Origin of the sequence: Paucibacter sp. B2R-40 (assembly GCF_025717555.1) — a bacterium.
In the GTDB taxonomy this organism is placed as follows: domain Bacteria; phylum Pseudomonadota; class Gammaproteobacteria; order Burkholderiales; family Burkholderiaceae_C; genus Paucibacter_A.
Window position 1 is genome coordinate 57,200 of sequence record NZ_JAJIRP010000005.1, and the last position, 113,587, is coordinate 170,786.

At 62.3% G+C, this 113,587-nt stretch carries 102 protein-coding genes and 3 tRNA genes (1 of these 105 only partly in view); 38 read left to right on the top strand and 67 right to left on the bottom strand.

The window, feature by feature from the left end; translation table 11 throughout:
• The 10 genes from LNV09_RS11500 to LNV09_RS11545 all read right to left on the bottom strand — a co-directional run.
• On the bottom strand, positions 1–286 hold the 5' portion of the coding sequence (locus LNV09_RS11500; protein ID WP_263557231.1) for a hypothetical protein. It extends 224 nt beyond the left edge of the window; 286 of the gene's 510 nt are visible here — the first part of the coding sequence; the start codon lies at positions 284–286; its stop codon lies beyond the left edge, outside the window.
• A 135-nt stretch (positions 287–421) separates the two neighbouring features.
• Complete coding sequence (glnA, locus tag LNV09_RS11505; RefSeq protein WP_263557232.1) at positions 422–1,837, bottom strand: type I glutamate--ammonia ligase; 1,416 nt, start codon at positions 1,835–1,837, stop codon at positions 422–424.
• A gap of 251 nt (positions 1,838–2,088) precedes the next feature.
• On the bottom strand, positions 2,089–2,883 hold the full coding sequence (locus LNV09_RS11510; RefSeq protein ID WP_263557233.1) for a competence/damage-inducible protein A: 795 nt from the start codon (positions 2,881–2,883) through the stop codon (positions 2,089–2,091).
• A gap of 9 nt (positions 2,884–2,892) precedes the next feature.
• Positions 2,893–3,777: an EI24 domain-containing protein gene (locus LNV09_RS11515; RefSeq protein WP_263557234.1), complete on the bottom strand. Its 885-nt coding sequence runs from the start codon at positions 3,775–3,777 to the stop codon at positions 2,893–2,895.
• A gap of 51 nt (positions 3,778–3,828) precedes the next feature.
• The gene (locus LNV09_RS11520) at positions 3,829–4,821 is read right to left on the bottom strand and encodes a 2-dehydropantoate 2-reductase (RefSeq protein WP_263557235.1); all 993 of its coding nucleotides are present in this window, start codon (positions 4,819–4,821) and stop codon (positions 3,829–3,831) included.
• Entirely contained in the window at positions 4,818–6,368 is a 1,551-nt protein-coding gene (locus LNV09_RS11525) for a tripartite tricarboxylate transporter permease (protein ID WP_263557236.1), read from the bottom strand. The genes LNV09_RS11520 and LNV09_RS11525 overlap by 4 nt, the downstream gene beginning before the upstream one ends.
• A gap of 41 nt (positions 6,369–6,409) precedes the next feature.
• Entirely contained in the window at positions 6,410–6,919 is a 510-nt protein-coding gene (locus LNV09_RS11530) for a tripartite tricarboxylate transporter TctB family protein (protein ID WP_263557237.1), read from the bottom strand.
• A 3-nt stretch (positions 6,920–6,922) separates the two neighbouring features.
• Positions 6,923–7,915 carry a Bug family tripartite tricarboxylate transporter substrate binding protein gene (locus LNV09_RS11535; protein ID WP_263557238.1) on the bottom strand — a complete coding sequence of 331 codons (993 nt, stop codon included), beginning with the start codon at positions 7,913–7,915 and terminating at the stop codon, positions 6,923–6,925.
• 26 nt (positions 7,916–7,941) lie between these two features.
• Positions 7,942–8,970: a Bug family tripartite tricarboxylate transporter substrate binding protein gene (locus LNV09_RS11540; protein WP_263557239.1), complete on the bottom strand. Its 1,029-nt coding sequence runs from the start codon at positions 8,968–8,970 to the stop codon at positions 7,942–7,944.
• Between the two features lie 25 nt (positions 8,971–8,995).
• On the bottom strand, positions 8,996–10,519 hold the full coding sequence (locus tag LNV09_RS11545; RefSeq protein WP_263557240.1) for an acyl--CoA ligase: 1,524 nt from the start codon (positions 10,517–10,519) through the stop codon (positions 8,996–8,998).
• 340 nt (positions 10,520–10,859) lie between these two features.
• Here LNV09_RS11545 and LNV09_RS11550 point away from each other — a divergent pair, with 340 nt between their 5' ends.
• Positions 10,860–11,018: a hypothetical protein gene (locus LNV09_RS11550; RefSeq protein WP_263557241.1), complete on the top strand. Its 159-nt coding sequence runs from the start codon at positions 10,860–10,862 to the stop codon at positions 11,016–11,018.
• Between the two features lie 4 nt (positions 11,019–11,022).
• Here the strand turns inward: LNV09_RS11550 and LNV09_RS11555 are convergent, their stop codons facing one another.
• The 9 genes from LNV09_RS11555 to phaC form a co-directional block, all read right to left on the bottom strand.
• Complete coding sequence (locus LNV09_RS11555; RefSeq protein ID WP_263557242.1) at positions 11,023–12,024, bottom strand: sterol desaturase family protein; 1,002 nt, start codon at positions 12,022–12,024, stop codon at positions 11,023–11,025.
• Positions 12,017–12,865 (bottom strand): polysaccharide deacetylase family protein, encoded by an 849-nt coding sequence (locus LNV09_RS11560; RefSeq protein ID WP_411969268.1) that lies wholly within the window; start codon positions 12,863–12,865, stop codon positions 12,017–12,019. Before LNV09_RS11560 ends, LNV09_RS11555 begins: the two co-directional genes overlap by 8 nt.
• A complete protein-coding gene (locus tag LNV09_RS11565; RefSeq protein WP_263557243.1) occupies positions 12,862–13,896 on the bottom strand; it encodes a YncE family protein in 1,035 nt (344 codons plus the stop codon). Before LNV09_RS11565 ends, LNV09_RS11560 begins: the two co-directional genes overlap by 4 nt.
• Before the next feature lie 175 nt (positions 13,897–14,071).
• Complete coding sequence (locus LNV09_RS11570) at positions 14,072–15,094, bottom strand: GGDEF domain-containing protein (RefSeq protein ID WP_263557244.1); 1,023 nt, start codon at positions 15,092–15,094, stop codon at positions 14,072–14,074.
• Complete coding sequence (locus tag LNV09_RS11575; RefSeq protein WP_263557245.1) at positions 15,094–15,321, bottom strand: hypothetical protein; 228 nt, start codon at positions 15,319–15,321, stop codon at positions 15,094–15,096. Before LNV09_RS11575 ends, LNV09_RS11570 begins: the two co-directional genes overlap by 1 nt.
• Positions 15,322–15,468: 147 nt before the next feature.
• Complete coding sequence (locus tag LNV09_RS11580; RefSeq protein WP_263557246.1) at positions 15,469–17,832, bottom strand: sensor histidine kinase; 2,364 nt, start codon at positions 17,830–17,832, stop codon at positions 15,469–15,471.
• Positions 17,833–18,153: 321 nt separating this feature from the next.
• The gene (gene phbB / locus LNV09_RS11585) at positions 18,154–18,891 is read right to left on the bottom strand and encodes an acetoacetyl-CoA reductase (RefSeq protein WP_263557247.1); all 738 of its coding nucleotides are present in this window, start codon (positions 18,889–18,891) and stop codon (positions 18,154–18,156) included.
• Between the two features lie 108 nt (positions 18,892–18,999).
• Positions 19,000–20,178 (bottom strand): acetyl-CoA C-acetyltransferase, encoded by a 1,179-nt coding sequence (locus tag LNV09_RS11590; protein ID WP_263557248.1) that lies wholly within the window; start codon positions 20,176–20,178, stop codon positions 19,000–19,002.
• 113 nt (positions 20,179–20,291) lie between these two features.
• The gene (gene phaC / locus LNV09_RS11595) at positions 20,292–22,028 is read right to left on the bottom strand and encodes a class I poly(R)-hydroxyalkanoic acid synthase (protein ID WP_411969269.1); all 1,737 of its coding nucleotides are present in this window, start codon (positions 22,026–22,028) and stop codon (positions 20,292–20,294) included.
• A 126-nt stretch (positions 22,029–22,154) separates the two neighbouring features.
• On the opposite strand from phaC, the gene LNV09_RS11600 reads away from it, so the two are divergent.
• On the top strand, positions 22,155–22,433 hold the full coding sequence (locus LNV09_RS11600) for a hypothetical protein (RefSeq protein ID WP_263557249.1): 279 nt from the start codon (positions 22,155–22,157) through the stop codon (positions 22,431–22,433).
• Here LNV09_RS11600 and pgeF read toward each other — a convergent pair.
• Together pgeF and maiA are read right to left on the bottom strand one after the other, a co-directional pair.
• On the bottom strand, positions 22,365–23,072 hold the full coding sequence (pgeF, locus tag LNV09_RS11605; protein WP_263557250.1) for a peptidoglycan editing factor PgeF: 708 nt from the start codon (positions 23,070–23,072) through the stop codon (positions 22,365–22,367). The two genes, LNV09_RS11600 and pgeF, sit on opposite strands and share 69 nt — an antisense overlap.
• A gap of 73 nt (positions 23,073–23,145) precedes the next feature.
• Positions 23,146–23,778 carry a maleylacetoacetate isomerase gene (gene maiA / locus LNV09_RS11610; RefSeq protein WP_263557538.1) on the bottom strand — a complete coding sequence of 211 codons (633 nt, stop codon included), beginning with the start codon at positions 23,776–23,778 and terminating at the stop codon, positions 23,146–23,148.
• A gap of 52 nt (positions 23,779–23,830) precedes the next feature.
• Between maiA and LNV09_RS11615 the strand changes: the two genes are divergently transcribed.
• On the top strand, positions 23,831–24,379 hold the full coding sequence (locus LNV09_RS11615; RefSeq protein WP_263557539.1) for an NUDIX hydrolase: 549 nt from the start codon (positions 23,831–23,833) through the stop codon (positions 24,377–24,379).
• A gap of 12 nt (positions 24,380–24,391) precedes the next feature.
• On the opposite strand, the gene LNV09_RS11620 is transcribed toward LNV09_RS11615, so the two are convergent.
• From LNV09_RS11620 to LNV09_RS11630, 3 genes are read right to left on the bottom strand one after another with little or no spacing between them, the layout of a single operon-like run.
• Positions 24,392–24,904: a hypothetical protein gene (locus LNV09_RS11620; protein WP_263557251.1), complete on the bottom strand. Its 513-nt coding sequence runs from the start codon at positions 24,902–24,904 to the stop codon at positions 24,392–24,394.
• 54 nt (positions 24,905–24,958) lie between these two features.
• A complete protein-coding gene (locus LNV09_RS11625; RefSeq protein WP_263557252.1) occupies positions 24,959–26,878 on the bottom strand; it encodes a bifunctional diguanylate cyclase/phosphodiesterase in 1,920 nt (639 codons plus the stop codon).
• Positions 26,879–26,909: 31 nt separating this feature from the next.
• Positions 26,910–27,599, bottom strand: coding sequence for a transglutaminase-like cysteine peptidase (locus LNV09_RS11630; protein ID WP_263557253.1), 690 nt, complete (start codon positions 27,597–27,599; stop codon positions 26,910–26,912).
• A 134-nt stretch (positions 27,600–27,733) separates the two neighbouring features.
• Here LNV09_RS11630 and LNV09_RS11635 point away from each other — a divergent pair, with 134 nt between their 5' ends.
• The 6 genes from LNV09_RS11635 (at position 27,734) to LNV09_RS11660 (ending at position 34,733) form a co-directional block, all read left to right on the top strand.
• On the top strand, positions 27,734–28,597 hold the full coding sequence (locus tag LNV09_RS11635; RefSeq protein WP_263557254.1) for an HDOD domain-containing protein: 864 nt from the start codon (positions 27,734–27,736) through the stop codon (positions 28,595–28,597).
• A gap of 80 nt (positions 28,598–28,677) precedes the next feature.
• Entirely contained in the window at positions 28,678–30,456 is a 1,779-nt protein-coding gene (locus LNV09_RS11640) for a PHA/PHB synthase family protein (protein WP_263557255.1), read from the top strand.
• Positions 30,431–31,774: a phenylacetate--CoA ligase family protein gene (locus tag LNV09_RS11645; RefSeq protein WP_263557256.1), complete on the top strand. Its 1,344-nt coding sequence runs from the start codon at positions 30,431–30,433 to the stop codon at positions 31,772–31,774. The genes LNV09_RS11640 and LNV09_RS11645 overlap by 26 nt, the downstream gene beginning before the upstream one ends.
• Before the next feature lie 38 nt (positions 31,775–31,812).
• On the top strand, positions 31,813–32,142 hold the full coding sequence (locus LNV09_RS11650) for a hypothetical protein (protein WP_263557257.1): 330 nt from the start codon (positions 31,813–31,815) through the stop codon (positions 32,140–32,142).
• Between the two features lie 141 nt (positions 32,143–32,283).
• Positions 32,284–33,549 (top strand): DUF2252 domain-containing protein, encoded by a 1,266-nt coding sequence (locus tag LNV09_RS11655; RefSeq protein ID WP_263557258.1) that lies wholly within the window; start codon positions 32,284–32,286, stop codon positions 33,547–33,549.
• Positions 33,546–34,733 (top strand): patatin-like phospholipase family protein, encoded by a 1,188-nt coding sequence (locus LNV09_RS11660; RefSeq protein WP_263557259.1) that lies wholly within the window; start codon positions 33,546–33,548, stop codon positions 34,731–34,733. The genes LNV09_RS11655 and LNV09_RS11660 overlap by 4 nt, the downstream gene beginning before the upstream one ends.
• On the opposite strand, the gene LNV09_RS11665 is transcribed toward LNV09_RS11660, so the two are convergent.
• Positions 34,669–35,226: a GNAT family N-acetyltransferase gene (locus LNV09_RS11665; protein ID WP_263557260.1), complete on the bottom strand. Its 558-nt coding sequence runs from the start codon at positions 35,224–35,226 to the stop codon at positions 34,669–34,671. The genes LNV09_RS11660 and LNV09_RS11665 overlap by 65 nt on opposite strands.
• 137 nt (positions 35,227–35,363) lie before the next feature.
• On the opposite strand from LNV09_RS11665, the gene LNV09_RS11670 reads away from it, so the two are divergent.
• Complete coding sequence (locus LNV09_RS11670) at positions 35,364–35,957, top strand: superoxide dismutase family protein (protein ID WP_263557261.1); 594 nt, start codon at positions 35,364–35,366, stop codon at positions 35,955–35,957.
• Between the two features lie 19 nt (positions 35,958–35,976).
• On the opposite strand, the gene LNV09_RS11675 is transcribed toward LNV09_RS11670, so the two are convergent.
• Positions 35,977–36,816 carry an isocitrate lyase/PEP mutase family protein gene (locus LNV09_RS11675; RefSeq protein WP_263557262.1) on the bottom strand — a complete coding sequence of 280 codons (840 nt, stop codon included), beginning with the start codon at positions 36,814–36,816 and terminating at the stop codon, positions 35,977–35,979.
• Between the two features lie 180 nt (positions 36,817–36,996).
• Here LNV09_RS11675 and LNV09_RS11680 point away from each other — a divergent pair, with 180 nt between their 5' ends.
• Complete coding sequence (locus LNV09_RS11680; RefSeq protein WP_263557263.1) at positions 36,997–38,490, top strand: DNA-3-methyladenine glycosylase 2 family protein; 1,494 nt, start codon at positions 36,997–36,999, stop codon at positions 38,488–38,490.
• A gap of 7 nt (positions 38,491–38,497) precedes the next feature.
• Here LNV09_RS11680 and LNV09_RS11685 read toward each other — a convergent pair whose 3' ends face one another.
• The 6 genes from LNV09_RS11685 to LNV09_RS11710 all read right to left on the bottom strand — a co-directional run bounded on the left by LNV09_RS11685 (position 38,498) and on the right by LNV09_RS11710 (position 43,831).
• Positions 38,498–39,391, bottom strand: a complete 894-nt coding sequence (locus LNV09_RS11685) for a YihY/virulence factor BrkB family protein (RefSeq protein WP_263557264.1) — start codon at positions 39,389–39,391, stop codon at positions 38,498–38,500.
• Between the two features lie 8 nt (positions 39,392–39,399).
• Complete coding sequence (locus LNV09_RS11690) at positions 39,400–40,443, bottom strand: AI-2E family transporter (protein WP_263557265.1); 1,044 nt, start codon at positions 40,441–40,443, stop codon at positions 39,400–39,402.
• Positions 40,444–40,839: 396 nt separating this feature from the next.
• A tRNA-Ser gene (locus LNV09_RS11695) sits at positions 40,840–40,929 on the bottom strand.
• A 92-nt stretch (positions 40,930–41,021) separates the two neighbouring features.
• Positions 41,022–42,317, bottom strand: coding sequence for a serine--tRNA ligase (gene serS / locus LNV09_RS11700; protein WP_263557266.1), 1,296 nt, complete (start codon positions 42,315–42,317; stop codon positions 41,022–41,024).
• Between the two features lie 82 nt (positions 42,318–42,399).
• The gene (gene ispH / locus LNV09_RS11705; RefSeq protein WP_263557267.1) at positions 42,400–43,386 is read right to left on the bottom strand and encodes a 4-hydroxy-3-methylbut-2-enyl diphosphate reductase; all 987 of its coding nucleotides are present in this window, start codon (positions 43,384–43,386) and stop codon (positions 42,400–42,402) included.
• Position 43,387: 1 nt separating this feature from the next.
• On the bottom strand, positions 43,388–43,831 hold the full coding sequence (locus tag LNV09_RS11710; protein ID WP_263557268.1) for an FKBP-type peptidyl-prolyl cis-trans isomerase: 444 nt from the start codon (positions 43,829–43,831) through the stop codon (positions 43,388–43,390).
• A gap of 93 nt (positions 43,832–43,924) precedes the next feature.
• On the opposite strand from LNV09_RS11710, the gene radC reads away from it, so the two are divergent.
• The 3 genes from radC to LNV09_RS11725 are packed head-to-tail and all read left to right on the top strand — an operon-like array spanning position 43,925 to position 45,691.
• On the top strand, positions 43,925–44,599 hold the full coding sequence (gene radC / locus LNV09_RS11715) for a RadC family protein (protein WP_263557269.1): 675 nt from the start codon (positions 43,925–43,927) through the stop codon (positions 44,597–44,599).
• A complete protein-coding gene (locus LNV09_RS11720; RefSeq protein ID WP_263557270.1) occupies positions 44,596–45,252 on the top strand; it encodes a Smr/MutS family protein in 657 nt (218 codons plus the stop codon). Before radC ends, LNV09_RS11720 begins: the two co-directional genes overlap by 4 nt.
• Positions 45,253–45,283: 31 nt before the next feature.
• Positions 45,284–45,691 carry a group II truncated hemoglobin gene (locus tag LNV09_RS11725; RefSeq protein WP_263557271.1) on the top strand — a complete coding sequence of 136 codons (408 nt, stop codon included), beginning with the start codon at positions 45,284–45,286 and terminating at the stop codon, positions 45,689–45,691.
• A 10-nt stretch (positions 45,692–45,701) separates the two neighbouring features.
• On the opposite strand, the gene LNV09_RS11730 is transcribed toward LNV09_RS11725, so the two are convergent.
• Both LNV09_RS11730 and LNV09_RS11735 read right to left on the bottom strand, forming a co-directional pair.
• Positions 45,702–46,538: a MinD/ParA family protein gene (locus LNV09_RS11730; RefSeq protein ID WP_263557272.1), complete on the bottom strand. Its 837-nt coding sequence runs from the start codon at positions 46,536–46,538 to the stop codon at positions 45,702–45,704.
• On the bottom strand, positions 46,535–47,257 hold the full coding sequence (locus LNV09_RS11735; protein ID WP_263557273.1) for a GGDEF domain-containing protein: 723 nt from the start codon (positions 47,255–47,257) through the stop codon (positions 46,535–46,537). Before LNV09_RS11735 ends, LNV09_RS11730 begins: the two co-directional genes overlap by 4 nt.
• Positions 47,258–47,474: 217 nt before the next feature.
• On the opposite strand from LNV09_RS11735, the gene LNV09_RS11740 reads away from it, so the two are divergent.
• The 4 genes from LNV09_RS11740 (at position 47,475) to LNV09_RS11755 (ending at position 52,165) form a co-directional block, all read left to right on the top strand.
• Complete coding sequence (locus LNV09_RS11740) at positions 47,475–48,326, top strand: CheR family methyltransferase (protein ID WP_263557274.1); 852 nt, start codon at positions 47,475–47,477, stop codon at positions 48,324–48,326.
• A gap of 60 nt (positions 48,327–48,386) precedes the next feature.
• Positions 48,387–49,061, top strand: coding sequence for a chemoreceptor glutamine deamidase CheD (gene cheD, locus LNV09_RS11745; RefSeq protein WP_411969270.1), 675 nt, complete (start codon positions 48,387–48,389; stop codon positions 49,059–49,061).
• A 27-nt stretch (positions 49,062–49,088) separates the two neighbouring features.
• Positions 49,089–50,201 carry a protein-glutamate methylesterase/protein-glutamine glutaminase gene (locus tag LNV09_RS11750; RefSeq protein WP_263557275.1) on the top strand — a complete coding sequence of 371 codons (1,113 nt, stop codon included), beginning with the start codon at positions 49,089–49,091 and terminating at the stop codon, positions 50,199–50,201.
• 164 nt (positions 50,202–50,365) lie between these two features.
• Positions 50,366–52,165, top strand: a complete 1,800-nt coding sequence (locus LNV09_RS11755; protein ID WP_263557276.1) for a GGDEF domain-containing protein — start codon at positions 50,366–50,368, stop codon at positions 52,163–52,165.
• 32 nt (positions 52,166–52,197) lie between these two features.
• On the opposite strand, the gene hemW is transcribed toward LNV09_RS11755, so the two are convergent.
• The 5 genes from hemW to LNV09_RS11780 form a co-directional block, all read right to left on the bottom strand.
• Complete coding sequence (gene hemW, locus LNV09_RS11760; RefSeq protein WP_263557277.1) at positions 52,198–53,430, bottom strand: radical SAM family heme chaperone HemW; 1,233 nt, start codon at positions 53,428–53,430, stop codon at positions 52,198–52,200.
• A 10-nt stretch (positions 53,431–53,440) separates the two neighbouring features.
• Positions 53,441–54,046, bottom strand: coding sequence for an RdgB/HAM1 family non-canonical purine NTP pyrophosphatase (gene rdgB / locus LNV09_RS11765; protein ID WP_263557541.1), 606 nt, complete (start codon positions 54,044–54,046; stop codon positions 53,441–53,443).
• 2 nt (positions 54,047–54,048) lie between these two features.
• Positions 54,049–54,786, bottom strand: a complete 738-nt coding sequence (gene rph, locus LNV09_RS11770) for a ribonuclease PH (RefSeq protein WP_263557278.1) — start codon at positions 54,784–54,786, stop codon at positions 54,049–54,051.
• A gap of 11 nt (positions 54,787–54,797) precedes the next feature.
• Entirely contained in the window at positions 54,798–55,757 is a 960-nt protein-coding gene (locus LNV09_RS11775; protein ID WP_263557279.1) for a PP2C family protein-serine/threonine phosphatase, read from the bottom strand.
• Positions 55,758–55,836: 79 nt separating this feature from the next.
• Positions 55,837–56,805, bottom strand: coding sequence for a serine/threonine protein kinase (locus tag LNV09_RS11780; RefSeq protein ID WP_263533307.1), 969 nt, complete (start codon positions 56,803–56,805; stop codon positions 55,837–55,839).
• Between the two features lie 34 nt (positions 56,806–56,839).
• Here LNV09_RS11780 and LNV09_RS11785 point away from each other — a divergent pair, with 34 nt between their 5' ends.
• Positions 56,840–57,775: a YicC/YloC family endoribonuclease gene (locus LNV09_RS11785; protein WP_263557280.1), complete on the top strand. Its 936-nt coding sequence runs from the start codon at positions 56,840–56,842 to the stop codon at positions 57,773–57,775.
• Positions 57,776–57,896: 121 nt separating this feature from the next.
• Here the strand turns inward: LNV09_RS11785 and LNV09_RS11790 are convergent, their stop codons facing one another.
• On the bottom strand, positions 57,897–59,138 hold the full coding sequence (locus tag LNV09_RS11790; RefSeq protein WP_263557281.1) for a serine hydrolase domain-containing protein: 1,242 nt from the start codon (positions 59,136–59,138) through the stop codon (positions 57,897–57,899).
• Positions 59,139–59,250: 112 nt separating this feature from the next.
• Between LNV09_RS11790 and LNV09_RS11795 the strand changes: the two genes are divergently transcribed.
• Together LNV09_RS11795 and LNV09_RS11800 are read left to right on the top strand one after the other, a co-directional pair.
• Complete coding sequence (locus tag LNV09_RS11795) at positions 59,251–59,910, top strand: response regulator (RefSeq protein WP_263557282.1); 660 nt, start codon at positions 59,251–59,253, stop codon at positions 59,908–59,910.
• Positions 59,907–61,385 carry a sensor histidine kinase gene (locus tag LNV09_RS11800; protein ID WP_263557283.1) on the top strand — a complete coding sequence of 493 codons (1,479 nt, stop codon included), beginning with the start codon at positions 59,907–59,909 and terminating at the stop codon, positions 61,383–61,385. Before LNV09_RS11795 ends, LNV09_RS11800 begins: the two co-directional genes overlap by 4 nt.
• A 63-nt stretch (positions 61,386–61,448) precedes the next feature.
• Here the strand turns inward: LNV09_RS11800 and LNV09_RS11805 are convergent, their stop codons facing one another.
• Together LNV09_RS11805 and LNV09_RS11810 are read right to left on the bottom strand one after the other, a co-directional pair.
• Positions 61,449–63,152, bottom strand: coding sequence for an AMP-binding protein (locus tag LNV09_RS11805; RefSeq protein ID WP_263557284.1), 1,704 nt, complete (start codon positions 63,150–63,152; stop codon positions 61,449–61,451).
• Positions 63,153–63,263: 111 nt separating this feature from the next.
• Positions 63,264–63,548 carry a sll1863 family stress response protein gene (locus LNV09_RS11810; RefSeq protein WP_263557285.1) on the bottom strand — a complete coding sequence of 95 codons (285 nt, stop codon included), beginning with the start codon at positions 63,546–63,548 and terminating at the stop codon, positions 63,264–63,266.
• A 322-nt stretch (positions 63,549–63,870) separates the two neighbouring features.
• Here LNV09_RS11810 and gmk point away from each other — a divergent pair, with 322 nt between their 5' ends.
• The 3 genes from gmk to LNV09_RS11825 all read left to right on the top strand — a co-directional run bounded on the left by gmk (position 63,871) and on the right by LNV09_RS11825 (position 67,126).
• Positions 63,871–64,491, top strand: coding sequence for a guanylate kinase (gene gmk, locus LNV09_RS11815; protein WP_263557286.1), 621 nt, complete (start codon positions 63,871–63,873; stop codon positions 64,489–64,491).
• A 32-nt stretch (positions 64,492–64,523) separates the two neighbouring features.
• Entirely contained in the window at positions 64,524–64,727 is a 204-nt protein-coding gene (rpoZ, locus tag LNV09_RS11820) for a DNA-directed RNA polymerase subunit omega (protein ID WP_124452325.1), read from the top strand.
• Between the two features lie 110 nt (positions 64,728–64,837).
• Positions 64,838–67,126 (top strand): RelA/SpoT family protein, encoded by a 2,289-nt coding sequence (locus LNV09_RS11825; protein WP_263557287.1) that lies wholly within the window; start codon positions 64,838–64,840, stop codon positions 67,124–67,126.
• On the opposite strand, the gene greB is transcribed toward LNV09_RS11825, so the two are convergent.
• Complete coding sequence (gene greB / locus LNV09_RS11830; protein ID WP_263557288.1) at positions 67,123–67,701, bottom strand: transcription elongation factor GreB; 579 nt, start codon at positions 67,699–67,701, stop codon at positions 67,123–67,125. The genes LNV09_RS11825 and greB overlap by 4 nt on opposite strands.
• A 54-nt stretch (positions 67,702–67,755) precedes the next feature.
• Between greB and LNV09_RS11835 the strand changes: the two genes are divergently transcribed.
• The gene (locus tag LNV09_RS11835) at positions 67,756–68,892 is read left to right on the top strand and encodes a CaiB/BaiF CoA transferase family protein (RefSeq protein ID WP_263557289.1); all 1,137 of its coding nucleotides are present in this window, start codon (positions 67,756–67,758) and stop codon (positions 68,890–68,892) included.
• A gap of 98 nt (positions 68,893–68,990) precedes the next feature.
• On the opposite strand, the gene LNV09_RS11840 is transcribed toward LNV09_RS11835, so the two are convergent.
• From LNV09_RS11840 to LNV09_RS11875, 8 genes are all read right to left on the bottom strand, one after another.
• A tRNA-Arg gene (locus tag LNV09_RS11840) sits at positions 68,991–69,067 on the bottom strand.
• A 156-nt stretch (positions 69,068–69,223) separates the two neighbouring features.
• Positions 69,224–69,300 (bottom strand) — tRNA-Arg (locus tag LNV09_RS11845).
• 60 nt (positions 69,301–69,360) lie between these two features.
• On the bottom strand, positions 69,361–70,608 hold the full coding sequence (locus LNV09_RS11850) for a heme biosynthesis HemY N-terminal domain-containing protein (protein WP_263557290.1): 1,248 nt from the start codon (positions 70,606–70,608) through the stop codon (positions 69,361–69,363).
• A 15-nt stretch (positions 70,609–70,623) separates the two neighbouring features.
• A complete protein-coding gene (locus LNV09_RS11855) occupies positions 70,624–71,781 on the bottom strand; it encodes a uroporphyrinogen-III C-methyltransferase (protein ID WP_263557291.1) in 1,158 nt (385 codons plus the stop codon).
• Positions 71,778–72,575: a uroporphyrinogen-III synthase gene (locus LNV09_RS11860; protein WP_263557292.1), complete on the bottom strand. Its 798-nt coding sequence runs from the start codon at positions 72,573–72,575 to the stop codon at positions 71,778–71,780. The genes LNV09_RS11855 and LNV09_RS11860 overlap by 4 nt, the downstream gene beginning before the upstream one ends.
• Positions 72,576–72,584: 9 nt before the next feature.
• A complete protein-coding gene (gene hemC, locus LNV09_RS11865; protein ID WP_263557293.1) occupies positions 72,585–73,514 on the bottom strand; it encodes a hydroxymethylbilane synthase in 930 nt (309 codons plus the stop codon).
• Positions 73,515–73,526: 12 nt separating this feature from the next.
• Entirely contained in the window at positions 73,527–74,261 is a 735-nt protein-coding gene (locus LNV09_RS11870; RefSeq protein ID WP_263557294.1) for a response regulator, read from the bottom strand.
• Positions 74,258–75,841: an ATP-binding protein gene (locus LNV09_RS11875; protein WP_263557295.1), complete on the bottom strand. Its 1,584-nt coding sequence runs from the start codon at positions 75,839–75,841 to the stop codon at positions 74,258–74,260. Before LNV09_RS11875 ends, LNV09_RS11870 begins: the two co-directional genes overlap by 4 nt.
• Positions 75,842–75,985: 144 nt before the next feature.
• On the opposite strand from LNV09_RS11875, the gene LNV09_RS11880 reads away from it, so the two are divergent.
• Both LNV09_RS11880 and ppc read left to right on the top strand, forming a co-directional pair.
• Positions 75,986–77,284: a cytochrome-c peroxidase gene (locus LNV09_RS11880; protein ID WP_263557296.1), complete on the top strand. Its 1,299-nt coding sequence runs from the start codon at positions 75,986–75,988 to the stop codon at positions 77,282–77,284.
• Between the two features lie 116 nt (positions 77,285–77,400).
• Positions 77,401–80,238, top strand: a complete 2,838-nt coding sequence (ppc, locus tag LNV09_RS11885) for a phosphoenolpyruvate carboxylase (RefSeq protein WP_411969272.1) — start codon at positions 77,401–77,403, stop codon at positions 80,236–80,238.
• On the opposite strand, the gene LNV09_RS11890 is transcribed toward ppc, so the two are convergent.
• Positions 80,190–81,476 carry a hypothetical protein gene (locus LNV09_RS11890; RefSeq protein ID WP_263557297.1) on the bottom strand — a complete coding sequence of 429 codons (1,287 nt, stop codon included), beginning with the start codon at positions 81,474–81,476 and terminating at the stop codon, positions 80,190–80,192. The two genes, ppc and LNV09_RS11890, sit on opposite strands and share 49 nt — an antisense overlap.
• A gap of 130 nt (positions 81,477–81,606) precedes the next feature.
• Between LNV09_RS11890 and LNV09_RS11895 the strand changes: the two genes are divergently transcribed.
• The 3 genes from LNV09_RS11895 (at position 81,607) to LNV09_RS11905 (ending at position 84,252) form a co-directional block, all read left to right on the top strand.
• On the top strand, positions 81,607–81,810 hold the full coding sequence (locus tag LNV09_RS11895; RefSeq protein WP_263557298.1) for a putative motility protein: 204 nt from the start codon (positions 81,607–81,609) through the stop codon (positions 81,808–81,810).
• 123 nt (positions 81,811–81,933) lie between these two features.
• The gene (locus tag LNV09_RS11900; protein WP_263557299.1) at positions 81,934–83,619 is read left to right on the top strand and encodes a response regulator; all 1,686 of its coding nucleotides are present in this window, start codon (positions 81,934–81,936) and stop codon (positions 83,617–83,619) included.
• Positions 83,620–83,640: 21 nt separating this feature from the next.
• The gene (locus LNV09_RS11905; RefSeq protein ID WP_263557300.1) at positions 83,641–84,252 is read left to right on the top strand and encodes a sensor histidine kinase; all 612 of its coding nucleotides are present in this window, start codon (positions 83,641–83,643) and stop codon (positions 84,250–84,252) included.
• A gap of 11 nt (positions 84,253–84,263) precedes the next feature.
• Here the strand turns inward: LNV09_RS11905 and LNV09_RS11910 are convergent, their stop codons facing one another.
• Together LNV09_RS11910 and LNV09_RS11915 are read right to left on the bottom strand one after the other, a co-directional pair.
• On the bottom strand, positions 84,264–85,088 hold the full coding sequence (locus tag LNV09_RS11910; RefSeq protein WP_263557301.1) for a LytR/AlgR family response regulator transcription factor: 825 nt from the start codon (positions 85,086–85,088) through the stop codon (positions 84,264–84,266).
• A gap of 23 nt (positions 85,089–85,111) precedes the next feature.
• Positions 85,112–86,197: a sensor histidine kinase gene (locus tag LNV09_RS11915; protein ID WP_263557302.1), complete on the bottom strand. Its 1,086-nt coding sequence runs from the start codon at positions 86,195–86,197 to the stop codon at positions 85,112–85,114.
• Between the two features lie 112 nt (positions 86,198–86,309).
• Between LNV09_RS11915 and argH the strand changes: the two genes are divergently transcribed.
• Together argH and LNV09_RS11925 are read left to right on the top strand one after the other, a co-directional pair.
• Positions 86,310–87,716: an argininosuccinate lyase gene (gene argH, locus LNV09_RS11920; RefSeq protein WP_263557303.1), complete on the top strand. Its 1,407-nt coding sequence runs from the start codon at positions 86,310–86,312 to the stop codon at positions 87,714–87,716.
• 207 nt (positions 87,717–87,923) lie between these two features.
• Positions 87,924–88,619 carry a hypothetical protein gene (locus tag LNV09_RS11925; protein WP_263557304.1) on the top strand — a complete coding sequence of 232 codons (696 nt, stop codon included), beginning with the start codon at positions 87,924–87,926 and terminating at the stop codon, positions 88,617–88,619.
• A 183-nt stretch (positions 88,620–88,802) separates the two neighbouring features.
• Here the strand turns inward: LNV09_RS11925 and LNV09_RS11930 are convergent, their stop codons facing one another.
• Positions 88,803–89,426 (bottom strand): PEP-CTERM sorting domain-containing protein, encoded by a 624-nt coding sequence (locus tag LNV09_RS11930; protein WP_263557305.1) that lies wholly within the window; start codon positions 89,424–89,426, stop codon positions 88,803–88,805.
• 33 nt (positions 89,427–89,459) lie between these two features.
• Positions 89,460–91,289, bottom strand: a complete 1,830-nt coding sequence (locus tag LNV09_RS11935) for a hypothetical protein (protein ID WP_263557306.1) — start codon at positions 91,287–91,289, stop codon at positions 89,460–89,462.
• A 593-nt stretch (positions 91,290–91,882) separates the two neighbouring features.
• Between LNV09_RS11935 and LNV09_RS11940 the strand changes: the two genes are divergently transcribed.
• The 3 genes from LNV09_RS11940 to LNV09_RS11950 all read left to right on the top strand — a co-directional run bounded on the left by LNV09_RS11940 (position 91,883) and on the right by LNV09_RS11950 (position 96,145).
• Positions 91,883–92,380, top strand: coding sequence for a hemerythrin domain-containing protein (locus LNV09_RS11940; protein ID WP_263557307.1), 498 nt, complete (start codon positions 91,883–91,885; stop codon positions 92,378–92,380).
• 60 nt (positions 92,381–92,440) lie between these two features.
• Entirely contained in the window at positions 92,441–93,688 is a 1,248-nt protein-coding gene (locus LNV09_RS11945) for a DNA polymerase Y family protein (protein ID WP_263557308.1), read from the top strand.
• Between the two features lie 132 nt (positions 93,689–93,820).
• Positions 93,821–96,145, top strand: a complete 2,325-nt coding sequence (locus tag LNV09_RS11950) for a sensor histidine kinase (protein ID WP_263557309.1) — start codon at positions 93,821–93,823, stop codon at positions 96,143–96,145.
• A gap of 22 nt (positions 96,146–96,167) precedes the next feature.
• Here LNV09_RS11950 and LNV09_RS11955 read toward each other — a convergent pair whose 3' ends face one another.
• Positions 96,168–96,590: a YbaN family protein gene (locus LNV09_RS11955; RefSeq protein ID WP_263557310.1), complete on the bottom strand. Its 423-nt coding sequence runs from the start codon at positions 96,588–96,590 to the stop codon at positions 96,168–96,170.
• Positions 96,591–96,697: 107 nt separating this feature from the next.
• Between LNV09_RS11955 and LNV09_RS11960 the strand changes: the two genes are divergently transcribed.
• On the top strand, positions 96,698–97,846 hold the full coding sequence (locus LNV09_RS11960; protein WP_263557311.1) for an alpha-hydroxy acid oxidase: 1,149 nt from the start codon (positions 96,698–96,700) through the stop codon (positions 97,844–97,846).
• 12 nt (positions 97,847–97,858) lie between these two features.
• Here the strand turns inward: LNV09_RS11960 and LNV09_RS11965 are convergent, their stop codons facing one another.
• The 3 genes from LNV09_RS11965 to LNV09_RS11975 form a co-directional block, all read right to left on the bottom strand.
• The gene (locus LNV09_RS11965) at positions 97,859–98,365 is read right to left on the bottom strand and encodes a hypothetical protein (protein ID WP_263557312.1); all 507 of its coding nucleotides are present in this window, start codon (positions 98,363–98,365) and stop codon (positions 97,859–97,861) included.
• A gap of 200 nt (positions 98,366–98,565) precedes the next feature.
• Positions 98,566–99,168, bottom strand: coding sequence for a PEP-CTERM sorting domain-containing protein (locus LNV09_RS11970; protein ID WP_263557313.1), 603 nt, complete (start codon positions 99,166–99,168; stop codon positions 98,566–98,568).
• 101 nt (positions 99,169–99,269) lie between these two features.
• On the bottom strand, positions 99,270–101,915 hold the full coding sequence (locus LNV09_RS11975; protein WP_263557314.1) for a serine/threonine-protein kinase: 2,646 nt from the start codon (positions 101,913–101,915) through the stop codon (positions 99,270–99,272).
• Positions 101,916–102,003: 88 nt separating this feature from the next.
• Between LNV09_RS11975 and LNV09_RS11980 the strand changes: the two genes are divergently transcribed.
• Positions 102,004–102,579 (top strand): ECF-type sigma factor, encoded by a 576-nt coding sequence (locus tag LNV09_RS11980; RefSeq protein WP_263557315.1) that lies wholly within the window; start codon positions 102,004–102,006, stop codon positions 102,577–102,579.
• 130 nt (positions 102,580–102,709) lie between these two features.
• Positions 102,710–104,272 (top strand): YfcC family protein, encoded by a 1,563-nt coding sequence (locus LNV09_RS11985; protein WP_263557316.1) that lies wholly within the window; start codon positions 102,710–102,712, stop codon positions 104,270–104,272.
• Between the two features lie 13 nt (positions 104,273–104,285).
• On the opposite strand, the gene LNV09_RS11990 is transcribed toward LNV09_RS11985, so the two are convergent.
• The 7 genes from LNV09_RS11990 to LNV09_RS12020 form a co-directional block, all read right to left on the bottom strand.
• A complete protein-coding gene (locus LNV09_RS11990) occupies positions 104,286–106,130 on the bottom strand; it encodes a pre-peptidase C-terminal domain-containing protein (protein WP_263557317.1) in 1,845 nt (614 codons plus the stop codon).
• 153 nt (positions 106,131–106,283) lie between these two features.
• The gene (locus LNV09_RS11995; RefSeq protein WP_263557318.1) at positions 106,284–108,419 is read right to left on the bottom strand and encodes a 3-hydroxyacyl-CoA dehydrogenase NAD-binding domain-containing protein; all 2,136 of its coding nucleotides are present in this window, start codon (positions 108,417–108,419) and stop codon (positions 106,284–106,286) included.
• A 10-nt stretch (positions 108,420–108,429) separates the two neighbouring features.
• Positions 108,430–109,635 carry an acetyl-CoA C-acetyltransferase gene (locus LNV09_RS12000; RefSeq protein ID WP_263557319.1) on the bottom strand — a complete coding sequence of 402 codons (1,206 nt, stop codon included), beginning with the start codon at positions 109,633–109,635 and terminating at the stop codon, positions 108,430–108,432.
• A 34-nt stretch (positions 109,636–109,669) separates the two neighbouring features.
• Positions 109,670–110,848 (bottom strand): acyl-CoA dehydrogenase family protein, encoded by a 1,179-nt coding sequence (locus LNV09_RS12005; RefSeq protein WP_263557320.1) that lies wholly within the window; start codon positions 110,846–110,848, stop codon positions 109,670–109,672.
• A 123-nt stretch (positions 110,849–110,971) separates the two neighbouring features.
• Positions 110,972–111,769 (bottom strand): type I methionyl aminopeptidase, encoded by a 798-nt coding sequence (map, locus tag LNV09_RS12010; RefSeq protein WP_263557321.1) that lies wholly within the window; start codon positions 111,767–111,769, stop codon positions 110,972–110,974.
• A complete protein-coding gene (locus LNV09_RS12015) occupies positions 111,766–112,029 on the bottom strand; it encodes a ParD-like family protein (RefSeq protein ID WP_263557322.1) in 264 nt (87 codons plus the stop codon). The genes map and LNV09_RS12015 overlap by 4 nt, the downstream gene beginning before the upstream one ends.
• A gap of 44 nt (positions 112,030–112,073) precedes the next feature.
• A complete protein-coding gene (locus LNV09_RS12020) occupies positions 112,074–113,513 on the bottom strand; it encodes a peptide MFS transporter (protein ID WP_263557323.1) in 1,440 nt (479 codons plus the stop codon).
• Positions 113,514–113,587 lie beyond the last annotated feature (74 nt).

Genomic DNA, 113,587 nt, shown 5'->3' on the forward strand with positions numbered 1-113,587 from the left:
AGCGTTGTTGATTGGGGTCGATGCGGCCATCATTGCTGCCCCTGCTTTCGCTGCCCGCCGAGTTCTGCGACGCAGCGGCATTGCTGCGCGGCCGCGTGGCCGGCAAAACCGTGATCGGCGTGCCTTCGATTGAGCGGCAGTCCTTGGCCTGTGCTTCTTTGGCCGTCAACGCATCGGTGTAGAGCACCGGGGGGCCGGGGCAACGATAAACAACGGACTGGGCTTGCGCGGCGTTCGCCAGCAAAACGGCCATGCCGGTGAGCAGAAAAGAAGTACGAATCAGCATGGCAGGATTGTGGCTCAAGCAGCGGCGCCCAATGCACAAAGAAAAGGGACGGCCACAGCCGTCCCTTTCGCAATGTTGGCAATGCACAGCCAGCAAGCGACGTCACGTGAAATTCACGCACGCCGCTATTGGCCATCAGAGCGTGTAGTACATATCGAACTCGACCGGGTGCGTGGTCATGCGCACGCGCTGCACTTCTTGCATCTTCAGCTCGATATAAGCGTCGATATAGGCATCGGTGAACACACCGCCCTTGGTCAGGAAGGCACGGTCCTTGTCCAGGCACTCAAGCGCTTGGTCCAGGCTGTGGCAGACGGTCGGCACCAAGGCGTCTTCTTCAGGCGGCAAGTGGTAGAGATCCTTGGTGGCGGCTTCGCCCGGATGGATCTTGTTCTCGACGCCGTCCAGACCGGCCATCATCAGCGCGGCGAAGCACAGGTATGGGTTGGCCAATGGATCGGGGAAACGTGCCTCGATACGGCGACCCTTGGGGTTAGCCACATAAGGAATGCGGATCGAAGCCGAGCGGTTGCGCGCGCTGTAAGCCAGCTTGACCGGCGCCTCATAGCCAGGCACCAGGCGCTTGTAGCTGTTGGTGCCAGGGTTGGTGATCGCGTTCAGGGCACGGGCGTGCTTGATGATGCCGCCGATGTAGTAGAGCGCGAAGTCGCTCAGGCCGCCGTAGCCGTCGCCTGCGAACAGGTTCTTGCCGTCTTTCCAGATCGACTGGTGCACGTGCATGCCGGAGCCGTTGTCGCCAACGATGGGCTTGGGCATGAAGGTCGCGGTCTTGCCGTAGGCATGAGCGACGTTGGCGATCACATACTTTTGCAGTTGCAACCAGTCCGCGCGCTCGACCAGGGTCGAGAAACGCGTGCCGATTTCCATCTGGCCGGCGTTGGCCACTTCGTGGTGATGCACTTCAACCGGGATGCCCAGTTGCTCAAGAATCAGGCACATTTCCGAGCGCATGTCCTGGCCCGAATCCACCGGCGGCACGGGGAAATAACCACCCTTGACGGCCGGGCGATAGCCCTTGTTGCCGTGCTCGTAGTCCTTGCCGGTGTTCCACGATGCTTCTTCGGAGTCAATCTTGACGAAACAGCCGGACATGTCGATGTTCCAGCGGATGCTGTCGAAGATGAAGAACTCTGGCTCGGGGCCGAAGTAGGCGGCGTCGCCCAGGCCGGAGGACTTCAGATAGGCTTCGGCGCGCTTGGCCAAGGAGCGTGGGTCACGCTCGTAAGCCTTGCCATCACCCGGCTCGACCACGTCGCAGCTCAGGATCAGCGTCGGCTCTTCAAAGAAGGGGTCGATATTGGCGGTGTTCGGATCGGGCATCAAGAGCATGTCCGAGGCTTCAATGCCCTTCCAGCCGCCGATCGACGAGCCGTCAAACGCGTGGCCGGAAATGAACTTGTCTTCATCAAAATGGGACACCGGCACGGACACATGGTGCTCCTTGCCACGGGTATCGGTGAAACGGAAGTCAACAAACTTGACCTCGTTCTCTTGCACCATCTTCATCACGTCGGCAACGGTCTTGGCCATCAAAAAACTCCTAGCTAGCGGGGAAAATTGTTTAGGGACTCTAAAAGACATTGGCTCGCGCCGATGTAAAGCTGATCTCGGCTTGCGCCGATGTTAAACAGATATCGGCTCGCGCCCATGTTTCAAGCGCCGCATCCTGTAATAAGCACTTTATGTGCCAACAAGGTGCAGCTTAGAAGGCCGAGGAATTATCGCGCGCACCCACCTTGCATCCAACATCTATTCACCATTGCGGTGCAAAGCGCCCCACGTTAGCGCACCAATTCGGTGCCTATTGTGGCACCAGATTGAAGCACGCCTTGTTTGAGGGCAGCATAGGCAGCGTCGAGTTGCGCGGCGTCACCCTTGACACCCAACTCGATGTGGCGACCCCATTGCGGGTGATCGACGCTCGGCAAGCTGAACACCTTGATGCCGGCAAACTCGGCCTCAACAGCCACCATCAAGGGCGTCAGCATCGACTCCATTGTGCTTTGCACAATCATCGACAACTCCAGCCTCTGCACCGCCCGGTGCAGGTCGGCGTGGCGCTGATCAAGTACCCATTCCATCATCGGGTGTGCCATCACCGGGAAGCCGGGCGCGAAGTAGACCGTGCCGACCGAGAAACCGGGGATCTTGTTGAAGGGATTGGGGATGATCTCGGCGCCGGCGGGGAACATGCCCATCTCCAGGCGCCGCAAGGTGTCGGGGTGATCCGGGTCCGCCGTGACGCCCTGCTCCGCCGCCATCTCGCTGATGCGCTGCCAGATCAGCTCCCGTGCTTGCGGGTGCAGCGTCAGTTCGCGCCCGAGCGCTGCCGCGGCAGCTTGGCGGGTGTGGTCATCCGGCGTGGCGCCAATGCCGCCGCAGCTGAAGACCAGATCACCACTGGCAAAAGCCTGGCGCAACTGCGCGATCAAATGCTCGCGGTCATCGCCCAGGTACTGCGCCCAATCCAGGCTCATGCCGCGAGCGGCTAGCAGCTCGATGAACTTGCTCAAGTGTTTGTCCTGGCGTTTGCCGGAAAGGATTTCGTCGCCAATGATGATCAGGCCGATTTTCATTTTTTTTGCTCACAGGGGAGGAATCAAGGGCACAGGCGCGGGCTGCAGCAGCTCATCGACCGTCGGCAGTTCGGGTTCAACAACGGTAGGCTTGCCGGCGCGCAGCTCACGCATCTCCTGCAGAGCGGTCAATGCGTAATGGGTAAACCACAGGGTAGAAAAAGCGAACACCAAGGTGTAGAGCCAGATCGACGCAATGATCAAAAACGGCGCCAAGGCCAGCGCCATCACGCCAAAGGCCCAAATGGCGGCTGGCGCGGCGCCCAGGTAACCCGTGACCAGACCGAGCATCATCAAAGGCAGCCGATGTTGGCGCATCAGTTGCCGACGCTCGGCCACCGAGGCGTGCTCGGCCAACGCGTCAAAGCTGAAAACCTTATAGCCCAGCCAGCCCCAAATCAAGGGCGGCACGATCAGCACCAAGGGCGGTATCAACCAGAATGGCATGCTGATCAAGAGCGCCAGCAGCGCCAAGGAAACATGCCAAAGTGACCAGCCCAAAGAGCGCCACCAAGATCCGCCCTGCTTGCGCTCGATCTGCGTGAAACGGCGCTGCGCCACCAGCTTGACCAGGCTTGGCGTCATCAACAAAGCCACCAGCAGCAAGCTCAAAACCACAATAACCGGCAGGGCCAAAGCCAGCACGACAAGTGGCGCCAACACCGAGCGCAGGCCACTGCCGCCCATATGGTCCAGCCAGCCCAGCAAAGATTCGACCAAGCGCCAATTACCCAGCGTCGCCCTGACACCGTCTACGGCAGATTCCCAGAAAAAATAACCCAGGCCAAAAGCCAGGCCGGCCATCAAAACCAGAGGCAATAGTGACAACAGCATCACCCTGGGATGCAGGCAATAAGCGGCGGCGCGCCAGAACGCATCGCCGATCCGACTCATGGAGTTGACCATCTCTTGTTTCCCTCGACCCTGGCTACACAGTCGGCAATCTTAGCGAGCCTTGTTGAGCAGAGCTTTGGTCTGCGCCAGCAGCGCGGTGGCAGCATAAATGGCCGCGATATGCGGCGTCGGCGTGGCGGTGATGCGCCCTAGCTCCAAGACCGCGCCGACCAGTGCCTCCAACTCCAGCGCGCGGCCCCGCTCCAGGTCCTGCAGCATCGAGGTCTTGTGTGCTCCGACCGCCTCGGCACCGGCAATGCGCTGCTCAATCGTGACCTTGAACCTAACGCCAAGCTTCTCGGCCAGCGTTTGCGCCTCGGCCATCATCGCTGCGGCCAGGTCGCGGGTCGGCTGGAAACGGCAAATATCTTCCAAGCTCGCTTGCGTCAACGCGGAGATCGGGTTGAAGCACAAGTTGCCCCAGAGCTTGACCCACAACTCGCTGCGGATATCTTTGGAAATCGGCGCCTTGAAGCCGGCCCGCATCAGCGCTTGCGAGAGGGCCTCAATGCGCGGGCTCCTGCTGCCGTCCAACTCGCCGAGCGAGAAACGATTGCCCTCGATCAGGCGCACCACGCCGGGCTCGACCAGCTCGGCCGCCGGGTAGACCACGCTGCCGATGATGCGCTCGGCCTCGATTTGACTGGCGATCAGGCCGCCCGGATCGACGCTGTCCAAACTGCGGCCTTCATAGACGCCCGCCATTTTTTGGAAGTACCACCAGGGCAGGCCATTGATCATGCTAACGAGCAATGTCTGCGGGCCAAAGAGCGCACGCAAATCGGGCAAGACATCGCGCACCTGCTGCGCCTTCAGCGTCAACAGCACCACGTCTTGCGGTCCGGCCTCGGCCATGCTTTGCAGCGCCTGGACCTGGGGGGCATGCTGCTCGCTGCCGTCTTCCAGCAACAGGCGAAACCCGCGCTGATGTATGGCCGCCAAATTCTGATTGCGGGCTATGAAGACCACCTGCTCACCCGCCAGCGATAGCCTTGTCCCCAGCAGACCGCCGATCGCACCGGCCCCAACAACGGCGAACTTCATTTCTTTGCTTGCTCCAAACGACTGGCGGGACCAAGTTTGCTGTCGGCCTCGATTTCACGCCGGCGCAGCCGTTCGCGCAGTAGCCCCAGCAAGGGCCAGCACAACAGCAACAGGGCCAAACTCATCAACGTGCCGACCAGCGGACCCGACCAGAAAATCCCCAAACTGCCCTGCGAGGACAACATCGACTGGCGGAAATTGGTCTCTGCCATATCGCCGAGCACCAAGGCCAACACCAGCGGCGCCAAGGGATAGCGCAGCTTCTTGAACAAATAACCCATCACCCCGAACACCAGCATCATGCCGACGTCAAACATCGAGCTGTGCACGGTGTAGGCGCCGACCGCGCACAAGACGATGATCATCGGCGCTACCAGCGAAAAGGGGATGCGCAGGATGGCGGCCCAGAACGGCACCGTCGTCAGCACCACAAGCAGGCCGACCAGATTGCCCAGATACATCGACGCGATGAGGCCCCAGACGAATTCCTTTTGCTCGACAAACAGCATAGGCCCCGGCTGCAGGCCCCAGATCAGCAGGCCGCCCAGCAGCACGGCGGCTGTCGGTGAGCCCGGGATGCCCAGAGTCAGCATCGGCAACAAAGCAGCGGTGCCGGCGGCATGCGCAGCCGTCTCCGGCGCAATCACGCCCTCGATCGCCCCTTTACCGAACTTCTCGGGATGTTTGGAAAAGCGCCTCGCCATGCCATAACTCATGAACGAAGCGGGTGTCGCGCCGCCGGGCGTGATGCCCATCCAGCAGCCGATCAAGGTACTGCGCAAGAACACTCGCCAATGCTTGATCAACTGAGCCCAGGTCTGCCAGACCACACGCGGATTGATGTGCGCGCTCTGCCCCTTGAAGGCCAGGCCCTCTTCCATCGTCAGCAAAATTTCGCCGATGCCGAACAGACCGATCACGGCGATCAAAAAGTCAAAACCCTTCAGCAAAACCGTTGTGCCGTAAGTCATGCGCAACTGCCCGCTGACGGTATCCATGCCGACCGTGGCCAAGGCAAAACCGAGCAACATTGCGGCCAGCGTGCGCAGCGGCGGTTCGCGACTCATGCCGACAAAGCTGCAAAAGGTCAGGAACTGCACGGCAAACATCTGTGAAGGGCCAAAGTTCAGCGCAAAGCGCGCCAGCAGCGGCGCCAAAAAGGTGATCAGAATCACCGCGAACAAAGCACCCACAAAGGACGAGGTAAAGGCAGTGGCCAGCGCCTGCGCCGCTCGGCCGTCGCGCGCCATCGGGTAGCCATCAAAAGTGGTCGCCACCGACCAAGGCTCGCCGGGGATGTTGAACAAAATCGAGGTGATGGCGCCGCCAAACAAGGCTCCCCAGTAGATGCAAGACAGCATGATGATGGCCGAGGTCGGCGCCATCGTGAAGGTCAAGGGCAGCAATATCGCCACACCATTGGCCCCGCCCAGACCGGGCAGCACACCGATCAGCACGCCCAGCGTGATACCGATCAACATATAGCCTAGGTTGGGCAGACTCATGGCCACGCCAAAGCCTTGCACCAGGTTGCCGAAGTCTTCCATCAGTGAGCCTTTGTTGGGCGCTCTAGTCTCGGGCTAAATACTTAAAAGCCCAAAAGTTGTTCGAGTGGCCCCTTGGGTAGCGGCACCATAAAGCGCAATTCAAAAACAAAAAACAAAATCATCGACATCACAGGCGCCAACAACAGCGCCTTCCACCAGGCGTAGCCACCGTGGCGGCGCATGAAGAACACCAGCAATAGGGCTGAGGCGACATAGATACCCAAAGCTTGAATAAGGCCGACATAGATCAGCATCGGCCAAAACACCGCCCAAACGCCAGCAGCCTCCGCTGGCTGGACGAAAACACGGGCGTCACCGCGCCAGCGCAGCAATTGCTGCACAATCAACAGACCGCTGACCAGGGCCAAACCGATGCCGATATAAAAAGGGAAATAGCCGGCGCGCGGCCCGTCATCGGCCCAGCCGCGACCAACCCGCACGCTGTCCACCATCACCAAAACAGCCAGCACCAGCAACAAGCCTGCAACGCCCAACTCGACCCAGCGCGAAGCCAGCGACGGCGTTTGCTTTTTCTCGTGTTCCGCACTCATCACTCAGTGCGCCTTGAACTTGGCTTCACGCATCAAGACCAGATGGAAATGCGCGGTTTGGTCCAACCACTTATCGAACGGAGCCCCACTCATGCTGGTCGGGTTGAAGGCCCCTTGCGCCATAAACGCTTGCCATTCCGGCAAGCCGCGCAGCTTCTCGAACAAACGCACATAAAAAGCGCGTTGCTCGGCGCTGACCTGCGGTGCCATGAAAATGCCGCGCAGCATCAGGTAAGAAACCGGGATCTTGGCCGACATGCAGGTCGGGATCTCGGACCAGCTTCGGCCATTCGAGAGCTTGGTCCGATATTTCATAGGCGCGCCATCGAACACACACAGCGGCCTCACCTTGCCCGCGCGCCAGAGCGCCTCGGCTTCGATCGGGTTGTTGACCGTCAAGTCCACCTCGGAAGTGGCCAAGGCCTTGGCCACATCGCCGCCGCCTTTCAAGGCGACATATTGAATGCGTGTTGTAGCGGCCGTTTCCAGCAACACGCCGATCAACTGATCTTCTTGTTTGCTGCCGGTGCCGCCCAGCTTGAAGCTGCCCGGCGGGCGGCTGCGCAAGGCTTCCATCAATTGCTCTGCCGTTTGAAAGGAAGAGTCGGCATTCACCCACAGAACGAACTGGTCGAGAGCCAACATGGACACCGGGGTAATGTCGTGCCATGAAAAATCTACCCCGGTGGCGAGCGGGATGGTGAACAAGTTGGACAAGCTAATCAGCAATTTATGCGGATTGGCGACCGCCGCCTTGGTGTCCAACAGACCCTCGGCTCCCGAATCGCCGGTCTTGTTGACGACTTGCAAGGGCTGCTTCATCAAACCATGCTTGGTGATCAATTCCTGCACAAAGCGCGCCATTTGATCGGCACCGCCCCCCTTGCCAGCTGGCACCACCAACTCCACCGGGGCGCTGGGCTCCCAGGCCCAAGCCGCCGGGGCAGACAGCGCCATTGCGCAAGCGAGCAGGGCCGTTCGATGAATAGTCAGCATGATTGTTCCGTTCACGCTTGGCCCGGCTATTGAGCCAGGAAGCCGGCCTGCTTCATCAACTGCCGATGCATCTGTTCGTTCTTGCCCAGCCAGTCTACATAGGCCTCCCCGCTCAGCGCGGTCTGGCGAAATGCCCCCTTCTCCATAAAGCCGCGCCACTCGGGCGTGGCCCGCACCTTGTTGAAGAGGTCGAGATAAAAAGCCTGCTGTTCTTTGGCGACGCCGGGCGCCATGAAAATACCGCGCAACATCAAATACTCGACCGGAATGCCAGCCGCCGCGCAGCTGGGAATGTCCTGCCAGGACAGGCCGTTCGAGAGTTTGGCCGGATAAGGCAGCGCAACGCTATCAAATACACACAGCGCCCGCAACTTGCCGGCGCGCCAATGCGACTCCGCCTCGATCGGGTTATTGACAGTCGCTTCGACATGCTGACCCACCAACTGCACGGCCACCTCGCCGCCGCCCTTGTAGGGGATATAGGTCAGCTTCTTGCCCGCCACGCCCTCCAGCATCATCGCGATGATCTGGTCCTCTTGCTTGGAGCCGGTACCGCCCAATTTCAGCGTGTTGTTCGGTTGCGCCTTCAGCGCCGTCATAAAATCCTTGGCGGTCTTGTACGGCGACTCGGCATTCACCCACAACACAAACTGATCCAGTGCCAACATGGAAACCGGGGTCAGATCGCGCCAATTGAAGGGCACACCAGTGGCCAGCGGCGTCGTGAACAGATTGGACAACGTAATGATCAGCTTGTGCGGGTCACCACTCGCGCCCTTGATCTCCAAAAAACCCTCGGCCCCTGCGCCGCCGCTTTTGTTGACCACCACAATGGCCTGCTTCATCAAGCCATGCTTGCTGACCACGCCTTGCACGAAACGCGCCATCTGATCGGCGCCGCCGCCGGTGCCGGCCGGCACAATCAGCTCCACCGGGCGCGTCGGCTCCCAGGCCCAGGCCGTTTGCGCCAGTCCCGGCAGGCCCAGCAAGCCCAGGCTCACCAGCAAAACATGGCGCAGCTTGCGGCCGCTCGAAAAACGGTTCTTCAAACGCATGTCCTCACCCCTCCTCCAGGTCTTTTCAAGCGCCCAGTCCGAGTTTCTCGGCCAAGCCTATGCGCTGCAATTTGCCGGTCGCACCCTTGGGGATTTCGCTCAAGAACAAAATCCGCCGCGGCACTTTGAAGTCAGCCAGCCGGGTGGCCACAAAGGCGCGCAGCGTCGCTTCGTCCAGGCTCGCCCCCTCGCGCAACACCACCGCAGCGGCGACATCTTCGCCCAACTTTGCATGCGGCATGCCAAAGCTTACGACTTGTTGCACAGCCGGGTGATCCATGATGACCTCATCAACCTCGCGCGGGCTGATCTTCTCGCCGCCCCGGTTGATGATTTCCTTCAACCGCCCGGTGATGCTCAGATAGCCTTCGGCGTCCAGCTGACCTTGATCTCCGGTGCGAAACCATCCGTCTTGCCAGCCCTGCGCATTGGCGACCGGGTTGTTCTCATAACCCGATGTGACATTGGGCCCGCGAATGACAATCTCGCCGATTCCGCCGGCCGGCAGCAGCTGACCGTCGGCAGCCATGATGGCGATTTCAGGGCCTGCCGCAAGACCTACCGTGCCCGGCTTGCGGGCCCCTGGAGGCAAAGGGTTAGAGGACATCTGATGCGCGGCCTCGGTCATGCCGTAAGCCTCGATCAGGGGAGCGCCAAAAGCCGCCTCAAGCTCGGTGATGACCTGCGGCGGCATCGAACTGGAGGACGAGCGCATAAAGCGCAGCGGCTGGCGCGCGATCAGCTCGGCATGGCCGCGCGCTCTGGCGACGATGGCTTGATGCATGGTCGGCACCGCGGTATACCAGGTCGGTTTGGCTTCTTCCATCCAGGCAAAGAACTTCAAGGCATTGAAGCCGGGCGTGCAAAAAACCTGCGAGCCGGCCGCCAGCGGCGCCAGCACGCCGGCGATCAGACCGTGTATGTGAAACAGCGGCATCACATTAAGGCCGCAGTCGCTGGATGTGAATTGCAGGCTGCGCAGGATATGGCGCGCTGAAGCGAGCAAATTGCCCTGCGACAGGGGCACGATCTTGGGCCGCGAGGTGGTGCCCGAGGTGTGCAAAACCATGGACACGTCGTCGGGCCTGGCCCAAATCGGCGCGACCAAGGGCTTGGCGGGCGACTCGCTGAGCAGGCTGAACGCTCCGGCCGGCGCCGCCGCCTCAACCACCAGGCGCAGGATTGGCACGCCAAGTTTTTCGGCCACGGCAATGGCAGGCGAGATGCTGCCGGCCTCCACGATCAAGGCGCGCGCCTGCAGATCGTTCAGATAGAACTCGAATTCATCGCTGCGGTACGCCGGGTTGAGCGGCGCGCTGGCCACCCCGCAGGCACAGGCGATAAAGCAGGCCGCCATCTCCGGGCCATTGTTCAAGACGATGGCGACGCGGTCATTGGCGCCAAGACCAAGCGCATTCAGTTGACTGACCGTGCCACTGACCAAGTCCCGCAAGGCCGCAAAACTCAAAGGCGAGCGGCCCGGCGCCGACAAGGCGGGGGCGTCGGCCTGGCCCTTGGACAGCAAGTCGAAAAGACAATCTGGTTTCATCTATGACTCTTTGAATGGCGGATTCGAGAGGCACGAGGCCATGGATGCCCTGCATATTAGCGGCTGATTCTGACAATCCGCGCGCCTATGGCGTTATTTCTTCTTTTTACCGCGCAGCCAAGCTGGCTGCCCTGCAGGCAAGTTCACCCCTACTGTTGAGCCGACTTTGGCGCAGCAGCAAGGGGTCGAAATTGATTGCCCACGCGAACAGGAACGAGCTCTTCCGCAAAAGGGAGCCACGAGGAGCCACAAGGAGCCATGGCAGCGAATTTAGAGGCAAGGCGGTTGATCTCGACCACCAGGGCGGCGCTCAGGAAGGTCCTTCAGTTCGGGCGCCGTCATGAACAGTCTGGTGACCGCGTTGGCCAATACAAAAGCTATGCCGATCAGCAACAGGCCAAGAAAAAGTGTGATTTACGACGAGATTGTCGAGCGGGTGTCGGGACTTTTGACAAGGGCGCAGCCTGCCAAGGCCGCAGCAGCGCCGACCAGCCCTTGAACTGTCAGCGCCTCCGGAACAGCGGGCCGAAAAATGGGCCAAAAACCGGGCCAAAAAGCCGCCCCAGGCCCAGCCACTGCTGCGCCCAAAAACCGCGCCCGTAGTCGCGCCCGCCCTCCTCGGCCAATTGGTCACGCACCCCAGTGGCATCCCAACGCAGCTCGAAGTTGGCGGTGCGGAAAAGAATATCCCAGACGGGAAACAGCACGGCAAAGTTATGCCCGCCCAGCGTGCCGCGGCCTTCGGACTCATGCCCTATGCCGATCGAGTGATGGACACGGTGGTAGCGCGGGCTCACCAATACCCGCTCAAACAAGGGGCCAAACCACAGCCTCACGTTCGCATGCTGCAGGTTCTCAAACAACTGCGACAGCGCCACCAGCGCGACAAATTGCGCGGGTTCCACGCCAATCAGGCGCGCCAACACGACGAAGACCGCATCGCGCAATACATCATCAAGCAGATGGTTGCGGTTGTCGCTCCACATCGTCATCTGGCGCTGGCTGTGGTGCAGCGCATGCAGCGCCCACCACCAGTTCCAGGCATGCTGGGCCCGGTGCAGCCAGTAATTGACCAGGTCGAACACCAGCAGATAGATCAGGAAACTGACCCAGGGAATGTCGCTAACCCCCGGCCACAATGCATCCAGCTGAAGGCTGGGCAAGCCGGCCATACGGGCCGCACCGGACAGGCTGTCCCAAACAGGGCCAAGGCTGAAGAACATCAGCAGCTTGAACAACCCCAGTCGGTGAATCAGCGTGTAGATCACGTCGACCCGCACCGCCTGCGCGTCCACCACCGGCTCAACCGGCCGCCAGCGCTCCAGGCTGCGTATCACCAGCAGCATCACCGCAATCTGCAGCAGGCCCACCAGCAAAAGGCCGGTGGCGCTGAAAGCGTCCTCAAGCAGGTTGCCGCCGCCCAGCGCGAACACCAGGGGCTGCACCAGCGACTCGAACAATTGCTGCTGCAACGCGCCGAAACCGTCGATCAAGAACTCAATCATGCGGCAGGTCTTTCGCGACTGAGGCCGGCGCCGCTTGCAACAGCCCCGCCATCTTGAACAAGGTGCGGTAGCGCGGATGTTCACGCAGCGGTGCAAAACACATGCCTTGGTCCTTCAGCCCTTGCAGCAGCGGCTCCAAGACGGCCGGCGCCCAAGGCTGCTGGCGCGACCAAATGCCCAGATGCGCCATCAGAATATCGCCGGGTCTGACGGTCTTCAGCGCACGCTCCAGCAGCAAGGCATTCGGATAGCGCTCGCTCGACAACTCATCGCCGAGAAAACCGGCCGCGCTCCAGCCCACATGGACATAGCCACATTTCTGCGCGGCAGCCAGCAAGGCCGGCGAAGTCTTGCCGCCCGGTGCGCGAAAGATCGGACCCATCGCCTGGCCCGTCATCTCGCTAAAGCGCGCACTCACCTGCTTGAGGCTGGCGCAATATTGTTCGGCGCTCATTTCATGCCGCACCGGCTGTTGCTCGCCCGCTGCGGTGCTGACCTTGAAGCGCGTGATCTCGCTTTTGTCCGGCTCCGGCAAATCGGCCAACCAGGTATCGTGGTTCCAGGTGTGAGCGCCGAAGTCATGGCCCTCGCCTAGCCGCTCGCGCCACCAAGCCGCCCAGTCATCATCCAGGGTCCGGCCACCGGTTTTGGTCGGCTCGTTGGCCAAGAAAAAAGTCGCCCTCGCGTCAAACCGTTTGAGCGTCTCGGCGATCAGCGGGGCCACGCCCATATGGCCGGTGTCAAAGGTCAGAAAGATCGGCTTGGCACAAGTCTGGGCATACGGATGTCCGGGCGCCGCCGCCCCCATCAGGGCGCTGGCCAGCAGCAGGCCTGGTTTCATTGCCTGGGCTGGCTGTCCAGCGTAAAGACACCGTGTGGCGACTTGCCGACCTTGACCTGGCGCACGACCTTCTTGGTCTGCGTGTCGATCTCGGTCAACTTGCCGGCCCAACGCGAGTTCACCAGAATAGTCTTGCCGTCCCCCAGCACCTCCATATCATCCGGGCCGCTCGGGCCGGGGAATTGGTCGACGACCGTCAAGGTCTGCGTATCGATCTTGCTGATGGTGTTGGCCACCCGGTTGCTGACCAAGACGTGACGGTGATCGCCCCAGGCACGGAAGGAATGTGCGCCCTTGCCGGTGGGCAGGCGCTTGACCAGCTTCGGCGGCGTCGTTCCCGCAGCGCTGACGTCGTAAACCTCCACCACGGCGTCGCCGGTCAAGGCCACCAGCAGATGTTTGTCATCGGCGGTCAAAAAGATGTCCGCCGGCATCTCGCCCACGGTGATCTTCCAGCGCGGCGCTTGTGTCGCCAGATCCACGGCCAGCAGCTCATTGCTGTCTTGCAGGCTGACGAACAGCGTGCTGCTCTTGCTGTCGATGGCCAGATGGCTGGGCGTCTTGGGCGCGCTGATGCGCTTGACCAGCTTCAAGGGCTCGGCCTTGTCGGCCGGCGTCCAGCTGTAAAAATTGACGTAATCCAGCCGGTTCGCCGCGGTGATGAGCCACTTCATATCGGGCGAGAAGCGCAGGTGATAGGGGTCGTGGATGCCCCGCACGACCCGCTGAACTTCAGCGGTATGGGGGTCCAAAAAGGTCAGCGAATCACCCAGCGCATTGGCCACCAGCAGCGACTTCTGATCGGGCGACAAGTAAAGGTGATGCGGCTCCTTGCCGGTCGGAATACGCTTGATCTGTTTGAAGCTGATGGGGTCGACCACGCTGATGTCAGCGTCCAGCGAGTTCAACACAATGACTGGCGGCTTGGCCGCTCCGGCAGCACCAGCGTCAGCAGGATAGGCAACAAGGGCAAAGGCGGCGGCGGACAAACTCAGGGCCACCGTCAGACGGGGCCAAGACTGAAAAGACATCAGGGAATCCTTGAGAGGAGCAACAAGCGCAGAAAACGCTGCATATGCAGCAGGCTTCAAGTGTAATTGGCCGCACTTGAGCGTCGTTGTCGCCGGTCAACAAAGCCTCAAAAATGCGCGGAACTTATCCGTCAATTGGCGTGCTCAGCTACCCAAGCGTTCAACGGGACAAAACTTAGGCCCGCTCCAGCATCACCCGGTTGCGCCCCGCCTGCTTGGCCGCATAAAGGGCCTGGTCGGCTCGCGCCACGGCCGTGCTGCCGCTCTCACCCGGCGCGCAAACCGACACACCAAAGCTGGCGGTACAAGACCCGACTTGCGGGAACACAAATTCTTCGATGCGTTGACGCAGGGTTTCGGCCATTTGTTGCGCGCCGGCCAGGTCGGTATCGGGGCAGATGATCAAGAACTCCTCGCCACCCCAACGCCCCACTACATCGCTGGCGCGCACCCGGCTTTGCAGAATTTGCGCCAGCGCCACCAGCACCGCATCTCCAGCCTGATGGCCCAGGCTGTCGTTGATCCGTTTGAAACAATCCACATCGACCAGAATCAGCGCAAAGCCGCGTCCGCTGCGCCCGGCGGCGGCCTGCTCGCGCTCCATCGCACGGTCGAGAAAGAGCCGGTTGTACAAACGGGTCAAGCAGTCCGTCACCGCCAACTGTTCCAGCTCAAGATTCTTCTGCGTCAACTCCTGGGTACGCTGCGCCACGGTCAGCTCCAACTGCTCGTTCATGCGCCGCAACTCACTCACATGACGCTGCAATTCGGCGTCCAAACGAAAGGCACGCAAAGCCGCCTGTGCGGTCAGCACCACATCTTCGTTATGCCAGGGTTTTTCGAGAAAACGAAACAGGTTCGCCTCGTTGATCGCGCGTTTGACGCCGTCCAAACTGCTCTGCCCGGTCAGCAAGATGGTCAGCACCTTAGGCAGGCGTTGGTGCACCTGCACCAGCAACTCATCCCCTTTCATGCCGGGCATGATGTAGTCGGCGATGATGACGGCCAGGGTCTGCCCCTCGCGCTCCAACTCATCGATCAGCTCCAGCGCCTCGCTGCCACTTTCGGCGATTTCAATCAGCTGACCATGCTGCAGACTGTTTTCCAGCAACGAGCGCAGTGAAGTCAAGACGCCGCTGTCGTCATCCACGCAGAGGATCACTTCCTTGGCCATGGCGGACTCGGCAGGGCTTGCCATCACCGTGCTCCCAAGACGAATTGAGGGTCGGCGAATGTCGCCAGACCCGCCTCGATACCGGCCAGCAACACCCCTGCCTCCCAGGGCTTGGCAATCAGGCTACGGCCTTTGCCCTCCGCTCGCAGGCGCTTGACGGCACTGTCATTCACCTGGCTTGAAGGCAATTGATCCCGTAAAGCGCTCAATGCGTTCACCTCATCGTCGACGCACAGCAGCAATCCTTGCATAGCCGTCCTCCCTAGACGTCGTTGGCAGCTAGACATGAGTCCGCCGCTTCATACCATATTACTTTCGACTTCGAGCCGGCTGGCAGGCACGGTGGTATTTTTTTGCAAATCATGGGCACGGACCTGCGCATTGGAAACTCTGCCCGGCTAGATGTTTACGTCGGTCTTGGTGTCAGAGGAACGCTGCAAGGGCAAAAAGACCGTGAAGGTCGAGCCCCTGCCCTCAACACTTTGCACCTCGATGCGCCCCTGATGCTTGTCGATGATCTTGCGCACGATATCCAGGCCCAGGCCACTGCCCTCACCGATCGGCTTGGTCGTGAAGAAGGGGTCAAAAATCCTACCCAGCAATTCGGCCGGAATGCCGCTGCCGCTGTCTTTGACCGCAACAATCGCGTGCGCCTCATCGTGGGCCAACGAGATCCGCAGCACGCCTTTGTAATGCATGGCCTGCAAGGCGTTGTGGATCAGGTTGGTCCAGACCTGGTTCAATTCATCGGGCAGGCAAAGCAGGCGCGGCAGGTCTTGGAAGTCGCGCACCAGCTCGACGCCGCCGCGCAGCTTGCTTTGGTAAATCGTCAGCACCGTCTCCAGGCCATCGCGCAGATCAGTCTCGACGAATTCGCCGGAGTGATCGAAACGCGAATAGGACTTCAAGGCGAACACGATCTTGGCCACCCTGTCCACGGCCAGATTGATGTTCTCGGTATTGCTGGCGATGCTGGCCGTGCTGAACGCCGTATCCAGGATCAGCTCGTTGCTCGGGTGCTTCAGCAGCGCCAGGTATTCACCCGCAAACGCCTGCACCCCCATTTGCACCAGCAGCCCGGCTTTGTAGCGGGCATGCTCGATGCCGGCGGACTCCAATTGCTGGCACAAGGTCTTGGCCAAGGCCCGCTCCTCCCTTGAACTCAGCATATTCGAGCTCTTGCTGACATGAGCCAACAGGTCGATGAAGGAGTTTTGTTCGGCCTCATTCAGCACCTGGAACACCTTGGGCAGGTTCTCCAGCACCTGCTGCAAGGCATCCGAAATATTGCGTCCGCTGGACTTGACGGCCCCAATCGGCGTGTTGATCTCATGTGCAACGCCGGCCACCAACTGCCCCAACACCGCCATCTTTTCCGATTGAATCACCTGGCCTTGTGCCTGCTTCAACTCCTCCAAAGCCTTGGCTGCCTGCAGCCGCGCAGCCTGAGCGCTGGCATAGGCCGAAGCATTGGTCAGCGCAATGGCCGCATAGGCCACAGTGGTGCGAAAGATCTCTTGCTCACGTTGCTGGAATGCCATCGCCCGGTGGCTCTGCAAAATCACCACACCGAGGCGCACACCATTGGCCACCATTTGACGCAACACCGCCGAACGCATCTCCGACTTCGGCGATACGCCTTGCGGCGGCGGTGAACCCAAGGCCAGCTCCGAAGCATCGGCAACGACCAGTTCCTCGTCGCCGAGAAAAGTCCGCACGCTCAGCCACTCCGTGTCGCTCAACAAGAATGTCGACGGCGGCGCGCGCACGCCGTCTTCGACGTAATAGATCAGCTCCAAACGATCGCCGGCCGGGCCCAGCACCGCCACACCAAACGCATCCAGCGGCAACAAGGCACACAGATGTTGATGCAGGGCCGCGCAAATCGCCTGCTCGTCCAGACTGGTGGTCAGCTCCTTGCCGATATCACCAACCTGGCGCAGCACATCGGCCGCATCGGCCAGGGCCAGGTTGGCCGAAGACAGCTCATCCGTGCGTTCGCGCACCGATTCCGCCAGATGGTCACGGTGCCCGGCCAGCTCCTCCTCATAGCGCTGCTTGAGCTGCAAATAGTCAGACAGCCGGTCTTGCAGGCTGTTGACGCCGCTGACCAACAAGCTCAGCTCGTCGGGCCGACCTTCGGGCCGCCGCAGTCGCAGCGATTCGCCCAAGGCAGCGGGATCAAGTCTGCTCAAGTGCAGGGCAATGCGCCTCACGTGCACGGTCACCAGACGACTGAACAGCAAGGTGAGGAAGCCCGCCAAGAGCAGCGACTGCAGCAATTGGGTCAGCACAATGGTCTGCAGCGCAGCGCGCAAATGCGCCCACAGCTGGCGCTCATCGCCATAAAGCACGAATTCACCCAGATTCACCAGCGGCCCGCCACTGAAGCGCTGAAACACCAGCGGCAAGCGCCGCATCGGCGCCAGGCCCGCCTCCGACCAACCGGGTCGGGTGAACTCGAACACTTCGGCGGGCCCCCTTTCAGCCTTGACTCTGATCTCGACTCGCCCGATCGTGCTGACCTTGCTCACACTCTCCATATGGAGCTTCAGCGTGTCCAAATCCATGTCCCAGACGGCCCTGCGCAAGGTGCTTTGGCTGACTCGCTCGATCAACGCCAGCTCATGGTTCATCGCCGCCAAGCCCTCTTTCCAGGTCCACCAGGATTGCACCGCCACGGCCAGCACGGTGAATAGCAAGCAAAACATCAGCGTTGCGAACACCATGCGCGCACCGAGCGAGCTGCCGAGTCTGACCATGCGCCTGTTCCTTCTTGTTGCGAGTCCCCGGGCTCAGGGCAATGCGGGCTCTGCGTCCAGTTTGAGCACTATGCACTGTACGCAGGGCAGCGCACCTAGGGAAGGCCCTGATCCAGCTCCGTGTCAAACAGGGCGCAAGCATGGCAAAAAGCAAACGGGAGCGGCAACCTCTCGGCCACAGCTCCCGCATCGATTTGGGGCAGATCAATAAGGGCAAGCAGGCGGCACTTCGGCCGATTTGACGGTTTACCAAATAGCCTGCATGCCGCTCGGCGTGAGCCGGGCGAGATTCAGTCGGCAGGGACTGAATCTAAGCCGGGCTCAACCCATATGCAAACCACCATTGCAGCTGAAGTCGGCGCCGGTGGTGAAGCCGGAGTCCTCACCGGCCAACCAGGCCACGATGGCCGCGATTTCTTCGGGCTTGCCCAAACGCTTGATCGGAATGGTGGCGACGATCTTCTCCAGCACATCGGGGCGGATCGCCTTGACCATATCGGTGCCGATATAGCCGGGGCTGACGGTATTGACCGTCACGCCCTTGCTGGCCACTTCTTGCGCCAGCGCCATCGTGAAACCATGCATGCCGGCCTTGGCGGCCGAGTAATTGGTCTGGCCGAACTGGCCCTTCTCGCCGTTGACCGAGGAGATATTGATGATGCGGCCCCAGCCCTTGTCCAACATGTCTTCTATCACCTGCTTGGTGACATTGAACATGCTGTTGAGGTTGGTGTTCATCACCGCGTCCCAGTCGTCGCGCGTCATCTTGCGGAACATGCCGTCACGCGTGATGCCGGCGTTATTGACCAAGACCGAGATCGGGCCATGCTCGGCCTTGACCTTGGCAAAGGCCTCGACGGTGGAGTCCCAATCAGCCACATTGCCAACCGAGGCGTAGAAGGTGTAACCCAGCGCGGCCTGCTCGCTCAACCACTTGTCGAAGTCGCGGCTCGGGCCGCAGCCGGCGATGACCTTGAAACCTTCTTTGTGCAGGCGCTGGCACATTGAGGTCCCGATGCCGCCCATGCCGCCGGTGACGTAAGCTACTTTTTGACTCATATTTGTCTCCTGTCTCAAAAAAATACTGGCTCGCTCAGACTCCTGCAGGTGCGGGTCTGAGTCAAGCGGGTTTGGCCCTAGGATGGGCTGTTTAGCAGCGGTTCTGCATCAACGCTCGACGGTCAGTGCCACGCCCATGCCGCCACCGATGCACAGGGAGGCAATGCCCTTCTTGGCATCGCGGCGCTGCATCTCATGCAGCAGCGTCACCAGAATGCGGGCGCCGGATGCGCCGATCGGGTGACCCAGCGCGATCGCGCCGCCATTGACGTTGACCTTGGACAAATCCCAGCCCATTTCCTGATGCACGGCGCAGGCTTGCGCGGCAAAGGCTTCGTTGATCTCCAGCAGGTCCAGGTCTTGCGCCTTCCAACCGGCGCGCTCCAGCGCCTTCTTGGCGGCCGGCACCGGGCCCATGCCCATGATGGACGGGTCAAGCCCGGCCGAGGCGTAAGAGGCGATGCGCGCCAACGGCGTCAGGCCTAAGCTCGCGGCCTTGGCGGCCGACATGATCAGCAAACCGGCGGCGCCGTCGTTCAGACCTGAGGCATTGCCGGCGGTGACGCTGCCGGCCTTGTCAAAAGCGGGGCGCAGACCGGCCAGAACGTCGGCCGTACTGCGGCGGTTGATGAATTCGTCGGCATCGAAAATGATGGCATCACCCTTCTTCTGGGGAATCGTCACCGCAGCGATCTCATCCTTGAAACGGCCGGCGTCTTGCGCAGCGGCGGCTTTTTGCTGCGAGCCAAAAGCCAGCGCATCTTGGGCTTCACGGCTGATGCCGTACTGCTTGGCCACGTTCTCGGCCGTGATGCCCATGTGGTACTGGTTGTAGACATCCCACAGGCCGTCGACGATCATGGTGTCGACCAGCTTCCAGTCACCCATGCGCTGACCGTCGCGCGAGCCCGGCAGCACATGCGCGCTCAGGCTCATGCTCTCCTGGCCGCCGGCGATGACGATCTCGGAGTCGCCATCACGAATCGACTGCGCCGCCAGCATCACGGCCTTCAAGCCGGAGCCGCAGACCTTGTTGATCGTCATTGCCGGCACCGTGTTGGGCAGGCCCGCCTTGATGACCGTCTGGCGGGCCGGGTTCTGGCCGGCACCGGCCGTCAAGACCTGACCCAAGATCACTTCGCTGATCTGCGCGCCATCAAGGCCGCTGCGGCGCAGGAGATCGCGCACGACAGTGGCGCCCAATTCAACGGCGGAAGTCTTGGCAAGGGTGCCGCCAAATTTACCAATCGCGGTACGGGCCGCGGAGACGATCACGATATCGGTCATTTGATTTACTCTCTCTATGCTGTAACTAACAAGTTATCCCGATGAGTTTAGTTCAATCGGACGGGGCGAAGATTCAGGTAAAACGGAATTTCAAACTGTGACGGTAAACCTCATCAAGCCTTTTGCTGCACATAGCGGCCCGGCGCCGGCTCGATCGCTTTGTACTTGCGGTTGCCGGGCGCTTTGGGCGCGGGCTTTTGTGCGCCGGCATGGCCTGCCAACCAAGTGGACCAGTCGGTCCACCAACTGCCGGGCTGCTCTGTCGCGCCGGCCAACCAGGCATCAGCCTGAGCCGGCAGCGCGGCCGATTGGTTGATCCAATGGCTGCGTTTCTTTTTCGCCGGCGGATTGATCACACCGGCTATATGGCCGGAGGCGCCCAGCACATAGCGCCGCTCGCCCTTGAAGACTTGCGTGCTGCGGTAGGCGGCGTCCCAAGGCACGATATGGTCTTCGCGCGAACCATAGATGTAGACCGGCGCCTCAATCTTGCCCAGATCAAGCGACTCGCCGCAGACCGTTAGACGGCCGGGGATTTTCAACTCGTTTTGCAAATAGGTATGGCGCAGATACCAGCAGTACATCGGGCCGCTCATATTGGTGGCGTCACCGTTCCAATACAGCAGATCAAACGGCGGCGGCGCTTCGCCCTTCAGGTAATTGCCGACCACATAGTTCCAGACCAGATCGTTCGGGCGCAGCATGCTGAAGGTGCTGCCCAACTCTTGACCCTTCAACAGCCCCGGTCCTTTAGGCGACTGCAGACCGATCGTGGTCTCGCGCTTTTTCACCGAGGCCTCATCGACAAAAATATCCAGGATGCCGTTGCTGGAAAAGTCGATCAAGGTGGTCAGCAAGGTCACGCTGGCTGCGGGCTGCTCGCCGCGCGCGGCCAACACGCCCAAGGCGGTCGACAAAATCGTGCCGCCGACGCAAAAACCCAGCGTGTCTATGGTCTTGGCGCCGCTGATCTCTTGCACCACGCTGATCGCTTTGATCGCGGCCTGCTCGATATAGTCGTCCCAGGTCCAGGCCTTGCACGAATCATCCGGGTTGCGCCAGCTGATCACGAACAGCCGGTGGCCCTGCTCCACGGCATAGCGGATCAGCGAGTTCTCGGGCTGCAAATCCAGGATGTAGTACTTGTTGATGCAGGGTGGCACAAACAGCAGCGGGCGCTCAAAAACCTTATCCGTCAGCGGCTTGTACTCAATCAGCTGAAAGAAGTCGTTCTCGAACACGATGTCGCCGGCGGTGGTGGCGACATTGCGGCCGACCTCGAACGCGCTTTCATCGGTCTGAGACACATGGCCGCGCTGCAAATCGTTCCACAGCAATTGCATGCCCTTGGTCAGCGTCTCGCCCTTGCTCTCCAGGGCCAAGGCCTGTGCCTCCGGGTTGAGCGCCAAAAAATTGCTCGGCGCGGCGGCGTCGACAAACTGCTGCACGGCGAAGCGCACGCGCGCGCGGGCCTTGTCCTCGCCCTCGACCTTGTCGGCCATCTGCTGCAAGGTGTTGGCGTTGAGCAAATAAAGCTGCGCCATGAAGGCGCTGGCCGGGTTGGCACTCCAGGCCGGACTCGCAAAGCGGCGATCCGCCAGCGGCTTAGGCGCTTCGGCCGGTGGGGCCAGGCTGCTTTGCAGCGAGGCATTCCACAAGGCGGTGGCCTGATTCAAGTAGTTGCTTTGCAATTCGGCCAAGGACGCGGCGGGAATCTGCAGGCCGGCCAAGGTCTTCCACATTTCGCCCAAGCCGGCGGCGGCTTCACTGGCCGCTGCAGCGGCGGCCGAAATTGCATCCGGGGCGGCTTCGGGGGCAGCTGGCGCCGCGGCGTTCGTCTTGCGGGTCATAGGTTTCCTCAAACAATTGGGCTCTTGGCATTGGCTTCGGTTTGCTGGGACGCTGCAAGCAGCCCCTTCGGTCCATCATCGCAGACCTTGTTGTAACCTCCTTGTCTTACCCGCTTATGACGAACCATGTATCTGATCGCAATTGCCTGGGGCTATGTGGCCCTGATGATGGCCTTGGCCGAAGCTACCAGCAGCCAAGGCAGCATTCTGGGCGCCTTGATAACGCTGCTGCTCTACGGCGTATTGCCGATTTCAATCGTCTTGTACCTGTTGGGAACTCCACACCGTAAAAAAGCTCGCAAGCGTCAAGAACAGCTGGAACAGGAGGCCGCCAACTCAAGCCAGGCAAATAGCGGCGACCATGCGACCGCAGATGCGCTCGCGCCGGTAAGAAAAGAACCTTGAATCGTCTTTGAAGGTGCACCAAGCGCCGCCGCTGATGTGCTTCAGCCCCACGCCCAGCAGGCGTTGACGCGCCAGGCCAGCCAGGTCAGCCCGCCAGCGCGCCTCGCCTGCAGCATTGGGGCGGAACACAAAGTACGCGTTGGACGCCGCCACCGGTTCGACACCAAAGGCCTGCAGCACCTCGGGCCCGACCTCGAATGCTTCGGGGCCAATGCAGGCTCCCAGCCAGGCTTGCACTTGAGAAGGCTTGCAGCCGGCGGCTTGGCAAAGCGCTTGCACCGTGTTCTCCAACACCCCGCCGGCCAGGCCGCGCCAGCCGGCATGCGCACCGGCCACGCCGCCCGGTGCAGCGAACAAGACGGGCAAACAGTCCGCCACTTGGATCGCGACCGCCAAGCCAGGCGAGGTGCTGACGCTGGCGTCGGCGATTGGCGTGGGTGCGCCGGCCAGCGCATGAGCGGAGTTCAAGACGACGACTTCAGAGCCATGAATTTGCTGCAAAAAGACCGCTTTGGACCCCAGCGCTTGGTCCAGCCGCAAGCGGTTTTCGGCCACAGCCGCCGGATCATCTTGCACCGCCGCGCCAACATTCATGCTCGCAAAAGGGCCGACACTGCAGCCGCCGGCCCGCGTGCTCATCAGAGCTCGCCCATTGAAATCAGGCCGCGACCATGCGGGCCGCAGCCAATCGGCGTGAATCAGCCCAACTTGCTCACTCGGCATCAGGGCAGGCCGAGGGCTGGGTCTTTGCGAACGCGTCCAGCGCCATGCAATTCCTGAACACCCGCATCACTTCGGGCACATGCTCGAGACGGCAGTCAAAGCGCTGCGCATTGAAGATCTGCGGCACCAGCACGCAGTCGGCCAGGCCCGGCGTATCACCATGGCAGAACTGACCGGCGCCCGACTTCAGGCGCAACTCCACCACCTCCAGCCCGGTCTCGACCCAGTGCCGGTACCAGCGGTTCTTGTTGTCCTCGTCCAGGCCCAGATCTTTGCTGAGGTAGCGCAAGACGCGCAGATTATTGAGCGGGTGAATCTCGCAGGCGATGTCCTGCGCCAGCGCGCGCACCTGGGCGCGGCCCAAGGCGTCGACGGGCAGCAGGGGCGGCTGGGGGTGGGTTTCATCGAGGTATTCGATGATGGCCATGGACTGGCTGATCAGCGCGTCGCCGTCACGCAGCAGCGGCACCAGCTTGGACAGCGAGGCGCTGACATAGGCCGGATCGAACTGCTCGTTCTTGGCCAGATGGACGGCACGGTAGTCGTATTCCAGGCCTTTGAGCGCCAGCGCAATGCGCACGCGGTAAGAAGCCGAGGAGCGAAAATAATTGAAGAGTTCCATGGGTCGTGATGATGCCATGAGTGTTTCACTTGTGGCCGCTAAACTGACGTCCATGTGGAACCCCAGACGCTTCAAACATTGCCCCAGCTGCGGTGCCGCAGTCGAGTACTTGGTGCCGGCGGACGACAACCGCGAACGCGCCACCTGCACGGCCTGCGCCAGCATTCATTACGAAAACCCGATCAATGTGGTGGGCACCCTGCCCGTCTTCGGTGAGCAGGTGCTGCTGTGCCGCCGCGCGATCGAGCCGCGCCACGGTTTTTGGACCTTGCCGGCGGGGTTTTTAGAGTTGGGCGAAACCGCAGCCGAGGGCGCACAGCGCGAGACCGATGAAGAAGCCGGCGCGCAAATCGAGTTGCAGCCGCTCTACTGCTTGATGAATGTGGTCAAGGTCGGACAGATTCATCTGTACTACCGCGCGCGCCTCCTGTCGGATCAATTCAATCCGGGGCCGGAGACACTCGAAGCCAAACTCTTCCATGAGCATGAAATCCCCTGGGACGAATTGGCCTTTCGCACCGTGCGGGAGACTTTGAAGCACTTTTTTGAGGACCGAAGGCTGGGCCGACCGTTTGAGTTGCACTGCGGCGATATTGGCTGAAAGCCCCAGCCACTAATCCGTCCACAAGCGTTCCACCAACTCACCCACCTCCAGCGGCGCACCCGGTCGCGAAGCTGCCTTCCACTCGGCCGGCGCCGGGGCCAAGCGCTTGGATTCCTTGCCGCTCCAGGTCGCCACTTTCAATGCAAACACCACCGGGCCCTTGACTGCTTCGAAAGGTACAACGGCCCTGAGCTTGCTGCCGAGTTGTTGCTTCAACGCCAAGTCCAACATGGTGTCAAAGTCCAGCCAGACATTCGACCGCAGGCCGGGCCGCACGGCCACGACGATAAAGCCGCCTACCGATTGCTGCACGCCGCTGGCGACGACCGCCTCGCCTGCTGCCGCCCCAAGCGCCCGGACGTAGGCGGCCATGGCATCGATATTGGGCACGCGCTCTTCAAGCACAGCGCTTGGCTGCAGCAAAACGACATTGAAATTCGTGAGGGGCGGTGCGGCCCGCGCAGCGCCCGCAAAGACAAGCACCAGCAACTGCAACAGCCGAAAAAATGGGGTCAGGTTCATTTGTTTTCCAGCCAAAGGACTCGGCCGCAAGCAGCGAGACCCCAATCCTCAGCTTTACTGACTCAAACGCGCCGTCGCCCAAGGCCCGGTCACGCCGTCCAGCTCGCAATCCCACAGCGCCTGCACATCCATGCCGTCGCGCAGCCCCTCGGCATAGACCTTCAGCGCCAAGCTGCGCAACATCACCAACATGCCGCGCACAAATGCGGCCCGCGCCGCATCTCCCGACACGCCGGTGACGACCGCAACATCGAGCTTGACGTAGTCCAAGCCCGCTTGATAGAGCCGGTCCACTTGCGCCAGCCCGGCGCCGGCATGCTCAAGCCCCAGCTTGACGCCCAGCGGACGCAACTGCCGGCCCATTTCGAACAGCAAATCAAAGTGGTTGAGGGCAGCACTCTCGGCCAACTCCAGACCGAGCTTGCGGGCGGCCTGGGGCGCATGGAAGATTTGATCCCGCAGGCGCGCGACAAAACTGCCGTCCAACAAAGAGGCCGGTGCAATATTGACGCAGCGCTGCTGGCCGTCTTTGGCGATCGCCTCCAGGGCCAGCGAGACCGCCAGCAAATCCACATCGGCCGTCAAACGGCTGCGCACCGCCAGCGGCAACCAGCGCGTGGCCGGCTCGAATTCGCCGGCTACTTCCAACTGCAATTGCAGCGGGCATTCCAGATGCAGGATCCGGCCCTCTCGGTCCAAGACCGGGTATTGCAGCAATTTGCCGCGCCGGCCCGCCAAGGCTTCGCTGATCTGAGAGCGCCAAGCACGCTCGCCCTGCACACGTTGCTGCAAACTGCCCGCATTGATGGACTCGACCACAAAGCCGGTTTGATTCTCGGCCCTTGCCAAGGCCGCGTCGGCCTCGCCAAACCACCGGCCGGCGGCCGACTCGCGCGGTAAATTGACGGCGCCTAGTGCGAGCTGAATACCGCTGCCAAAAGCCGGCAGGCTGGCAGCCAAGGCGTCAGACAAGGCCTGCGCCGTCTCGGCTGCCACATCGGGTGCGGGCAGCCACAGGGCGAAATCGGCGCCGTTGAGCCTGCCCGCTAGGCAGCCACGCACGCGCTCCGGATAAGCCATCACCGCCTTGGCCATGGTTTGCAGGGCCTGGTCCACCGCCGGGCGGCCCAGGCGCTGATTGAGGCCGGCCAGATCACGTAGCCGCACCAGCACCAAACCGGCATGCAGCGGCCCTTCGTCGCGGGTCAGGGCCGAGTCCAACTCGGCCAGAAAGTGCTTGCGCGAACTCATGCCGGTAAGCGGATCGCAATGCGCCTGGATGCGCAGCACTTGCAGCTGATCGGCCTGCGCCTCGAACATGCTCTTGACGCGCAAGACCATCGCGTTCATCGCCTGCGTCAGCCCCTTGAGCTCGGGCACATGGGACTCTTCAATGATTTGAAAGCTGCCGTCGACCACCGCGCGCGCCTGCGCCACGGCGTTGTCCAACGGGCGGCGAATGCGGTGCAGTGCCAGATAAGCGCCCACGCTGGCCAGCAGACCGAGCGCGCCCAGCAGCATGCTGATGCGGGTCAGGCTGCGCCATAACTCGTCATGTGCGTAAGCAGAATGCGAGAGGACCTCGACCGAACCGATCGCGTTCCAGCCATTCGAGACTTGGGCCACGCCGGGTTGGACCGCGATAGGCAGCAGGTCGATAAACCAAGCCGGCGCGCTGCCGGGCCGCTCATTGGTACGGCGCTCGAACGCGAGCTTGCCGTCGGCCTTGCGCCAGATCACGCTTTGGTAGTAGCCGGTATCGAACTGCGCCGAGATCAGCAATTCCATCAACTCCGCATCGCCATGCTGCTGCGACAGAGCCAGCGCCAGCGCGGCCGCGTTGTCGCTGTTCTTGATTTGCAGCTGGGTTTGCAGCAGTTGCCGGGTCGAATAGGTGGACACGGCGACGCTGCCGGCCAAAGCCAGCAAGACCGCACCCAACACCAGCAACCAGACTTGACGCATCAAGGACATGGCACATCCCAATCAAATGTATTCATCTTGTTCAAAAACCTTCCGCGCGGGCCTTGGCCAGCAATTCTCGCCACTGTGACAGCCTGACCATGGGGTCGCCGGCCGATGTAGCGCCGACCCCCTGCCACAGGCCCTCGCCATTGAAACTGAAGACCGGTTGCAAATCCGGCCGCTGCGACGCCGGGCGTACATCGGCAATCAGATTATCCAGAATCAAAGGCTCGGCCCCCGGCTCGGCATAGTAGGCCAGCACCATGTGCGCGAGCGAGCGCCCGCCCACCATGGCGCGCACATAGACCATGCGCAGCTTGGCCACCGGCGTGCCGGCCGCAATCAGACTCAGATACTTGGCAATCGCATAGTCCTCGCAATCGCCGCGGCCCTTGTCCAAGGCCTCCAAGGGGCTGGCCCAATAATCGGTCTTGCCCCAGACCTCCACATCATCATGGAACTCGATGCGGCGGTTCAAATAGCTGTTGAGCGCCGTCAGCCGCTGAGCTTCTTCAAGCGCGGCGGCGCGCTCAATCGCTTGCAGCAGCGCCTGCGCCTCCACGACGGTGCGCGGGTTGAACTTGGCCGCCGCCTCCAAAAACCTCGCATTGTCCAAGGCCGCGCAAGGCAACAGCCACAACAAGCATGACAAGACAAAGGCCCCGAGCAGCCGGTCGCCACAGAGCCAGCGCGGCTTGTTCGAAAAGACTCTGCAGGTGAAAAGGGCCATGCTTTAGCAGATGCGCCCTCGCTTGGAGAGCAATAATCGTTCGGGGCTGGACAGACTATGCTGATAATGCAAAGCACTTTACAGCTTGTGCATCCGGCCCATCCCTGAAGTCGCGCCTAATTCACCGCCCATCCATGAGCATCCCGTCCATCCGCCAAGAAATTGACAGTTCGCGCAAGAGTGGTGTGCTCAAGACCATCCTGATCCCGCCCTGCCCCGAGTTACTGGCGCGCCTGCAGCAGGCGATGGCGCAGGCCCAGCCCGACCTGAACGAAGTGGCGCGCATTGCGGCCAGCGATGTGGCGATGTCGGCGATATTGCTGCGCATGGCCAACAGTCCTGTCCACATTGCCGACGGCATGCCCTGCAACACCGTGGGCCAAGCGATGACGCGCATCGGCCTGAAGGAAACCACGGCCATCATGACGGGCTTTTTGCTGAAGAACGCAATTCCCGTCAACAGCCCGCAGCTGGCGCGCTTTTGGGAGCGCTCGGCCAAGCGCGCCACAGCCATGGCTTTTGTGGCGCGGCAGTTGCCCGGCATTTCAGTCGATTTGGCCCATACCTACGGCTTGTTTTGCCATGTCGGCATGCCGGTCTTGCTGCAATGCGTGCGCGGCTATGGCTCGACCATGGTGGAGGCCTCGGCCCGCGTCGACCGCTCCTATATCGCCACCGAAAACGCCAACCACCGCACCGACCATGCGGTGGCCGGCGCCTTGCTGGCGCGCGCCTGGAATATGGCGCCGGAGTTGATGGCCGCCATCCGCCTGCATCACGACCTGCTGTCGCTGGGCGACAAGCAGGTGGAACCCGAGGTGCACACCTTGATTGCGGCGGGCCTGATTGCCGAGCATTTGATGCGTTTGCACGAGGGCCTGCCCGAAGACGCCGACTGGATCGCCCATGCCCCCCAGGCACTGGCATGGCTCAACGCCAGCCTGGCCGACGTCGAGCAATGGGACGATTTGCTGCGGCCGATTCTGGATGACTTGTAAGCGCATGGTGCAGCCCGCGACTGCCATGCTCTTGCCCTAAATCAAAGCCGAGTAGCGCTTGCGATCACAGAATTGAGATCATGCAGCGACTCAACAGCCCCCTCGATCAAGCTCCTCCCGCCCGCAACGTGGAGTCGGCAACTCAGCGCCTGGACCGTCTTCTGCACGCCAGTGCCGCCCCTTTGACGACCGGCCTGTCCCCGGTGGCGCTGGCCCTGGGCGTGGCAGACTGGGCTTGGCATTTGGGCGTCTCGCCCGGCAGGCAAATGGAACTGATGGGCTTGGGCGTGCAACTCGCGACACAGACCCTCAAAGACAGCCTGCCCGGCGCCGAAAGATCCGCCGGGGCTGCGACCGGGAGCCTTGACGAAGACCCGCGTTTTCGCCACCCGGCTTGGGCCCAATGGCCGTTCAGCGCCTTGCGCAGCGGGTTTCGGCAGAGCGAGACCTTCTGGCGCGAAGCCGCGCAGATGCCGGGCATGAGTGCCCACCATGCGGAGATGACACAGTTCTTCGCCCGCCAAGCCTTGAATATGCTGGCTCCGGCCAACTGGCTCGCGACCAATCCGGTGGTGTTGCACGACGCACTGGCCAGCCAGGGCGCACATTTGGCTCAAGGTGCACGACATTTTTTGGAGGACATCAGCGGCACCGCTGCAGCGGCACCACGGCAGCATGTGCCCGGCCGCGATGTCGCCATCACACCGGGTGAGGTGGTGATGCGTAACCATTTGGTCGAGCTGATCCGCTACAAGCCACAAACTGCCCAGGTCCACCCCGAGCCGCTGCTGATCGTGCCGTCTTGGATCATGAAGTACTACATCCTCGATCTGTCGCCGCACAACTCGATGGTGCGCTATCTGGTCGAGCAGGGTCATCAGGTCTATATGCTGTCTTGGCGCAACCCCGACGCCAGCGACCATGAACTGAGCATGAGCGACTATCTGCGCCTGGGCATATTTGAAGCGCTGCGGGCGATTGGCCAAATTCACGGCAAGGCACGCGCCGTCCACGCAATGGGTTACTGCCTCGGTGGTACCTTGCTTGCCATCGCCGCTGCAGCGCTTGCCCGCCGCGGCGAGCGCAGCATCGCCGGCGCAGAACTTTTGCCGGCGCTGAGTTCACTGACGCTGCTGGCGGCGCAGACTGATTTTTCAGAGCCGGGCGAGTTGGGACTCTTCATCGACGAAAGCCAGATCGGCTATGTGAATGAAATCACCCGCGGCAAGGGCTATTTGACCGGCGAGCAAATGGCCGGCTCCTTCCAGTTCTTGCACTCCCAAGATCTTGTTTGGACTCGCCGTATGCGCGAGTACCTGATGGGTGAGCGCGAGCCGCGTTCCGATCTGATGGACTGGAATGCCGACACCACCCGGATGCCGGCCCGCATGCATCACGAGTACCTCAGCGCACTCTACCTGCACAACGCTTTAGCCACCAGCAGCTACCGGGTCGAGGGCCGCAGCGTCTCGCTGGGCGATATCGAAGTGCCCATCTTCCTGGTCGGCACCGAGCGGGACCATGTCTCGCCTTGGGCGTCGGTCTACAAGCTGCACAACTTGTGCGAGGCCGAAATTACTTTCGTGTTGACCAGCGGTGGCCACAACGCCGGCATCATCTCCGAGCCAGGCCACGCCGGGCGCAGCTACAAGTTGGATACCCGGCCGCGTCACGGCGCCTGGGTACCGCAGCAAGAATGGGGCCAGGGCTTGGATGCGATCAGCGGTTCTTGGTGGCCGGCCTGGCATGACTGGCTGGCTGCCCGCTCCTCCCCCAAAGTCAAACCTCAGGCGACGCCAGCAAACATGCGCTTGGGCGCAGCGCCGGGCGACTATGTACGCCAGTGCTATTCAGACTGAGCGCATTGCTGACTTGCAAAGCCAGCGGCTGCAAGCGCTGCTGCGCGCCGCACAGGCGACGCCTTTCTATCGCCCATTGCTGCAGGGCTGCCAACTCAACCGACTGAGCCTGCAAGCGCTGCCGGTGGTCAACAAGACCGCGCTGATGCAGAACTTTGAGCAGCATGTCAGCGACCCACAACTCAAACTGCCTGACTTGCAAACGCTATGCCAAGACGCCAGCCGCATTGCCGAGAGTTACCTCGGCCGCTACACCGTCTGGGAAAGCTCGGGCAGCAGCGGTCAGCCCGGCATCTATGTGCAGGATCAGGCCGCGATGGCCGTCTATGAAAACTTGGAGGCCACGCGCCGCCACTCTCCGAGGCCCTGGGCCCGGCTGTGGGACCCGCTCTACCTGAGCGAGCGTTTCGCCTTTGTTGGCGCCTTGGGCGGCACAAAGGGCGGGCATTTCGCCAGCCATGTGTCGGTGCAACGCCTGCGTCGCGCTCAGCCTTGGATGACGCACCAGTGGCGCAGCTTCTCCATCCTGCAATCCACGCCCGCGCTGCTCGCTCAGTTGGACGCCTTCGCCCCCAACATCATCGCCACCTATCCGACCGCAGCGCTGCTGCTGGCAGAGGAATACGAGCGTGGCGCCCTGCACTGCCGGCCGCAAGAAATCTGGACCGGCGGCGAAACACTCAGCGCCACGATGCGCAAGCGCATCGAGTGCGCCTTCGGCTGCCCGCTGCGCAATAGCTATGGTGCCTCGGAGTTCTTGCCGCTGGCCTGGGAATGCGCACAGGGTCATCTGCACCTCAACGCCGACTGGGTGATTCTGGAGCCGGTCGACGCGCAATACCGACCCACACCCTTGGGCCAAACCTCCCACACCACTTTGCTGACGAATCTGGCCAATCATGTGCAGCCGCTGATCCGTTTTGACATCGGCGACAGCGTCACAGTGGCCGCCGAGCTTTGCGACTGCGGTTCGGCCCTGCCGGTGCTGGAGGTACAGGGTCGGCGTGACGACATGCTCTATCTGCCTGATCGCACGGGCGGACGCTTGGCGCTGCTGCCGCTGGCTTTGACGACAGTGCTGGAAGACGAAGCCGAGCTGTTTGACTTCCAGCTCCAGCAGCTCGGCCCGACTGCGCTGCGCCTGTGCCTCAGTGCCAAGACCGATCACAGCCGGCCGGCACGCGAGCGCTGCCGCCACGTGCTGCGCAACTTTTTGCTGGCGCAGGGCTGTGCTGACATATCCTTGAGCATCTGCTGCAGCCAAGCCTTCAAGCTCGGGCGCAGCGGCAAGCTAAAGCGCATCCTGGCTTTGCCCTGAGCGCTGCGCCCCCCCAAAAACCCCAAGGCTCCGCCCTCATGAACAAACATCTCCATGCCCGCCTCAAGCGGCTGTCCGGCCTGACGGCCGCGCTCAGCCTGTTGACGACGCCGGCATCCGCGAATCAGCAACTGGCGGCCGATATGGGCTGCTACAACTGTCACGGCAGCCCAGCACTCAAAAATGCGCCGTCCATGGCGCGCTTGGCCGAGCATGCCGCCAAGGCACGCGGTGACGATGAAGCGCTGAAAAAACGGGCGGAAAAGCTGCGGGCGACCTCGGCGCTGCATCCAATCGCGGTGCACGAGCGGCTCAGCCCCGAAGCGGCCGAGCTGCTCGTGCGCTGGCTCAGCGAAGGCGCCAAGTAGGGCTCTTGAACAAAGCCAGCCGAGGGCAACTACACGCCCCCTCGCCACGCGCGACGGCCCGGATCCTCCACCAACGGCCCTCAGCGCTCATCCACTATGCTTGCCGGCAAATATTGCGGCACCAACACAGGAATGGCACAGATGGCTTTGGACGTTATGGAAGAAATCAGCCGCTACAACGCGGGGCGCGACCCCGAGCGACTGCAAATGAAGTACCAGCGCATGCGAGCCTCGGATTTCGCTTTTCTGCGCGGCAGCTGCCATCTCTTTTACGCCCGGCTGCCCAGCGAAGCGGTGCTCATGGGCACCAAGACGGCGTTGCCGCAAGCCTGGGCCTGCGGCGATTTGCATGCTGAGAACTTCGGCAGCTACAAGGGCGAAAACCGCCTGTTCTATTTCGACATCAATGACTTCGACGAGGCCGCGCTGGCCCCCTGCAGCTGGGATGCACTGCGCTTGCTGACCAGCATTCGGGTCGGGGCGCAAGGATTGCAACTCAGCCCGGCCGAGCGGCAAGCGCTGAGCCAAGCCTTCTTGGACCGCTATGCCGGCGCGCTGCGCGAAGGCCGAGCCCTGTGGATAGAGCGGGAAACCGCCAGCGGCCCCGTGGATCAATTGCTGAGCGGCTTGCAAGGCCGCAAGCGCCTGGCGTTTTTGGATGGCCGCACGCGCATGGTGGGCAAGCAACGCCTGCTCAAGCTCGACGGCAAAAAAGCCCTCACCGTCAGCGCGGACGAGCGCACCGCCGTGGATGCCTTCATGCGGGACTTTGCCAAAGCCCAAGCCAAACCCGAGTTCTTCGAGGTCCTGGACGTGGGCCGGCGCATCGCCGGCACCGGCAGCCTGGGTCTGCCGCGTTATGTGTTGCTGGTGGCCGGCAAGGGCTCGCCAGATGAAAACTATCTGCTCGACCTCAAGCTGGCCATGCCCTCAAGTCTGCTGCCGCATTTGCAGGGGCGCGGGCCGCAGCCAGACTGGCCCAGCGAAGCCGAGCGCATCGTCGCCACGCAGCGCAGCATGCAGGCCGAGAGCCCGGCGTTCTTGCAGCCGGTTCAGTGGCAGGGTCAGCCCTTTGTGCTGCGCGATTTGCAGCCCAGTGAAGACCGCATCGCAATTTCGGCCGATTCCTTCAAAGCTGGTGAAATGGCGGCCAAGCTGGCGCAGTTGATGGGTGCTATGGGTGAGCTCTTGGCCTGGGCACAGTTGCGCAGCTCGGGCCGGCGCGGCGCCTGCACGGCCGATGCCTTGATCGAATTTGGCCGGACGCAAAGCCAATGGCAGCCGCAGCTTTTGAAAGCCGCCGAGGTCTGCACCGAGCAGTTGGGGCGTGATGCCGCTGCCTTCAACATGGCCTATGACGGCGGCGCTTTTGCTGCAGAAATTTTAAATCTCCAGGACCGCAAATGACGAACAAGCACAGGCAGCGCGAGTCCGCCAGGGACAGCGGCGAATCCATCTTGGTGCTGCAAGGTGGCGGCGCCTTGGGCGCGTACCAAGCCGGCGTGTACGAGGCCTTGCAGCAATGCGAGAACGACCTCAACTGGGTCGCCGGGATCTCGATTGGTGCCATCAACGCGGCATTGATTGCCGGCAACCCGCCCGAGTTGCGCGTGCAGCGGCTGCGTGAGTTTTGGGAGTTGCTGAGTTCAAGCCTGCCGACGCCGGGATTTGTCGGCCATGCCATTGCCAAGGCGCGCGAGAACCTCAACGAGGCAAGCGCAACCCATGTGATGGTGTTCGGTGTGCCGGGCTTTTTCAGCCCGCGCTTTCCGCCCGCACCATGGAGCGTGCCGGGCACCGCTGCGGCAATCAGTTATTACGACACCACGCCACTGCTGCGAACCTTGGAGCGCTTGGTCGATTTTGACCGCATCAATGACGGGCCGATGCGCTTGTCGGTCGGTGCAGTGAATGTGCGCAGTGGCAATTTCGCCTATTTCGACTCGCACCAGCAGCGTTTGGACGCCCGCCACATCATGGCCAGCGGCGCCTTGCCGCCGGGCTTTGCGCCGGTGGAAATTGACGGCGAGCATTATTGGGACGGCGGACTGGTGTCCAACACACCGCTGCAATATGTGCTGGACCAAGCCGCCAACGGTCCGCGCACGGTGTTCCAGGTCGACTTGTTTTCGGCGCGCGGCGCTTACCCCGCCAATCTAGGCGAAGTGACCGAGCGCGAAAAAGACATCCGTTTCTCCAGCCGTACCCGCTTGAACACAACGGTAGAGCTTGAAAGGCAGGTGTTGGCACAAGCCGCCCGACGCTTGATCGCCAAACTGCCCAAGGACTTGCAGGACGACCCCGATGTGCGCGCTTTGGCGAATTTACGCTGCGACGGCTCGGTCGATGTCGTGCACCTGATCTATCGCAGCAAGCACTACGAAACCCAGTCCAAGGATTTCGAGTTCTCGCGCTTGTCGATGAAGGAGCATTGGGACGCTGGGCTCGCCGATATGTCCAGCACCTTGAGCGCGCCGCGCTGGCTGGAGCGCGAGCGCACCGCGCACGGCGTGCACGTCTATGACCTCACGGCCGAGCCCGTGGTGCAGACTCATGCTTCGCCGGCAGCGCCCGCCACTGCTCAGCGCTGATCTCATACACCGCACAGTCCATCTTGTACCAAGGCTCCTGGCCCCGATAACTCATGCCCAGGCGCTGCATCACACGTGCCGAGCCGACATTCTCCGGGTGACAAACGGCCAGCAAGCGCGGCGCATTCAGCGCCTCAAAGGCGAAGCTGGCCATGCACCGCGCAGCCTCGGAGGCGAAGCCTTGATGCCATTTGTCCTTGCGAAAGCGCCAGCCAATTTCGAGCGGATTGATCGCGTCATGGCCGAGGTGCTGAATCGCGCCGGCGCCGATCAAAGCGCCGCTGGACAACTCGAAAATCGACCACCAGGAGTAACCCCATTCGGCCCAACGTGCTTTGCAGCGACTGACCATCGCCTGCGCGTCCTCCAAGGTGTCGGGCTTGCCGGTGATGTAACGCATCACCTCGATATCCGAATTCAATTCGAACAAACCGGCCAAATGCTCATCGCAGACAGGCTCAAGGCGCAGACGGGGCGTCGTCAAAACAGTCATATCGTTGCTTTCCAAAGCATGGGTTTTACTTTTCGGGTAGTCTAAGCACTGCTGGGCAAACAGCCAAAAGTTTGACGAGCTGATGCGCGATCAAACGCCGCATTTTTTCCCAAGCATTCAACCGAAGGGATCATCGAATGAAGAATTTCAGCACCTCATGTCGCCGACTCGTTTTGCCCGCTGCTGCGCTTGCCTTGAGCGCTTGCGCCACCCCCGAGACGGCTCATGACAAACAAGCTGCCGGCGCGCAAGGCACGAGCGCAATGGCCGGAATGAGTGCTATGACCGGCATGGCCATGGCCTCCTTAACGCCCACCCAGGGCAATAATGTGCGCGGCCTGGTGATGTTCCACGAAAAGGATGGCCATGTCATGGTGCACGCCAAGCTCAGCGGCCTCAAAGCCAATGCCGAGCATGGCTTCCATCTGCATGAAAAAGGCGATTGCGCCAGCACCGACGGCACCAGCGCCGGTGGTCACTTCAACCCCGATGGCAAACCGCATGGCCCTCAGACAGCTGATCACCATGCCGGCGATATGCCCGCCTTGAAGGCCGACGCCAACGGCATCGTCGATCAGAAGTTCATGTTGCACGGGCCCACCGTGGCCGCCGGCCCAGCCAGCATCAATGGCCGCAGCGTGATCGTGCACATCGCCCCAGATGACTACGCGACCCAGCCGACCGGCAATTCAGGTGCACGGATTGCCTGCGGCGTGATTGCCGCGCACTGAATTGATTTGAGACTTGTTCTTACTCGGCAGCGAGCAGCGCCTCGGCTTGCGCAAAACCGTAGAAGCTGCGCGTCATGTGTTGCCAAGTGCCGCTGGTCTTGGCTTCCTGCGCGATGTCACGCACCAGGCCCATCACGGCCAACATCGGGCACAGCCCCAAGCTGACCCGGTTAGCGCCGGCCGCGAACAATTCCGGCGCCGACGGTGCACCCGGCATCGCCATCAGATTGAGCGGACCCTGCACTGCCGCGCAGAGCCGGCGGATGGTGTCCAAGTCCGCCAGCCCGGGCACAAACACCATGTCTGCGCCGGCCTCCAAATAGCTGTTGGCACGCACCACCGTTTGAGCGAAACGGTCTTCTGCATCAGCGCCCAGGCCGAGCAGGAAAGTATCGGTGCGTGCATTGATCCAAAGCGGCAAACCGGCTTGGCTCGCGGCTGCGCGCGCCGCCGCCAGGCGAGCAGCCTGCTCTTCAAGCGCAAACAAGCCAGCGCCCGGCTGAGCGTGCCGGCGGTCTTCCAAATTGACACCCACCGCCCCGGCCGCAATGCTGGCCTGGACGGTCTGAGCCACCTCGGCGGGTGCTGCGCCGTACCCGGCTTCGATATCGGCATTGACCGGCACCTTGACGCAGGCCGCCAGGGCCGCGACCTCGCGCAGCATCGCGTCGCGGCCAATCAGCTCGGCGTCCTGAAAACCGCGTGCATAAGCGATGCCGGCGCTGGTCGTGCCGATGGCCGGGAAGCCCTCGGCAGCAAAAATCCTTGCGCTGGCGCAGTCCCAGGCATTGGGCAGCAGGAATTGCCCCTGCTTATTGAGTTGGCGGAACTGCTCGACAAGTTGAAATTGAGTAAGCATGTTGAAAAGGAGATGAGCTGAAAAGTCGAAGTCCTACATCTTGCCGGGAGCGCATCACCGAGACTGGCGCTTTTCGGCCGTCTGCATTTTTTCGAGCGGGCGCATCGCGCCAAAGCGAAGTAAATGGCCAAGTCCGAAAACCGCTAGACAGTCCCGGCCGAAACTCGGACGATCGCGGCCATGAATTTGGATCACGACTACTGCTACCGCGCCTTGGCCAGCCGCGATGCCCGCTTTGACGGGCGCTTCTTCATCGCCGTCAAAACCACCGGCATCTACTGCCGGCCAATCTGCCCGGCGCGCACGCCGAAGTCCGAGAACGTCGTCTTTATGCCCACCGCTGCGGCTGCGCAAGAGTGCGGCTTTAGACCCTGCTTGCGCTGCCGCCCGGAAGCGGCGCCCGACTCGGGTGCCTGGCGCGGTGTCTCCAACAGCGGTGTCTCGCACACCGTCACGCGCGCGCTGGCCTTGATCGAAGCGGGTGAATTGGACCATGCCGACTTAGGCAGCCTGTGCGACAGGCTCGGCGTGGGCGAGCGCCAGCTGCGCCGCCTGTTTACCGAGCATGTTGGCGCGGCACCCAATGTGGTGGCGCAGACCCGGCGCGTGCTGCTGGCCAAACAGCTGATTCACGAGACCCGCCTGCCGCTGACCGAGATCGCGTTTGCCGCCGGCTTCAGCAGCATCCGGCGCTTTAACGAAGTCTTTCAAACCATGTTTGCGCGCCCGCCAAGCGCTCTCCGACATGGCTCGGCGCCCGATTGTTCGGCCGGCCCGCAAGGTGAGGTCAGCCTGCTGCTGCGCTACCGTGCGCCTTATGACTGGCCGGCGATGCTGGGCTTTTTGGCGGCTCGCGCGATTCCAGGCATGGAGACGGTGCATGACGACAGCTACAGCCGCAGCATTTGTTTGGGTGGCGTGCAAGGTACGGTGAGCGTCGCGCATGCCAGCGAGCAGCAAGCGCTGCGGGTCTTGCTGCGTTTTCCCAACCTGGCCGCCCTGCCCGCCATCATTGCGCGGCTGCGCCGCATGTTTGATCTGGCGGCCGACCCGGCGGTGATTCAAGCGCAGTTGTCCGCGGCCTGCCCCTTGATGGCCGCGTTGACGGCGGCCCGGCCGGGTCTGCGCGTACCCGGCAACTGGGACGGTTTCGAGCTCGCCATGCGCGCAGTGCTGGGTCAGCAGATCACGGTGGCTGCGGCGATCAAACTGGCCGGCAAGTTGGTGCAGCAATACGGCGAGCCGATAACCGACCTAACGGCACATCAGCTCGGTCTGAGGTCTATTTTCCCCAGCCCGGAGCGACTGGCAGGTGCCGACTTGGCAACGCTGGGCATGCCCAGAACAAGAGCTGCCACCTTGTCGGGGGTGGCCGGCGCCCTGCTCGCAAATCGCCAACTACTCGATGCCGCCTCCAGCCTTGACGAGGGCTTGGCAAAACTGCTCGCCCTGCCCGGCATCGGCGACTGGACGGCGCAGTACATTGCAATTCGGCAAATGCGTGAGCCCGACGCCTTCCCGGCCGGCGATGTCGGTCTGATGCAGGCCCTTGAGCGGCTCGAAGGCAGCCGCCCCAACGCCAAGCAGTTGACCCAGCGAGCTCAGGCCTGGCAGCCTTGGCGCGCCTATGCGGCACAGCATCTGTGGCAGTCGCTGGTGCCGCAAGCGGCCTGAGCCTGTTTTAGGTCAGCTGCGAGCCACCACCCGGCGTCAAGCCTTGGTCGCGGCGCGAACCGAACTGGTGGGCATAGACCCAGGTGAACTCGGCGCCGAACAAAAAAATCTGCGCCGAATAGTAGACATACAAGAGCACCACGATCAGCGATGCGGCGGCGCCAAAGGCCGTCGTCACGCCGCTGTGGCCGATATAGCTGCCGATCAGGGTTTTGCCCGCCACAAACAGCAGCGAGGTCACCAAGGCGCCGACCCAGACATCGGCCCATTGCACGCGCGCCCTGGGCATGGTTTTGTAGATCAGCGCAAAAATCAGCGTCGACAAGCCCAGCCCCAGCACCAACTCGCTGACACGCGCCAGCGTCAGCCAGCCCACCGAACTGGGGTCCCACCAGCGACTCAGCGCGGCCAAGCCAGCGCTGAAGGCGAGTGATACAACCAGCAAAAACCCAATGCCCAAAATCATGCCGAACGACAGCAGCCGGGCACGCAGCAGAGCCCATAGGCCGGAGACCTTTTCCTTTTGCGGCGCCCGCCAGATACGGTTGAGCGCGTCTTGCAACTCGGTGAACACCGAGGTGGAGCCGACAAAAAGAAACAGCAGCCCAAAGGCTGCGCTCATCAAGTTCTCACGTGGCCGCCCTGCGCTTTCGATCAAGTCCTGCACGGCAATTGCGCCGGGCGAGCCCAGCAAGGCTTGCAACTGGTCGTAGATTTCGCCGCGTGCGGCCTCCTCACCGAACACTGCGCCGGCCACCGCGATCACAATCAGCAGCAGCGGTGCGATCGAAAAAATCATGTAAAAAGCCAGCGCCGCACCCATGCTCTGCGCATAGTCACGCACCCAGTTGACGCCCGCAGCGCGCAGCAGGCCAGCTATTTGGCTGAACAGCTTGCTCATAGACGCGGCTACAGCCGGCCGTTCTGTGACAGCAATACCGCCACCGGTCTTGTGCTCGCAAATTCGGAGCAAATGATGGCGATCACGGCCGTGATGGGCACGGCCAAAAAAGCACCGGCTATACCCCAGAGCTCGGACCAAACGGCCAAACTGATCAGTATCGCCAGCGGGCTCAGATTGAGTGAATTGCCCATCATGTAGGGGTCAAGAAAATTGCCGATCACAAACTGCACCAGGCTCAAACCCAGCATCATCGGCACGATGATGCTGGGATCCTGAAACTGCGCAATGCCCATCGCCAGCGGCAGCAAGACGCCGAGGAAGGAGCCGATATAGGGGATGAAATTGAGCAGGCCGATCAGCAGCGCCCAAAAGGGCGCGAACTCCAGACCGTAGTGGGCCATGATGGCCCAGCTCAAGCCGGCCAGCAAGACGCTCAAAACCGCCTTCAGCGACAGATAGGCTCCGATCCGCCCATTGATGCGTTGGCCGATCTGGCGCACCCGCTCGGCCCCACCCTTGCTGTTCATGATCACATCGACCTTGGCCGGAAACGAGCGCATCTCAACCAGTAGAAACGTCGCATACAGCATCACCACGACTATCGCCCACAGCAAGGAAGAGACCGAGATCACCATCGAGCCCAGTAGGCTCTGCAAATTGATCTGCGCGAAGAAGTCCTGGCGCAGCGTGGTCCAGGTCGGCTCGTTTTCTATCCCGATCAGTACCGCCAGTTTTTGAATGCCAACCAGCAGCGACTGCTGGTAAGCCGGCGCCCGCAGCAAAATCTGCTCAAAATTTGCCGCCACCAGATAAAAGATAAACGACAGTGCCAGACCGATGCAGGCCAGGGCCAGTACATAGCTCAGCCGCAGCGGCAGCCTAAGGCCGCGTAGGGACAGCCGGCGCAGCGAATGCGTCAAGCCGACAAACACATAGACGACTGCCGCTCCGGCCACCACCGGAATCAAGGTCTTCTTGCCAATCACCAGCAACCAGCCGCCAATCAGCAAAAGAACGCTGCTGTAAACAACATTGCGGAGTCGGTTCATGTGTTCATTAAGCATATTTCCTGCTTTACTAAACTGCGCTGACATAAGCCGCCATTTGTGCGCCAGTGGTTTGCCCGTCGAGGCCAAGGTTTGAAGATACTGGCGCAGTTTACGGCGCACAGCTAACCACACAAACAAAGGGTGGCAAAACCTAGCGCCCACGGTATTGGACGCTGCAGACCAATTCCAGGAGCTTTCGATGCGATGAGCTCAGCTTGCAGATCTCATGTGAAGGCGGCTGGCTGGCTGCCTACGAGAGTGGAAGTTGCGGCGGGCGCACCAAGTCAAGAGCTCATCCCGAGCCAGCGCCTGAAGTGGTAAACCCATGCGGAAAATTGAAAAAGCCCTGAACAGCCAAGTCATCGGTTTGACTCGCTTTTCAGGGCTTTTTACTACTGGAGGAGAGGGGGGGATTCGAACCCCCGAGGCGTTTGACCGCCCGCCTGATTTCGAGTCAGGTACATTCAACCACTCTGCCACCTCTCCGGTATTCTGGTACTCGCAGTGGTTTGTTCGCGAGTGAGCCTACTAGTATAGCTGAAAATTCAGACGCACAAAGATGCATCTGAATTTTTTACTCAAGCGCTCAGCACTTCCAGGCCGCCCATATAGGGCCGCAAAACCGCCGGGACGGTGACGCTGCCATCGGCGTTTTGATAGTTCTCCAGCACGGCAACCAAGGTACGACCCACCGCCAGGCCAGAGCCGTTCAAGGTGTGGACCAACTCGTTCTTGCCCTGCGCGTTCTTGAAGCGCGTTTGCATGCGGCGCGACTGGAAGGCTTCACAGTTGGAGCATGAGCTGATTTCACGGTAAGCAGCTTGCGCCGGCACCCAGACTTCGAGGTCGTAGGTCTTGGCCGCCGTAAAGCCCATGTCGCCGCTACACAGCGCGAGCACGCGGTAAGGCAGCTCCAGCTTTTGCAGAATGGCCTCGGCATGGCCGACCATTTCCTCCAGCGCTGCATAGCTCTTGTCGGGATGCACGATCTGCACCATCTCGACCTTGTCGAATTGGTGCTGGCGAATCAGGCCACGCGTGTCACGCCCCGCACTGCCCGCTTCGGAACGGAAGCAGGGGCTGTGCGCGGTCAGTTTGATTGGCAAGTCAGCCACATCGAGAATTTGCTCGCGCACCGAATTAGTCAGCGAGATCTCGGCCGTCGAGATCAGGTATTGCTCTGCGGCCTCGTCGTCGCCGCCGCGCAGGACCCAGAACATGTCTTCTTTGAACTTGGGTAGCTGGCCGGTGCCTTCGAGCACCTCGCGGTTGACGATGTAGGGCGTGTAGCACTCGGTGTAGCCATGTTCCTCGGTCTGGGTGTCCAGCATGAACTGGGCCAGCGCGCGGTGCAGGCGGGCGATTTTGCCGCGCATAAAGCTGAAGCGCGAGCCGCTGAGCTTGGCGCCGGTGTCGAAGTCCAGGCCCAGTGCGGCGCCAATGTCAACGTGATCGCGCAGCTCGAAATCGAAGGCCCGCGCTGTGCCCCAGCGGCGCACTTCCACATTGCCGGCTTCGTCGGCGCCCACCGGCACGCTCTCGTGCGGCAGATTGGGCACGCTCATCAGCATATTGTTGAGTTCTTGCTGGATGAGGTCGAGTCGGTCGGCGGCAGCCTTCAAGTCGTCGCCGATACCGCCTACTTCGGCCATCACGGCCGAGGCATCTTCCCCCTTGCCCTTGAGCATGCCGATTTGCTTGGACAGGGTATTGCGGCGGCCCTGCAACTCTTCGGTGCGCATTTGCACGCCTTTGCGTTCGGTTTCCAGCGCCACATAGCGCTCGATATCGAGAAAGGCTTGCGGAGTCTTGCGGGTGCTCAGGCGCTCGACAACAGCGTCGAGGTCCTTGCGCAGCAGGGTGATATCTAACATGGTGCTTCCTTGTACTTGCAGGATTCAATAAAAGGCAAAACGGCGCCAAACTCAGGCGCCGTGTCTTAGCAAGGCGCGGTGGTCAAGATCGCGAGCTACCGAGCTCGGCCATCGATTTGTCGCCCAGCCCTTTGGGCAGCGGGAAGCGCACATGTTCCTCGACACCGGGCAGGCTGCGCACCGTGGTGGCACCGAGCTCGCGCAGACGCTGAATCACGGCCTGCACCAGCACATCGGGTGCCGAGGCGCCGGCGGTCAAACCAACGCGGGCGCGCCCTTCCAGCCATTCGGGCTTCAAATCAGCGGCCGCATCAACCATATGGCCCGGTGTGCCCAGGCGCTGGGCCAATTCGGCCAGGCGGTTGCTGTTGGAACTGGTCGGGCTGCCGACGACGATCACCACATCCACCTGCGGCGCCAAGACCTTGACCGCGTCTTGACGGTTTTGGGTGGCGTAGCAGATGTCTTGCTTCTTGGGCTCGCGCACTTGCGGGAAATGCTTTTTCACCGCCAGCAAGATTTCGGCCGCGTCGTCGACGCTGAGCGTGGTCTGCGTGACCACGGCCAGCTTGCTCGGGTCTTTGACGCGCACATGGGCCACATCAGCCACTTCTTCCACCAGATAGATGCCTTCGTTGAGCTGGCCCATCGTGCCCTCGACCTCGGGATGCCCCTTGTGGCCGATCATGATGAACTCGTAACCCTCGCGGTGCAGCTTGGCCACTTCCACATGCACCTTGGTGACCAAGGGGCAGGTCGCATCAAAAACAGCAAAGCCGCGCTCGGCCGCCTCGGCGCGCACCGCCTGGCTGACACCATGGGCGCTGAACACCAGCGTAGCACCGGGCGGAACCTCGGCCAGATCCTCGATAAAGATCGCGCCGCGCGACTTCAAGTCGTTGACCACATAAGTGTTGTGCACGATCTCGTGGCGCACGTAGATCGGCGCGCCGAATTTCACCAGCGCGCGCTCGACGATCTCGATGGCGCGGTCCACGCCGGCGCAGAAACCGCGCGGCTCGGCCAGCAAGACTTCTTGAGGATTGCTAGACAGCAAGGCGTCGCTCATTTCACAGCACCCCGATCACATGGACTTCAAAGCTGACCGGCTGGCCCGCCAGCGGATGGTTGAAGTCAAACAGCAGCCAGTCGGGGCCGACTTCGCGCACGCTGCCGGCATAGCTGCCCTGCCCGTCCGGGGTCGGGAACTGGATCACATCGCCGACGCTGTATTGCTCGTCGGGGTCGCCCAGCTCATGCAGCAGGCTCAGCTTGACGCGCTGCATCAGCTGCTGGTTGTGATCGCCAAAGGCTTCGCCCGGCGCCAGCTCGATCTGCGTGCGCACGCCCTCGGCCAGACCGATCAGTTTTGCCTCGATGGCGGGCGACAACTGACCGCTGCCCAGCGACAGCGTCGCGGGTTTGTCGGCGAAGGTATTGATCACATCGCTGCCGTCGGGCCCGGCCAGGCGGTAATGCAAGGTCAAAAATGATCCGGCTTGGATGAGATTCATGAGGACAATGTTGGATAGACTGCGCGGATTTTAGGGCCTCTACACTCGCAGCCCGCCCCGCGCCGAAGAATCTCCCCCGAACCCAGTGCCCCCATGCCCCTCAGCCAGCTGCCACCCGACGCACGCCCACGCGAAAAGCTGCTCGCCCGCGGCCCGCAGGCGCTGGCGGACGCCGAGCTGTTGGCGCTTTTGCTGCGCACAGGCATCCAGGGCACGCCGGTCTTACAACTGGCGCAAGACCTGCTTGATCAGTTCGGCGGCTGGCACGGGCTGCTGCATGCCGGGGTGAGCGACTTGGCCAAGGTCAGGGGTTTGGGGCCGGCCAAGCAGGCCGAAATAGCCGCGGTTCTCGAAATCGCCCGGCGCTCGCTTTTGCAGGAACTGGCACAACGCCCGGTGTTTGACGCACCGGACGCGGTCAAGCAATTCATCCGCCTCAAGCTGGCTGGCTTGACGCATGAAGTCTTCGCCGTGCTGTTTCTGGATGCCCAGCACCGCTTGATCGCGATGGAAGAAATGTTTCGCGGCAGTCTGACGCAAACCTCGGTCTACCCCAGAGAAGTCGTCAAGCGTGGGCTGGATTTGGGTGCGGCCGCCGTGATCCTGACCCACAACCACCCTTCCGGGGTGGCCGAGCCTTCGCGCTCGGATGAATTGCTGACCCAGGCCTTGAAAGCGGCGCTGGCCTTGGTCGATGTGCGCGTCCTTGACCATCTGGTGGTCGGCTCGGGCGAGGTGATTTCGATGGCCGAACGAGGGCTGATGTGAAGCCGGCACCAACTCCAACGCTGCACAGCCTGCAAGAACTCAAGTTGTTTCAGCGCGAACTGGCCCAGCGCCGCAAAGCGGCCGAGGCGCAGGCCGCGCGGCTGGCCGCAGCGGCGCGTGCCGCCGATCAGGAGCGGCGCTTGTTCGAGCTGAGCATAGGCAGCATCACGCCGCTGCCCTGCGATGCGCGTGCACCTCAACACCGGGTGTTGCCACTGCCCGAACCGCTGCAACGCGAAGCCGATGAACGCCTGGTGATGCAACAGGCCTTGTCGGATGACTTCGATGTGGAGTCGCTGCTGGAGACCGACGACAGCCTGTCGTTTCGCCGCCCCGAGATCAGCGACGAGGTGCTGCGCAAGCTGCGCCGGGGCCACTGGAGCTTGCAAGCCCAGCTTGATTTGCACGGTCTGCGCACCGATCAAGCCCGCGAGGCGCTGGGCAACTTTGTGCAAGATTGTGCAAGGCGCGGCCTGCGCTGTGTGCGCGTGGTGCACGGCAAGGGCCATGGTTCGCCAGGCCGCGAGCCCGTCTTGAAGGCACGCGTGCGGCGCTGGCTGGTGCAAAAACAACAGGTCTTGGGCTTTGTGCAGGCGCGCGCCAGTGATGGCGGCAGCGGTGCTTTGATGGTCTTGTTGCAACAAGTCGGCTGAACATGCTGCGGCTCGCACCGACAATCGAGCCATGCAAGACTCAGAACTCACCCCAGCCACCGCGAGCCTGTTCGATCTGCTCGGCGGCGAGGCCGGCATCCGCCGCATGGTCGATGCTTTTTATGACCATATGGACCTGGATCCGCCATTCGCCCTGATTCGCGCCTTGCATCCGGCCACGCTGGACGGCTCGCGCGACAAACTGCATTGGTTTTTATGCGGCTGGTCGGGCGGGCCGGATCTGTATATCGAGCGCTTTGGCCACCCGCGCCTGCGTGCGCGCCACCTGCCCTACCCGATCGGCATTGCCGAGCGAGATCAATGGCTGGCCTGCATGAAGCTCGCCATGCAGGACAGCGGCTTGGACCCCGATCTGCAGCAGCGCCTAGGAGAGTCGTTCCAAGCCACGGCAGACTGGATGCGCAACCGCGGGGTTTGAGCTGCTGGCCTCAGGCCAAGAGTTTGTTCGCCAGGGCCTTGATCGCCTGCGCGGCGTCACTGCCGGGGTAATGCTCGAGTACCAACTGGCGTTTGAGCACCGCCTGGCGCACGGTTTGGTCACTCTTGACCTCACCCATCAACTCCAGCTTGAACGGGTGTCCAGGCTGCGAACCGACAAAGCGCTGCAAGACCTGCTGCAACTGGCCGCAGATCAGCTTGCCTTCGCCGACCCGGTTGGCCTGGTTGACCAGCAAACCAACCTCGCGCCGGCCTTGCTGCGTGGCCAATACCTTGATGGTGGCATAAGCATCGGTCAGCGAGGTGGGCTCCGGAGTGGCGACCACCAAGACGTCGGCGGCCATCGAAATCGAGAACAGCACGACGTCCGAAATGCCAGCGCCGGTATCGAGCAGCACCCAGTCGAAACGCGGCTTGACCAACTCCAGAATATGCAGCAGTTTGTCGCGTACATCGGGCGTCAGGCGCGAGTACTCGACCATGCCCGAGCCGGCCAGCAAGACCGAGAAGCCGCACGGAGCCGGCAAGATGGCCTGCTCCAAGGTCGCCTTTTCGGTGAACACATCATGCAAGGTCAGCTTGGGATGCAGGTTCAGCACCACATCCAAATTGGCCAAGCCCAAATCGGCATCCAGCACCAAGACCTTTTGACCCCGCATGGCCAAAGCAGCGGCCAAGTTGGCGGTAACGAAAGTCTTGCCGACACCGCCTTTGCCGCTGGTGACGGCCAGCGTGCGAGCGCCACCTTTACCCGTCACGGGGCGAGATGAGCCGGGCGAGAAAGCGCCAGCGCCAGGTACAGCAGGATCTGTTGTTGTCGTACTCATTCACTGTCCTGTTGCGTTACTGCAAACAACATGCCCTTTTCCTCGGCACTGACCAAGGATTCAATTTGTGTCTCAAGGCAGGCTCGGTTGCGCCCCTCCGCCTTGGCGCGGTAGAGCTGGCGGTCGGCCCGCTCCATCCATAACAGCGATGACGACCGGACCCACTGCGGCGCAAACGCACCGCCCAGGCTGATCGTTACCGCCAAAATCTGCCCCGAGGCGACCTCGACGCGTAATTCAGACACTCGCTCACGCAAGCGCTCGGCCACCATCGCGCCAAAACTCGGCGCGCATTTGGGCAGCACGATGCCAAACTCCTCACCACCCACGCGCGCCACCGTATCCATCGGGCGCACCACCTGGTTCAAGGCCCCGGCCACCGCCTTGATCACCAAATCACCGGCCGCGTGGCCATAGGTGTCGTTGACGGCCTTGAAATGGTCGATGTCCACCGCCAACAACAAGGCCGACTCGCCGGAACGAGCAACCCGGTCCACCTCACGTGACAAGGCCATCTCGAAGCTGCGGCGATTGACCAAACCGGTCAGCGCGTCCTTGCTGGATAAATCACACAGGGCGTCGATCACGCCCTGAACCCAAGTCTCGCTATAGGGCTCAGCCTCGGGCAACAAGGCTCCGGCCTGCTGCAAAAGCTGCAAGGCCAGGTCGAGCTGCAAGCGGCGCGCATCGAATGGAGGGGATTGGGAGCTTGATTCCAAGGTATTCCAAGGTGTGCCAAGGTGTTTGAGGGCCAGTGCATGCCTGGTGCGGAGCCAGTCTAGCAGTACAAAAACTCGGCCCAGCATGCAAACAAGCCTGTGTTGATGGGCCTGTTTGCTCTATGCTGGCAAGCGCTCTCGGGCCAAACTTGCCGCCAGAGCAAAATCAGACCTCGGCTCACCCTGAGCCGACCCGAACAACAAGCGAGCCCAACACATGTCCACTGCACCAAGCGCCGCAGGCGCAGAAGTGATTGACCACGAGTTCGGTTTCAGCCGGACCGACTTTGACCGGGTGCGTGAGCTGATTTACAAGCATGCGGGCATCAGCCTGCATGAAGGCAAACATGCCATGGTCTACAGCCGCCTGTCCAGGCGTCTGCGCGACACCGGCCACAAGTCTTTCTCGGCCTATTTGCAATGGCTGGAAAGCTCCACCGGCGCGCAAAGCACCCAGGAATGGCAGGAATTCGTCAATTGCCTGACCACCAATTTGACCTCCTTCTTCCGCGAGGAGCATCACTTCCACGCGCTGGTCGACGACCTCAAGCCGCTGGCCGGCAAGCCGGTCAGGATCTGGTGCTGCGCGGCGTCCACCGGCGAGGAGCCCTACTCGATCGCTATGACCTGCAGCGAGGCACTCGGCGCCAATGCACAGGTACAGATCAGCGCCAGCGACATCGACACCAATGTGCTCGTCACTGCCAAGCGCGGGGTCTACAACGCCGACGCCCGTGGCCTGGATCAAACGCGGCTGCGCAACTTCTTCATGCGCGGCACCGGCGACAACGCCGGGCGCATTCGCGTCAAGCCGGAATTGCAGCGCTGGATCGACTTCCGCTCCTTGAACCTGATGGATGCGCAATGGTCACTGGGCGAGCCCTTTCATATCGTGTTCTGCCGCAACGTGATGATCTACTTTGACCCGCCGACCCAGCGCAAGGTCTTGGAGCGCATTCACAAGGTGATGCGGCCGCACGGGCTCTTGTTCGTCGGGCATTCGGAGAACTTCACCGAGTCCAAGGATCTGTTCCGCCTGCGCGGCAAGACCATCTACGAGCGCGTCTGATGTTAGGCCTCAGCGCAGTCGCAACCCATCAGTCAGCAGCCTCGCGGCCGATATAAAAACATGAGCACCTCCCCCGCCTCCTCCGGTGCCGGCTCCGGCGCGATGTTCTCAAACAGCCCGGGTGCCGCCCGGGTCACCCAGCTCAAGGCGATGCCGCGCAAGAACGGCGAGGCCTCGTTCTTTTTTTACGACGCGCATTTCAAGAACGCCGCCGTCAAGATCTTGCCGGGCGAGTATTTCGTCGACAACGAAGACATTCTGGTCATGACCACGCTGGGCTCCTGCATCGCGGCATGCCTGTGGGACCGGCACGCACAAATCGGCGGTATGAATCACTTCATGTTGCCCGAGGGCAGCGGGGACTCTGGACGTTATGGCTCGTTCGCGATGGAGTTGCTGATCAATGAAATGATGAAGCGCGGCGCCGCCAAAAGCCGCATGGAAGCCAAGATTTTTGGCGGCGGCGCGGTGATCGCGGGCATGAACACCATCAATGTCGGTGAACGCAACACCAATTTCGTCATCGACTATCTGAAAACAGAACGCATTCCCATCGTCTCAAAAGACGTGATGGACATTTACCCGCGCAAGGTCTGCTTTTTGCCGCACAGCGGCAAGGCCATGGTGAAGCGTCTGGCCCCGGCCAACACCGATGCCTTGGTGCAACAAGACCGCGCCGCCGCACAGAAAGCTCAACCGGTGGTCGCCACAGGCGGCTCGGTCGACCTGTTCTGAGCCTCACCCCGCTAGGAGAAGTACTCGATGGCCAAAATCACTGTTGTGGTGGTGGATGACTCGGCGCTGGTGCGCAGCATCCTGACCGAAATCATCAACCGCCAACCCGATATGGAATGCATTGGCGCCGCCGCCGACCCGCTGCTGGCGCGTGAAATGATCCGCACCCTCAACCCCGATGTCATCACCCTGGACATTGAAATGCCCAAGATGGACGGGCTGGACTTTTTGTCACGCCTGATGCGCTTGCGGCCGATGCCGGTGGTGATGGTGTCCACGCTGACCGAACGCGGCGCTGAAGTGACCATGAAGGCCTTGGAGCTGGGCGCGGTCGACTTTGTCGCCAAGCCCAAAATCGGCGTCGCTGACGGCATCCGCCTGTTGGCCGATGACATCACCGACAAGATCCGCATCGCCTCAAAAGCCCATATCCGGCGCAGCCATGCGGCGTTGGCTCCGGCTGCCGCAACTGGCGGGGCCAGCCACGCCGGCGCCGCGCCGCCACCCAAGCCCGTCACCATGGCCAGCCTGGGGCGCTTGTCGACCGAGAAAATCATCTTCATCGGCGCCTCCACCGGCGGCACCGAGGCGACCAAGGATGTCTTGATCAACCTGCCGGCCGACTGCCCGGCCGTCGTCATCACCCAGCATATGCCGCCCGGCTTCACCAAAAGCTACGCCGCAAGGCTGGACAGCCTGTGCCGGATTCGTGTCAAGGAAGCCAGCGACGGCGAGCGGATTCTGCCGGGACATGGCTATATCGCCCCCGGAGGCTTTCACCTCAGCGTCGAGCGCTCAGGCGCCAACTACATTGCCCGCGTGCAAGACGGTGAACCGGTCAATCGCCACAAACCTTCGGTCGAAGTCTTGTTCAACTCCGCCGCCCGCGTAGTCGGGCAAAACGCGCTGGGCATCATGCTGACCGGCATGGGTGCCGACGGTGCCAAGGCGATGAAAGTGATGAAAGATGCCGGGGCCTATAACTTCGTGCAGGACGAGGCGACTTGCGTCGTCTTCGGCATGCCGCGCGAGGCCATCGCGGCAGGCGCTGCCGATGAGGTTTTGCCGCTGCCGCAAATTGCTGTTCGTTTGATCGAGCGGCTGCGCAGCACGGCCGGCATGTCCATGAACCGGGTCTAAGACCAGGGTCTGACAGCCGGATTCAAAATACCGGGGCTGAGCGAGCAGCGTCAAAGGCCCGGCAGCACAGGCAAGTGCCGGCAACTTTTCACGCCCAAATCCAATTTGTTTCAAATTGTTTGCCGTTTCGTGGCCCTGTCATCAATGGTGGGCAGCATGGCGGCATGACGACGATCACCTCCTTCATGCCCGCTCGAACCCAGGAGCGCCCGGCTCCACTGCGGGCTCAGACCCTGATAGCCGAAGACCTGCTGACCACCTTGTTTCAACCCATCGTCCAGTTGGACTGCGGTTTGATCTATGGGCACGAAGCATTGGTACGCGGCCCGGTAGGCAGCGCACTCGAGTATCCAGACGCGCTCTTCGCGGCCGGCCGCCGCGAAGGCTTGACGGTCGAGTTGGAAGTGCGCTGCGCCGTCCAGGCCTTGAAGGATTGGAGTCAACAAAAACTCGGTGGCCGGCTCTTGATCAATATGAGCGCCACCGCGCTGACGCATGCGCTGCGCGACGAGCATGGCCGTGGCGGCCTGTTCAGCGACGAATCGTTTGGTGTTGCACCCAGCAGCATCATGATCGAGTTGACCGAGCATGAGCGTGTCACCGATATCGAGAACCTGCGCCGCGCCATCACCGCAGTGCGCCGCCAAGGTGTGGGCATTGCCCTGGATGACTTCGGCGACGGCCGCTCCTCGCTGCGGCTGTGGTCCGAGATCCAACCCGACATCGTCAAGATCGATAAATATTTCAGCCACGATTTGCCGGCCCATGCCGAGAAGCTGCAGACCTTCCGCGCGCTCTTGCAACTGGCCGAAACCTTCGGCGCGCAATTGATCGCCGAAGGCATTGAAAGCACTGAAGAGCTGCGCGTGCTGCGTGATTTAGGCGTGACCTTCGGCCAGGGCTGGTTGATTGGGCGCCCTACCCCGCAAGGCGCTACCGAAGCCTTGGCGGCGGCCCGTACCGTGCTGGCCAGCAGCGACATCGCCGTGCTGCCCGAGCTGCGCCGCGCCTCCAGCAATGGTGTGACGGCCGAGCGCTTGATGATGGAAGCCGTGACGGTGCGCGAAGATGCCAGCCATGAGCAGCTGTTTCGCCTCTTCAATGAACATGAGCAGTTGCACGCGATTGCGGTGCTCAATGAAAAGAGCGAGCCGGTCGCCTTGGTGGACCGCAGCCAGTTCATCAACCGCTGGGCCAAGCCCTTCTTCAACGACTTGTATGGTCGTCACGCCTGCACCTTGTTCGCCAACTCGTCACCGTTGATCGTTGACGCCGACACCGGCATCGAGGCCTTGACCACCGTGCTGACCTCGGCCGACCAGCGCTATCTGCGTGAAGGCTTCATCATCACGCGGGATGGCCGCTACCTCGGCCTGGGCACCGGCGAGCAACTGGTGCGTTCGGTCACCGAAGCCCGCATCGAAGCCGCTCGCCACGCCAACCCGCTGACCTTCTTGCCCGGCAATATTCCGATCAGCCAGCACATTGGTCGCCTTCTGGCCAGCGGGCGCGGCTTTGTCGCCGCCTATGCCGACTTGAATCACTTCAAGCCCTTCAATGACGAATACGGCTACTGGCGCGGCGACGAAATGATCCGCCTGGTGGCGCGCGTCGCCAGCAGTCATTGCGACAGCCAGCGCGACTTTCTCGGCCACGTCGGTGGCGACGACTTTGTGATGCTGTTCCAAAGCGATGACTGGGAGCTGCGCTGCGAGCAGATCGTCGAGCGTTTCAATGACCTGGCGCGCAATCTCTTCGACGCCGCCGCGCTGCAAGCCGGCGGCATCATGGCCGAGGACCGCCACGGTGATATGCGCTTCCACCCCTGCACCACGCTGAGCATTGGTGCGGTACGCATTGCCCCCGGCGCGCTGCAGCGGCCCGAGCAAGTCGCGAGTGCGGCCGCCACTGCCAAGCGCCATGCCAAGCATGAGCAGCTCAGCGTGTATGTGATGGCCGCTTAGATGGCCGCTTAGATGGCCGCTTAAGCATTCGGTCAGGGCGCCAGAAACAGCTCCTGCAAATCATTGAGGAAATCAAAGCCGCGTGGCGTGGCGGCCAAACGGGCGCTATCCTGTTCCAGCAGACCCTTGGCGCGCGCCGCTTCCAGCGCCTTGGCGATGCTGGACGGCGGCAACCCGGTGCGTTCCAAGTAAGAACTCAGCGGCACGCCTTCGCGCAGCCGCAAGGCATTGAGCATGAACTCGAACGGCAGCTCGGCGCGGCTGACTTCGTTCTCGTTCGACACCGCCGCGCCCTCGGCCGCCTTGCTCATATAGGCAGCCGGCTCGCGCCAACGCACCTGACGCAGGACCCGGTGCGGGAATGACAGCTTGCTGTGCGCACCGGCGCCAATGCCGAGATAGTCGCCGAACTGCCAGTAGTTCAGGTTGTGCGCGCAGCGATGGCCGGCGCGACCGAAGGCCGATACCTCGTAACGTTCCAACCCCACGGCACCGGTGCTGGCGGTGATCAGGTCCAGCATCTCGCTGGCCAAATCGGCATCCGGCAAATGCGCGGGCGGCGCGGTCGCAAAGCGGGTATTGGGCTCGATTGTCAGGTGATAGACCGACAGATGCGGCGGCTTGAAAGCCAAGGCCGTACTCAACTCAGCATCAAGCTCAGCGAGTGTTTGCCCGGGCAAGGCATACATCAAATCGATATTGAAGGTCTCGAAGGCCTGCGCCGCTTCGGCAATCGCCGCCTTGGCCTGCTCTGCGCTGTGGACGCGGCCCAAAGTCTTCAGCTTGGCATCATCAAAGCTCTGCACACCAATCGACAAGCGCGTAACGCCGGCGGCGCGAAAGCCCTTGAAACGGTCGCGCTCGAAAGTGCCCGGATTGGCTTCCAGCGTGATCTCGCAGCCCGGCTCCAACGGCAGCCGGGCGCGCAGGTCGGAGATTAGTTCGGCGATCTGCTCGGGCGCGAACAGGCTCGGTGTGCCGCCGCCGATGAAGATGCTGACCACCGGCCGGCCCCAGATCAAGGGCAGCGCAGCCTCCAGATCCAAGCGCAGAGCGGCCAGATAGGCGCGCGCCGTTTCCACCGACAGCTGCTTGCTGACGGGCGCATCGCCCGCGGAAGCCAAAGGAATGACCTTGCCGTTTGACCCCGGCAGCTCATGCGAATTGAAGTCGCAATAAGGGCATTTGCGCAGACACCAGGGCAGATGCACATAGAGCGACAGCGGCGGCAATGCAGCCAAGCTCAAGGTGCCGGGTCGCATCATATGCAAAACTTCAGCCAAGGTGCCAGGCCTCGCGCATCTGCTGAGCCAAGTCGGCGGCCGCCAGGGCCCGGTGACTTTGGGCGTTCTTCTCGGCGGCACTGAGTTGCGCGACGCTGCGGCCCAAGGCTGGAATCCACATCAAGGGGTCATAACCGAAGCCAGCTTCGCCTTGGAGCGCGGGCAAGATCTGGCCCTGCCAACGGCCCACGGCAATCAAGGGCTCAGGGTCGGCCGCTGATCGAACCGCCACCAGCGCGCAAACGAAACGCGCGCCCCGCTCGCTCAAACCAACCATTTGCTCCAGCAGTACACGGTTATTGTCCGCATCTGATTTGGGCTGACCGAACAGCGTCGCATAACGCGCCGAAAGCACACCGGGCGCACCGGCCAAGGCCTCAACCGCCAGGCCGGAATCGTCGGCCAAGGCAGGCAAGCCACTCAGTCGGGACGCATGGCGTGCCTTGGTCAAGGCGTTTTCGACAAAGGTCTCAAACGGCTCCTCTGCCTCCGGAATGCCAAGCGAGCCCTGCGTTAGCAGCTTGACGCCCAAGGGCGCGAACAAGGCCTGCAGCTCGGCAAGCTTCTTGGCGTTATTGGAGGCCAGCACCAGATCCATTTTCAAAGCCCTAAAGCCAGTCGCTGCGCAGCCAGCAATTCGCCAATGCCCTGCTCGGCCAGGTCCAGCAAAGCATTCATTTCCCGGCGGCTGAAAGCCACGCCTTCGGCCGTGCCCTGCAACTCGACGAAGCCGCCAGCAGCGGTCATAACCACATTCATATCGGTGTCGCAGGCCGAGTCTTCGGTGTATTCGAGATCGAGCATCGGAGTCCCGTCAACGATGCCGACCGAGATCGCCGCCACCGCGTCACGGATCGGCGACTGCCTGATTTTTCCCTGGGCCAGCAGCCAGCTCACCGCATCATGGGCGGCCACATAGGCGCCGGTGATGGCGGCGGTACGGGTGCCGCCATCGGCCTGTATCACATCGCAATCCAGCGCGATCGTGCGCTCACCCAGCAGACTCAAATCAAACACGCAGCGCAAGGAGCGGCCAATCAGGCGTTGTATCTCTTGCGTGCGGCCACTTTGCTTGCCGCGTGCGGCCTCGCGGTCGCTGCGGGTGTGGGTCGCGCGCGGCAACATGCCGTACTCGGCGGTGACCCAGCCTTGGCCGGAGCCACGCTTATGCGGCGGCACTTTTTCTTCGACAGAAGCGGTGCACAAGACCTTGGTCCCGCCAAATTCGATCAGCACCGAGCCTTCGGCATGGCAGGTGTAGTTGCGGGTGATGGTCACCGCACGCAAGGCATTGGCAGCGCGGCCGCTGGCGCGCGCAGCGTTCTTTTCAACAGTCATCAATTTCTCTCTCAGGATTTTTTCTTGGCCGTGCTTTCATTGGCGCGGGCTCGTTCATTGCCGAGGCGAATGGCCTCCTTGATCTCACGCACCGAGCGGTCGATCTCGGCCTCATCCATCTCGAAGCGTCGGTCAGCGCCGTCGACCCCGTCGCGCCCTTGAATCGTTGAAGCAAAGCCTCGGTCTTCCAAGGCCTGCGTCGACACGGAGGCGGATTCCTCACCCGCATCGGCGTCACCGACCCCGTCCCATTCCAGCGCCAGCACGGTCACATTGTCGCAACGCGGCCCGCCATTGCGAAGCGCCTGCTCGACCAACTCGGGCACCGCATCGGAGATCGGGCGGGAGGCCAGCTGCTCGGTGATGATGTCGTCCGTGACCGTGCCCCACAAGCCATCCGAGCACAGCAGCAAACGGTCGCCGGTTTCCAGCAACATGGGGCCGTGGATATCCACCATGGGCTTGCCCGGGCTGCCCAGGCAAGTGAACAGCACATTGCGGTTGAAGCCCTCGGCGGCGCTTGAAACCCGCCCCAAGGCCGCTTGTAGCTCGATATAGGAATGATCGCGCGTGCGGGCAATCAGCTTGGACGCGCGCACCAGGTACAAGCGCGAATCACCGCAATGCGCCCAATAGGCTTTGCGCCCTTGCAGCACGCAGGCCACGATGGTGGTGCGCGGCGTATCCGACATGCCCTTGTCGGCCGCATAGCGCAGCAATTGCTGCTGGGCGATCAGAATGGCGTCCTGCAAGAACGCCGCCGGATCGGCCAGCGCCGGTTTGGCTTCGCGTTGAAATATTGCCGCCAGCGTCTGCAAGGCCAGTTGCGCAGCGACCTCCCCCTCGGGGTGGCCGCCCATGCCGTCGGCCAGCGCGAACAGGCCGGCCTCACGGGTGTAGCAATAGCCCATGCGGTCTTCATTTTTCTCGCGCCCGCCGCGCCGGCTGACCTGATAGGTGGTGAACCTCACGAAAGCCTCCGACGGGCCGCCCCGAGGGGGCTTTGCGCTCCCTCGGGCGGCAGCGAACGAAAGTGAGCGAGGGGGCTCATCAAGCTTTTGCTCCGGTCTTGAGGTTTTCAAGTTGCAGCTTGAGGCGCTCACTGAAGCTCAGCTTGGTGTAGCGCCGCTCGGTCTCGCGCGCCAACTCCTTCTGCAAGGAAAACACGCTCTGCGGGCGCGCCAAGGGGTCCAGCGACATGCACCATTCGGCCACTTCGATCATATTGTCGGAGTAGACATTGCGCAGCCTTGACAGGCTCAGCGCCAGGCGGTCTTTCTCAAGTCGCTGCGGTGCATCGTTCGGCGGATAGCCTTGCATACAGGCGTAGATGCAAGCGCCGATCGCGTAGATATCGGTCCAAGGGCCTAAAGCACCATCTCGGCGGTACATCTCAGGCGCAGCAAAGCCCGGCGTGTACATCGGCCGAATGAAATTGCCTTCTTTGGACAGTACCTCGCGCGCTGCGCCAAAGTCCAGCAACACCGCCTTGTTTTCATTGGTGATGAAGATATTGGCCGGCTTGATGTCCAGGTGCAGCATCTTGTGCTGATGCACGATGCGCAGGCCGCGCAGGATCTCGTCGAACAAGCTGCGGATGGTGGACTCGCGAAAGACCTTGTCGCGCTTCATATCACGCGCCGTCACGATGAAGTCTTGCAAGGTGTCACCCTGCAAGTAATTCATTACCATGTAGACGGTTTCGTTCTCGCGCAAAAAGTTGAGAACCGACACCACGCTGGGGTGCGAGATCTGCGCCAGCGAGCGGCCTTCTTCAAAGAAGCTTTTCAGCCCAAGCCGGTAGAGCGGCTGCTTCTCGGGCCGCACACGCGGCGTCAACTCGCCCGGCGAGCGCTCCGCCAAGCTCGAAGGCAGGTATTCTTTCAGGGCGACGAGGTGGTGTTCGGGGTCTTCGGCGAGGTAAACCACGCCGAATCCACCTGCTGCCAGTCGTTTGATGATCTGGTAGCCTCCCACCACGGTACCTGCAGGCAGGGGCGCCGGTTTAGGCTTTGACATAATCGAGTTTTATCTACTACTTACCGGACGCTAGATGCCAGTCTACAGCATGACAGGATATGCCAGCGCCAGCTCGCAGCCCTCCGCCCCCAGTGAAAACACCGGGGTCTCCCCTCCCATCAGCCAGGCCGCTCACACGGCGGTGACGGTCGAACTGCGCTCGGTCAACGGACGCTTCCTCGACCTGGGATTCCGTATGCCGGAGGACTTGCGCGGGCTGGAGCCGGCCTTGCGTGAATTGCTGACGGGCAAACTCAAGCGCGGCAAGGTCGAGTTGCGCATCAACACCCAGCGCGATGTGGAGGGCTCGTGGCCGCAGCCGCAGTCCGATCAATTGAACCGTTTGTCACGCCTGGAAGGTACGGTGCAAAACTGGCTGCCCAAGGCCCAGCCACTGTCGGTGCATGAAGCCTTGCAGTGGTGCAAGGGCGGCGGCTCAGCGACCGAGAAACTCGATGAACCGGCGATGGAAGCGGCACGCAAATGCGTGGACGGCCTGCTGGAAGCGCGCGAACGCGAAGGCGAAAAGCTGGTCGCCATCCTGATGGAGCGCGTGATCAAGTTGCGTGAACTGGCGGACGCGGCCGAGCCGATGTTGCCCGCCATCGTGCAGCGCCAGCAACAGCGCTTTCTTGAACGTTGGCAAGAAGCGCTGGCCAGCACCGGCGCGGCGCAGACCATTCCCGAAGAAAACCTGAAAGAGCGCGCGCTCAATGAAGCAGCGGCTTACGCGATCCGCATTGATGTGGCCGAAGAATTGGCGCGTCTGCGCGCGCATCTGGAAGAGATCGCGCGCCTCTTGAAAAAAGGCGGCGAAATCGGCAAACGCCTGGACTTCCTGATTCAAGAATTGCACCGCGAGGCCAACACCCTGGGCTCCAAGGCTGCTGCGCTGGAACTGACCAATATCTCGGTCGAGATGAAAGTCGCCGTCGAACAATTGCGCGAGCAAGTGCAGAACATTGAGTAGGGTTTGCGGGCGGCTCAGCAAGTAAAGAGCCCCCTCCCCGTCGATGATTGTCGCGGCCAGCTTCTCCAAGGACCCTCGGTGGAGTTGCGCCTCTACCAAGTTTTGCCAAGCTGGCGCCGCCTCAGAAGCCGGAGGCGGCCAGCGCGGCATCGATTTGCGCCATCAGCGCCACATGGTAAGAGTCGCTGGCTTGCTCCTCGGCTTTGTTCATCAACACCGCATAGCTGCTGCCCGAGGGCAGTTGCCGGATGATGCTGGTCGTGCCCGGCAGCTCACCGAAATGAAAACCATCATGAGTCTGGCCGGCCAAGGGCAAGCCGTTGCCGGCCATATCGACGCCGCTGGCACTCGTCTGCAAGGTATAGCGCGAGGCGAACAGGGCCAGCGCCCGGGCGGTGGTCAGACTGCTGACCGCCGCGACCCAGTTGCTGCCGTTGAGCGTGCCGTCTTGGGCGCTGACCGTCTTGCCGGGCTGGTAGATGCTGGGGGCGCTCTGCCCCGTCAGGTAGTTGGGCTCGCGTGCGTCGCGCTGACTGAGCGGCGAGTTCGCGAGCTTGAAATCGTCCGCCGACACGCCGAGCGGCTTCAAGAGTTGCGCCTGCACAAAGCCGACATAGTCTTGCTGGCTGGCCCGCTCAACGATACGCCCGAGCAACATATAGCTGGTGCTGGAATAGGCGGTCTGCGTTCCCGGCGTGAAGTCCAGTGGCCGGCGCAGCCAGTAACGCAAGTCATCGTCGCTGCTGGGCGGTGTGTTGAGCCCCAAGCTCTGCTGGACCTGCGCTTCCAAATGGTCGAGGTCCAGCCCATTGTGCAAGCGGCGATCCCAGCCGGCCTGATGGGCAATCAGATGCGCAATGCTGATGTCCTGAACACGCGGGTCGGTGTCGGCCGAGAGCAGGTCCGCACTCAGCCAGCAGGGGGCATTGCGGCCCGAGCAAAACACATGATCGCTCAGACTCAGGCGGCCTAGCGCAGCCAATTGCTGAATCGCCGCCGCTGTGACCGGCTTGACCACACTGGCCGTGACCATCAGCGCGTCAGCCGGCAAAGCCCGCTGCTGTGTCGCGTCCAGATAGCCATAGCCCTTGTCGTGCACGACGCGGCCATCTTTGCCTATCACCGCCAGGCTCAGCGCGCTGACGCCCTTGGCCGTCATGAATCCGGCAATGAGCTGGTCCAGGCCAAGACTCAAGGCCGTGTTGCTTGCCGCCACGGGGCCGCTGGTGGCAGGCAGAGGCTGCGCTGCCTCAGGCGCGCTGGAGCCGCCACAGGCGCTCAGCAAATGGGCCAGGCAGACCGCCATGCCCAGCGTCTTGCCCAAGGTCTTTCCTAAGAGGCGCGCGGTGAAAGTGAAAGCCATATCGAGTTCCGGTTTGCATTGATGATTCACTTTATAAAAAGCCAGCTTTGGATTTGCTTTAGCGCGTGTTTGCCCTGCCGCCGTGGGGCGCAAGCCTGGATACAGTGCGTGCATGCATTTGCTGATCATTGAAGACGACCTGGACCTAGGAGCTGGCCTACAGCAGGCGCTGAAGGCCAATGGCCTGAGCAGCACCTGGCTGCGCCGGGCGATAGACCTGCCCGAGGATTTCGACGGCCTCAGCATCGACTGTGTGCTGCTCGATCTGAGCCTGCCCGACGCCGAGGGCCTGAACCTGCTGGCCGCCTGGCGCAGCCGCGGCATGCACACACCGGTCATCGTCATCACCGCGCGCTTCGGGCTTGACGACCGGCTGGCCGGTTTGGACGGTGGCGCCGATGACTTCATCCTCAAACCCTTCGCCATGGCCGAGCTGATCTCGCGCATCCATGCCGTGTTGCGCCGCTATGCGCGCCAGGCGAGCGAAGTCTGGCAGCTCGGCAGTCTGGAGATCGAACCGCAGCGCTTTCAGGCCCGCCTGCAGGGCGAGACGCTGGAGCTTTCTCGGCGCGAATTCAGGCTGCTGCTGGAATTGGCGCGCGAACCCGGCGCCGTGCTGGCCAAGAGCGATTTGGCCCAGCGCATGGCGCCGCTGGGTGACCCGCTGGACGCCGGCACGATAGAGGTTCATATCTTCAATCTGCGCCGCAAGATCGGCCCGCAGCGCATCCAGACGGTGCGCGGTGTCGGCTATTTTCTGGATTGCGCATGACTGAGCGCAGAACTGTTGCTGCACCAGCTGAGCCGGCAGCCAGCAAGGCCCGGCCACGCTGGCTCAGGGCCCTGCTGGCGCGCTGGCAACCCAGCCTGGTGCGGCGGGTGATGCTGGCCATATTCTTGGCCTATGCCTTGACTTGGCTGGCCCTGGTAGGCTTTGACTTCATGCGCCGCAGCGACACCGAGCGCATCAGCGAAGGCATGCAGGCCTTCATGCGCTACCAGTCCGAGGCGTTGGACCAGATGCCGACTGCGGCCGAGGCCTATGCCTTCACCCTATCGCTGGAACGCGAGTTCAACCGCAGCCGGCGCGAGTTCGAGCAGCCTGACGCGCTGATGGAGTTGCAGGACCATGCTGGCGGTCGCGTGTTCTGGATGCGCCGCGAGCCCCTGAGGGGCGACGCTCAAGAAGTGAAGCGCTGGCAGCATCAGGGGCGCGAGCATTTGCTGTTCCGCCAGGACGGCGCGCGCTGGTCCTTCCTGTTGGCTTATCCGATCCCTCTGTTCTCCGATGTCGTGCGTGAAATCGGTGGGCAGCTGAATGTGCGCCTCTTGATCAGCTTGCCTTGCTTGATGTTGCCGATTTGGCTGGCGGTGTCGCGCGGCTTGTTGCCGCTGCGCCGCTTGTCGGAGCGACTGGCCCGGCGCCGACCCAACGACCTCAGTCCTTTGCGCTTTGATGCTCCCTATCGCGAGCTCAAGCCCTTGACGGCTGCGTTGGACCGCTTGTTCGAACAGCTGACGCAAAAGCAAGCCAGTGAGCGAGGCTTTGTGCGGGACGCCGCCCATGAGTTGCGCACGCCGCTGGCGGTGATCGCGGCCCATGTCAATGTGTTGGCGCTGGCCGAGGCCCCCGCGCAACGCGCGCAGGCCGAGTTGCAAGTCAATGCCGCGATCGCCAGGGCCGCGCATCTGAGCCAGCAATTGCTGGACTTGAGTCGACTCGAAGGCCTGGCGCCCCTGCCAGCCGAGGCCCTTGATGTTGCCGCGCTGGTGCGTCAGGTGCTGCGGCAGGTATTGCCCTTGGCCTTGGCCAAAGGACAGCAATTGGCGCTGGACGCGCCGCAGCAACTGCTGTTTGAGGTCAATCGCCATGGCTTGCAAACGGTGCTGATCAATCTGCTGGACAACGCCATTCGCTACTGCCCTGCGGGCGCCGAGCTGCAGATTGTTTTGCAGTCCAAGCGATCAGGGTTTGATGACACGCTCAGTTTGAGCGTCAGCGACGATGGCCCGGGCATCCCGGTCGAGGAGCGCGAGCGTGTGTTCGAGCGCTTTTATCGCGGCGCAGGCCAAGCCAGCGGCGGCGGCGCCGGCCTGGGTCTGGCCATCGTGCGCCAAGCAGCCGAACACATGGATGGAGAAGTCGAGCTGAGCGAAGGCCCAGGCGGCTTGGGCTGCTGTTTTACGCTGCGCTGCGTCAGACCTGCAAGCGCGGGCGCTCAGCCGACTCCCCAAGCCGAGCTTTGAGTGCCAATGCGGTTCACAAGTGGAGCTGATTTGGCCGCAACCACATCCCACCGGACTTGAAATTCACGGCGCCGGCTCGCCCGCCTGTGGACTGGCAAGCGAGCCATCGCGCACCAGGCGCCGCAAGATTTTGCCGAGATTGGACTTGGGCAGCGGCTCGTCACGGAACTCGACGAACTTCGGCATTTTGTAGCCCGTCAAATGCTGCCGGCAATGGGCAAGCAAGGTCTGCGCAGTCAATGCGGCGTCGCTGCGCACGACGACGATCTTGACCACTTCGCCCGAGCGCTCGTCAGCCACGCCGATGGCGGCCACTTCGGCCACGCCAGGGTGCAGCGCGACAACGTCCTCGATCTGATTCGGGAAGACCTTGAAGCCCGAGACAATGATCATGTCTTTCTTGCGGTCGGTGAGCTTGAACCAGCCGCGTTCGTCCATGAAGCCCATATCGCCGGTGCGCAGCCAGCCCTCGCGGGTGAAGGCAAGGGCGGTCTCCTGCGGCAGATGCCAGTAGCCGACCATCATTTGTGGGCCGCGCAAGCAGATCTCGCCGACCTCGTTCGGGGCCAACGGCTGCCCGTCTTCACCCAGCACGCAGGCCTGCGTCGATGAGATCGGCATGCCTATCATGCCGGTCCAGTCCTGGATGTCCAGCGGGTTGGCGATCGCGCCGGGCGAGGTCTCCGTCAAGCCATAGGACTCGACGATGGGGATGCCGGTAGCCTGCTGCCAACGCTGCGCCACCACACGCTGTACGGCCATACCGCCCGCGTTGGCCATCTTCAGGCTGCGGGTGTCCACCTCGATGAAGCCAGGTGCGTCCAGCAAGGCTCGGTAGAGCGTGTTGACACCGATGATGGCCGTGAACGGCTGCTGTTTCAGCGTATGAATGAAGGACGGCATATCGCGCGGGTTGGCGACCAGGATGTTGAGCGCTCCGATCTTCAGAAACACCAGGCTCGAGCACAGCGCGTAGATGTGATACAGCGGCAGCGGGCAGACGAAAGTCTCCTTGCCCACGGCCATCTTGGGTCCGATCCACGCCGACACCTGCTGCACATTGGCCACCATATTGCCGTGGCTCAGCATGGCCCCTTTGGCCACGCCGGTGGTGCCGCCGGTGTATTGCAAAAAGGCGATATCGGCAGGCGCCAGCGGAACCTCTTGCAGGCTCAGCGCATGGCCCGCGCGCAAGGCCGCATTGAATTCGACGGCTCCGGGAATACGCCAGCTTGGCACTTTCTTCTGCACGTACTTCAGCACCGCATTGGTGAGCACTTGCTTGAACAGCGGGAACATATCGCCGACCTCGGTGCTGACGACAGCCAGCTTCAGCGCCGGATTGCGTTGCAGCACCTGCTGCACTGTCTGGGCGAAGTTCTCGAGCACCACGATGGCTGCCGCGCCCGAGTCCAGCAATTGGTGCTCAAGCTCGGTGGCCGTGTATTGCGGGTTGACGTTCACGACGATCAAACCCGCCCGCAGCGCGCCGAACATCGCCACCGGGTACTGCAGCAGATTGGGCAGCATGATCGCCAGACGCTCGCCCTTGCGCAGTGCCAGCGACTGCTGCAGCCAAGCCGCGAAGGCCCGGCTTTCGCGCTCAAGCTCGGCGTAGCTGATCTGCACGCCCATGCTGCTGAAGGCCGCCAAGCCGGCGAAGCGCCCGCAGGTCGTCAGCAACAGGTCGGCCAGCGAAGCGAACTCGCCCACATTGACCTCGGGTGGAACGCCCGCCGGGTAATCATTCAACCAGACCCGTTCCATGGTTTACACCCTCGGCTGAACCGCCCCGAACGCAAAAGCACAGCGCAAATCAGACGATGGCGGCAAGCCCAAACCTGGGCGCTGCGCTCTGACCTGCGCTCGGGACCGCTTTCAGACTTGGGATTTGAAGTAGTTGAAGGAATGCACGAACGCGTCGCGCATCTTGTCCATATCGGCCACCAAGGCGTCCCAGCGGTCTTCGCCTGCGGCCTTCATATCTTCCAGCTTGGCGGCGGCCGCCTTGGATTGTTCGCGCAAGCGCGTCACTTCTTCCCTGTACTTGGCGCGCGCTTCTTCCTTCGCGTCCTTCGCCTTGGCGTCGACCGCATCCATCTTCGCGTTCAAGGCATCAAGCTGGTTCTTCATCTTCTGGACATACTCTTCACGATTTGTCATGGCACGGCTCCTTGGGGTTTGATAGGCAAAATTTGCAACTGCTTTGACAGCAATTTAGCCCTCGCCGCCTTGCTGCACTGTGCGTTGGCGAACACAGAATGCTTACTCTTCAGCCCCCACCCAAGGTCTTGCCAAATTCGACGCGGGGTGGCCTGTGCCCGTTCGACCGCTGCGCCAGACTGCTCACTCCGCCTGCTTGTATGCCTGCCCCTGATAAAATCATCGCCAGCGGGCTGAATGCGACCGAATCGCTGACAGGCAAGTATTTGCATGGATTGGGATTCAAGCTCAAACAATGAATAAGCTTAAGAATCGATAGCGGATGGAATACCCAGGCAATTTATTCGTCGTAGCAGCACCCAGTGGGGCAGGTAAATCCAGCTTGGTCAAGGCCTTGCTGGAGCTTGACGCCAAGTTGGACGTCTCGATCTCGCACACCTCGCGCGCACCGCGCGGCCAAGAGCAACATGGCCGCGAATATTGGTTCACCAGTGTCGAGGAATTCAGGGCGATGGCCGCACGCGGCGAGTTCTTCGAATGGGCCGAGGTGCACGGCAATCTCTACGGCACCTCGCGCGCCGCGATCGAAGCACGCATGGCCCACGGCGACGATGTAGTGTTGGAAATTGACTTCCAGGGCGCGCTGCAGATCAAGCAACTGTTCCCCTATGCGGTCTTGGTTTTCATCTTGCCGCCGAGTTGGGAAGAGCTGGAACAGCGCCTGAATCGTCGCGGCGACACCGACCCTGCGGTGATTGCGCGACGCATGGCCAACGCACGCATTGAGGTCGCGCAGGCCCAAAAGTTCGATTTTGTGGTGGTAAATGCCGTCTTTGACACCGCTGTTTTTGATTTGAAGGCGATTGTTCACGCGCAGCGGTTAAAATACGCGGCTCAGCGCCGAAACCGGTCAGCCGTTTTCCTGGCGCTTGATCTGCCCTAGCTTTTCACCGAACACCTGTACTGGAACCCAAAATGGCCCGCATCACTGTCGAAGACTGCCTGACCAAGATCCCTAATCGCTTCCAGTTGGTGCTCGCTGCAACCTACCGCGCTCGCATGTTGAGCCAAGGTCACACACCAAAAATCGAGAGCAAGAACAAGCCAGGCGTAACCGCCTTGCGCGAAATTGCCGCCGGCGAAGTTGGCATCGAGATGCTGCGCAAGGTGCCGGTCTAAGCCGCACCAAGCGATAAATTTCGCTGTACGCGGGCGCCTTCGGGCGCCCGTTGTCGTTTCTTGGCGCCGCGCGCCGAACGACATCGCCGCTGATGCGTTAAATTAGGCTCATGGGTTTTAGATCATTTGCTGCCTCCCGTTTGCCAGCGGCGCTCACCGGACTGTCGGGTTTGCGCACGCCGCCTGAGCCAACTGCCGCCGAAGCGGCGTCCTTCGATGCACTCTTGCATCGCCTGAGTTATCTGCCCAAGGCAGATATCAAGCGAGTGCGCGAGGCCTACAAATTCGCCGATGAGGCGCATCTGGGGCAGTTCCGCGCCAGCGGAGAGCCTTACATCACTCATCCGATCGCGGTGGCCGGCATCTGCGCGGAATGGCGGCTCGATGCGCAGGCCATCATGGCCGCGCTGATGCATGACGCAATGGAAGATTGCGGCGTCACCAAGACCGAGTTGATCGAGCGCTTCGAGGCACCCACCGCCGAGTTGGTGGACGGCCTGACCAAGCTGGACAAGCTGCAGTTCTCGACCAAGGAAGAATCGCAGGCCGAGAGCTTTCGCAAAATGCTGCTGGCGATGGCCCGCGATGTGCGGGTGATCTTGATCAAGCTGGCCGACCGTTTGCACAATATGCGCACGATGGAGGCGATGGCCGCCATCAAGCGCCGCCGCATTGCGCGCGAAACGCTGGACATCTACGCCCCGATTGCGCATCGCCTGGGCCTGAACCAGATTTACCGCGAGCTGCAAGACCTGTCCTTCCAGCATCTCAACCCATGGCGCCACGCCGCCTTGAGCAAGGCCATCTCGAAAGCGCGCGGCAATCGGCGCGATCTGGTGTCGCGAATTGAAAAAGATGTGCTGAAGGCCTTTGAGGGCGCGCAGTACAAGGCCGAAATCGACGGCCGCGAGAAGACCATCTACTCCATCTACAAAAAGATGAAGGACAAGCACCTGAGCTTTGCTCAGGTCAGCGATATCTTCGGGTTTCGGGTGGTGGTGGTCGACCTGCCGCACTGCTATCTGAGCCTGGGCGTGCTGCATCAGCTCTACAAGCCGCAACCGGGCCGCTTCAAGGACTACATCGCCATCCCCAAGCCAAATGGCTATCAGTCGCTGCACACCACGCTGGTGAGCCCGCTGGGCACGCCGGTGGAATTCCAGATTCGCACCGAGGCCATGCATATGGTGGCCGAAAAAGGTGTCGCCGCACATTGGCTCTACAAAGACAGCGGCGGCGCCCATAGCGCGCAGCAAATGGGCGCGCGCTGGCTGCAGTCCTTGATCGAAATCCAAGATGAAACCCGCGACGCTAACGAGTTCCTTGAGCATGTCAAGATCGACTTGTTCCCGGACGCCGTCTACGTCTTCACGCCCAAGTCCAAGATCATGGCCCTGCCCAAGGGCGCCACGCCGGTGGACTTTGCCTACGCGATCCACTCCGATGTGGGTGACCATTGCGTCGCCGCGCAAATCAATGGCGAGGCCGTGCCTTTGCGAACCGAGTTGCGCAGCGGCGATGTGATCGAGATCGTCACCGCCGCCGGGGCGCGCCCGAATCCTGCCTGGCTGAGCTTTGTGCGCACCGGCCGCGCCCGCTCCAAGATCCGCCACTTTTTGAAGAATTTGGAGCAGGACGAGTCGCGCGATTTGGGCGAGAAGATGCTCTCGCAGGCGCTGCGTGCCGAAGGGCTGGCTTTGCCCAGCCTGCATGAAGATGCCGAAGAGGCCGAAGGCACCGACAGTGCCGCCCAGCTTTGGCAGCAACTGGCGCGTTGGGCCGGCAATCGCCATGTGGACGAGCTGCTGGTGGAAATCGGGCTGGGCCGCAAGATCGCCACCATCGTGGCCAAAAAACTCGCACGCATGCTGTCTGCCCAAGGCCAGCGCCCCGACGCCGTGATGCTCAGCATGGGGCGCTTTGCCGCCGATGCCGAGCCGGCCCAGGGTCAGGTCACGCTGGACGGCAGCGAAGGCGCCTCGGTGCGCCTGGCAAGTTGTTGCCGCCCGATCCCTGGCGACGAGGTCAAGGGCTATCTGGGTCGCGGCGAGGGGCTGCTGGTCCACACGGCCGAATGCCAAGTTGGCCGCAAGCTGTTTGCTCGTGACAGCGAGCATTGGATCGCGGTCCACTGGGCCGACGAGTTGACCCGCCCCTTCGAGGCCGCTGTCTCATTACTGCTCAACAACGGCAAAGGCGTGCTGGCGCAAGTGGCCGCCGCTGTCAGCGCGGCCGAAGCCGACATCACGCATATTTTGATGAGCGATGAGTCGCAGCAGCGCGAAACCGCCGAAATGAACTTGCTGCTGTCGGTGCGTGACCGGCTGCACCTGGCCGATGTGCTGCGCACCTTGAAACGCTCGCCCGCCGTGCTGCGGGTTTGGCGGGTCAAGCCCTAGCCTTGGTCCTTGGTTTGAGCCTTGGGCGCGGGGTAACGCACTTCCAGCACCTCGATCTGCTCGAGGCCTCCCGGCGTCAATAACTGCAATTCGTCACCCTCGCGTGACTTCAGCAGCACCCGGGCTATCGGCGCAATCCAGCTGACTTCACCGGCAAGACTGTTCGACTCATCGATGCCCTTGATGGTGATGGTGCGCTCCTCCCCTTTGGCGTTGGAGTAGGTCACGGTCGCACCAAAAAAAACCTGGTCTTTGCCATAGTGGAGGCTGGGGTCGGCGACCTCGGCGATGTCCAGCCGCTTGGTCAGAAAACGCAAGCGACGATCAATTTCGCGAAGGCGCTTCTTGCCGTACAGATAGTCGCCATTTTCGGAGCGGTCACCGTTCTTGGCGGCCCAGGAAACGATCTCGACGATCTTGGGCCGCTCCTCGTCCAGCAGCGTCATAAACTCCGCCCGCATGCAGGCATAGCCCTCGGGGGTCATGTAGTTGCGCGTCCCCTGCGGCAAAGCGGGCAGTGCGCCCTCTTCCTCATCGTCTTGGTTGTCGCTTTCTTTGGTGAATGCCTTGTTCATGCGTGTATTGTGGCGCCAAGCCAATCATCGATGCACTTCAACCAGGTTCAAACAATGAGCAATCAAGCTGCCGGCGGCCCTCTGCAAGGTCTGCGCGTGATCGAGATGGCCGGCATCGGCCCGGCGCCGTTCTGTGGCCGGATGTTGGCCGACATGGGCGCCGACGTGATCGTGATCGAGCGGCCCATGGCCTTGAGGGGTTTGAACACCGGCAACGCGATCAACCGCGGCAAACGTTCGCTCAGCTTGAACCTGAAGTCGCCAATGGGTTTGCAGGCCGCCACCCTGCTGATCAACAGCGCCAGCGCGCTGATCGAGGGCTATAGGCCCGGCGTGATGGAGCAGTTGGGTCTGGCGCCTGCTGCCTTCGAGGCCAGCAATCCCAAGCTGGTGTTTGGGCGCGTCACTGGCTGGGGCCAGACCGGTCCCCTCGCTCAAGCCCCCGGACACGACATCAACTACGTCGCCCTGAGTGGCGTGAGCTCGATCGCCTCACGCGCAGGCACTGCGCCCAGCCTGCCCGCCACCTTGATCGGCGACATGGCCGGCGGCGCGATGTTTCTCGCCTTTGGCCTGCTCTGCGCCATTCTGGAGGCCCAGCGCAGCGGACGCGGCCAGGTCGTGGATGCGGCGATGATAGACGGCGTCGGCGCGCTCAGCGGCCTGATCCATTCGATGCGGGGCAGTGGCATGTGGCCGGCAGCAGCAGGGCAAAACCTGTTTCTGCACAGCTCGCCCTTTTACGACAGCTTCGAATGCTTAGACGGCCGCTACATCACCCTGGGCGCGATCGAGCCGCAGTTCTACCGCGAAATGCTGCGCTTGCTGGAGTTGAGCGATGTCGACCCAACGCAGCAATATGACGCAAGCCAATGGCCGGCGCTGCGATTGCGGGTGGCGGCACGCATCAAAAGCAAATCACGCGAGCAATGGTGCGCGCTGCTGGAAGGCTCGGACGCCTGCTTCGCACCGGTCTTGACGCTTGATGAAGCGGCCGAGCATGCACAAAACCGCGCGCGCGGCAACTTTGTGGAGGTAAGTGGCGAGCTTCAAGCTGCTGCCGCGCCGCGCTTTTCACGCAGCGAGACTCGCTCGCCTCAGCCGGGACCCAAGCCGGGGCAACACAGCTTAGAACTATTGCTGGAGCTAGGTTTCGATACCGAGCAGATCGAACAATTGATCAATGACTGAGAGACCAGCGATCACGTTCTAGCGCTCTGTTTGAATTCAACTCACCAATGAAAAAGGGCCAGTGATTTCTCACTGGCCCTTCTCAACTTTTATAGTTTTGGTGCGGCTGGCAGGATTCGAACCCACGACCCCTTGGTTCGTAGCCAAGTACTCTATCCAACTGAGCTACAGCCGCTCCAAGCCCTCTACTATAGCATCGAATTATCGTTCGAAGCAATAAGATCAAATATTCTTCACAAAACTGCCATTCAAACCCTGCAGCGAAAATTGAAAAGAGGGCCATGATTTCTCAGGCCCTCTTTCGCTTTCTTCTTAGCATTCTTATTATTCTTGGTGCGGCTGGCAGGATTCGAACCCACGACCCCTTGGTTCGTAGCCAAGTACTCTATCCAACTGAGCTACAGCCGCCAAGCCTTGCACTATAGCATGGAAATTACCTGCTTAGCAAGTTTTCATCCAAAGTGGGCGCTATTGAATCAAGGCCGCCGCCTCATGGCAGCGCGCACGCCGTTCCTGATTGCCGTCCCCATCGGCCATCTGCGCCAGCATCAGCCAGCTACGCCGGCGCGCCGCAGCGGGCATCGCGTGATCTTCACCGACCTGCTCCAGCATCATGCGGGCTTTGCCCCACAACTGCCTTTCGGCCAGCGCATGACCCAAGGCGTAGGCCAGATACTTGTCACGCGGGAAGCGCTGCACAGCAGATTCCAAACGCTGCAACCACTCTGGCCCTAGGCCCGGCAAGACCGGCACCAAGGCCTCGGCCAGCACCGCCCGATCATCCACAGCCAAGTCGGCAATATCGTCCCAGAATGGACGCAGCCAACCGCGACCATCTTCCGGCGCGCCCAGCGCAGCGGCGCGCTGGGTCGCGCGAGCTGCGACCACCACATCACGCCTGTCGGCATTGTCGAGTTGCTGCCAGACCGCCCGCAGCTGATCGGCGTCGCGCGCGCCGTCCAGCGCCTCAAAGGCCAACGAACGCAGCAGGCCCTGTGCGGCCACCTTGGAAAAGCCCTGATGCTTGGCCAGCAAACGGGCGGTGCGCAAAGCCTCCAGTGACTGTTTGGCCAAACGGGTGGCCTGCAGCTTCAAACGCAGTGCCTGCGTGCGGCGCGCCACACCGGGATTCAAGTCCGCCAGCAAATCCAGCGCGCGGCCGGCATCGCGGTCATCCAAGGCCCATTCAGCGGCCAGCAGCAAGGCACCCTCCTCTTGCGCCCGCGTGGTCGCGCTGCGCTTGGACAACTCCAAAGCCAACTGCAACTGCTCATCCCGGCGCCGCCTGTCCTGCAGGCGATGTGCGCTGCTGGCGGCGAGCAGATGCCCCAGCGCCGTGAAGCCTGGGTCTTGCACCAATTCCGGCGTCTGCTGATGAATGCTCAAGGCCCGCTGAGCCGCTTTTTGGGCGCGGCCATACCGCGCACCAAAGAACTCCGCCAAGGCTTCACGCAGCGCCAGCTGCGCCGAGCGTTCGCGCTGCGCCAGGCGCCAGGCACGCGCACGTTCGGGCAAGGTGGTCAAGGAGTGCAGCGTCTGAATTGCGGTCACCAGCGCAAAGCATGAACCGACCAAAACCAACAAGAACAGATTCAGCGAGACATCAAGCCGCCAGCCATTCCAATAAAAACTGGCCAGGCCATCATTGCGCCCCAGTACCAGCGCCGCGACCACGGCCACGGCAAACAGCAAAACCAACCAAATCACGGTGCGCATCGCCCGGGCCCCCAATCAGCGTCCGGCCGCTGCGGCAGCCAAGGCCGCCAGCGTGTCGTCGGGACGGGGCACATTGACCTGGCGTGCCTGGCCCGCCACTTGGCGGATCAAGTCATTGGCCACCACGACCTTGCGCGATTGCGGGTCGAAGTAGCGTGCCAGCGCCTCCTGCGCATCGCGCAAGTCGGCTTGGGCAGTATCGAACTGACGGCTCAGCAAAGCCAAACGCGCATTGAGCAAGCGAAGTTTCAAGTTTTCACGCAAGAAATACGCCTGGTCTGGCGCCAATAATGCAGCCTCAGGGTGATCGATACGGGTGACACGCAACAAGGTCCTCGCCTCGCCCCAGACCAAGCCTGCACCTTCAGTCAAACTGGTCTTGGCCTGCCACCACCAATTCGCCAGCAAGCCATCGGCCTGCGCCGGTGGTTTGGTGACGGCATTCACGCCGCGAGCATTCCTGGTCTGATTGACGGACGGCTTTTCCTCGCGGCCTTTGACGTCGGACGAGCGCTCGGCACTCGCCATCAAAGGCAGCTCATCCAGCAAACGCACCACCTCATCGAGCTTGATCGTCAGCGTCGACATATCGACAACGCTGATCGCCTTGACTCGGTCAAGGTCGCGCGCTACGGCCCGGCGCACGCCTTCCATGCGCGGCTGCTTGTAGCGCAGCAGGCGCTCCTCGGCTTGCTTGAGTGTCGCGATCAAAGGCTCGGCACTGCCGGTGATGCTCGACTGCTGCAGCGCGACGCGGATCGAAGCTTCGATATCGCCGATGACGTTCTCATCCCGCGAGCGTGACATCGACTGGATCAACTCTTCCAACTGGCCGCGTTGCAGGGCCACCTCAGCCAAACGTGCATCGAGCAAGGCCACTTTGGCGGCGGTATCGCGGGTCAAATCTTGCGACTGCCGCGACGCCGCTTTGGCTTCACTGGCATCGGCCTGCACCGCCGCTTGGCGCCGCACCAACTCCTGCTCCAGCGCTTGCTGCCGAGTCATGCTCTGCCAAGCCAAGCCGATGCCGCCAAACGACGCCAAGCTCAAGATCACCGCGCCTACAGGCAACCAGCCGGGCAAGGCAGCACTCGGGGCGGCCACGCTGGCGGGGGCGGACGAGAAAGCTGGCGCAGAGCCAGTCTCATTGGGGGTTTGTTGGGTATCACTCACAGTGAAAATGATTGTAGGGGCCGGCCTCGCATCACACCCAGGGCTTCGGCCACTGCGCGTGCATCGGGTCGCGCCAAAACCACATGCCCGACGCCAAGTTCAACGGCGCGCGCCGCAATACGCTCATGCGTGGCAATGCAGCGGGCATGGCGCCAATCGTGTCCAAGGCCAGCCAGCGTCTGCAAATAGCCAATCGCCTCGGCACTGCTGAACAGCCAGACAAAGCGCTCAGGGGCAGCCAAGGCCTCGTTCAGCAAGCCCTGCTCATTCGGCATCAAGCTCGGACAGCGGCGCTGATAAACGCTGAAAAATTCGGGCAAAGCACCCTGCTCACGCAAGCGGTCGGCCAACCACTCCCGGCCCCCATCGCCCCGGAGCATCAGCACGCGCCGCCCTGCCCATATGCGCTCCCGCAGCAGCGGCCACAGATGTTCGGAGTCCAGGCTCGCCGAGTCGGCCGGCGGCTGAACGATCAGTGCCGCCGGCACCCCGGCCTGCACCAGGGCCCGCGCGCTGCCCGGGCCCACGCAGGCGGCAAGCGTCTGCTCAGGCCAAACCTGCCCGGCGGCTTGGCAGGCAAAAAAGTTCGAGACCGCATTCGGGCTGACGAACAGCGCCAGCGCCGCCGTCGGCAATAAATCCCATGCGGCTTTGGCTGCTTGCCCGTCGGTCGGCACGATTTCGATCAAGGGCAGGCTGAGCGCCTGCACCCCCAGGGCCGCCATGCGCGCCAGCCACTCACCCGCTTGCTGCTTGGGGCGGGTCAGCAAAAGCGTCAGCTCAGCGTCGCTCACGGCGAACTTTCAGGTCTGCGGCAAATAGCTTTGCGCGCCCAAGTCCCGCAAGGCCTGCGCGGCCTGCTCGCCAAAGTTCAAAGCCTGCGCTACCGTCTGCACGCTGGCGCGAACGGACGCCTTCAGCAGTGGGCGCTCGGTCTGCTGCGCATCGCCCAGGGCCACCGCCAGATGCAATTCGGCCCCGACCCAATGCGCATGCGCGGCCAGCGGCATGCTGCAACTGCCGCCCAGGCTGCGCGAAACCGCCCGTTCCGCCTGAGTGGCCAGCCAAGTCGGCGTGTCGATCAAGCCGCTCAGGCTGGCCTTGAACGCGGCCGCATCGGCGCGCACTTCAAGCCCCAAAGCCCCTTGTCCGGCACAAGGGATCATCTCTTCGACGCTGAAGCAGCAACGGATGCGCGCTTCCAAGCCCAGCCGTTTGAGGCCGGCCGCTGCCAGCACGATGGCTGCATAGCCGCCCTCATCGAGCTTGCGCAAACGGGTGTCCAGATTGCCGCGCAGGGGTTCGATCTGAAGATCGGGCCGCATGGCCTTGAGCTGCACGACCCGGCGCAGGCTCGATGTGCCGACCACCGCGCCTTGCGGCAGCTCGGCCAAATTGGCGTAGAGATTGGAGACAAAGGCGTCGCGCGGATCTTCACGCTCGAGGATCGCCACCAGCTCGAAGCCGTCCGGCAACTCCATCGGCACATCCTTCAAGGAATGCACGGCCAGATGGGCGCGGCCCTCCTCCAGCGCGGTTTCCAACTCCTTGACGAACAAGCCCTTGCCGCCCACCTTGGACAGGCTGCGGTCGAGAATTTGGTCGCCGCGGGTGGTCATGCCCAGCAAGCTGACCTGCAATTGCAGGCGCTGCTCCAGCAAGGCTTTGACATGCTCGGCCTGCCACAGGGCCAGGCGACTTTCACGGGTGGCGATGATTACTTTTTCACTCATGGCCGAATGCTATCAGGCGCCCGATCCAGCTCCTTCAGGATCAAAGCGGTAGCCAAGCCCGTAGACCGCGCTGATGCAGTCTTGCGGCGGCTTCAGCGCGGCCAGCTTGCGGCGGATATTCTTCACGTGGCTATCGACCACGCGGTCGCTGACGTCGCGAAAGTCCTCGTGGATCGAATCCAGCAAGCGGCTGCGCTCGAACACCCGGCCGGGCTGCGACAAAAGCAAACGCAGCAACCTGAACTCCACCGGGGTCAGATGCAAGACCTGCCCCTGCCAAGCCAGGCGCTGGCCGGCTTCGTCCACCGAAAAGCCACCAATCAGCGCTTGCGCGGGTTGCTGCTGTGCGGCCGGCGCCAGGCGCCCATCGGCTCGTCTCAACAAGGCCCGCACCCGCGCCACCACCTCACGCGGGCTAAAAGGCTTGCAGACATAGTCATCGGCGCCCAGCTCCAGGCCCAAAAGCCGGTCCAGCTCGTCCACTCTTGCGCTGATGATGACGATGGGCAGATCAGACAAGAGACGCACGGCCCGGCACAACTCCAGGCCATCCAGGCCCGGCAACATCAGGTCGAGCAGCATCGCCGCCGGCTTGGCTTGACTGCTGTCTTGCATGCGTTGCAAGGCCTGCTGCCCATCGGCCAGCCATTCGCAGACATAGCCGGCTGCGTGTAAGTAATCGCACAGCACAGCGGCCAGCTTGGGCTCATCTTCCACCACCAGAATGCGCCGCGCCGTGAGCGTCATATCGACCTCCTGGTTGCCGGCACTTGCCTGGGCAAAGAAAGGGGCAAAGTCAGGCGCAGCCGCAAGCCGCCCAAGGCGGAAGCTTCGGCCTGCAAGACGCCGCCATGGCTGCGGGCAATCGCCTGCGCCACGCCCAGCCCCAAGCCGCTGCCACCGGCCTGACGGCTGCGCGAGGCATCCACCCGGTACAGCGGCTCAAACAAATGGGCCAAAGCTTGGTCCGGCACGCCCGGCATGCTGTCATCCAAGCAAATTTCGATCTGCCCTCCAATCACCTTGGCGCTCAGGCGCAGCAGGCCCGGCGCATCGGTGTAGCGCAAGCTGTTTTCAAGCAGATTGCCCAGCATCTGAGCGATGCGCTCGCCATCCCACTGTGCTTGGGGCAAAGACTGGGGCCAGTCGGCCTGCAGCTCTAGACCGGCGCTCAAAGCACGCGAGCGAAGCCGCGCCAAGGCTTCGCCCAACAAAGCGGCGACATCGGTCGGCGCGAAATTGCAGGGCAACTCATGCAATTCAGAGATCGCCAAAGTGTGGAAGTCTTCGGTCAGCCGGCTCAAGCGCTGCACCTCGTCCTGCAAGGAAAGCAAGGCTGCCGCATCAAGCGGGCGGATCCCGTCTTGCAAGGCCTCCAACTCACCGCGCAAGACCGCCAAGGGCGTGCGCAACTCATGCGAGAGCTCGGCTATCCAGCGCCGCCGGCTGGACTCCAGGCGCGCCAGCGCCACCGCCATGGCGTTGATGTCTTCGCTGAGTTCACCCAGTTCGTCATCGCGCTGCCTGGCAATGCGCACCGTCAATTCGCCCCGGGCAATTCTGCGGGTCGCCGCCTGCGCCGCCTGCAAAGGCCGCACCCAACGCGCCGCCAGCATGCGCGCCGCCAACAGCGCCAAGGCGATCAGCAAGGCCGCCATGCCACACAAACCCCAGTACTGACGCCGCAAGAAGCTCGCATCCACGCCTTGCGCGGGGCCGGCCCGTTCGGCCAGACGCAGCATCAAGACCGTTTGCCCATTCAACTTCAGCGCGCGCAGTTGCGCCGGCATATCGAGTACTTCACGGTGGCCGGCCAAGGCTTGCAAGCCAGCCGCGTCCAAGAGCACGATGCGGGGCCCAAAGAAATTGGGATCACCCTGGGGCCGAGGTGGGTGAGGCGGAGGGGGTCTGGCTCTGCCGCTGTCGCTGTCTCTGGCCCAAAAGGGCGGCGGGCGCTGGCGGCGCGGCGGCGGCCGATCGCCGTCAAGCTCATCAAACATCGCCCCCTCGCGCCGTCCATCGTTCAGCTCCAGGCTGCCGTCCAGCCACTGCCGCAGCACGGGACCCCATTGCTCTGGCCGCTCGGGCCACAAGCCCTCGGTCTGCCTGCGCCGGCTCAGGTCCTGCTCGGCCAGCACCATCAGCCGATCCAGCATCTGCCCATCTTGGGCGCGCAAATAGTCACTGAAGCCGGCGCGCAAATTCCACGCCACCACCCCGGCCATGGCCAGCACCGCCAAGGCCGTGCTGGCCAGCAGCAGCAAGGAGAGTTGATGGACAAGGCGCAAGCGCAAGTTCAAGGGGTTCAGCAGTTTCAGCAACTTCAAAAGGCGCAGCCCGGCAAGGATTTGACTTTCATCTTACGCAGGCCTCAGCGCTCAACTATGGAGCAGATCTCCACATTTCATCCATGCTCTGTGCACAGACTTTACTCAAGCTCTCGCTCATCACATGCCTTGACGGAGAACCTGATGAACAGCCCCAGCAAAATTCGCCATCCTTGGCTCACCCGCTTGAGCGCCGGTGCTCTACTTTGTTTGAGCGCGTGCGGCGGGGGCGGCGGGGGCGGCAGCGGCAGCACGCCCGATGCTGCGGTCAGCACTCTGGCCAGCCCGGCTCCGGTCCCAACACCTGCACCAACGCCCCTGCCGACGCCAGCACCGGCCCCGGCCCCTGCGCCTGCGCCTGCGCCATTGACGTTGAGCGAAGTTGGCGATCGCCTATTCAATGAAGTCAGCCTCTCGGCCAGCGGCAAGCTCTCCTGCGCCGGCTGCCATGTGCAAGCATTTGGCCATGCGGACGCTGCCGGCGGCTTCTTGCCGCTGGGCGGCATTGACGGCCAAGCCCAAGGCCTGCGCAGCAGCCCGAGCCTGAACTATCTGGACGGCGCCGGCGCTTTTCACTTCAATGCCCAGGGCGACCCGCAGGGCGGCCTGTTCTGGGACGGCCGCGCCGACAGCCGCGAGGCGCAGGCCCGTGGCCCCTTGTTCAACGCCAAAGAGATGGCCAATACCGAAGGGCCGGCCTTCAGCACCAAGCTGCGCGCGCTGAGCTACTTTCCGGACCTTGTGCGCAGCGCCAATCTGACCGCCAGCGCCAGCGACGAGCAATTGCTGCAAGCCGTCAGCAGCGCCTTGGCGGCCTATCAAGCGAGCGATATCGACTTCCACGCCCACAGCAGCAAGTTCGACGCGGTGCAGGCCGGCCGCGCCAGCTTCACGGCCCAAGAGGCGCGCGGACTCGCCGCCTTCAATGACCCGCAGCGCGGCAATTGCGCGTCCTGCCATGACAGCTCGCCCAGGCCGAACGGGCAGCCAGCGGCATTCACCAACTTCCGCTACTTCGCCCTCGGCGTGCCGCGCAATAGCAGCCAAGCCACAGCTGACCCAGCCTTTTTCGACCTCGGTCTGTGCGGCCCGCAGCGCAGCGACTTGAGCGGTCGCAGCGATTTGTGCGGCATGTTCAAAGTACCGACGCTGCGCAATGTGGCGCTGACCGCGCCCTACTTTCACAACGGCGCCGTCAAGACCTTGGAAGATGTCGTGGCCTTCTACGCCACGCGTGACAGCGACCCGGCACGCTGGTACCCGTCAGTTGGCGGCCAAGTCCAGCGTTTCAACGATCTGCCTGAGCAATTCCGAGCCAATGTTCATCAAGGTGCACCGTTCGGGCGGCGCGCCAATCAACTGCCGGCCCTGAGCCCGCAAGACGCGGCCGATATCGTGGCTTTTTTGCGCACGCTGTCCGACGGTTTCAGCAGTTCACCCTAATCTGCAACAGGCCGGCTGGCAGCGCTCAAAGAAACTGGTAAAGTCAGAAACATGTAACTTGGTTACACGCCCGTTACACCAGTCTCACCCGTTTCACCCTTCTGCCGAGCCCTGCCATGCCGCCCAAGTCCGTGACCCCAGTATCTCCAGCGATCCGCGCAAAAAAGTCTGCATCTGCCGCTGCCGACAAGAACCTGCCCTTGATGGATGACATCCGCTTGCTGGGCCGCATTCTGGGCGAGGTGATTCGCGAGCAAGAAGGGCGCGACACCTATGAGCTGATCGAGCGCATCCGCAAGCTCTCGGTCGCCTATCGCCACAAGGCCGATGCGCAGGCGGGCAAGAGCTTCGACAAGCTGCTCAAGAGCCTGAGCGGCGAGCAAGCGGTCAGCGTGATCCGCGCCTTCAGCTATTTCTCGCATCTGGCCAATATCGCCGAAGACCGCCACCATGTGCGCCGGCGCGAGATCCATGAACGCGCCGGCAGCCAACAAGCCGGCTCGCTGGCCTTCGCGCTGGAGCGCCTGCACGAAGCCGGCGTGCGCCCGGCCGAGATCGCCAAGACCTTGCACCACGGCTTCATTTCGCCGGTCCTGACCGCCCACCCGACCGAGGTGCAGCGCAAAAGCATTCTGGACGCCGAGCGCGCCGTCGCGCAGTTGGTCGAACAGCGCGATGAGCTGCACACCGAGCGCGAGCACCGCGACAACGAGGCCGCCATCCGCGCCCGCGTCACCCAGCTCTGGCAGACCCGCATGCTGCGCTACAGCAAGCTCACAGTCGCCGACGAGATCGAGAACGCGCTGTCTTACTACCAGTCGACCTTTTTGCGCCAGATCCCCAAGCTCTATGCCGAGCTGGAAGAAGCGCTGCCGGGCCACGACTTCAACAGCTTTTTGCGCATGGGCCACTGGATCGGCGGCGACCGTGACGGCAACCCCAATGTCACCGCCACCACCATGCGCCACGCGCTGGCGCGCCAGAGCGAGGTGGCGCTGCGCCATTACCTGACCGAGCTGCATGAGCTGGGCGCCGAGCTGTCGATCTCGGCCCGGCTGGCGCAAGTCTCGCCCGCGATGCAGGCCTTGGCCGAGCGCAGCCCGGACCGCAACGAGCACCGCATGGACGAGCCCTACCGTCGTGCCTTGACCGGCATGTATGCGCGCGCCGCCGCCACGCTGCATCAATTGACCGGCACCGAGGCGATGCGCCACGCGGTGGCACCGCAACAGCCCTACGCGAATGCCGACGAGCTGCTGGCCGATCTGGCCGTGATCGAGGCCTCGCTGCGCAGCAACCACGCCGAGGCGCTGATCGCGCCGCGCCTGAAGCCGCTGATGCGCGCCGTCAGGGTGTTCGGCTTTCACCTCGCCACGCTGGACCTGCGCCAAAGCTCCGATCAGCACGAGGCCGTGCTGGCCGAGCTGCTGCAGATCGCCCGCGTCGAGACCGATTACTCGAGCCTGGATGAAGCCGCCAAGCGCGCACTGCTGCTCAAGCTGCTGAACGACGCCCGGCCTTTGCGCGTGCACGGCGCCGAATACAGCGAGCGCAGCCTGACCGAGCTGGCGGTATTTGAGGCGGCGCGCGAATCACTGCAGCGCTTCGGCCGCGAGTCGCTGCGCCACTACATCATCTCGCACACCGAGTCGGTCAGTGACCTGCTGGAAGTGTTGCTGCTGCTGAAGGAAGTCGGCCTGCTGCGCGGCACGCTGGATGACGGCAGCGCCGTCAACGACCTGATCGTCTCGCCGCTGTTCGAGACCATCGGTGACCTGCGCGAAGCACCCACCATCATGGCCGAGTTCTACGAGTTGCCGGGTGTGGCCGCCATGCTGGTGCGCAGTGGCGCGGAGCAAGACATCATGCTGGGCTACTCCGACTCCAACAAGGACGGCGGCGTCTTCACCAGCAGTTGGGAGCTCTACCGCGCCGAGATCGCGCTGGTTGAAATGTTCGAAAAGCTGCGCACCGCGCATGGCATCACGCTGCGCCTGTTCCACGGCCGTGGCGGCACGGTCGGCCGCGGCGGCGGCCCGAGCTACCAGGCCATCCTGGCCCAGCCTCCGGGCACGGTCAACGGCCAGATCCGCTTGACCGAACAGGGCGAGGTGATTGCCTCCAAGTACGCCAACCCCGAGATCGGCCGGCGCAATCTGGAGACGCTGGTGGCGGCCACGCTGGAAGCCACGCTGCTGCACCCGACCAAGAACGCGCCGAAGAGCTTTCTGGAAGCGGCGCAAACGCTGTCCGACGCCAGCTTCAAGGCCTATCGCGGCCTGGTCTATGACACGCCCGGTTTTGCCGAGTACTTCTTCGCCGCCACGCCGATCCGCGAGATTGCCGAGCTGAATATCGGCTCACGCCCGGCCTCGCGCAAGGCGACCCGCGCGATCGAGGACCTGCGCGCCATCCCCTGGGGCTTCAGCTGGGGCCAGAGCCGGGTCGCGCTGCCGGGCTGGTGCGGCTTCGGCTCGGCGGTGCTGGAGTTCTTGGGCGAAGAAGGCTCAGCTCAGCACACGCAAAACCTGACCCTGCTCAAGCGCATGCTGAAAGGTTGGCCCTTCTTCCGCACCTTGCTCTCCAACCTGGACATGGTCTTGGCCAAGACCGATCTGGGCATCGCCGAGCGCTATGTCGAGCTGGTCGAGGACAAGCGCCTGGGCAAAAGGATCTTTGCTGCGGTCAAGGCCGAGTTCGAGCGCACGCAGCAGGCGCTGAGCCTGATCACCGGCGAGGCCAACCGCCTGGCCGGCAACCCGGCGCTGGCGCGTTCGATCGAGCACCGCTTCCCCTACATCGACCCACTGAACCATTTGCAGGTCGAGCTGATGCGGCGCTACCGCGCCATTCCGGCGGACAAGCGGGCCGAAGATCCGGCGCTGGAGCGCGTGCAACGCGGCATTCATTTGTCGATCAACGGGATTGCGGCGGGGCTGCGCAATACCGGTTGAGTGGGCAGGGGTGACTGGGCGGCGAGCTGGCTGTAGATTCGCCACTCGCCCTCCCGCACGAGCCTTTGCTGCCAGTTATGGCGGGCAGCCACTCCCTTGCAACTCAATGCGCTGGCAATATCCACGCCGGCTTCTTCTTGCCAGCGAGCGCTAGCGGCCAACACGGACTTGAGGGTTAGCTCTCGTTGCGCCCATTCGGTGCCGCCCGCTTGCGCACTTTTACCAATCAGAACAGCCAGCGACTTTTCAAGCAGATTGGCGCTTTCGCTTTGCCATATCCGCTCGGCCAAGCTGGCACAGACTGCGCCGGTTGCAGGGCGTTTGTCCTTTCGGCAAAACATCGCCCAGCTCGAGTACATTGGGCCAGAGCCCGCCCAATGCAAATATTCCAGCGCGCTTTGCTCCGCCGCTTGGCTGAGACCTGCACTGCCTGTACGCGGCAGATTCTGAAAAAACTCTGCCCAAAATCGCTGCGACTCTGCATCAAATTGAGCCTCGGCCAAGCGTGTTAACGCCTCCAGCCGCTCAGGACTGTCCGGCGGCAAGAGATTGAACTGCCAGCTCAAAGCCGACCCATTGCGCGGCTCCAACTGCAGCCAACGCGAGACCAAGGCCTGGCAGCCCTGCTTCGTTTGCTGGCAGACCAACTGCGTAGCCAGCGCCAGCACGTGACCATCTTGACTGCCTATTGCGCGCTGTTGCATCAGACCAAATTCTGAAAATTTCGCAGATGGCGAAGCCGCCATGGCCTGCAAATAGTCGGCCGCGGCCAAGGAACGGGCATCATTCCCGCGCTGCCGCAAAAGCTGCGCCCAGCGCTGCAAGGTTTGACGCGTGGCAATTGCCAAAGTTATCTCATCGACGCGCTCATCGTTTGCACCAGACTCCTCTTGTTTTGAAGTTGGAGCAATTCGTGCGGCCACTCCCGACGCTAGGTGCGAGCACCAATCAGCGTCCTTGGCCGGATCCAACCAGGACATGGCCTTTTGAACTTCGACCGGCATGGGAGCCAAGTCGCCTGCGTTTGAAGCCTCGGCTTGCCGCAACAAGGCCCAAGGATCGTTAAAGCCGGCCGGTGCCGCCGCGTCTGGCGTGGCAAACACTTCCCCTGCGGACGAGGCGGCGCGATCCGACATGGCTGCCCGCCCCTCCAAGCCGGTCACAACGCCGCCCGCGCCCAGCCACCAGACCGCAAAACCAAAAAGCGCGCTGAAGATCAGCCCAACTCGTACCCTCATCTATTGCCCCCTCAGGCCCGCACCACAAGGTGCCTGGCCATGATAGGTGCGACAAGCTTGAGCAGGTGCGACTCAAGTTGTGTCCACGAGGAGCCGATAGCCCGCTTACAACCTTCAAGGAGCTCGCGTCATGGATCTCTCCAACACCGCCCTGGTCAACAATGCCGGCTCGGCCTCGCCCGGCTCGGTGCAAAGCTCTGCCCAGATGATGGTGCTGAAGAAAGCCATCAATCTGCAGGGGCAAGGTGTGATGGACCTGCTCAACAGCGTACCGCCACAGCCCGCACTCGCCACCAGTGGCAACCTGGGTACGCGGCTGAACGCCTACGCCTGAAATAGAACTTTGCGACCGGCGCGTTCGCCGCGCAGCGATTCGTCCGGTAAGCTCTGCCTTGCGAGCAATCTTCCATGCATTTCGCCTGACCACAAGGTTAGGCGCTCGACAAGGCCACAGCCCATGCATATTGAGACACCCTACGCCAAGATCGAAGCCTTGGTGGTTGACGATATGGCCACCCAGCAAACCACGCTGCGCGGCCAGTTGGGCATGGTGGGGGTGGGCAAGATCGACGCAGCCGGCTCGGCCGAGGACGCGCTGCGCATGATCAAGGCCAAGCGCTACGGCCTGATCTTGTGTGACTACAACCTCAACCACCGCACCGACGGCCAGCAACTGTTCGAGCTGCTGCGCGAGCAACGCCTGCTGGCACCCGATTGCCTGTTCTTCATGATCACCGCCGAGAGCAATTACAACTCGGTGGCGGCGGCCAGCGAGCATATGCCGGACGCCTATTTGCTCAAGCCCATCACCGCCGGCGATATCGAAGACCGGCTCAAGAATCAGCTCGACAAGCGCCAGGCGCTGCTGGAGATCAATCGCCAGCTGAACAAGAACGATTTAGCCGCCGCCGTCGTGGCCTGCGACGCCTTGCTGGCTAAAAAAGACCGCTGGTATATGCATGCACTGCAAATCAAGGCACAGGCCCTGCTCGACCTGGGCTGCCCCGATGATGCCAAGCGCATCTTCCAGGATGCGCTGGCGCTGCGCGAGGGCTTGATGTGGGCCCAGCTGGGCCTGGTAAAGGCCGCCAAGGCCTCGGGCAAGTTCGAGGAATCCAAGCGCTTGGGTCAAGAGATTTTGAGCAGCCCGGAGGGCGCCAAATGCCTGGCTGCCTTTGACCTGGTGGCGGCGTCGATGGAGGCGCTGGGTGACACCGGCAGCGCGCTGGCGCTGATGAAACAAGCCGCGCAAGTCGTGCCCTCGGCCAAGCGGCTGCGCGTGCTGTCCGAAAGCGCCTACCGCAATGGTGACCTCGCCACCGCCAAAGCCAGCCTGGCCAAGGCCTTGAAGTCCAGCCAGGGCGCGATGACGGCTAACTCGCAAGATCTGTTGACCATGGCGCAGGCGCAAGTCGATATGGGCGAAGCCAAGGAGGCCTTGGAAACCCTCAGCGAAGCCGCCACCCGAGGGGCCCACACGCCAGAATTTGACAATGTGGCCTTGGCCATACGCGCGCAAGCCCATGCGCTGCAGGGCGACGCGGCCAAGGCGGAAAAAGAAGCCGCCTCGGCGCTCGCCGGCCTGCACCAAGGCAAGGCTGACTTTGCCACCGTCACCGTCGCTCGCGCGGCGTTGCAAGCCGGGCATGTCGAGGCCGGCCTGGCGCTGCTGCGCCAGGCCGTCAACGCCGATCACGAGAACTCGCGCGTCCAGCAGCTGATCTGCAAGGCCTTGGTGGACACCGGCCACCCCGACCAAGTTGAGTTGCTGGTCAAGGCCGCCACCCAAGGCCTGAAGACCCGGCTGCATGAGGCCAAGCGCCTGCTGCGGGCCGGTGAGCTGGACGCGGCCCTCGCTGCGATTGAAGCCGAGCTGGCTGAATACCCCGACAACACCACCGTCTTGCTGGAATGCGCGCAGATGAACTGCATGTCGCTGCGCTTGAACAAGTCGCTCGACCAACGCCGTGTTGAGCAGGTGCGCGACTATCTGGCGCGGCTGGAAAAGTTATTGCCGGCCAATGACCGGGTCGCCAATATGCGCCGCTATTTGCGCGAAACGCTGGCCGCCTTGCAGACCAAGGGCGCAGCGGTGGAGTTGTCCAACAGCCCGGCCTCCAGCTTTGGCAAACTGGTGAAATAGGCCTATGAGAGAGCTGCAAGCATGAACCGAGAGCTGCTGGCCTTGTTCGTGCATGACATCAAAAACCAGTTGGGCGTGCTTGAGGCCGAGCTGTACTTGCTTGAAGCCGAGCCCGACCGAGCACGCGCACACCGTGCCCACCAGCATTGCTCGCAGTTGCGCCAACGCTTGATCGCCTACCTGACCCTCTACGCCGCAGACGATAGGCAAATGAGCGCGCAGGCGGAAGATGAGTCGCCACTGGATTTCTTGCACAAGCTCTTGAAGGTGGACTCACGCCCCGACGGCGCGCCGCTGCGCCTGGGCGAAGTGAGTCAGGCTCCGCCTTTTTGGTATTTTGACGCCCGCCTGGTGCTGCTGGCGATGGAGGCCGCCTTGCACAACGCCTGGCGCTTTGCGCGCTCCGATGTGCAAATCGGCGCCGACCAAGTAGACGGTTATCTGGTGCTGTCGGTCGAGGATGATGGGGCGGGTCTGGGAGCCAAAGACCCGTCCAGCCGCTCGTCGACCGGACTGGGGATGGAACTTTGCGCGGCGGTGGCCCGGGCGCACAAAAATGGAGAACGTCAAGGCCGGGTCTTGCTGGCAGCGCGCGCGCAAGGCGGCACAAAATTCGAAATTTGGCTGCCCTGAAACTGCATAGCTCAGCTGCCTTGCCCCGCCAGCGCTTCGCGCACCGCCGCCACCTGCCGCCTCGAAACGGCCAGCCATTCATTGACCCCGGCGATCCGCACCGCCCAGCCCTCAGCACCGTCGCTGCTTTCATCCTCGCCGACATGGCTGGGGGCGTGTCGTTCAAGCTCGCGCACCGCCGACTTGGCCACCAGTGCATTGCGATGCACACGTAAAAAGCGCTCACCCAAGCGCGGCTCCAGGTCCGACAAGCTGCCGTCCATGACCAGGCTTTGCGTTGCGGTGCGCAGGGTCAAATACTTCAGCTCGGCCTTGAAGTAAAGCACCTCGGCCAAGGGCACGCGCAGGAGCCGGCCGCGGTCCGTCACGTTGATGACCCCGCCCGGCTCTTCACCGAGCAAGACCTGACCCGCTGCACTGGTCTGCATGGCGGCGCGCTCGGCCAGACGCTGTGCCACGCGCGCCAAGGCTGCTTGCAGACGTTCGCGCCGCACCGGCTTGGTCAGGTAGTCGGTGGCCTCCAAATCGAACGCCTGCAAGGCATGCTCGGCATGGGCGGTCACGAACACCACAGCCGGGCTATGCCCATTTTGCTGGCCCAGTGCCCGCAAGGCGCTGGCCAATTGCAGACCGTCTGGGCCGGGCATTTGCACATCCAGCAAAACCAAGTCGCAGCGATGCTCACGCAGCCAAGCCTGCGCCTGCGAGGCTGTACCGGCTTCGGCCAGCACCTCGGCACGTGGGTCGACACAGCCCTCCAGCAAACTGCGCATGCGCAGCCGCGCCAAGGGTTCATCATCGACCAGCAAGACCTTCAACAAGGACGGCACTGACATGAATCTTGTCCTGTAAAAATCAATCAACGCGGCAGCACAATGCGCACGCTGAAACGAGCCGCCTCCTGGCTCAACTCGAAGCGCGCGGCCACATCATGCATCAGGCGCAGGCGCTGGCGCACATTGCGCAGCGCCAAACCGTGACCGGATGTTTTTGCCGGCAGCCCGACCGTGTTGACCACACGGATCTCCACCTCGCTGCCCAGGCGCCGGGTGCTGATTTCTACATCACCGCCCGCCTCATTCGGCTCCACACCGTGGCGCACTGCGTTTTCAACCAAGGGCTGCAGCAGCAAGGGCGGCACCTTGGCGCCGCCAGCGGCGGGGTCTAACTGCCAATGAATGCGCAAGCGCCCGTCAAAGCGAATCTGCTCGATATCGAGGTAACGCCGCGCCAGCTCAATCTCGTCGTCCAGGCTGACCACGGCCGTGGCGTCGGCCAGGGCCACCCGAAACAGCTCGCTCAAATCCTCCAGCAACCCCTCGGCCTTGTGCGGGTCCAGGCGCACCAGCGCAATCGCGCTATTGAGGGTATTGAACAAAAAGTGCGGGCGGATGCGGGCCTGCAGTTCGACCAATTGCGCCATCGCATCGGCGGGCCGCTGCGCGCGTTCACGCTGTCTCAGCCAAGCCAAGAGTTGCCCGGCGCAAGCGGCACCGGCCAAGCCCACACTGATCAACCTAAAGGCGCTACCGGGCTCATCGCTGGCCAAATTCAGCAAGGCCCAGCCCGCCAAGGCGCACAGCGCCCCCAAGCCCATCAGCAAGACCCACTGCCAGAGCTGGCGCAAGCGGGCCAACTGACGGCGCGCGCTGCACACCAGCAACAGCCAAGCCAGCAAGGCCGACATCGTCACCACCGTGCCGCTGGCCATGTTCTGCATCCAGGTGCCCAAGTCACGCGAAGCCAGCGCCAGCCCCAAGGCCAGCAAGCCCTGCACGCCCAGCACAGCCCGCAAGACCAGACCGACATGGCAGACATCGAAGACCCGCTCGGGGTCGAACAGCGGCAAAAGCGCGGCGTCGCCCGCGTCGTTGGATGCGAAGCCCAGCACGCTGCTCAAATGGCTGCTGTCGGGCCAATCCGAAGGCTTGGGGCTAGGTTTCAAGCTTTGCTTTCTCTCTGTGCGGCTGAGTCGGGTGCGGCTCGATAGAATCGCCCTGCCCCGGATTGTGTGTCAAGCCGGTCGGCTTCTTCCTCACTCCCCAGCCCCGCCCGCCATGTCCTCAGTCTCAGAAAACCCTCTTGCCAACAAAGCTCAAGCCTGGTCCGCGCTGTTTTCGGAGCCGATGAGCGATCTGGTCAAGCGCTATACGGCCAGCGTGTTCTTTGACAAGCGCCTGTGGGCGGCCGATATCGAAGGCAGCCTGGCGCACGCCGAGATGCTGGCAGCACAGGGTATTTTGAGCGCCGAAGACCACGCTGCCATTCAGCGCGGCATGGCCAGTATCAGGAGCGAGATCGAAGCCGGTCAGTTTGAATGGCAGCTTGATCTGGAAGACGTGCACCTGAACATCGAAGCGCGCCTGACCGCGCTGATCGGCATCGCCGGCAAGCGCCTGCACACCGGCCGCAGCCGCAACGATCAGGTCGCCACCGATGTGCGCCTGTGGTTGCGCGGCGAGATCGATGAGCTGAGCATTCTTTTGGGCGCGCTGCAGACCGCGCTGGTCAATGTGGCCGAGAAGAACGCTGACGTGATCCTGCCCGGCTTCACCCATTTGCAAGTCGCCCAGCCAGTCGCGTTTGGCCATCATTTGCTCGCCTATGTCGAAATGTTTGCGCGTGATGCCGAGCGCCTCGTGGATGTGCGACGGCGCGTCAACCGCTTGCCGCTCGGCGCGGCGGCATTGGCCGGCACCAGTTATCCGCTCGACCGCGAGCGCGTCGCGCGCACCCTGAGAATGGAGGCCGTCTGCCAGAACAGCCTGGACGCCGTCTCCGACCGCGACTTCGCGATCGAATTCACGGCCGCCGCTTCGCTGGTGATGGTGCATATCTCGCGCCTCAGCGAAGAGCTGATTTTGTGGATGAGTCAGAGCTTTGGCTTCATCGACCTGGCCGACCGCTTTTGCACCGGCTCCTCCATCATGCCGCAGAAGAAAAACCCCGATGTGCCCGAGCTGGCACGCGGCAAGACCGGCCGCGTGGTCGGCCATCTGATGGGCTTGATCACTTTGATGAAGGGCCAGCCGCTGGCCTACAACAAGGACAACCAGGAAGACAAGGAGCCGCTGTTTGACACCGTCGACACGCTCAAGGACACGCTGCGCATCTTTGCCGAGATGATGGGCGGCTTGACCGTCAAACCCGAGGCCATGGAGCGCGCTGCGCTCAAGGGTTATGCCACCGCCACCGATCTGGCCGACTACCTGGTCAAGAAGGGCCTGGCTTTCCGCGACGCACATGAGATCGTCGCCCACGCGGTCAAGACGGCGATAGGCACCGGGCTAGATCTGTCCGCCCTGCCCTTGAGCGAGCTGCAGAAGTTCGATGCCCGCATCGGCGAAGATGTGTTCGAGGTGCTGTCGCTGCGCGGTTCGCTGAACGCCCGCAATATTCTGGGCGGCACCGCGCCGGCGCAGGTGCGGGCTCAAGTGGCGCGACATCGGAGTCGGCTGGCCTAGTGACCCGCAACACTGAAATTGGAAGTTACTATCCACGCGACCAAAGCCAGCCAAGCAACACCATCTGCACCGGGCCGCAGCAAGCCGGCAGGCCCTGCAGCTCCATTCCTCCCCAGGCCTGTCAACGGCCAAGCTGCTGCCTGCGCTATATATCTCCCGGGCACTTAGCTCCCAACTCTCAGGCCAAAAGCATGGCCTCATTTGCCCATGATTCGCCTGATCTTGCTTGCCATCACGCTGCTGATGGCGCTGCCCCAAAGCGCCCACGCCCAGAGCCTTGACCCTCTGTGGCAACAGTTGCTGCAGCATCTACAGGCACAAAAGCAAGTCGTGCCGGATGAGTCGGACACCTTGCTGGTCCTGCCGCGCGAAGCTGGCGGCAGCGGCGAGCGTGACTTCATGAGCCGCAAACTCAGTGGCTGGAAAGACGGCAAGCCGAGCTACGAGATCGTCGCAGCTGAACCGCCGATCTGGACCAGCGACGATCTGCGCATCACCCGCGCCAAGCAGGCGGACCAGCAAATCTCATCCGCACTCGGCCAGGGCAATCAACTCTTCAAGCCCGACACCCTCGTCAAGCGCAGCGAGGCGCAAGCCTTGGACGGCAAACTGTGGACGCTGTTTGAAGCCGAAGACAAGGGCTTTGGCCGCCAAGTGCTGATGCGGGCATGGGTAGACCCGCAGAGCGGCCGCCCCCACCGCATCGACGTGAAGGGCCGCTTCTTGATGATCTTGAGCTTGGACGTCAGCTCGCTCTACCAGGTCGACAGCAAAGACCGCTCGTTGGCGAGCAAGGTCGCCGGTGAAGTCAAGGCCACGGTGCGCGGCAAGGGGCCGGAAGTGCGTTTTGAGATCGATGTGAAATCTTGGGCGGAAGTGCCATCGGGTCAGCCACAGAGCTGACAGCGCGCAGTTCAGGCGCCGCATTCACCCGAGACTGGACCCAGTCCCCGGCCCGCCCATTGGACGGCAGAGCCGAGCATGTCGCCAAATGTGGCGAACTTCCAGTCCCACAATAAAACCGGCCTTCCGATGCCATGCAAGGGAAGGCCAGCCTGAACAAAAAGGCCCAAACCGGGCGCTGAATTAAACCGCGGTCTTGCTGCGGCGCCGCAGCGCTGCCGGCACCATGGCTCCTGCCAGGGCCAGCAGCACCAAACCGAAGGAAGCCGGTTCGGGCACAGTGGCGCAGTTGCCTTCACCAACGGCAATGCAGGTTTTGCCGACCTGGACATTCAGCGCCTCGGCGTTACGGCCGACGAAATTGCGTTCGAAGTCAAAATCCAGACCCAAACTGACATCGCTGGCGCCAGAAATCAAGCCCTCAAAAGTCAGGGTTCCAAGTGAAAACTCATCGAATTGCACATCAGCAAGTGCATCGTCCAAGGCATTCGAATCGTAGCGAAGGCCGATATTGCCAGGCTCATTGGTGTCCGTCAGGCAACTGGCAGCAGCTCCCAATGCATCGCAGGCAGGCGTAAAACTGAAAGCTGAGGCAAACAGAATCGAGGGATTCCAGACGAAGTTGATGTCGAAAGCCGAGAGGATTTCGTCACCCAGTCCGCTGATGATGACATCAACGACGGTAGCCTTGCCTGGGTTGATCTGCGACTTGGTCGGAACGAAACTCAGCACGATGGCCGACTGCGCAGCGGAGGCGCAGAACAATGAAGCAGAGGCAATCGCCAATGCGGATAAAAGCTTTTTCATGATCTACCTTTTGATTTTTCGAACAATCTGAACTTAGGTTGCGGGAACTTCAGCGGCACAGCTGGCGCGGGTGCATTTCAGCGTACAGGCTCGCACATCATTGATGGTGATCTTGCCGTCGGCATTTGCATCTCGCGGGTCATTGGCCACCGGCACTTGACCAATTGCATTACGAATCAGGCTGATGTCATTCTGGTCAATATCCCCGTCTCTATCGACGTCACAGGCCATGCTTGTCGTCCATGTCTTTGTGGCATTGTCGTTCAGGGTTCCGACCGAAGCCACGATGGTGTCCAGGCCTCCATTGGCACCGACATAACAGAATTGCGCGACGCCATTGGCCGCCGCGTTGACAAAGCCTGTCTTGGCATTAGCGCCCGTGACGCTGAAGTCCACACGCACGCTGGGCACCGCCACGCCATTTTGGTCGCGCAAAGTGGCGTTGACGCATTGCTGGGTATTGACCGGATGGCTCGCCGCCTTGGGCGCCAAGGTCAAGGATGTGACCACCGCGACTTGCGCGAGCGACATGCCGCCTGGATAGCCGTAGGAGTCGTAATTTGCATAGCCGTACATGAAGGCACCGAAGGGCAGAGGGCCGGCCAACTTGTGCGAGCCGACCGCCACCGGCAGCTGCGCACCGGAAAAGCTGGACCCTGCGATCGGCGTGTACTTGGCCACCGCGACGGCCACGCCGTCCAAGGTGACGCTGCCCACCGCTGCGTTGGGCACGACGATATTGATGTAGTTGATTGCAAAACCAGAGGCCGGCGTCGTCACCGTGTAAGCAGCAAGAAACTGCTCAAACGGAGGAATCAGCATCTCAAACGGGTCAGAGGTCACGCCATCAAAATCCGTCCCGTTCGAGTATTGCGCCACGAGTACCGGCTGGGTGGCCGTGATGCGTGCCGGGCCGGTGACGATTTGTTCGTGGAACTGGCCGCGATTGATGGTGGCCACGTTCGCGCCATTCACGTTGACCACGGTGCCGTTGACGGAAGCCATGACCCGGAAGGTATCGCCCCTGGTACGCGTGGCCAGCGGCATGGTGACAAAGGCCTTGCCCCAGGTCGTAGTCGGCGGCAGTTGCTCGACAATATGGTCACAGTAACCAACGCCCAATGGAATGTTTGCGCATTGATTGCCACCGAAAACCGCAATCGGAGCCGTCGCGCTGATCAAGGACCCCGTCAGGTCTAAGCCTGATGCGCTCAGTTGGTAGGTCTGGCCTTGATTCAGAAAGATCGAATAGGGCACGCCGGCTGGCCTGCTGCCAACGGCAATGCGCGGCGTGATCGTCACCGTCGTCCCGCCTTGGGTGCCGACAATGCCGAACTGACCGGCACCAAAGCCTCCATAACCGAGGCTGATGTGATCGGTCCCGAGAATATCGGTCGGCAAACCCAGGTAAGCGTCGGTGGTTGCTTCCAATCGATTCAGGCCATAAACCGTTACTTCGGCGTTGGCCACGACATGAATGCCCTGGTTGGTGACGGCATCAATCGCCGTCACTTGGGTGCCTGAAGGCAGCACGACGGTAGACACCGTGCCGGGCACTACCGAGAACGGCGCTGAAAAGCTGAGCCCCGGTATGCTGACCACGCCCGTGGTGGCCGTGTCACCGGTAATGAACAGGCTCATCACGGGCTGTGAGAAGTTGGCATTGAACATCAGCCAGAAATCGGTCCCCTTGCTGTCAGGCGCGGCAAACGCCGGCGGGGCGATCAAGACGGCCAATAACGACACCCCCGCGCCAAGGCGGCGAGCCAAGCGCGGCACAGATTTCAAAACAGAAATTAAGAAGGCAAAACAAGTCTGCACGCGCTGCAACAAAGGCAGGCTCGGTTCTATCGGTTTATTCATGGTCACCTCGATTGATGGAGTGACACCAAGACGTTCCCCGTAGTCGAGTCATCTCAATGCCTGGTTGAAAGCAACTAGCCTCAAGGATGCGCGACCAAGTCGACAACTAACACTAAAAATAAGCGGCACCCAAGTTCGAGCGCAGTGTAGGTTTGAAAGGTATTCGCAAGCTCCCCCTCACTTAGGGGGGAGGAGCACAGAAAGTGACAATCCATATTAGGGATAGCCGGCTGCCAAGAAAACCCTTAGGGGCTTCGGCAAGCTTGACAGTTCCAGCCCTTGAGCGATGAAAAAACAGAAACTGGAGCGGGGAAATTAGGCAACAACAATGGCGAGACTGGGATCAGATTCGCTGAGCTAGTGCCGCGACAAAAAGCCAGCACCAGTTAGGGCGACAGCGGGCTCGCTCGCCAGGCTGAATGACCCGTCAGAGGCCGGCAACAGCGTTCGCTGTGCTTGTGAAGTCCAGCGCGGAGCGTCTCGCGGCGGCGCTTCAGAGTTTGTTTGATGCAGCGCAAAGAGCGGCCAATCGAGGCGATTCGCCCGCCCTGAACCAGCAAAATAGCCGCATCAAGCAGTATGCTGCCGACCCCATGAGCACCTCTTGCACCCTCAGCAGTTTGACCTGGACCGATGCGTTGACCTTGAATCAGCCGCAGATCGACCAAACCCATCAAGAATTTGTCGTCTTGCTGAATCAACTGGGTAACAGCTTGCATCACCTTGACAGTGCGCTGCCCATCTACCAACGCCTGCTGACTCATACCGAGCAGCACTTCGCAATGGAAGAAGGTTTTATGGCCGCTACCGGCTTTGCGCCCGACAACTGCCATAGCAAACAACACGCGATGGTGTTGGATGTGATGCGCCAGGTCTTGGTGCACACCCATGCCGAGCATGATTTGGAGCCGATGCGCAATTTGCTGCTGGAGTTGGTCAACTGGTTTCCGGCCCATGCCGAAATGATGGATGCCGCCTTGGTCTTTCATATGGAGCAAGTTGGTTTCGACCCGGCAACCGGGGCCGTCAGCAAAGCTGCCATGGCTGACGCCGAGACTATCAGTTCCTGCGGCAGCAAAGCTTGTAGTTGATCGCCTTGGGCTGGGCCGCTGCTGACAAACGCTGACAGCGCCAGCGTTGACAATGGCGCCATGGCCACATCGCCGCTGCCCACTTCCGCCCTGCTGCCCGAGCGCTTGATTGCACACTTGGACATGGATGCTTTTTATGCCTCCGTGGAGTTGCTGCGCTACCCTGACTTGAAGGGCCAAGCCGTGGTCATTGGCGGGCGCCGCAGCCATGCGCCCGTGACCTTGGAAGATGGCAGTCGTCGCTACTCCAGGCTGCGCGACTACACCGGCCGCGGCGTCATCACCACCTCGACCTACGCAGCCCGCGACCTGGGTGTGTTCTCGGGCATGGGTTTGATGAAAGCGGCCTTGCGGGCGCCCGACGCCATCCTTTTGCCGACCGATTTTGATGCCTACCGACTCTATTCACGTCTGTTCAAGGCGGCGGTGGCTGAGTTGGCGCCAGTGATCGAGGATAGAGGCATTGACGAGATCTACATCGACCTCAGCGACATCGCCGGCATCCGCGAGGCCGTCGGACATGACCCCCTGGGCGGCCTGCGTGCGATCGCGCGCGAGATCAAGAATTCGGTGTTTCGGGCCACCGGCCTGACCTGCTCGATCGGCATCACCCCCAACAAGCTGCTCTCCAAGATCGCGTCCGATCTGGATAAGCCTGACGGCATCACGCTGTTGACCGAGGCCGATATCCCGACCCGCATCTGGCCGCTGGGCGTGCGCAAAATCAACGGTATCGGCCCCAAGGCGGCGGCCAAGCTCTTGGCCCTGGGCATTGAAACGGTCGAGCAATTGGCCCAAGCCCACCCGCCTCTGCTGATCACCCACTTTGGCAATAGTTTCGGCACTTGGCTGCATGAAGCCGCTCATGGGCGCGACAAGCGCGCGGTGGTCACGCACAGCGAGCCGGTCTCGATCAGCCGCGAGACGACGTTTGAGCGCGACCTGCATGCGGTGCATGACAAGGCCGAGTTGGGTGCCGTATTCACCAAGTTGTGTGAGCAAGTGGCCAGCGACCTCTTGCGCAAGGGTTATCAAGGCCGCACGATTGGGCTCAAGCTGCGCTTCGAAGGCTTTCATACCGTCACGCGTGACCTGACCCTGCCCTTGCCGACGCAAGATGCACTGGCGATAAGGCGTGCCGCCGGCGCCTGCTTGAAACGGGTGCCTCTGGACAAGCGGATTCGGCTGCTCGGCGTGCGGGTTGGGGGTTTGAGCCGGCCAGGGTCGGTGCAGGCGCTTGGCGGCAAGACGCGCAAAACCCCGAGCCCGGCAGCCGGCCCAAGACCGGAGAACCTCGCCCTGTTCTGACTGTTGTTTTCCGGTCTTGCCGGGCAGGCTCGAAGACGGAGCAAAGTGGCGGCGCACTGACAAGCCGCCGCAAAGCCCTTATCCTTGCGTCGCGCCACAAGTGGTGGCGCTCCAGCCAGGAGTGCGGAGCAAGTGTCAGACACCGTGCCAGAGCCAGGTCAGTCCGCAGCATTGGACGAAGTGCTGATGCGCCTTGCACGGCAGGCCAAGCGGCACCCCATCTGCGCGCTGCGCCGCTATGAGTCGCTCGAACAGCTGCTGCAAAGCCAGGGCAATATGGCGGCCGCCATCGACGTGCTCTACACCCGCTTCAATTTGCTCGAACACATGGGCCGCGCGCAGCAATTGCTTGGCAGCTTGAATCAGGCCCAGGGCCAAGCTGCCACGGCGGGCTTGTCTGCTCAAGCGGCGCGCATGTTGGAGGCCTTGGGGCGCATCGCCTACCAAACCGGCGACTACTTGATGGCGACCGAAAAATGGACCCGCGCCATCGATCTGGCGCAATTGGTGGGCGAGCTGCGCATTGGCGTTGCGGCCCGTATTGGCCTGGGTCAAATCCATTACGCCATGGGGGCATGGGACAACGGCCGGCGCTTTCACCGCGACGCCGCCAACTTGCTGGCCAGCCTTGATGACAGCTATTTGGAGGCCAAGCTGGCTCTGAATTTAGGCGTGGGCAATTACGAGAATTCGCAGCTGGAAGAAGCAGAGCAGCAATTCAGCAAAGGTCTGGCCGCTGCCCGGCGCGGTCAGCACCTGGAATTTGAAGCCGAAGCCTTGTGGCATTTGGCCCGCGCAGCCCTGCTGCGAGGACAGACCGATTTGGCCGCACAGCAGTGCCGGCTGGCCTTGGACATGGCCACCCGTCTGGGGCATTTATGGCTGGAGAGCGTCGCCAGCCAGACCTGGACCGAGATTGCACTGGCGCGCAACGACCATGCCGAAGCCTTGAAGAGTGCGCAGTTCGCCCTTGAGCAAGCGCTGCGCATACAGTCGCGCGCGCAGGAGAGCCGCTCGCATCAGCAACTGGCCCAGCTCTATCAATCCCAGGGCAATCTGAAAGCCGCCCTGACCCATTTATGGAAGCATGTTGACGTGCAGGCCGAGATCGAACGCTTGAGCTTGCCCGAGAGGCTGGCCAAGCTGGCCCATTACGACATCTCGCGCAAGCCGCCCGACGAGTTGCTGCTGGAGCTCTCGAACCAGCAGTGGCCGCTTGAAAGCACTGCCGAACTCAAGCAAGCCTTTTTAGAGTTGAGCGCCAAAGCGCAGAAGATTCTCGCGCTCGACAAGGTCAGCCTTTGGTGGGCCAATGAGGTGCCCGGCGTCTATGTCCTGCTGCAGCAACAGCCCGTAGATGGCGATGGCGGTGGCGATGACAACTCAGCTCAAGCTCCCCGTCTGAGCGAGCCCGCCCAAGCCGCCTATTTGAAGCTGCTGACACAGCGGCGTGAACCCTTGTTCTTGGCCGATTTGAGCCTGCACCCCTGTCTGCGTGAGCTGAGCGGCCTGGGCCTGATGCAGGGCGCCAGCTCGCAGATAGAGATCCCGCTGTTTGTGCAGCAGCAACTGCGAGCCGTGCTGTGGTTGACCCAGCATGGCCAAGCGCGCGCCTGGTCGCGCCAAGACCAATTGCAAGCCAGCCATTTGGGCAAGGTTTTTGAGCGTGTGCTGTTGAGTGCCGACCTTGCCCTGGCCCAGCAGACGCAGGCCTTGATGGAGCAGGAAAAGGCAGACGCACTCGGCCGGCTTGTGGCCGGCGTGGCACATGAGGTCAACACCCCGATAGGTGTGGCCGTCACGGCTGCCTCCAGCGTGTCAGACAACGCACAACGCCTGGTCGAGCTGCTGGCCAGCGAGCGCATCAGCCGCAGCGAGTTGCAACTCTTGTCGGCGCGATTGAAGACTGGCTCGGAACTGGTTGAGCGCAATTTGGAGCGTGCCGCAGGTCTGATCGGCAACTTCAAAAAAGTCACCGTCGATCAGGCCTCGGAGGCGGTCAGCGAGTTCCAGCTGGCCGACTATTTGAGTAGCGTGATTTCGGTGCTCAGCCCCGCGCTGCGCAAGGCGGGCGTGGAAGTCAGTTTGGCCATAGACCCCGAGATTGAGCTCTACATGGCGTCCGGCCTGCTGACTCAGGTGATCTCGAATCTGATCATGAACAGCATCTACCACGCCTTCCCCGAGAGGCGCGGCGGGAAAATTCGGATCAGCGCGCGCCAGGATGAGCACCATGTCTGGCTGGATGTGGCCGATGACGGCATTGGCGTCAGCGCGGCCGTGCGGGCACGCATGTTCGAGCCCTTCTTCACGACCAAGCGCGGCCAAGGCGGCTCGGGACTGGGCATGTACATCGTGCAATCCATCATGGAGCGCATCGGCGGCAGCATTGAGTTACCCGAGACTGAACAAGGCTTGTGCGTGCGCCTGGGCTTGCCCGTTCAAAAAAGAAGTTAGGCTCAATGCCTCGGCAAACAGTTCAAGACTTGCGCGTCGGCAAACTCCACAACCACCATGCGACACAGGCACAAGATGCGCCGGGCAGCCAAGCCCAGAGCAGCGGCAACTTGAACAAGGCCGTGACCGAACCGAAGGCCATCATCACGCTGGCCAACTGCTTGGCTCGCAGCGGCACCGCCCGGGTCGCGCGCCAGTCGCGCACCATCGGGCCGAACAGTTTGTGGTCCAGCAACCAGCGCTCGCAGCGGCTGCTGCCGCGCGAGAAGCAAAACGCGGCCAAGAGCACAAAGGGCGTGGTCGGCAGCAGCGGCACAAAAATACCGACGAAGCCCAAGACCAGGCTGGCAATGCCGGCCAACAGCCACAAGACCCGCTGCCAGGTCAGGCGAGCCGGGAGAGGCGGCGCGGACCGCTCGGCGGTCAAGGGGAGTTCATCTTGCATCGAAAAGGCGATTTGGATTGGGATCGGGGCTGGGTTTCAGTATTCTCTCAGCTGACTCCGCTAGCATGTCCTTCGACAACACCGTAAAACACCCAGAGACACCCACCATGCCCGTGATCACCTGCATCGAAGACCTGCGCGTTCTGGCTCAAAAGCGCGTGCCGCGCATGTTCTATGACTATGCCGACTCCGGCTCATGGACCGAGAGCACCTACCGCGCCAATTCGGCGGACTTCCAGGCCATCAAGCTGCGCCAACGCGTCGCGGTCAATCTGGAAAATCGCTCCACCGCGACGCAGATGATTGGCGTTGATGTGGCGATGCCGGTGGCGATTGCGCCGACCGGCCTGACCGGCATGCAGCATGCCGACGGCGAGATTCTGGCGGCCCGCGCGGCCGAGAAGTTCGGTATTCCCTTCACCTTGTCGACGATGAGCATCTGCTCGATCGAGGACGTCGCCGCACGCACGCAAGCGCCGTTTTGGTTCCAGCTCTATGTGATGAAGGACCGCGCCTATATCGAGCGCCTGATCGACCGCGCCAAGGCGGCTCGCTGTGGCGCCCTGGTGCTGACGCTGGATCTGCAAATCCTCGGTCAACGCCACAAAGACATCAAGAACGGCCTGTCCGCGCCGCCGAAGCCGAGCATCGCCAACCTGATCAATTTGATGACCAAGCCGCGCTGGTGCCTGGGTATGTTGGGCACACCCCGGCGCCAGTTCGGCAATATCGTCGGCCATGTGAAGGGGGTCGAGAACATGGGCTCCCTGTCCGAGTGGACGGCCCAGCAGTTTGATACCGCGCTGAACTGGGGCGATGTCGAGTGGATCAAAAAACGCTGGGGTGGCAAGCTGATTCTGAAGGGCATCCAGGATGTCGAGGACGCGCGGCTGGCCGTCAACTCCGGCGCAGATGCCTTGATCGTCAGCAACCATGGCGGGCGCCAGCTCGACGGCGCGGAGTCCAGCATCCACGCGCTGCCTGCCATCGTTGACGCGGTGGGCAGCCAGATCGAGGTGCATATGGACGGCGGCATCCGCTCGGGCCAGGATGTGCTGAAGGCCCGCGCGCTCGGCGCACGCGGCACCTATATCGGCCGAGCATTTTTATATGGCCTGGGCGCGATGGGTGAAGCCGGTGTCACCAAGGCACTGGAGATCATTCACAAGGAACTCGACCTGACGATGGCTTTTTGCGGCCACACGCAGATTGATCAGGTCGGGCCCGGTGTTTTGCTGCCACCCAGAGCGCGCTGAAGCATCAAGACTTCAGGGCTCCAAACGCCGCACCTTGGCGGAATGATTGCTGCCCTCGAGTTCCAAGGCATAGGAGCCAAACAAGGCACGCCTGATCTTGACCTTGGGGTTTTGCAAATAAAGCGTGGCCGAACTGCCATCGACAATTTGCCAGCGCTGCCCGTTGGCCAGCGTGATCACTTGTTTAGGTCCCCAGCCTTGGAACAGTCCCTGGATTTCGCTGTCCACTTCTTGTATCTCAGCCTTGGGGGCTGCTTGCTCAAGGCCAAAGCTGGCGGCGGCTGGAGCGGCGGTCGCGCTCTTGGCCGAGCTTGGGGTCGGTGGGGTCTTGGCCGCCGCCTGAGCATCCACCCAAGCGTCATAACAAAGCAGGCGCGCTTGCGGCTCAGCCACGGCGCGGCATTGCTGCGCCGACTGCATTGTTTGAGCCTGAGCACGAGCCGGTGCGATCAGAGATGACATCGGGATCGCGATCAGGGCGGTGGCAAAAGCCAGGCGGTTGGCAAGAAATCGGCGCATGAGTGCTCGGTTCAATCAAAGCTATAACGGTGGGCATGGTACTTTGGAATTGGCCCAAACCGCTCACCCAAGCTTCCAGTCAAGCGTCCACTCAAGCGCCCATTGAAGCGCCCGCAGGGCCGCATTCATCTGCGAACGGGCGCCCAATTGAAGAAACCGGTGAATTTCGAGCCTGGCCTAGCAGACCCTGGTCCAGGCTCCTAGCTGCGCGTCGTCACCTTGCGAAACGCCACCAACAGAGTCAAACCAGCCAGCATCAGCGCGAAGCTTTGCGGTTCCGGCACCGCCGGGCCGATGCCGGTGTCGACCCAGTTGGTGCGCGCCGTGCCGTCGCCCAGCGCCACCCAACTGCCATGCCCCGGGCCGCCGCCTCCAAAGGAGACGATCTCCAGATAGCGGCCGCTGGTCGGCGCGAATTGGAAGGTCAAGACCTGACCTGCCGTCGTCACACCGGCTTGGGTGGCAAGCGGCGTCAGGCCAGCGTAGTTGCCGGCGATCGGGCTGTTCGACAAGTAGACCCATTTGGCCGTGTTGTAGCCGGTCTCTTCGCCGACGGTGACGCGCACCTCGGTCAGGGTCTGGGTTGAAAGCATATCGGCTTGCACCCAATGGGTGAACCAGCCGCCGGCATTCCAATAGCCGCCATTGAACGCTGATTGCGCCGAGCCGCCGGCTGTTTGGTCGGCCGAGTAAGCGGCGAAAGGCAGGTCATCGGCATAGGGCGAGATCACCGGTGCGGCCTGTGTGGCCGTTTGAGCCAGCACGCAAGCCAGGGCGGCGGCGACGGATTTGAGCTTTGACATGGGAGCACCTCTTGATGGCGTTGAGAGTCTGACGGCCTGCTTGGCCGACACCAACTAACGCACAAGAAAATGCCCAGACGGCTCATGTTTGAGAAAAGAAACTACAAAGCTCCGCCCAGCGCGACATAGGCCAGCGCATGGTCGCCGGCCAGCGCCGTGATCGCATGGGCGCGCTGGTAGTCGCGCTTGGCCTCGGCCCGCCAGCGCGTTCGCTGTGCGGGCTCCCATTGCGCCAGCAAGGCCTCGGCCTCGGCCAAATTAAGCAAGGCGTCGCGGGCCTTGGCGGCCTCGGCCAAGGGCGTCAACACGGCCTGGGATTGGTGCAACAAGGCCAGCGCCGGCGCCGCCTGGCCGCTGCCATACAGGGCCCGCGCCAGATAGATGTTTTGCCAAGCCTGCAGGCGCGTCAGATGCGCACTGGGCTGTTTGGCGGCGCGCGCTGCGAGGCCGGCCAGCGCCACCTTGACGACCAGCAGCGCCTCCCCGTAGCGCTGGTTTTCGACCAAGGCACGGCCGTGATGCAAGGCCACGCGGGGTAAATCGGCCTCCCATTTATTGCCCGGCCCGGCTTCGCGCACCAGCCGCTCGCACTGGCTCCAGGACAGCTGGGTGGCCCACAAGGCCGCGGCCACATCGGGCTGGCGCAACAAGATCACGCCCAGATTGGCGGCCTCGCTGACCACGCCGTCAATCACAGCCGTGTTGTTCGGCGCCAGCGCGGCCGCGGCCTGGCGCGAGGCCACGGCGGCCTCGGCCTGCACGCGCGCCTCGGCGAGCTTGTTGACGCGTGCCAGCGTCAACGCCCGAGCGCCGTACAGCGAGGCTTGAATCTCATGCCACTGTGGCTCCTTGGTCGTTTGCCCCAAATGCGCCAGCAAGGCCTCGCCCTTGGCCAGCCATTGCAGACCAAGCTCGGGCTTATTCAGGCTGGCGTTGGTCTGGTTGTCATAGAACAAGCCCATGCGCAGCAGCGCCGCCGCCCGGGTCAGCTGCACCGCGCGGCGCTTGTCCGGCGGCACGGCGGCGTCGGCCTCGTCCAAGCGCGCCAGTGCCTTCTCCATCAGCTGCACCGCCTCGGCCGGCTTCTTTGCAGCGCGCAAAACCAGCGCCTGCACCTGCAGCGCCTGCACATACAGGCCGACAAAATCGGCATCGCCGCGCTGCTGCGGCCAGACCCGTTCGGCCAGGGCGACGGCGCGATTGGCAAACTCGGCCGCCTCGGCGCCCTTGTTCAAGGAAGCCCCGTTGTCATCGGCCTCGATGTCAGCCAAGCGGGCATAGACGGCGGCCAGATCGGCCTGCCAGTCACTGTCTTGCCCACCCTCGGTGGCCAGTTGCTCCAGGTGTTTAAGGAGATCCTTCAGCAGACTCTCCTTGACCTTGAGCCCGCCCGGCAAATGGGTGATGGCGTCACCATGGCGCAGCACCACTTCGCGGGTGATGTTGCGAATGCGCGCCAGATGGGCTTGCGCGGCGTCGCGCGCCATGGCCGCCTGATGCGCCTGCCAGCTGGCACCGGCCGTGCCGCCGATCAGCGCCAACAGCGCCAGCAGCCCCAAGCCCACCGGCAGCCGATTGCGGCGCACGAATTTACCCAGCAGATAGCCTCGGCTGGGCGCATGGGCCGATACCGGATAACCGGCCAAATGAGCGCACACATCGGCGGCAAAGGCCTCGACCGAGGCATAGCGGCGAGCGGGGGTTTTCTCCAGCGCCTTCAGCAAAATATTGTCCAGATCACCGCTCAAGCGCTTGCGGGTCGCGAGCCAATCCGGCCTGAACCCCGCATCCTGGCTGAGGCCGCTGGGCTTGGTCGGCGTTTCATCCAACACGCTGCGGGCCGCCTCGGCCGGCGTGGTGGCGCGCCGGCCGGTCGGGCGCACGCCAGTCAACACCTGATAAAGCAATACGCCGAGCGAATAAATGTCGGTCGAGGTGGTGACCGGCTCGCCGCGCACCTGCTCGGGGCTGGCGTAATTGGGCGTGAACGGGCGCACCGTGCCGACCGTCGTGTTGGCGTCATGGCCGTCAGCGCCTTCATCCGGGTCGAGCGCTTTGGCGATGCCAAAATCCAAGAGCTTGACCTGACCCTCGGGCGTCACCAGCACATTGCCGGGCTTGAGGTCGCGGTGCACCAGCAGCGCCCGGTGGGCATGCGAAACCGCGTCGCTGAGTTGCAGGAACAAGGCCAGCCGCTGCTCCAGCGTCAAGCCGCTGACGGCGAGATCGAGTGGCTGCCCGTCGACATACTCCATCACAAAAAACGGCAGGCCATCGGCACTCAAGCCCGCGTCCAGCAGGCCGGCGATATGAGGATGCTGCAGCCGCGCCAGTGCTTGGCGCTCTTGCGCAAAGCGCTGTAAAACGGCCACCGAATCCATACCGCGCTTGAGCAATTTGATCGCCGCCCTGCCCTGGTACTGGCCATCGGCACGCCTCGCTTCGAACACCTCGCCCATGCCGCCAGCCCCCAAGGGACGCACGATCTCCCAAGCACCCAGGCGCTGGCCACTGCGGGCGGCGCCTCCGGCCAGGCTTTGGGCCGCCGATTCGGCCAGGAAATCCCGCTCGCTGGTTCCATCAAGATGGTGGGCTAGCAGCGACAAGACCTCGGTGCGCAAGGCGGTGTCGGCCGCCGCCTCGCTCATCACAAAGGCCTCACGCTGCGCCGGCGGCAGCGCCAGAGCCCGCTCGAACAAGGCCTTGACGTCCGACCAAGCGTGGGGAGCTGGAGGCAAATTGGGCATGGCCTCAATTCTCCAGCAGGCTTGCGCGTGGCCCTATCCGCACAAGCCCTCTGTTCCGGCATTGCGGGCCAGGTTCACAATCGCCACGATGGACACAAGCCCCGCCTGCGCTGACCTGAGCCTTTGGCTGAGCAAGCTAGATCCCAGCGCCTCGGCCAACCAGGCCAACGAGATATTTGCCGCGCTCTACAGCGAACTCAAGCGCGCGGCTTCAGCGCAGATGCGCAAGGAGCCGGCCGGCCACACGCTCAGCGCCACCGCCCTGACCCATGAGGCCTGGTTTCGCCTGAACGAGCAAACGCGCACCGAATGGCAAAGCCGCAGCCACTTCATCGGTGTTGCCGCCTTGATGATGCGGCGCATCCTGGTCAACCATGCGGTCGCCAAACAGGCGGCCAAGCGCGAGGCCGAGCTGGTGTCCCTGAACCTGACCGAGGCCGCGGAAATCGGCCAAAGCATCAACAGCGAGGTGGTGCTGGTGCACGAGGCCTTGCTGGCCTTTGAGTTGATCGACGCGCGCGCGGCCAAAGTAGTTGAGCTGAAGTTTTTTGGCGGCCTGGAGATCGAAGAAATCGCCGAGTTACTGGCCATTTCACCGGCTACCGTCAAGCGCGACTGGACGATGGCGAGGGCTTGGTTGCACAGGGAGTTGGCGCCGCCATAGGGCGATGCCGTTCAGGCGGTGATTTGATCAAGTTCGGCCCGGCCAACCCCCTGCGCCGTTTGGCTCGAGCGCCCGGCCTAACTCTGTGAATGACTGGTTAAACTGCGCACATACAGGACCAGGGACGACCATGACAAGCTCCGACACCCAAGCAGCCGAACCCAAGCGCGGTTTCAAGTTCCCCGGCGCCGTCACCACGCTGGCCATCGTCACTTTGCTGGTCTGGGTCGCGACGCTGTTTATCCCAGCAGGCCAATACCAGCTTGATGCCGACGGCTCGCCCATCCCCGGCACCTATCAGCAGCAGCCTTCACCCTTGAGCCTCAAACAAGCGGCCGAGCAACTGGTGCTGGCGCCGGTCAACGGCGTGTACGGCTTGCATAACTCAAATACCAAGCGGGTCGACAGCGAAACCGTCGGCCGCATGTTCGGGCAGATCGGCGTGATCGTATTCATCATGTCCATTGGCGCCTTTATCTCGGTCAGCTTCGCCACCCGCGCACTTGAAGTGGCCGTGGCGGCGCTGGCCGACCGGCTACGAGAAAAAGGCTGGATGCTGATCGCCGCCGTCATGACGCTGTTCTCGCTGCTCGGCTCCACCATGGGGTTTTCGGTCGAGACGCTGGGGTTTTACGCGCTCTTCATCCCGCTGATGAGCGCGCTCGGCTATGACAGACTGGTGACCGCCTCCATGATCATCATCGGCGCCCTGGTCGGTGTGATGAGCTCGACCGTCAACCCTTTTTCCATCGGCGTCGCCGCCGGCGAGGCGGGCATTTCGATCGGCGACGGCATCGGCCTGCGCTTCGTGCTCTGGGTCGTGCTGACCGCGATGGCCATAGGCTGGGTGTTGCGCTATGCGGCCCGGGTACGCCGCGACCCCTCGGCTTCGCTGGTGGGTTGGGATGCACCGCAGGACGCCACATCGACCGCTGAGTCCAGTCCAGCCACTGAGGTTCAATCACAACTGACCGTCACGCAGAAATGGGTGCTGGTGATCACCGGATTGGCCTTTGGGCTGATGATCTTCTCCGTCATCCCCTGGTCCAGCGTGATCGGCGGCCGCGCCGCTGCGGCCGAATATTACGTCTTGCACAAGGTGGTGGACGCCAGGCCCTTCTGGTTCGAGTTGAATTGGTGGTTCCCGCAACTGGCCATGCTCTTCATCCTGGCCTCGGTGCTGGTCGGCATCGTGGCCGGCATGGGTGAGAAAGAGACGGTGCGGCTGATTGCCGCCGGCGCCTCGGACATGATGGGCCCGGCCATGGTGGTGCTGTTGGCCGGCGGGGTGTCGGTGATCATGAACAACACCCAAACGCTGGACACGATTTTGCACTCGATGGAGCGGTTGGTGACCGGTGCGTCGGCGGGCTTTTTCGTGTTTCTGACCGTGTTGGTGAATATCCCGCTGGCCATTTTGATTCCGTCCAGCTCGGGCCATGGCGCGCTGGCCATGCCGCTGCTGGCGCCGCTGGCCGACTTCGCGCAAGTCAGCCGAGCCAGCACCATCACCGCCTGGATCATGGGTCACGGTCTGGCCCTGTTGATGGCGCCGACCAGCGTGGTGCTGGTCGGCGGCTTGGCGATCGCCAAGGTCGGCTATGACAAATACCTGCGCTTCGTCTGGCCGCTGCTCTTGGCCTTGTTCGCCGTGTCCACCTTGATCATCGGGATTGCGGCGACGCTGGAGTGAAGCCGGGATTGGCTCAAGGCGTGACCGTCGCCGTCACGCTCAAGCCGGTGTAGGCGCTATAGCCGTAGACGCCGACGTAATAGGTTCCTGCGGCCGCTGAAGTGATGCTGCAGGTCTCGGTACTGGTAGCACCGTCGCTCTTGCAGCCATAGGTCGTGGTGGTGGGCCGGCTGTCCTTGCGCACGAAGAGATCGGCGTCGCCATTGCTGCCCTTGACGGCGACCGTCAGCTTGGACGCGGCGCTCGGCAAGGCAATAGCGTAATAGCTCCAAACGCCGGTGGCGCCACTTTGATTGAGCAAGGGCACGCCGTTGCTCAGCGGTGTGGCGGGGATCTCGGTGCCGCCGGTCAAGCTGCCCTGAATCGCGTAGTAGCCCACCGACGAATAGTTCGAAAAACCGTTCTGCGGCGTGCCCTCGGCGCCGCCCTGAATTTTGAGCTGATAGCTGCCGGCACCGAGTTGCAGATTCTTGAACTCGGCCGAGCGGTTGACCGCCAGATTGCTGCGCGCCAGCACCTGGCCGGCGGCATTGATGACGGAGGCGTCCACGTCCAACATGCGCAGATACTCGATGGGGTCGATGCGCAGATTCAGCACGCCCGAAGCCGCGACCGTGAAGTTGAAGACATCGCTGTCGCTATTGCGCTCGATCTGGCCCCAGTTGTCCTGCGGGTTGATCTCACCCGCCGAGCGCAACACAAGCGCTTTGCCACTGACGTTGTCGTCCGCCACATAGGGCACCGACTCGTTGACCGTCATGATGCGGAAATCATCTTCCTGGTTGTTGGCGGTGCTGTATTCGCCGCGGCTCCAGGTAAATAACTGGTTGGCCCAGCTGCCCCCCATCCAGTAATTGCCCATGATGGGGCCCCATTGATAGGCGGCAATGCCTTCGAAATACTCACCGCCCGTGCCGCCGCCATCATGCGACATGCCCATCTGGTGGCCGACCTCATGCGCCCCTGTCATGCCGATGCCGTAGCCATAGTCAAAGCCGGCCGAGGGGTTCCGGTAAAGCGTGCCGGCCGATGTGGTGCCGAAGGCCCGCAGCGGCGCAAACGAGCGGCCGTCCTGGTTGACGAAATTGATGATGCCGGTGCGCAAGGTGTTGGCCGTGCGGGCCGCGTCATAGACGGCGCGGTTGGTGGTGACGTTCATATTCAACATCGAATACTGGTCGGCCACCGACTGCCAGGCCCGGTACATCTGCTCTTTGCTGACGCCGTTGAGCGGTGTGCTGCCGCTCATTACCGCCGTCGTGTTGAGGTAGAACACCCAGGGGCTGCCGGGCTTGCTCTCCAGTTTGGTGACGTCCTGATTGGCATAGGGGCCGATATGCGGCGCCTGGCGCAAGGCCATGGGGCTGTAGACGGGTGCGGCCACGGCAAGAGCGGTCAAGTTCTGCGCCAAGGCGTAGTCGCGCTGAAACTTCTCTTCAAAGTCGGGGAAAACCAAGGTGTAGGGCACTTCGCGAACCGTCACCTGACCGAGCTCATTGCTGCTGTACTCAAAGGCCTTGCGGCTGTCATTGAGGGCCAAGAAGCCGCGCAGGCTCTTGCTATTGCCCTTCAGGAAGAACACCGAATTCTGATTGCCCAGCGCATGGCCAGAGATCGACACCGAGCCGTTCTTGTCAAAGAAGTCCTTGATCTGCACCGCCAGCGAGTTGGCGCCCAAAGTGCGGAAAAAAGTCGTGCGTGAACCCTTGTGCTGATCACGCAAGGCCTGAATCACCTGCTCGCCGCTGCCGATGTCGACGCTCAGGGGATCCGCCTGGGCCGGGTCTATGGGCTGAGCCTGCGTCAGGCCGGCGAGGGACAAGAAGGCCGCAATGGCCAGCAGATTCTTTTTGGACATGGGACTGTCTCCGGGCAAAGGATGGTTCGAGGAGTCAACAAGCGTGGCGCGGCGTGAATTGCCGGCGCCCGCAGTGTCCTCGCCCCTGCTGCTGGCCCGCTATAGGCATAGTTGACAGTGTGGGCCGAGCAGAGCTCCATTTCCCCCAAAAAATCAATCGCTGAAGCTGGCGCCCTGCTCTGCATTCAGCCGCAGCAGTTGCGCAGGCTTGAACCTGTCACCATAGGCTGCAGCCAGTTGCTCGCTGCGTTCGACAAAGCGAGGCAGGCCCAGCGCATTGATGAACTGCAAGGCGCCGCCCTGGAAGGGCGCAAAGCCCCAGCCAAAGATCGAACCGATATTGGCATCGGCCACCGAGCGCAAGACGCCCTCCTCCAGGCAACGCGCCGCCTCATTGGCCTGCACGAACATCAAGCGGTCTATCAACTCAGGCTGGCCCGGTTGCCGCGCAGCCAAAGGGTAATGTTCGGCCAGACCGGCCCACAAGGACTTGCCGTCTTCCCCATAGTCGTAAAAGCCCTGCCCGGCCTTCTTGCCGATGCGGCCGAGCGCGCACATCTGCCGCAGCACGCTCTCGCCTGGATGAGCGGTATAGGTCCGGCCCTCCTCGATCAGGTCTTTGCGGGTCTGATCGGCCACATGCAGAGCCAGACTCAGGGACACCTCATCCTGCAGCGCCAAGGGCGGCATCGGCATGCCGGCCTGCAGCCCGGCTTGTTCGATGGACCGGGGGTGCACGCCTTCCTTGAGCATGGCCAGGCCTTCCATCACATAGGTGGCGAAGACACGCGAGGTGTAAAAGCCGCGGCTGTCATTGACGACGATAGGCGTCTTGCCAATTTGCTGCACAAAGTCAACGCCGCGCGCCAGGGTCTCGTCCGAGGTCTGCGCACCGACAATGATTTCCACCAGCGGCATCTTGTCCACCGGCGAGAAGAAATGCAGGCCGATGAAGTGGGCCGGCCTAGCGCTGGCGCGGGCCAGACCGCTGATCGGCAAGGTCGAGGTATTAGAGGCCAAGACCGCATCCGCACCGATGACGTCCTCGGCCTTTTGCGTCACCTCGGCCTTGACCGCCCGGTCCTCGAAGACCGCCTCGATCACCAGCTCACAGCCGGCCAGCAGGGCGTAATCTGTGGTCGGCATGATCCGCGCCAGCAGCGCTTGACGGGCTTCTGGCGTGCTACGGCCTTTCTTGACGGCCTTGTCGAGCAGGCTTTGCGAATAGGCCAGGCCTCGTTCGGCCGCCTCTTGCGTACTGTCCAGCAGCACGACCTCGATGCCGGCCTTGGCCGCCGCATAGGCAATGCCTGCCCCCATCATGCCGGCACCCAAGACCCCGAGCTTGGCGACTTTTGCGGCCGCAAACCCGGCAGGGCGCGACTGGCCCTTTTTGATGGCGGCCAATTGGTACCAGAGCGTGCCGATCAGATTGCGCGACTCGGGGCTGATCGCGCAGGCCGCGAAGTAGCGCGACTCGATGACGAGGGCCGCGTCGAAGCCGACCACGCCACCTTCGAACACCGAGCTCATGATGTGAGTGACGGCCGGGTAGTTGCCATAGCTCTTGGCGCTGGCCATCGAGGGCGCGACCGAGAACAGCTGGGCTGCGGCCGGTGTTCGCGAGTCGCCGCCGGGGTAGCGGAACTTCGGCGCATCCCAGGGCTGCTTTGGTTTGGAGTTGGCCAAGCACCAGGCCCGCGCCTGCTGCAGCGCTTCATCCTTGCTGGCCACCAATTGGTTCACCAAGCCGCTGGCCAAGGCCTCAGCAGCCCGGACTTCCGTGCCCTCGGCCATCCACTGCAGCGCTTGCTGCATACCGACCAAACGCGGCATCCGCACGGTGCCGCCGCCACCGGGTAGCAGCCCCAGTTTGACCTCGGGCAGACCCAGGCGCGCCTTGCCATCATCGACGACGATGCGCCAATGGCAGCCCATCGCGATCTCCAGTCCGCCGCCCAGGCACATGCCGTGGATCGCGGCCACCACCGGCTTGCCGCACAGCTCCAGCCGGCGGATAAAGGCCTTCAGCTGCATGGACTCATCAAAGGCCTCTTGGGTGCTGCTGATCGCCCAGAGACGGTCCACATCGGCACCGGCCAGAAAGTCCTTTTTGGCCGAAGTCAGGATCAAGCCCTTGATGGCCGGATCGGTCTCCAGGCGGCCGACGATTTCGGCCAAGGGGGCGGCCATGGCCTCGTTCAAGATATTCATGGGCCGGCCGGCCGAGTCCATCGTGGCGACGAGGATGCCGTCGTCGCCAAGTGCGGTGCTGATGTCTGCTGTCATGCTGCGCGCCCTAAATCCGTTCGATGATGGTGGCAATGCCCATGCCGCCGCCGACGCAAAGGGTCGCGCAGCCGGTGGACAAATTGCGCCGTTCCAGCTCGTCAAGCAGGCTGCCGAGGATGATGCAGCCGGTGGCGCCGAGCGGGTGGCCCAGCGCGATCGCGCCGCCATTGACATTGACGCGCTCAAGGCTAACGCCCAGATCACGCGCCGTCTTCAACGGCACGACGGCAAAGGCCTCGTTGATCTCCCACAAATCGATATCGGCCGCCACCATGCCGGCGCGGGCCAAGGCCTTGTGGCAGGCCGGCGTCGGGCCGGTCAGCATGATGGTCGGCTCCGAGCCGACCACCGCCGCCGCCCGAATCAAGGCGCGCGGCTTCAGCCCGACCTTGGCGCCACCGGCGGCGTTGCCGATCAGCATCAGGGCCGCGCCGTCCACGATGCCCGAGGAATTGCCGGCATGGTGGACATGGTTGATGCGCTCGACGGTGGTGTAGCGCCTCAGCGCGGTGGCATCAAAGCCCATGCCGCCCATCATGGCGAAGGAGGGTTCGAGTTTGGCCAAGGTTTGCACCGTGGTGGCCGGGCGAATGGTCTCGTCCTCGGCCAGCATCAGCAGGCCGGCGATGTCTCGCACCGGCTGCACCGAGTGGCGGAAGTAGCCGGCAGCCCAGGCGGCCGCAGCCAGTTGATGCGAGCGGGCCGCAAACGCGTCGACCTCCGCACGGTCGAAACCCTCCAGGGTGGCGATCAGGTCGGCTCCGACGCCTTGCGGCACAAAGCCGAGCTTTTGGTTGATGCGCGGGTCCATGAACCAGGCGCCGCCGTCGCTGCCCATGGGCCAGCGGCTCATCGATTCGACCCCGCCGCCGACGACCAGGTCCTCAAAACCGCTGGCCACCTTGGCCGCCGCCAGATTGACCGACTCCAGGCCCGAGGCACAAAAGCGCGACTGCGTCAGCCCGGCCACCGACTGCGCCCAGTCGGCGTCCAGCACCGCCGTACGGGCGATGTCGGCGCCTTGCTCGCCCAGCGGCGTGACGCAGCCGATCACCAGGTCATCGACCAGGGCCGTATCGAGCGCGTTGCGCTGCTGCAAGGCTCGCAGCAGGCTGCTCAGCAGCCAGACCGGCGTAGCCTGATGCAGGCTGCCGTCCTTCTTGCCCTTGCCGCGCGGCGTGCGCAGATGATCAAAGATATAGGCCTTGCTCATAGTTTCGCCTCCCCGCAGATTTGACTGGCCGTCCTCACATGTATCGGGACGCCAATTCCTTCATGATCTCATTGGTGCCGCCATAGATGCGCTGCACGCGCGCATCGGCATACAACTCGGCGATCGGGTATTCCATCATGTAGCCATAGCCGCCAAACAGTTGCAGGCATTCATCCATCACCTTGCACTGCAGATCGGTGACCCAGGCCTTCACCAACGCAGCGCGGGCCGGATCCAGCGTGCCGCTCAAATGTGCCGTCATGCAAGCATCGACAAAAGTGCGCGCGGCCAGCACATTCGACTGCACCTCGGCCAGCTTGAAGCGGGTGTTCTGAAAATTCCAGATCGGCTGGCCAAAGGCCTCGCGCTGCTTGGTATAGGCCAAGGTGTCGGCCAAGGCCCGCTCCATCGCGCCGATCGCGCTGACGGCGATGATCAGCCGCTCCTGCGGCAGCTCTTGCATCAGCTGTATAAAACCCAGGCCTTCCTGGCCGGTATCCCCACCCAGCAAATTCTCCACCGGCACGCGGACCTCCTCGAAGAACAGCTCCGAGGTGTCCTGCGCCTTCATGCCGATCTTCTCCAGATTGCGGCCGCGCTGGTAGCCAGGCAGCAACTTGCCCGCAGCGTCCTCCACTTCGACCACCAGCAGCGAGATGCCCTTGGCGCCCTGCGCCTTGTCGGTCTTGCAAACCACGATGAGCAGATTGGCCGTCTGCCCATTGGTGATGAAGACCTTCTGGCCCGACAGCAAATAGTGATCACCGTCCCGCCGAGCCAGCGTGCGCACGCTTTGCAGATCACTGCCGGTGCCGGGCTCGGTCATCGCGATCGCGCCGATCAGCTCGCCCGTCGCCATCTTGGGCAGCCAGCGCTGCTTTTGCGACTCGCTGCCGTGATGCAGGATGTAGGGCGCCACGATGGCCGAATGCAAGCCGCCGCCAAAGCCGGATAAATTGGCCCGACCCTGCTCCATCAACATCACCGCATCATGGCCAAAGTCGCCGCCTCCGCCGCCATAGGCCTCCGGCATGGACATGCACAGCAGACCTTGGCGGCCGGCCTCGCGCCAGACCTCAGCGCCCATCACACCGGCAGCGCGAAACTCGGCCGCACGCGGCACCCAGCGCTCCCAAAAAAACCGTGCCGCCGACTCCTGCAGCATGCGGTGCTCTTCGGTGATCCAAGCGGACGGGAAAAGATCGATAGCCATGCTGCTGCCCTTGCTCAGGTTTGATTGGGAAGATCAGAATCCTTCCCCATGCTAGCCGCTGAGCGGGCCTTCCCCGCTGCGTTGGCGCAACAGCAAACACAAATGCCTGGCACGGGCCAAGGCTCAAACGATGGCCGGGTAATCCCCAAAGCCTTCCGGCCAAGCGGTCAGCAATTCGAAGCCGCTGGCGGTGACCAGCACCATATGCTCCCATTGCGCCGACAGGCTGCGGTCCTGGGTGACCACGGTCCAACCATCGGCGAGTTCTTTGATGCCGCGTTTGCCGGCATTGATCATCGGCTCGATGGTGAAGATCATGCCGGCCTGCAGCTTCATGCCTTCGCCCGGCTGGCCGAAATGGTTGACATGGGGTTGGTCGTGATAGACATCGCCAATGCCGTGGCCGCCATACTCGCGCACGACACTGAAGCCATCCCGGTGAGCGACGCTCTGGATCGCATGACCGATATCGCCCAGGGTCGCACCGGGGCGCACCTTCAGGATGCCGGCCCGCAAGGCTTCGTAAGTGGTGTTGACCAGACGCCGCGCTTGGGGCTTGGGTTCACCGACAAAATACATGCGACTGGTGTCACCGAACCAGCCGTCCTTGATCAGCGCCACATCGAGGTTGACGATGTCACCGCTTTTGAGGATTTTTGTCGGCGAGGGGATGCCGTGACAGACCACCTCATTGACCGAGCTGCACAGCGTCTTGGGATAGCCGTGATAGCCGATATTGGCCGGCGTGACTTTTAGCTCGTCGACGATGTAGTCATGGCAGATTTTGTCCAGCGCATCGGTGCTGACGCCGGGCTGTACATGCGGCGTGATCATCTGCAGAACCAGCGCGGCCAGGCGGCCGGCCTCTTTGGCCTTGACGATTTCGTCCGCCGTGCGGATCTTGACCGGGCTGCCTCTCATGCTCGGCTGCCCTGCTGAACCCTGCTCACCGGCATTGCCGAAGCACGGCAGCTGGCGGCCGTTGCCAGATCCAAGCCACCTTCCTGCTCGGCACGGATCAGCAACAGCGTGATCTCGCGGTGATCCAGGTCGGGGTGCAGCTCGGCCAGCAAGCCTATGCGCATCCAATGCTCGGCCTGCGCGTTGATGGAACGAGACAAGGCATTGCTGGCAAGGCGCAAGCTCTCGTGCATTTGGTCTGAAATTTTTACGATACCCATGTCGGCATAATATACGAAACAACTATGTTTCGTATGCCGCAAGGCTATCGCGCTTCTTGCACCTGCCCCGTGGCCTGGCCCGCCAGCGGCTCGCCCTCATCTGGCAGCAAGACCCGCCCGAACAAGAACTTGACCGCCAGCAGCAAGACCCCGGCGCTGGCCACCAACACCGCATGCAGGCCCCAGAAGTCGGTGCCGGACATCTCGTCGAGCAAGCCGGCCAGCCAGCCGACAAAACTATTGCCCAGGAACAGGTGCAGGTAGTAGATGCCTATCATCAAACCTTCAAGCCGGCGCGGCGCGGCGCGCGAATACAGCGCGATGCCGACCGGCAAGATATTGGCAAAACCCAGGTTGTTGATGAGGGTGTAGCCCAGCGTCCAGACGAAGCTGACCTTCTCGTTGGTGCCGGCGATCGAGCCGGCCGCAATAACCAGCAGCGCCGGCGCGCAGGCCGCGAGCAAGGCGCCGAAGGCCATCTTGGTCAGTTCATCGGGTTCACGCCGGCGCGTCGCCCACCAGCGCCAGAATGCGATCGAAGCCACCATGGTCGAGGTGCTGATCAACGCGTCCACCGCCTGCAGCCAGCTCACCGGCACCTGAAAGCCGAACAGCAGCAGGTCCATATGCTTTTGCGACCACAGCGGATAGGCATTGTTGAACTGCTGGTTGCCGACGATGGACAGCATCAGCACCGGGATCAGCGCGATCAGCAGCACGAATCTGGCCTTTTCTTGGCTGCTCATGCGGGGTTTGACCTCGCCCGCGCTGCGCATCGCCGTCTTGACACGGACCTCCTCGGGCGGCAAGTAGCGCCGCCCGGCCAGGTAGACCACCAAACCGATCAGCATGCCCACACCGGCCGCACCAAAGCCCCAGTGCCAGGCCACCTTCTCGCCCAGCGTGCCGCAGACGATGGGCGCCAGGATCACCGCCATCTGCACCGACAGCATGAAGATCTGGAAGGCGCTGGCGCGACGCTTGTCGCCGGGCGCATAGAGCGCGCCGACCTGCGCCGCGATATTGCCCTTGAAGCAGCCCACACCCAGCAGCAAGCAGGCCAAGGCCAGCAAAAAGCTCGCCTCAAACGCCATCAAAAAATGCCCCAGCGCCATCAGGCTGGCGCCGATCACGACGGTGCGGGTGCGGCCAAGCAAGCGGTCGGCCACCAAGCCGCCAAAAATAGGCGTTAGGTAGACCAGGCCCGCATAAAGACCAAACACGGCCGAGGCCAGTTGCTGCGGCGAGCGCGGCCCGGTGGCCCGCTCGATAAAGGCCCGCAAGGCGTCGATGCCGGCGACATTGCCGATGTTCTCGGGCAGGAACAGGTAGTTGCTGAGGTAGAGCACCAACAGCGCTTGCATGCCGTAATAGGAGAAGCGCTCCCAGAATTCACAAAAAGCCAGCCAACCCAGGCCGGCCGGATGACCGAGAAAGGCGCGATCGCGGCTGAGACGAGGGTCGTTGAGAGGGATTGAAGACACAGCAGCAATGGTCAGAAAAATTTAACAGCCGCGACTGTCCGACAGCCGCGCCAAGCACGCAAGTGGCATTAACC

Bases quoted from the DNA above. Each gene is read 5' to 3' on its own strand.
- cheD (WP_411969270.1), top strand. From the start codon at position 48,387: ATGAGCACCTCCCCCGCCTCCTCCGGTGCCGGCTCCGGCGCGATGTTC.
- LNV09_RS11635 (WP_263557254.1), top strand. From the start codon at position 27,734: ATGAGCATCCCGTCCATCCGCCAAGAAATTGACAGTTCGCGCAAGAGT.
- LNV09_RS11780 (WP_263533307.1), bottom strand. From the start codon at position 56,805: ATGTCAAAGCCTAAACCGGCGCCCCTGCCTGCAGGTACCGTGGTGGGA.
- LNV09_RS11555 (WP_263557242.1), bottom strand. From the start codon at position 12,024: ATGATTGAGTTCTTGATCGACGGTTTCGGCGCGTTGCAGCAGCAATTG.
- phbB (WP_263557247.1), bottom strand. From the start codon at position 18,891: ATGAGTCAAAAAGTAGCTTACGTCACCGGCGGCATGGGCGGCATCGGG.
- hemW (WP_263557277.1), bottom strand. From the start codon at position 53,430: ATGATGCGACCCGGCACCTTGAGCTTGGCTGCATTGCCGCCGCTGTCG.
- LNV09_RS11785 (WP_263557280.1), top strand. From the start codon at position 56,840: ATGCCAGTCTACAGCATGACAGGATATGCCAGCGCCAGCTCGCAGCCC.
- LNV09_RS11670 (WP_263557261.1), top strand. From the start codon at position 35,364: ATGAAGAATTTCAGCACCTCATGTCGCCGACTCGTTTTGCCCGCTGCT.
- LNV09_RS11900 (WP_263557299.1), top strand. From the start codon at position 81,934: ATGCATATTGAGACACCCTACGCCAAGATCGAAGCCTTGGTGGTTGAC.
- LNV09_RS11630 (WP_263557253.1), bottom strand. From the start codon at position 27,599: ATGGCCCTTTTCACCTGCAGAGTCTTTTCGAACAAGCCGCGCTGGCTC.
- LNV09_RS11645 (WP_263557256.1), top strand. From the start codon at position 30,431: ATGTACGCCAGTGCTATTCAGACTGAGCGCATTGCTGACTTGCAAAGC.
- LNV09_RS11755 (WP_263557276.1), top strand. From the start codon at position 50,366: ATGACGACGATCACCTCCTTCATGCCCGCTCGAACCCAGGAGCGCCCG.
- LNV09_RS11675 (WP_263557262.1), bottom strand. From the start codon at position 36,816: ATGCTTACTCAATTTCAACTTGTCGAGCAGTTCCGCCAACTCAATAAG.
- LNV09_RS11650 (WP_263557257.1), top strand. From the start codon at position 31,813: ATGAACAAACATCTCCATGCCCGCCTCAAGCGGCTGTCCGGCCTGACG.
- LNV09_RS11580 (WP_263557246.1), bottom strand. From the start codon at position 17,832: ATGGTCAGACTCGGCAGCTCGCTCGGTGCGCGCATGGTGTTCGCAACG.
- LNV09_RS11680 (WP_263557263.1), top strand. From the start codon at position 36,997: ATGAATTTGGATCACGACTACTGCTACCGCGCCTTGGCCAGCCGCGAT.
- LNV09_RS11600 (WP_263557249.1), top strand. From the start codon at position 22,155: ATGTATCTGATCGCAATTGCCTGGGGCTATGTGGCCCTGATGATGGCC.
- LNV09_RS11980 (WP_263557315.1), top strand. From the start codon at position 102,004: ATGGACACAAGCCCCGCCTGCGCTGACCTGAGCCTTTGGCTGAGCAAG.
- LNV09_RS11550 (WP_263557241.1), top strand. From the start codon at position 10,860: ATGAACAGTCTGGTGACCGCGTTGGCCAATACAAAAGCTATGCCGATC.
- hemC (WP_263557293.1), bottom strand. From the start codon at position 73,514: ATGAGTGAAAAAGTAATCATCGCCACCCGTGAAAGTCGCCTGGCCCTG.
- LNV09_RS11685 (WP_263557264.1), bottom strand. From the start codon at position 39,391: ATGAGCAAGCTGTTCAGCCAAATAGCTGGCCTGCTGCGCGCTGCGGGC.
- LNV09_RS11665 (WP_263557260.1), bottom strand. From the start codon at position 35,226: ATGACTGTTTTGACGACGCCCCGTCTGCGCCTTGAGCCTGTCTGCGAT.
- LNV09_RS12015 (WP_263557322.1), bottom strand. From the start codon at position 112,029: ATGGGTATCGTAAAAATTTCAGACCAAATGCACGAGAGCTTGCGCCTT.
- LNV09_RS11725 (WP_263557271.1), top strand. From the start codon at position 45,284: ATGCAAGACTCAGAACTCACCCCAGCCACCGCGAGCCTGTTCGATCTG.
- LNV09_RS11530 (WP_263557237.1), bottom strand. From the start codon at position 6,919: ATGAGTGCGGAACACGAGAAAAAGCAAACGCCGTCGCTGGCTTCGCGC.
- LNV09_RS11590 (WP_263557248.1), bottom strand. From the start codon at position 20,178: ATGACCGATATCGTGATCGTCTCCGCGGCCCGTACCGCGATTGGTAAA.
- LNV09_RS11805 (WP_263557284.1), bottom strand. From the start codon at position 63,152: ATGGAACGGGTCTGGTTGAATGATTACCCGGCGGGCGTTCCACCCGAG.
- LNV09_RS11560 (WP_411969268.1), bottom strand. From the start codon at position 12,865: ATGAAACCAGGCCTGCTGCTGGCCAGCGCCCTGATGGGGGCGGCGGCG.
- rpoZ (WP_124452325.1), top strand. From the start codon at position 64,524: ATGGCCCGCATCACTGTCGAAGACTGCCTGACCAAGATCCCTAATCGC.
- LNV09_RS11730 (WP_263557272.1), bottom strand. From the start codon at position 46,538: ATGAGTACGACAACAACAGATCCTGCTGTACCTGGCGCTGGCGCTTTC.
- LNV09_RS11940 (WP_263557307.1), top strand. From the start codon at position 91,883: ATGAGCACCTCTTGCACCCTCAGCAGTTTGACCTGGACCGATGCGTTG.
- glnA (WP_263557232.1), bottom strand. From the start codon at position 1,837: ATGGCCAAGACCGTTGCCGACGTGATGAAGATGGTGCAAGAGAACGAG.
- LNV09_RS11965 (WP_263557312.1), bottom strand. From the start codon at position 98,365: ATGCGCCGATTTCTTGCCAACCGCCTGGCTTTTGCCACCGCCCTGATC.
- LNV09_RS11990 (WP_263557317.1), bottom strand. From the start codon at position 106,130: ATGTCCAAAAAGAATCTGCTGGCCATTGCGGCCTTCTTGTCCCTCGCC.
- ppc (WP_411969272.1), top strand. From the start codon at position 77,401: ATGCCGCCCAAGTCCGTGACCCCAGTATCTCCAGCGATCCGCGCAAAA.
- pgeF (WP_263557250.1), bottom strand. From the start codon at position 23,072: ATGAGCACGCGGGCCGGCGGCTGCAGTGTCGGCCCTTTTGCGAGCATG.
- LNV09_RS11910 (WP_263557301.1), bottom strand. From the start codon at position 85,088: ATGTCAGTGCCGTCCTTGTTGAAGGTCTTGCTGGTCGATGATGAACCC.
- phaC (WP_411969269.1), bottom strand. From the start codon at position 22,028: ATGACCCGCAAGACGAACGCCGCGGCGCCAGCTGCCCCCGAAGCCGCC.
- LNV09_RS11945 (WP_263557308.1), top strand. From the start codon at position 92,441: ATGGCCACATCGCCGCTGCCCACTTCCGCCCTGCTGCCCGAGCGCTTG.
- ispH (WP_263557267.1), bottom strand. From the start codon at position 43,386: ATGAGCGACGCCTTGCTGTCTAGCAATCCTCAAGAAGTCTTGCTGGCC.
- LNV09_RS11655 (WP_263557258.1), top strand. From the start codon at position 32,284: ATGGCTTTGGACGTTATGGAAGAAATCAGCCGCTACAACGCGGGGCGC.
- rdgB (WP_263557541.1), bottom strand. From the start codon at position 54,046: ATGGATCTGGTGCTGGCCTCCAATAACGCCAAGAAGCTTGCCGAGCTG.
- LNV09_RS11810 (WP_263557285.1), bottom strand. From the start codon at position 63,548: ATGACAAATCGTGAAGAGTATGTCCAGAAGATGAAGAACCAGCTTGAT.
- LNV09_RS11985 (WP_263557316.1), top strand. From the start codon at position 102,710: ATGACAAGCTCCGACACCCAAGCAGCCGAACCCAAGCGCGGTTTCAAG.
- maiA (WP_263557538.1), bottom strand. From the start codon at position 23,778: ATGGAACTCTTCAATTATTTTCGCTCCTCGGCTTCTTACCGCGTGCGC.
- LNV09_RS11740 (WP_263557274.1), top strand. From the start codon at position 47,475: ATGTCCACTGCACCAAGCGCCGCAGGCGCAGAAGTGATTGACCACGAG.
- LNV09_RS11935 (WP_263557306.1), bottom strand. From the start codon at position 91,289: ATGAATAAACCGATAGAACCGAGCCTGCCTTTGTTGCAGCGCGTGCAG.
- LNV09_RS11710 (WP_263557268.1), bottom strand. From the start codon at position 43,831: ATGAATCTCATCCAAGCCGGATCATTTTTGACCTTGCATTACCGCCTG.
- LNV09_RS11545 (WP_263557240.1), bottom strand. From the start codon at position 10,519: ATGAAACCAGATTGTCTTTTCGACTTGCTGTCCAAGGGCCAGGCCGAC.
- LNV09_RS11515 (WP_263557234.1), bottom strand. From the start codon at position 3,777: ATGAGTCGGATCGGCGATGCGTTCTGGCGCGCCGCCGCTTATTGCCTG.
- LNV09_RS11750 (WP_263557275.1), top strand. From the start codon at position 49,089: ATGGCCAAAATCACTGTTGTGGTGGTGGATGACTCGGCGCTGGTGCGC.
- map (WP_263557321.1), bottom strand. From the start codon at position 111,769: ATGAGAGGCAGCCCGGTCAAGATCCGCACGGCGGACGAAATCGTCAAG.
- LNV09_RS11570 (WP_263557244.1), bottom strand. From the start codon at position 15,094: ATGGCAAGCCCTGCCGAGTCCGCCATGGCCAAGGAAGTGATCCTCTGC.
- LNV09_RS11925 (WP_263557304.1), top strand. From the start codon at position 87,924: ATGATTCGCCTGATCTTGCTTGCCATCACGCTGCTGATGGCGCTGCCC.
- LNV09_RS11535 (WP_263557238.1), bottom strand. From the start codon at position 7,915: ATGCTGACTATTCATCGAACGGCCCTGCTCGCTTGCGCAATGGCGCTG.
- LNV09_RS11800 (WP_263557283.1), top strand. From the start codon at position 59,907: ATGACTGAGCGCAGAACTGTTGCTGCACCAGCTGAGCCGGCAGCCAGC.
- radC (WP_263557269.1), top strand. From the start codon at position 43,925: ATGCCCCTCAGCCAGCTGCCACCCGACGCACGCCCACGCGAAAAGCTG.
- LNV09_RS11660 (WP_263557259.1), top strand. From the start codon at position 33,546: ATGACGAACAAGCACAGGCAGCGCGAGTCCGCCAGGGACAGCGGCGAA.
- LNV09_RS12000 (WP_263557319.1), bottom strand. From the start codon at position 109,635: ATGAGCAAGGCCTATATCTTTGATCATCTGCGCACGCCGCGCGGCAAG.
- LNV09_RS11955 (WP_263557310.1), bottom strand. From the start codon at position 96,590: ATGCAAGATGAACTCCCCTTGACCGCCGAGCGGTCCGCGCCGCCTCTC.
- LNV09_RS11880 (WP_263557296.1), top strand. From the start codon at position 75,986: ATGAACAGCCCCAGCAAAATTCGCCATCCTTGGCTCACCCGCTTGAGC.
- gmk (WP_263557286.1), top strand. From the start codon at position 63,871: ATGGAATACCCAGGCAATTTATTCGTCGTAGCAGCACCCAGTGGGGCA.
- LNV09_RS11565 (WP_263557243.1), bottom strand. From the start codon at position 13,896: ATGTCTTTTCAGTCTTGGCCCCGTCTGACGGTGGCCCTGAGTTTGTCC.
- greB (WP_263557288.1), bottom strand. From the start codon at position 67,701: ATGAACAAGGCATTCACCAAAGAAAGCGACAACCAAGACGATGAGGAA.
- LNV09_RS11690 (WP_263557265.1), bottom strand. From the start codon at position 40,443: ATGAACCGACTCCGCAATGTTGTTTACAGCAGCGTTCTTTTGCTGATT.
- LNV09_RS11640 (WP_263557255.1), top strand. From the start codon at position 28,678: ATGCAGCGACTCAACAGCCCCCTCGATCAAGCTCCTCCCGCCCGCAAC.
- LNV09_RS11625 (WP_263557252.1), bottom strand. From the start codon at position 26,878: ATGTCCTTGATGCGTCAAGTCTGGTTGCTGGTGTTGGGTGCGGTCTTG.
- LNV09_RS11575 (WP_263557245.1), bottom strand. From the start codon at position 15,321: ATGCAAGGATTGCTGCTGTGCGTCGACGATGAGGTGAACGCATTGAGC.
- LNV09_RS11795 (WP_263557282.1), top strand. From the start codon at position 59,251: ATGCATTTGCTGATCATTGAAGACGACCTGGACCTAGGAGCTGGCCTA.
- argH (WP_263557303.1), top strand. From the start codon at position 86,310: ATGTCCTCAGTCTCAGAAAACCCTCTTGCCAACAAAGCTCAAGCCTGG.
- LNV09_RS11905 (WP_263557300.1), top strand. From the start codon at position 83,641: ATGAACCGAGAGCTGCTGGCCTTGTTCGTGCATGACATCAAAAACCAG.
- LNV09_RS11870 (WP_263557294.1), bottom strand. From the start codon at position 74,261: ATGACGCTCACGGCGCGGCGCATTCTGGTGGTGGAAGATGAGCCCAAG.
- LNV09_RS11960 (WP_263557311.1), top strand. From the start codon at position 96,698: ATGCCCGTGATCACCTGCATCGAAGACCTGCGCGTTCTGGCTCAAAAG.
- LNV09_RS11835 (WP_263557289.1), top strand. From the start codon at position 67,756: ATGAGCAATCAAGCTGCCGGCGGCCCTCTGCAAGGTCTGCGCGTGATC.
- LNV09_RS11620 (WP_263557251.1), bottom strand. From the start codon at position 24,904: ATGAACCTGACCCCATTTTTTCGGCTGTTGCAGTTGCTGGTGCTTGTC.
- LNV09_RS11970 (WP_263557313.1), bottom strand. From the start codon at position 99,168: ATGTCAAAGCTCAAATCCGTCGCCGCCGCCCTGGCTTGCGTGCTGGCT.
- LNV09_RS11510 (WP_263557233.1), bottom strand. From the start codon at position 2,883: ATGAAAATCGGCCTGATCATCATTGGCGACGAAATCCTTTCCGGCAAA.
- LNV09_RS11995 (WP_263557318.1), bottom strand. From the start codon at position 108,419: ATGACAGCAGACATCAGCACCGCACTTGGCGACGACGGCATCCTCGTC.
- serS (WP_263557266.1), bottom strand. From the start codon at position 42,317: ATGTTAGATATCACCCTGCTGCGCAAGGACCTCGACGCTGTTGTCGAG.
- LNV09_RS11790 (WP_263557281.1), bottom strand. From the start codon at position 59,138: ATGGCTTTCACTTTCACCGCGCGCCTCTTAGGAAAGACCTTGGGCAAG.
- LNV09_RS11825 (WP_263557287.1), top strand. From the start codon at position 64,838: ATGGGTTTTAGATCATTTGCTGCCTCCCGTTTGCCAGCGGCGCTCACC.
- LNV09_RS11615 (WP_263557539.1), top strand. From the start codon at position 23,831: ATGTGGAACCCCAGACGCTTCAAACATTGCCCCAGCTGCGGTGCCGCA.
- LNV09_RS11930 (WP_263557305.1), bottom strand. From the start codon at position 89,426: ATGAAAAAGCTTTTATCCGCATTGGCGATTGCCTCTGCTTCATTGTTC.
- LNV09_RS11890 (WP_263557297.1), bottom strand. From the start codon at position 81,476: ATGAGGGTACGAGTTGGGCTGATCTTCAGCGCGCTTTTTGGTTTTGCG.
- LNV09_RS11850 (WP_263557290.1), bottom strand. From the start codon at position 70,608: ATGCGCACCGTGATTTGGTTGGTTTTGCTGTTTGCCGTGGCCGTGGTC.
- LNV09_RS12005 (WP_263557320.1), bottom strand. From the start codon at position 110,848: ATGGCTATCGATCTTTTCCCGTCCGCTTGGATCACCGAAGAGCACCGC.
- LNV09_RS11540 (WP_263557239.1), bottom strand. From the start codon at position 8,970: ATGCGTTTGAAGAACCGTTTTTCGAGCGGCCGCAAGCTGCGCCATGTT.
- LNV09_RS11975 (WP_263557314.1), bottom strand. From the start codon at position 101,915: ATGCCCAATTTGCCTCCAGCTCCCCACGCTTGGTCGGACGTCAAGGCC.
- rph (WP_263557278.1), bottom strand. From the start codon at position 54,786: ATGACTGTTGAAAAGAACGCTGCGCGCGCCAGCGGCCGCGCTGCCAAT.
- LNV09_RS11520 (WP_263557235.1), bottom strand. From the start codon at position 4,821: ATGAAGTTCGCCGTTGTTGGGGCCGGTGCGATCGGCGGTCTGCTGGGG.
- LNV09_RS11525 (WP_263557236.1), bottom strand. From the start codon at position 6,368: ATGGAAGACTTCGGCAACCTGGTGCAAGGCTTTGGCGTGGCCATGAGT.
- LNV09_RS11895 (WP_263557298.1), top strand. From the start codon at position 81,607: ATGGATCTCTCCAACACCGCCCTGGTCAACAATGCCGGCTCGGCCTCG.